Annotated in this window: 104 protein-coding genes (1 of these 104 running past the window's edge); 52 read left to right on the forward strand and 52 right to left on the reverse strand. The window is 71.2% G+C overall.

Annotation, left to right across the window (positions count from 1 at the left end):
* Window positions 1–739 precede the first annotated feature (739 nt).
* Together ACLQ28_RS12240 and ACLQ28_RS12245 are read right to left on the reverse strand one after the other, a co-directional pair.
* Entirely contained in the window at window positions 740–973 is a 234-nt protein-coding gene (locus ACLQ28_RS12240; RefSeq protein ID WP_030337431.1) for a DUF7455 domain-containing protein, read from the reverse strand.
* Between the two features lie 245 nt (window positions 974–1,218).
* Entirely contained in the window at window positions 1,219–2,814 is a 1,596-nt protein-coding gene (locus ACLQ28_RS12245) for an RNA polymerase sigma factor (RefSeq protein WP_425686351.1), read from the reverse strand.
* 290 nt (window positions 2,815–3,104) lie between these two features.
* On the opposite strand from ACLQ28_RS12245, the gene ACLQ28_RS12250 reads away from it, so the two are divergent.
* A complete protein-coding gene (locus tag ACLQ28_RS12250) occupies window positions 3,105–3,926 on the forward strand; it encodes an inositol monophosphatase family protein (protein ID WP_425686555.1) in 822 nt (273 codons plus the stop codon).
* Between the two features lie 36 nt (window positions 3,927–3,962).
* Here the strand turns inward: ACLQ28_RS12250 and ACLQ28_RS12255 are convergent, their stop codons facing one another.
* Window positions 3,963–4,475 carry a LytR C-terminal domain-containing protein gene (locus ACLQ28_RS12255; protein WP_425686556.1) on the reverse strand — a complete coding sequence of 171 codons (513 nt, stop codon included), beginning with the start codon at window positions 4,473–4,475 and terminating at the stop codon, window positions 3,963–3,965.
* 434 nt (window positions 4,476–4,909) lie between these two features.
* Between ACLQ28_RS12255 and ACLQ28_RS12260 the strand changes: the two genes are divergently transcribed.
* Together ACLQ28_RS12260 and ACLQ28_RS12265 are read left to right on the forward strand one after the other, a co-directional pair.
* Window positions 4,910–5,206, forward strand: coding sequence for a DUF4193 domain-containing protein (locus tag ACLQ28_RS12260; RefSeq protein ID WP_007075406.1), 297 nt, complete (start codon window positions 4,910–4,912; stop codon window positions 5,204–5,206).
* A 115-nt stretch (window positions 5,207–5,321) separates the two neighbouring features.
* Window positions 5,322–6,143, forward strand: a complete 822-nt coding sequence (locus tag ACLQ28_RS12265) for a hypothetical protein (protein ID WP_425686352.1) — start codon at window positions 5,322–5,324, stop codon at window positions 6,141–6,143.
* A 16-nt stretch (window positions 6,144–6,159) separates the two neighbouring features.
* Here the strand turns inward: ACLQ28_RS12265 and ACLQ28_RS12270 are convergent, their stop codons facing one another.
* The gene (locus tag ACLQ28_RS12270) at window positions 6,160–6,690 is read right to left on the reverse strand and encodes a DUF3093 domain-containing protein (RefSeq protein WP_425686557.1); all 531 of its coding nucleotides are present in this window, start codon (window positions 6,688–6,690) and stop codon (window positions 6,160–6,162) included.
* 90 nt (window positions 6,691–6,780) lie between these two features.
* Here ACLQ28_RS12270 and dut point away from each other — a divergent pair, with 90 nt between their 5' ends.
* From dut to ACLQ28_RS12290, 4 genes are all read left to right on the forward strand, one after another.
* On the forward strand, window positions 6,781–7,317 hold the full coding sequence (dut, locus tag ACLQ28_RS12275; RefSeq protein ID WP_425686353.1) for a dUTP diphosphatase: 537 nt from the start codon (window positions 6,781–6,783) through the stop codon (window positions 7,315–7,317).
* A 25-nt stretch (window positions 7,318–7,342) separates the two neighbouring features.
* Window positions 7,343–8,005, forward strand: coding sequence for a DUF3710 domain-containing protein (locus ACLQ28_RS12280; RefSeq protein ID WP_425686354.1), 663 nt, complete (start codon window positions 7,343–7,345; stop codon window positions 8,003–8,005).
* Between the two features lie 104 nt (window positions 8,006–8,109).
* Entirely contained in the window at window positions 8,110–8,490 is a 381-nt protein-coding gene (locus ACLQ28_RS12285; RefSeq protein ID WP_425686355.1) for an OB-fold nucleic acid binding domain-containing protein, read from the forward strand.
* A 25-nt stretch (window positions 8,491–8,515) separates the two neighbouring features.
* Entirely contained in the window at window positions 8,516–9,199 is a 684-nt protein-coding gene (locus tag ACLQ28_RS12290; protein ID WP_425686356.1) for a DUF3159 domain-containing protein, read from the forward strand.
* A 43-nt stretch (window positions 9,200–9,242) separates the two neighbouring features.
* Here the strand turns inward: ACLQ28_RS12290 and ACLQ28_RS12295 are convergent, their stop codons facing one another.
* On the reverse strand, window positions 9,243–9,932 hold the full coding sequence (locus ACLQ28_RS12295; RefSeq protein WP_425686357.1) for a potassium channel family protein: 690 nt from the start codon (window positions 9,930–9,932) through the stop codon (window positions 9,243–9,245).
* 3 nt (window positions 9,933–9,935) lie between these two features.
* On the reverse strand, window positions 9,936–10,601 hold the full coding sequence (locus ACLQ28_RS12300) for a potassium channel family protein (protein ID WP_425686358.1): 666 nt from the start codon (window positions 10,599–10,601) through the stop codon (window positions 9,936–9,938).
* A 164-nt stretch (window positions 10,602–10,765) separates the two neighbouring features.
* On the opposite strand from ACLQ28_RS12300, the gene ACLQ28_RS12305 reads away from it, so the two are divergent.
* The 3 genes from ACLQ28_RS12305 to dxs all read left to right on the forward strand — a co-directional run bounded on the left by ACLQ28_RS12305 (window position 10,766) and on the right by dxs (window position 16,352).
* Window positions 10,766–12,844, forward strand: coding sequence for an APC family permease (locus ACLQ28_RS12305; protein WP_425686359.1), 2,079 nt, complete (start codon window positions 10,766–10,768; stop codon window positions 12,842–12,844).
* A 58-nt stretch (window positions 12,845–12,902) separates the two neighbouring features.
* Window positions 12,903–14,138, forward strand: coding sequence for a class I SAM-dependent RNA methyltransferase (locus ACLQ28_RS12310; protein ID WP_425686360.1), 1,236 nt, complete (start codon window positions 12,903–12,905; stop codon window positions 14,136–14,138).
* A 264-nt stretch (window positions 14,139–14,402) separates the two neighbouring features.
* Window positions 14,403–16,352, forward strand: a complete 1,950-nt coding sequence (dxs, locus tag ACLQ28_RS12315) for a 1-deoxy-D-xylulose-5-phosphate synthase (RefSeq protein WP_425686361.1) — start codon at window positions 14,403–14,405, stop codon at window positions 16,350–16,352.
* Between the two features lie 254 nt (window positions 16,353–16,606).
* Here the strand turns inward: dxs and ACLQ28_RS12320 are convergent, their stop codons facing one another.
* Window positions 16,607–17,800, reverse strand: a complete 1,194-nt coding sequence (locus ACLQ28_RS12320) for a hypothetical protein (protein WP_425686362.1) — start codon at window positions 17,798–17,800, stop codon at window positions 16,607–16,609.
* A gap of 500 nt (window positions 17,801–18,300) precedes the next feature.
* Here ACLQ28_RS12320 and ACLQ28_RS12325 point away from each other — a divergent pair, with 500 nt between their 5' ends.
* Entirely contained in the window at window positions 18,301–20,052 is a 1,752-nt protein-coding gene (locus ACLQ28_RS12325) for a hypothetical protein (protein WP_425686558.1), read from the forward strand.
* Complete coding sequence (locus tag ACLQ28_RS12330) at window positions 20,052–21,854, forward strand: hypothetical protein (RefSeq protein ID WP_425686363.1); 1,803 nt, start codon at window positions 20,052–20,054, stop codon at window positions 21,852–21,854. Before ACLQ28_RS12325 ends, ACLQ28_RS12330 begins: the two co-directional genes overlap by 1 nt.
* On the opposite strand, the gene ACLQ28_RS12335 is transcribed toward ACLQ28_RS12330, so the two are convergent.
* Window positions 21,847–23,736: a hypothetical protein gene (locus ACLQ28_RS12335; protein WP_425686559.1), complete on the reverse strand. Its 1,890-nt coding sequence runs from the start codon at window positions 23,734–23,736 to the stop codon at window positions 21,847–21,849. The two genes, ACLQ28_RS12330 and ACLQ28_RS12335, sit on opposite strands and share 8 nt — an antisense overlap.
* A 126-nt stretch (window positions 23,737–23,862) precedes the next feature.
* Here ACLQ28_RS12335 and ACLQ28_RS12340 point away from each other — a divergent pair, with 126 nt between their 5' ends.
* Both ACLQ28_RS12340 and ACLQ28_RS12345 read left to right on the forward strand, forming a co-directional pair.
* Window positions 23,863–25,137 carry a PQQ-binding-like beta-propeller repeat protein gene (locus ACLQ28_RS12340; protein ID WP_425686364.1) on the forward strand — a complete coding sequence of 425 codons (1,275 nt, stop codon included), beginning with the start codon at window positions 23,863–23,865 and terminating at the stop codon, window positions 25,135–25,137.
* Complete coding sequence (locus tag ACLQ28_RS12345) at window positions 25,119–26,423, forward strand: PQQ-binding-like beta-propeller repeat protein (protein WP_425686365.1); 1,305 nt, start codon at window positions 25,119–25,121, stop codon at window positions 26,421–26,423. Before ACLQ28_RS12340 ends, ACLQ28_RS12345 begins: the two co-directional genes overlap by 19 nt.
* Here ACLQ28_RS12345 and ACLQ28_RS12350 read toward each other — a convergent pair whose 3' ends face one another.
* Entirely contained in the window at window positions 26,424–27,575 is a 1,152-nt protein-coding gene (locus ACLQ28_RS12350; protein ID WP_425686366.1) for a peptidase C39 family protein, read from the reverse strand.
* A gap of 143 nt (window positions 27,576–27,718) precedes the next feature.
* On the opposite strand from ACLQ28_RS12350, the gene ACLQ28_RS12355 reads away from it, so the two are divergent.
* From ACLQ28_RS12355 to ACLQ28_RS12375, 5 genes are all read left to right on the forward strand, one after another.
* On the forward strand, window positions 27,719–28,387 hold the full coding sequence (locus ACLQ28_RS12355) for a response regulator transcription factor (RefSeq protein WP_425686367.1): 669 nt from the start codon (window positions 27,719–27,721) through the stop codon (window positions 28,385–28,387).
* Window positions 28,388–28,442: 55 nt separating this feature from the next.
* On the forward strand, window positions 28,443–29,618 hold the full coding sequence (locus ACLQ28_RS12360; RefSeq protein ID WP_425686368.1) for a sensor histidine kinase: 1,176 nt from the start codon (window positions 28,443–28,445) through the stop codon (window positions 29,616–29,618).
* Window positions 29,619–29,779: 161 nt separating this feature from the next.
* Window positions 29,780–30,187, forward strand: coding sequence for a VOC family protein (locus tag ACLQ28_RS12365; protein ID WP_425686369.1), 408 nt, complete (start codon window positions 29,780–29,782; stop codon window positions 30,185–30,187).
* The gene (locus ACLQ28_RS12370; protein ID WP_357301968.1) at window positions 30,184–30,603 is read left to right on the forward strand and encodes a VOC family protein; all 420 of its coding nucleotides are present in this window, start codon (window positions 30,184–30,186) and stop codon (window positions 30,601–30,603) included. The genes ACLQ28_RS12365 and ACLQ28_RS12370 overlap by 4 nt, the downstream gene beginning before the upstream one ends.
* Window positions 30,604–30,732: 129 nt before the next feature.
* On the forward strand, window positions 30,733–31,236 hold the full coding sequence (locus ACLQ28_RS12375) for a levansucrase (protein ID WP_425686370.1): 504 nt from the start codon (window positions 30,733–30,735) through the stop codon (window positions 31,234–31,236).
* A gap of 76 nt (window positions 31,237–31,312) precedes the next feature.
* Here the strand turns inward: ACLQ28_RS12375 and ACLQ28_RS12380 are convergent, their stop codons facing one another.
* From ACLQ28_RS12380 to ACLQ28_RS12395, 4 genes are all read right to left on the reverse strand, one after another.
* Window positions 31,313–32,194 carry a hypothetical protein gene (locus ACLQ28_RS12380; protein WP_425686371.1) on the reverse strand — a complete coding sequence of 294 codons (882 nt, stop codon included), beginning with the start codon at window positions 32,192–32,194 and terminating at the stop codon, window positions 31,313–31,315.
* 170 nt (window positions 32,195–32,364) lie between these two features.
* Window positions 32,365–34,467, reverse strand: a complete 2,103-nt coding sequence (locus ACLQ28_RS12385) for a 3-hydroxyacyl-CoA dehydrogenase NAD-binding domain-containing protein (protein WP_425686372.1) — start codon at window positions 34,465–34,467, stop codon at window positions 32,365–32,367.
* Window positions 34,464–35,687 (reverse strand): thiolase family protein, encoded by a 1,224-nt coding sequence (locus ACLQ28_RS12390; protein ID WP_425686373.1) that lies wholly within the window; start codon window positions 35,685–35,687, stop codon window positions 34,464–34,466. The genes ACLQ28_RS12385 and ACLQ28_RS12390 overlap by 4 nt, the downstream gene beginning before the upstream one ends.
* Window positions 35,688–35,910: 223 nt before the next feature.
* Window positions 35,911–37,245 carry a ribonuclease D gene (locus ACLQ28_RS12395; protein WP_425686374.1) on the reverse strand — a complete coding sequence of 445 codons (1,335 nt, stop codon included), beginning with the start codon at window positions 37,243–37,245 and terminating at the stop codon, window positions 35,911–35,913.
* Between the two features lie 208 nt (window positions 37,246–37,453).
* On the opposite strand from ACLQ28_RS12395, the gene ACLQ28_RS12400 reads away from it, so the two are divergent.
* On the forward strand, window positions 37,454–38,614 hold the full coding sequence (locus tag ACLQ28_RS12400) for a trypsin-like peptidase domain-containing protein (RefSeq protein ID WP_425686560.1): 1,161 nt from the start codon (window positions 37,454–37,456) through the stop codon (window positions 38,612–38,614).
* A 53-nt stretch (window positions 38,615–38,667) separates the two neighbouring features.
* The gene (locus ACLQ28_RS12405; RefSeq protein ID WP_425686375.1) at window positions 38,668–39,534 is read left to right on the forward strand and encodes a hypothetical protein; all 867 of its coding nucleotides are present in this window, start codon (window positions 38,668–38,670) and stop codon (window positions 39,532–39,534) included.
* 132 nt (window positions 39,535–39,666) lie between these two features.
* Here the strand turns inward: ACLQ28_RS12405 and ACLQ28_RS12410 are convergent, their stop codons facing one another.
* A complete protein-coding gene (locus ACLQ28_RS12410) occupies window positions 39,667–40,239 on the reverse strand; it encodes a DUF3000 domain-containing protein (protein ID WP_425686376.1) in 573 nt (190 codons plus the stop codon).
* Between the two features lie 150 nt (window positions 40,240–40,389).
* Between ACLQ28_RS12410 and hemE the strand changes: the two genes are divergently transcribed.
* The 3 genes from hemE to hemQ are packed head-to-tail and all read left to right on the forward strand — an operon-like array spanning window position 40,390 to window position 43,656.
* Window positions 40,390–41,541: a uroporphyrinogen decarboxylase gene (hemE, locus tag ACLQ28_RS12415; RefSeq protein ID WP_425686377.1), complete on the forward strand. Its 1,152-nt coding sequence runs from the start codon at window positions 40,390–40,392 to the stop codon at window positions 41,539–41,541.
* A gap of 7 nt (window positions 41,542–41,548) precedes the next feature.
* Window positions 41,549–42,958 carry a protoporphyrinogen oxidase gene (gene hemG / locus ACLQ28_RS12420; protein WP_425686378.1) on the forward strand — a complete coding sequence of 470 codons (1,410 nt, stop codon included), beginning with the start codon at window positions 41,549–41,551 and terminating at the stop codon, window positions 42,956–42,958.
* On the forward strand, window positions 42,955–43,656 hold the full coding sequence (gene hemQ / locus ACLQ28_RS12425) for a hydrogen peroxide-dependent heme synthase (RefSeq protein WP_425686379.1): 702 nt from the start codon (window positions 42,955–42,957) through the stop codon (window positions 43,654–43,656). Before hemG ends, hemQ begins: the two co-directional genes overlap by 4 nt.
* A 132-nt stretch (window positions 43,657–43,788) precedes the next feature.
* Here the strand turns inward: hemQ and ACLQ28_RS12430 are convergent, their stop codons facing one another.
* From ACLQ28_RS12430 to ACLQ28_RS12450, 5 genes are all read right to left on the reverse strand, one after another.
* Entirely contained in the window at window positions 43,789–44,277 is a 489-nt protein-coding gene (locus tag ACLQ28_RS12430) for a GNAT family N-acetyltransferase (protein ID WP_425686380.1), read from the reverse strand.
* A 91-nt stretch (window positions 44,278–44,368) separates the two neighbouring features.
* Complete coding sequence (locus ACLQ28_RS12435; RefSeq protein ID WP_425686381.1) at window positions 44,369–45,493, reverse strand: lytic polysaccharide monooxygenase auxiliary activity family 9 protein; 1,125 nt, start codon at window positions 45,491–45,493, stop codon at window positions 44,369–44,371.
* A gap of 118 nt (window positions 45,494–45,611) precedes the next feature.
* Window positions 45,612–46,067: a GNAT family N-acetyltransferase gene (locus ACLQ28_RS12440; RefSeq protein WP_425686382.1), complete on the reverse strand. Its 456-nt coding sequence runs from the start codon at window positions 46,065–46,067 to the stop codon at window positions 45,612–45,614.
* A 36-nt stretch (window positions 46,068–46,103) separates the two neighbouring features.
* Complete coding sequence (locus tag ACLQ28_RS12445; protein ID WP_425686383.1) at window positions 46,104–47,048, reverse strand: DMT family transporter; 945 nt, start codon at window positions 47,046–47,048, stop codon at window positions 46,104–46,106.
* Between the two features lie 184 nt (window positions 47,049–47,232).
* The gene (locus ACLQ28_RS12450) at window positions 47,233–47,493 is read right to left on the reverse strand and encodes a Prokaryotic metallothionein (protein ID WP_425686384.1); all 261 of its coding nucleotides are present in this window, start codon (window positions 47,491–47,493) and stop codon (window positions 47,233–47,235) included.
* Window positions 47,494–47,649: 156 nt separating this feature from the next.
* Here ACLQ28_RS12450 and ACLQ28_RS12455 point away from each other — a divergent pair, with 156 nt between their 5' ends.
* From ACLQ28_RS12455 to ACLQ28_RS12465, 3 genes are all read left to right on the forward strand, one after another.
* A complete protein-coding gene (locus ACLQ28_RS12455) occupies window positions 47,650–47,925 on the forward strand; it encodes an isoamylase early set domain-containing protein (protein ID WP_425686385.1) in 276 nt (91 codons plus the stop codon).
* A gap of 108 nt (window positions 47,926–48,033) precedes the next feature.
* The gene (locus ACLQ28_RS12460) at window positions 48,034–48,777 is read left to right on the forward strand and encodes a lytic polysaccharide monooxygenase (RefSeq protein ID WP_425686386.1); all 744 of its coding nucleotides are present in this window, start codon (window positions 48,034–48,036) and stop codon (window positions 48,775–48,777) included.
* Window positions 48,778–48,840: 63 nt separating this feature from the next.
* Entirely contained in the window at window positions 48,841–49,461 is a 621-nt protein-coding gene (locus ACLQ28_RS12465) for a DUF305 domain-containing protein (RefSeq protein ID WP_425686387.1), read from the forward strand.
* A gap of 31 nt (window positions 49,462–49,492) precedes the next feature.
* Here the strand turns inward: ACLQ28_RS12465 and msrB are convergent, their stop codons facing one another.
* A complete protein-coding gene (gene msrB / locus ACLQ28_RS12470; RefSeq protein WP_355388113.1) occupies window positions 49,493–49,897 on the reverse strand; it encodes a peptide-methionine (R)-S-oxide reductase MsrB in 405 nt (134 codons plus the stop codon).
* A 47-nt stretch (window positions 49,898–49,944) separates the two neighbouring features.
* On the opposite strand from msrB, the gene ligD reads away from it, so the two are divergent.
* Window positions 49,945–50,979: a non-homologous end-joining DNA ligase gene (gene ligD, locus ACLQ28_RS12475; RefSeq protein ID WP_425686388.1), complete on the forward strand. Its 1,035-nt coding sequence runs from the start codon at window positions 49,945–49,947 to the stop codon at window positions 50,977–50,979.
* A gap of 64 nt (window positions 50,980–51,043) precedes the next feature.
* On the opposite strand, the gene ACLQ28_RS12480 is transcribed toward ligD, so the two are convergent.
* The 4 genes from ACLQ28_RS12480 to ACLQ28_RS12495 form a co-directional block, all read right to left on the reverse strand.
* Window positions 51,044–52,141 carry a hypothetical protein gene (locus ACLQ28_RS12480; protein WP_425686389.1) on the reverse strand — a complete coding sequence of 366 codons (1,098 nt, stop codon included), beginning with the start codon at window positions 52,139–52,141 and terminating at the stop codon, window positions 51,044–51,046.
* Window positions 52,138–52,704: an RNA polymerase sigma factor gene (locus ACLQ28_RS12485; RefSeq protein WP_425686390.1), complete on the reverse strand. Its 567-nt coding sequence runs from the start codon at window positions 52,702–52,704 to the stop codon at window positions 52,138–52,140. Before ACLQ28_RS12485 ends, ACLQ28_RS12480 begins: the two co-directional genes overlap by 4 nt.
* A gap of 75 nt (window positions 52,705–52,779) precedes the next feature.
* Window positions 52,780–53,208 (reverse strand): carboxymuconolactone decarboxylase family protein, encoded by a 429-nt coding sequence (locus tag ACLQ28_RS12490; RefSeq protein WP_425686391.1) that lies wholly within the window; start codon window positions 53,206–53,208, stop codon window positions 52,780–52,782.
* Entirely contained in the window at window positions 53,205–53,669 is a 465-nt protein-coding gene (locus ACLQ28_RS12495; RefSeq protein WP_425686392.1) for a MerR family transcriptional regulator, read from the reverse strand. The genes ACLQ28_RS12490 and ACLQ28_RS12495 overlap by 4 nt, the downstream gene beginning before the upstream one ends.
* A 278-nt stretch (window positions 53,670–53,947) precedes the next feature.
* On the opposite strand from ACLQ28_RS12495, the gene ACLQ28_RS12500 reads away from it, so the two are divergent.
* From ACLQ28_RS12500 to ACLQ28_RS12530, 7 genes are all read left to right on the forward strand, one after another.
* Window positions 53,948–54,427 carry a DUF2975 domain-containing protein gene (locus ACLQ28_RS12500; protein ID WP_425686393.1) on the forward strand — a complete coding sequence of 160 codons (480 nt, stop codon included), beginning with the start codon at window positions 53,948–53,950 and terminating at the stop codon, window positions 54,425–54,427.
* Window positions 54,427–54,642, forward strand: a complete 216-nt coding sequence (locus ACLQ28_RS12505; protein WP_425686394.1) for a helix-turn-helix domain-containing protein — start codon at window positions 54,427–54,429, stop codon at window positions 54,640–54,642. The genes ACLQ28_RS12500 and ACLQ28_RS12505 overlap by 1 nt, the downstream gene beginning before the upstream one ends.
* Window positions 54,639–54,803, forward strand: a complete 165-nt coding sequence (locus ACLQ28_RS12510) for a hypothetical protein (RefSeq protein ID WP_425686395.1) — start codon at window positions 54,639–54,641, stop codon at window positions 54,801–54,803. The genes ACLQ28_RS12505 and ACLQ28_RS12510 overlap by 4 nt, the downstream gene beginning before the upstream one ends.
* Window positions 54,804–54,927: 124 nt before the next feature.
* Window positions 54,928–58,113 carry an FtsX-like permease family protein gene (locus ACLQ28_RS12515; RefSeq protein ID WP_425686396.1) on the forward strand — a complete coding sequence of 1,062 codons (3,186 nt, stop codon included), beginning with the start codon at window positions 54,928–54,930 and terminating at the stop codon, window positions 58,111–58,113.
* Window positions 58,110–60,818 carry an FtsX-like permease family protein gene (locus tag ACLQ28_RS12520; RefSeq protein WP_425686397.1) on the forward strand — a complete coding sequence of 903 codons (2,709 nt, stop codon included), beginning with the start codon at window positions 58,110–58,112 and terminating at the stop codon, window positions 60,816–60,818. Before ACLQ28_RS12515 ends, ACLQ28_RS12520 begins: the two co-directional genes overlap by 4 nt.
* Before the next feature lies 1 nt (window position 60,819).
* The gene (locus ACLQ28_RS12525) at window positions 60,820–61,815 is read left to right on the forward strand and encodes an ABC transporter ATP-binding protein (protein WP_425686398.1); all 996 of its coding nucleotides are present in this window, start codon (window positions 60,820–60,822) and stop codon (window positions 61,813–61,815) included.
* 11 nt (window positions 61,816–61,826) lie between these two features.
* On the forward strand, window positions 61,827–62,552 hold the full coding sequence (locus tag ACLQ28_RS12530) for an ABC transporter ATP-binding protein (RefSeq protein ID WP_425686561.1): 726 nt from the start codon (window positions 61,827–61,829) through the stop codon (window positions 62,550–62,552).
* 107 nt (window positions 62,553–62,659) lie between these two features.
* Here the strand turns inward: ACLQ28_RS12530 and ACLQ28_RS12535 are convergent, their stop codons facing one another.
* The 3 genes from ACLQ28_RS12535 to ACLQ28_RS12545 all read right to left on the reverse strand — a co-directional run bounded on the left by ACLQ28_RS12535 (window position 62,660) and on the right by ACLQ28_RS12545 (window position 65,890).
* Window positions 62,660–63,142, reverse strand: a complete 483-nt coding sequence (locus ACLQ28_RS12535; protein ID WP_425686399.1) for a hypothetical protein — start codon at window positions 63,140–63,142, stop codon at window positions 62,660–62,662.
* A 104-nt stretch (window positions 63,143–63,246) separates the two neighbouring features.
* Complete coding sequence (locus tag ACLQ28_RS12540; protein WP_425686400.1) at window positions 63,247–65,298, reverse strand: PIG-L family deacetylase; 2,052 nt, start codon at window positions 65,296–65,298, stop codon at window positions 63,247–63,249.
* A 139-nt stretch (window positions 65,299–65,437) separates the two neighbouring features.
* Window positions 65,438–65,890 (reverse strand): GNAT family N-acetyltransferase, encoded by a 453-nt coding sequence (locus tag ACLQ28_RS12545; protein ID WP_425686401.1) that lies wholly within the window; start codon window positions 65,888–65,890, stop codon window positions 65,438–65,440.
* Between the two features lie 74 nt (window positions 65,891–65,964).
* On the opposite strand from ACLQ28_RS12545, the gene ACLQ28_RS12550 reads away from it, so the two are divergent.
* The gene (locus ACLQ28_RS12550) at window positions 65,965–66,477 is read left to right on the forward strand and encodes a potassium channel family protein (RefSeq protein ID WP_425686402.1); all 513 of its coding nucleotides are present in this window, start codon (window positions 65,965–65,967) and stop codon (window positions 66,475–66,477) included.
* Here ACLQ28_RS12550 and ACLQ28_RS12555 read toward each other — a convergent pair.
* Window positions 66,404–67,975 (reverse strand): alpha/beta hydrolase, encoded by a 1,572-nt coding sequence (locus ACLQ28_RS12555; protein ID WP_425686562.1) that lies wholly within the window; start codon window positions 67,973–67,975, stop codon window positions 66,404–66,406. The genes ACLQ28_RS12550 and ACLQ28_RS12555 overlap by 74 nt on opposite strands.
* 58 nt (window positions 67,976–68,033) lie before the next feature.
* On the reverse strand, window positions 68,034–69,149 hold the full coding sequence (locus ACLQ28_RS12560) for an ATP-dependent DNA ligase (protein WP_425686403.1): 1,116 nt from the start codon (window positions 69,147–69,149) through the stop codon (window positions 68,034–68,036).
* A 136-nt stretch (window positions 69,150–69,285) separates the two neighbouring features.
* Between ACLQ28_RS12560 and ACLQ28_RS12565 the strand changes: the two genes are divergently transcribed.
* Both ACLQ28_RS12565 and ACLQ28_RS12570 read left to right on the forward strand, forming a co-directional pair.
* Complete coding sequence (locus ACLQ28_RS12565) at window positions 69,286–69,498, forward strand: hypothetical protein (RefSeq protein ID WP_110563419.1); 213 nt, start codon at window positions 69,286–69,288, stop codon at window positions 69,496–69,498.
* A 94-nt stretch (window positions 69,499–69,592) separates the two neighbouring features.
* Window positions 69,593–70,015, forward strand: a complete 423-nt coding sequence (locus ACLQ28_RS12570; protein ID WP_425686404.1) for an SRPBCC family protein — start codon at window positions 69,593–69,595, stop codon at window positions 70,013–70,015.
* Window positions 70,016–70,021: 6 nt separating this feature from the next.
* On the opposite strand, the gene ACLQ28_RS12575 is transcribed toward ACLQ28_RS12570, so the two are convergent.
* Window positions 70,022–70,942 carry a DNA-3-methyladenine glycosylase family protein gene (locus ACLQ28_RS12575; protein ID WP_425686405.1) on the reverse strand — a complete coding sequence of 307 codons (921 nt, stop codon included), beginning with the start codon at window positions 70,940–70,942 and terminating at the stop codon, window positions 70,022–70,024.
* 422 nt (window positions 70,943–71,364) lie between these two features.
* Between ACLQ28_RS12575 and ACLQ28_RS12580 the strand changes: the two genes are divergently transcribed.
* The 4 genes from ACLQ28_RS12580 (at window position 71,365) to ACLQ28_RS12595 (ending at window position 78,950) form a co-directional block, all read left to right on the forward strand.
* Window positions 71,365–73,182, forward strand: a complete 1,818-nt coding sequence (locus ACLQ28_RS12580; protein WP_425686406.1) for a stealth family protein — start codon at window positions 71,365–71,367, stop codon at window positions 73,180–73,182.
* Between the two features lie 45 nt (window positions 73,183–73,227).
* Window positions 73,228–75,012, forward strand: a complete 1,785-nt coding sequence (locus ACLQ28_RS12585; RefSeq protein ID WP_425686407.1) for a stealth family protein — start codon at window positions 73,228–73,230, stop codon at window positions 75,010–75,012.
* Between the two features lie 63 nt (window positions 75,013–75,075).
* On the forward strand, window positions 75,076–76,110 hold the full coding sequence (locus tag ACLQ28_RS12590; RefSeq protein WP_425686408.1) for a hypothetical protein: 1,035 nt from the start codon (window positions 75,076–75,078) through the stop codon (window positions 76,108–76,110).
* On the forward strand, window positions 76,107–78,950 hold the full coding sequence (locus ACLQ28_RS12595) for a stealth conserved region 3 domain-containing protein (protein ID WP_425686409.1): 2,844 nt from the start codon (window positions 76,107–76,109) through the stop codon (window positions 78,948–78,950). Before ACLQ28_RS12590 ends, ACLQ28_RS12595 begins: the two co-directional genes overlap by 4 nt.
* 87 nt (window positions 78,951–79,037) lie before the next feature.
* Here the strand turns inward: ACLQ28_RS12595 and ACLQ28_RS12600 are convergent, their stop codons facing one another.
* The 10 genes from ACLQ28_RS12600 to ACLQ28_RS12645 all read right to left on the reverse strand — a co-directional run bounded on the left by ACLQ28_RS12600 (window position 79,038) and on the right by ACLQ28_RS12645 (window position 90,303).
* Entirely contained in the window at window positions 79,038–79,685 is a 648-nt protein-coding gene (locus ACLQ28_RS12600) for a hypothetical protein (RefSeq protein WP_425686410.1), read from the reverse strand.
* A 203-nt stretch (window positions 79,686–79,888) separates the two neighbouring features.
* Complete coding sequence (locus tag ACLQ28_RS12605) at window positions 79,889–80,674, reverse strand: anti-sigma factor family protein (protein WP_425686411.1); 786 nt, start codon at window positions 80,672–80,674, stop codon at window positions 79,889–79,891.
* Complete coding sequence (locus ACLQ28_RS12610) at window positions 80,671–81,363, reverse strand: sigma-70 family RNA polymerase sigma factor (protein WP_393133793.1); 693 nt, start codon at window positions 81,361–81,363, stop codon at window positions 80,671–80,673. Before ACLQ28_RS12610 ends, ACLQ28_RS12605 begins: the two co-directional genes overlap by 4 nt.
* A 124-nt stretch (window positions 81,364–81,487) precedes the next feature.
* Complete coding sequence (locus tag ACLQ28_RS12615) at window positions 81,488–82,345, reverse strand: spermidine synthase (protein ID WP_425686412.1); 858 nt, start codon at window positions 82,343–82,345, stop codon at window positions 81,488–81,490.
* A gap of 18 nt (window positions 82,346–82,363) precedes the next feature.
* Window positions 82,364–83,323 carry a hypothetical protein gene (locus ACLQ28_RS12620; protein WP_425686413.1) on the reverse strand — a complete coding sequence of 320 codons (960 nt, stop codon included), beginning with the start codon at window positions 83,321–83,323 and terminating at the stop codon, window positions 82,364–82,366.
* Window positions 83,324–83,378: 55 nt separating this feature from the next.
* The gene (locus tag ACLQ28_RS12625; protein ID WP_425686414.1) at window positions 83,379–85,853 is read right to left on the reverse strand and encodes an AAA family ATPase; all 2,475 of its coding nucleotides are present in this window, start codon (window positions 85,851–85,853) and stop codon (window positions 83,379–83,381) included.
* Entirely contained in the window at window positions 85,853–87,001 is a 1,149-nt protein-coding gene (locus ACLQ28_RS12630; RefSeq protein ID WP_425686415.1) for an exonuclease SbcCD subunit D, read from the reverse strand. The genes ACLQ28_RS12625 and ACLQ28_RS12630 overlap by 1 nt, the downstream gene beginning before the upstream one ends.
* Before the next feature lie 131 nt (window positions 87,002–87,132).
* Window positions 87,133–88,887, reverse strand: a complete 1,755-nt coding sequence (locus tag ACLQ28_RS12635) for an ATP-binding protein (protein ID WP_425686416.1) — start codon at window positions 88,885–88,887, stop codon at window positions 87,133–87,135.
* A gap of 370 nt (window positions 88,888–89,257) precedes the next feature.
* Window positions 89,258–89,413, reverse strand: a complete 156-nt coding sequence (locus tag ACLQ28_RS12640; protein WP_425686417.1) for a hypothetical protein — start codon at window positions 89,411–89,413, stop codon at window positions 89,258–89,260.
* 143 nt (window positions 89,414–89,556) lie between these two features.
* A complete protein-coding gene (locus ACLQ28_RS12645; protein ID WP_425686418.1) occupies window positions 89,557–90,303 on the reverse strand; it encodes a pyrimidine reductase family protein in 747 nt (248 codons plus the stop codon).
* 151 nt (window positions 90,304–90,454) lie between these two features.
* Here ACLQ28_RS12645 and ACLQ28_RS12650 point away from each other — a divergent pair, with 151 nt between their 5' ends.
* The 6 genes from ACLQ28_RS12650 to ACLQ28_RS12675 all read left to right on the forward strand — a co-directional run bounded on the left by ACLQ28_RS12650 (window position 90,455) and on the right by ACLQ28_RS12675 (window position 96,986).
* Entirely contained in the window at window positions 90,455–91,009 is a 555-nt protein-coding gene (locus ACLQ28_RS12650; protein WP_425686419.1) for a plasmid pRiA4b ORF-3 family protein, read from the forward strand.
* 205 nt (window positions 91,010–91,214) lie between these two features.
* The gene (locus ACLQ28_RS12655) at window positions 91,215–92,504 is read left to right on the forward strand and encodes an ABC transporter substrate-binding protein (RefSeq protein ID WP_425686420.1); all 1,290 of its coding nucleotides are present in this window, start codon (window positions 91,215–91,217) and stop codon (window positions 92,502–92,504) included.
* A 110-nt stretch (window positions 92,505–92,614) separates the two neighbouring features.
* A complete protein-coding gene (locus tag ACLQ28_RS12660; protein ID WP_425686421.1) occupies window positions 92,615–93,586 on the forward strand; it encodes a carbohydrate ABC transporter permease in 972 nt (323 codons plus the stop codon).
* 10 nt (window positions 93,587–93,596) lie between these two features.
* Window positions 93,597–94,439, forward strand: coding sequence for a carbohydrate ABC transporter permease (locus tag ACLQ28_RS12665; protein WP_425686422.1), 843 nt, complete (start codon window positions 93,597–93,599; stop codon window positions 94,437–94,439).
* Window positions 94,436–95,857 (forward strand): GH1 family beta-glucosidase, encoded by a 1,422-nt coding sequence (locus ACLQ28_RS12670; RefSeq protein WP_425686423.1) that lies wholly within the window; start codon window positions 94,436–94,438, stop codon window positions 95,855–95,857. Before ACLQ28_RS12665 ends, ACLQ28_RS12670 begins: the two co-directional genes overlap by 4 nt.
* 82 nt (window positions 95,858–95,939) lie before the next feature.
* The gene (locus ACLQ28_RS12675; RefSeq protein ID WP_425686424.1) at window positions 95,940–96,986 is read left to right on the forward strand and encodes a LacI family DNA-binding transcriptional regulator; all 1,047 of its coding nucleotides are present in this window, start codon (window positions 95,940–95,942) and stop codon (window positions 96,984–96,986) included.
* Between the two features lie 918 nt (window positions 96,987–97,904).
* Here the strand turns inward: ACLQ28_RS12675 and ACLQ28_RS12680 are convergent.
* On the reverse strand, window positions 97,905–99,125 hold the full coding sequence (locus ACLQ28_RS12680; RefSeq protein WP_425686425.1) for an acyl-CoA dehydrogenase family protein: 1,221 nt from the start codon (window positions 99,123–99,125) through the stop codon (window positions 97,905–97,907).
* Window positions 99,125–100,204 (reverse strand): phosphotransferase family protein, encoded by a 1,080-nt coding sequence (locus ACLQ28_RS12685; RefSeq protein WP_425686426.1) that lies wholly within the window; start codon window positions 100,202–100,204, stop codon window positions 99,125–99,127. The genes ACLQ28_RS12680 and ACLQ28_RS12685 overlap by 1 nt, the downstream gene beginning before the upstream one ends.
* 150 nt (window positions 100,205–100,354) lie before the next feature.
* Here ACLQ28_RS12685 and ACLQ28_RS12690 point away from each other — a divergent pair, with 150 nt between their 5' ends.
* Window positions 100,355–101,056 (forward strand): amino acid-binding protein, encoded by a 702-nt coding sequence (locus ACLQ28_RS12690; RefSeq protein ID WP_425686427.1) that lies wholly within the window; start codon window positions 100,355–100,357, stop codon window positions 101,054–101,056.
* A gap of 89 nt (window positions 101,057–101,145) precedes the next feature.
* Window positions 101,146–102,222 (forward strand): GNAT family N-acetyltransferase, encoded by a 1,077-nt coding sequence (locus tag ACLQ28_RS12695; RefSeq protein ID WP_425686428.1) that lies wholly within the window; start codon window positions 101,146–101,148, stop codon window positions 102,220–102,222.
* A 25-nt stretch (window positions 102,223–102,247) separates the two neighbouring features.
* On the opposite strand, the gene ACLQ28_RS12700 is transcribed toward ACLQ28_RS12695, so the two are convergent.
* Window positions 102,248–103,813 (reverse strand): aldehyde dehydrogenase family protein, encoded by a 1,566-nt coding sequence (locus ACLQ28_RS12700; RefSeq protein WP_425686429.1) that lies wholly within the window; start codon window positions 103,811–103,813, stop codon window positions 102,248–102,250.
* A gap of 223 nt (window positions 103,814–104,036) precedes the next feature.
* Window positions 104,037–104,942 carry a quinone oxidoreductase family protein gene (locus tag ACLQ28_RS12705; RefSeq protein WP_425686430.1) on the reverse strand — a complete coding sequence of 302 codons (906 nt, stop codon included), beginning with the start codon at window positions 104,940–104,942 and terminating at the stop codon, window positions 104,037–104,039.
* 271 nt (window positions 104,943–105,213) lie between these two features.
* On the opposite strand from ACLQ28_RS12705, the gene ACLQ28_RS12710 reads away from it, so the two are divergent.
* On the forward strand, window positions 105,214–108,111 hold the full coding sequence (locus ACLQ28_RS12710; protein WP_425686431.1) for a glycoside hydrolase family 9 protein: 2,898 nt from the start codon (window positions 105,214–105,216) through the stop codon (window positions 108,109–108,111).
* 73 nt (window positions 108,112–108,184) lie between these two features.
* On the opposite strand, the gene ACLQ28_RS12715 is transcribed toward ACLQ28_RS12710, so the two are convergent.
* The 8 genes from ACLQ28_RS12715 to bioB form a co-directional block, all read right to left on the reverse strand.
* The gene (locus ACLQ28_RS12715; RefSeq protein ID WP_425686432.1) at window positions 108,185–108,697 is read right to left on the reverse strand and encodes a GNAT family N-acetyltransferase; all 513 of its coding nucleotides are present in this window, start codon (window positions 108,695–108,697) and stop codon (window positions 108,185–108,187) included.
* Entirely contained in the window at window positions 108,694–109,101 is a 408-nt protein-coding gene (locus tag ACLQ28_RS12720; protein ID WP_425686433.1) for a hypothetical protein, read from the reverse strand. The genes ACLQ28_RS12715 and ACLQ28_RS12720 overlap by 4 nt, the downstream gene beginning before the upstream one ends.
* The gene (locus ACLQ28_RS12725; RefSeq protein WP_425686434.1) at window positions 109,098–109,670 is read right to left on the reverse strand and encodes a hypothetical protein; all 573 of its coding nucleotides are present in this window, start codon (window positions 109,668–109,670) and stop codon (window positions 109,098–109,100) included. Before ACLQ28_RS12725 ends, ACLQ28_RS12720 begins: the two co-directional genes overlap by 4 nt.
* Window positions 109,654–110,760, reverse strand: a complete 1,107-nt coding sequence (locus tag ACLQ28_RS12730; protein ID WP_425686435.1) for a WXG100 family type VII secretion target — start codon at window positions 110,758–110,760, stop codon at window positions 109,654–109,656. Before ACLQ28_RS12730 ends, ACLQ28_RS12725 begins: the two co-directional genes overlap by 17 nt.
* On the reverse strand, window positions 110,757–111,086 hold the full coding sequence (locus ACLQ28_RS12735) for a hypothetical protein (RefSeq protein ID WP_425686436.1): 330 nt from the start codon (window positions 111,084–111,086) through the stop codon (window positions 110,757–110,759). Before ACLQ28_RS12735 ends, ACLQ28_RS12730 begins: the two co-directional genes overlap by 4 nt.
* Window positions 111,079–111,801 carry a YbaB/EbfC family nucleoid-associated protein gene (locus tag ACLQ28_RS12740; protein ID WP_425686437.1) on the reverse strand — a complete coding sequence of 241 codons (723 nt, stop codon included), beginning with the start codon at window positions 111,799–111,801 and terminating at the stop codon, window positions 111,079–111,081. Before ACLQ28_RS12740 ends, ACLQ28_RS12735 begins: the two co-directional genes overlap by 8 nt.
* A gap of 109 nt (window positions 111,802–111,910) precedes the next feature.
* A complete protein-coding gene (locus tag ACLQ28_RS12745) occupies window positions 111,911–112,105 on the reverse strand; it encodes a hypothetical protein (protein WP_425686438.1) in 195 nt (64 codons plus the stop codon).
* Window positions 112,106–112,110: 5 nt separating this feature from the next.
* Window positions 112,111–113,106, reverse strand: coding sequence for a biotin synthase BioB (gene bioB / locus ACLQ28_RS12750; RefSeq protein WP_425686439.1), 996 nt, complete (start codon window positions 113,104–113,106; stop codon window positions 112,111–112,113).
* Between the two features lie 321 nt (window positions 113,107–113,427).
* Between bioB and ACLQ28_RS12755 the strand changes: the two genes are divergently transcribed.
* A protein-coding gene (locus tag ACLQ28_RS12755; protein ID WP_425686440.1) for an 8-amino-7-oxononanoate synthase crosses the window boundary here: on the forward strand, window positions 113,428–113,951 show its 5' end (the start). 613 nt of this gene lie beyond the right edge of the window; only the first 524 of its 1,137 coding nucleotides appear in the window; it begins with the start codon at window positions 113,428–113,430; its stop codon lies beyond the right edge, outside the window.

Consider the following 113,951-nt stretch of genomic DNA (forward strand, 5'->3'; position numbering starts at 1 on the left):
CGTCTGCGCTGCGCCTGCGTCTGCGCTGCGCCTGCGTCTGCGCTGCGCCTGCGTCTGCGCTGCGCCTGCGTCTGCGCTGCGCCTGCGTCTGCGCTGCACTGCACCTGGCGGCGGTGCGGGCTCGCGAGGTTCAACGGACAAATTACCCAAATGAGCCGGTAGTTGCCTTTACCCCGACGCCTCGGGGGATGATCCACTCCGGATCGCCGACATGGGGGTATCCGGGCGGGGTGATGCCCCAACATCGCCGATATTGTGTCGATCATCGTCGTGCCGAATCGGCCAACGCGGCAAAACCGGACAAGGTCCTTGAGTCGAGCTGTGCCTGGCCCTTCGCCGCGCTGTACCTGCCCTTGAGTCGCGCTGCACCTGCCCTTGCGCTGCGCTGTGCCTGCCCTGGAGTCGCGCTGTGCCTTCCCTCGCCGGGCCGGGACCGGGTCGCGGTGGCCCGGGGACCGCGATCTAGGAATGCCCGCTCCGGCGGCACTACCTCGCCAAGATCGTGCTCGTTCCAGGATCGAGTGGTATCGGATCGTCGGGGAAGCCACTACTTCCTGGATCGAGCACGATCTTGGGCGTGGGGCGTGGGGCGTGGGGCGTGGGGCGTGGGGCGTGGGGCGTGGGGCGTGGGGCGTGGGGCGTGGGGCGTGGGGCGCGGGGCGCGGGGTGATGTGGGTATGAAAAAGCCGGCCGGAGGCACCCTCGGGGTACCTCCGGCCGGCTATGTCGGTTTGCGGATCTAGTTCGCCATCAGATCGGCGCCACGCCAGCTGAAATCGGGCTCCGTTGCGAACCGCTCGGTGATCTTCACGAGATCCTCCGCGTACTTGTTCGCGTGGTGCCCGCAGAACACCAGCTCGCTCCCACCCGCCAGAGTGATCCGGAGCTTCCCGGCAGCATTGCAGCGGTCGCACCGTTCATCGGCGGCTGGGGGTGCCACCGTCTCGGGCGGCGGCGTGAGGGTCGGGGTCATCGCCTTCCTCCTCTGGTCGTCACCGATGAACAATCTCTTCGGTCGTTGCTCACCTATGGTGCAACACCCTTGCTAGGCACTGCCTTCCCTGTGTGCCCGCGGGGGACCGAGGTCACACCTGGCAGGGACAGTGTGCCGTGCACCCAGGGTGCCACGTCAACGATCACATTCGTGCATCCGGTCGATCACCATCTGGTGTTGCACACCAGGTGGTCAAAACGACACGTTCGGTTGACGAAACCCGCTCAGTCCAGGTAATCCCGGAGGACCTGCGACCGGGACGGGTGACGCAGCTTGGACATCGTCTTGGATTCGATCTGCCGGATCCGCTCCCGGGTCACCCCGTAGACCTGGCCGATCTCGTCCAGCGTCCGCGGCTGGCCGTCGGTCAGGCCGAAGCGCAGGCGTACCACACCCGCCTCACGCTCGGAGAGCGTCTGCAGCACCTGCTGAAGCTGGTCCTGCAGGAGCGAGAACGAGACCGCGTCGACCGCGACCACGGCCTCGGAATCCTCGATGAAGTCACCGAGCTGGCTGTCGCCCTCGTCGCCGATGGTCTGGTCCAGAGAGATGGGCTCCCGGGCGTACTGCTGGATCTCCAGCACCTTCTCCGGTGTGATGTCCATCTCCTTGGCCAGCTCCTCCGGGGTGGGCTCGCGGCCCAGATCCTGGAGCAGCTCGCGCTGTATGCGGCCGAGCTTGTTGATGACCTCGACCATGTGCACCGGGATACGGATGGTGCGGGCCTGGTCGGCCATCGCGCGGGTGATCGCCTGCCGGATCCACCAGGTGGCGTACGTGGAGAACTTGTAGCCCTTGGTGTAGTCGAACTTCTCCACCGCGCGGATCAGACCGAGGTTGCCCTCCTGGATCAGGTCCAGGAAGGCCATTCCGCGACCCGTGTACCGCTTGGCCAGCGACACCACCAGTCGGAGGTTCGCCTCCAGGAGGTGGTTTTTGGCCCGCTCGCCGTCGCGGGAGATCCAGCCCAGGTCACGGACCATGTCCCGGACGAGCTTCTCCTCGCCCTCGTCGGCTGCACGCAGCCGCTCAGCGGCGTAGAGCCCGGCCTCGATCCGCTTGGCCAGCTCCACCTCCTGCTCGGCGTTGAGCAGCGGAACCTTGCCGATCTGCTTCAGGTAAGCGCGGACCGAGTCGGCGGAGGCGGTCAGCTCGGCGTCCCGCCGGGCCTGCTTGAGTGCCTCGGACTCCTCGTCGTCCCACTCGAAGTCGTTGTCGGTCGCCGAGGCGGCGGCGTCGGTCTCGGCGGCCTGGGCCAGCTCGGCTGGCTCCTCGACCACCACGTCCTCGATCGCGGCGGCCAGCTCCTCCGGGTCGATATCGCCCTCGGCGCCCTCGCCCTTGGCCTTGGTGCCGGCCTTGGCGCCAGCGGCGGCGACCGTCGCCTTGGTGGCCCGGGTCGACTTGGTGGCCTTCGCCGGAGTCGCGGCACCCTCGGCGGGGCTGCCGGTGGCCTTACGTGCGGCGACCTTGCGCGGGGCCGACGTCGACGGCGCGTCGTCGGCCGCCGGCGCCTGCTTCGGGGCCGGCGCGGCGGCCTTCTTGGTGGTCTTGGCGGTGGTGGCCCGGGACGCAGGCGTTGTCGAGCGGGCGGCAGAGACGCGGCGACGAGTGCTCGCCGAGCCGTCGACCACCACGGTCACTCCCGCCTCGGAGAGCGCCCGCAGAATCTTCTTGGCCTGCGCCGGAGTCACCTCGGCGGACTCGACGGTGCGCGCGAGCTGGGCCGACGTGAGCTGACCACCGGCGCTCTGAGCGTGGGCGATCAGGGTGTCGGTGAGCGAGCGAACGTCGGCGCCGGTCTGGCGGGGTTCTGTCACGAATGACCTTCCGGAGGCGAAGAGCGGGCACGGCCGGGTCGTCCGGCACAGCGTGGGTCAACCGTGGCCGGGCGATGTGGTTGAGGGACCCTCGCGTCCCGGGCCGGCCGGTGATCGGCGGTCCGTGGCGCGTGGGCAGGGGTGAATTGTAACGCCGTCTGCGGCGATCATCCTGCGCCGCACTGTGTAACGACGGTGGGACCGCTGATTCAACGCTGGTTTGGACTTTGTAAGGATGATACTCGCGCGTGACCCGGAACACCCCGGTCGTGCGGGAAGGGGATGTTGCGATGCACCGTTCGGCGCCCTCACCTCGGGAACTTCTGGCGATCGCGCTCGACGTGGCGCGGGACGCGGCGGCGACGGCGTACCGGATGCGGGTCGAGGGTGTCTCCGTGGCTGCGACCAAGAGCACGGTCACGGACGTGGTCACCGCGGCGGACCGGGCGGTCGAGCGGCAGGTGCTCGACGCGCTGAAGCAGTTGCGGCCGAACGACGCGGTGCTCGGCGAGGAATACGGCACGGGGGACACCGGGCCGGTCGCGCCGGGCGGGGTGCGTTGGATCGTCGACCCGATCGACGGCACCGTCAACTACCTCTACGGGCTGCCGTACAGCGCGGTGTCGCTGGCCGCCGAGGTCGACGGGGTGGTGGTCGCGGGGGTGGTGCGCAACGTGAACACCGGCGAGGAGTGGACGGCCACCGCCGGGGGTGGGGCCTGGCGCGACGGGGTCCAGCTGCGCTGTTCCGGCGAGGTAGACCTGGGGCAGGCGCTGGTCGGCACCGGCTTCGGCTACGACGCCGGCCGCCGTGCGCACCAGGGCAAGGTGGTGGCCGGGCTGATCGCTCACGTACGGGACATCCGCCGGCTCGGTGCCGCCGCGCTGGACCTCTGCCTGGTCGCGGAGGGCCGGCTCGACGCGTACTTCGAGAAGGGCCTCGGGGCCTGGGATCTGGCAGCGGGTGGGCTGGTGGCGGCCGAGGCGGGTGTGCGAGTCGCCGGCCTGGCCGGTCGGCCGCCCGGGCCGGACCTGGTGGTCGCGGCCCCGCCCGCGCTCTTTGCGCCGCTGCACGACCGGCTGGCCGAGTTGGACGCCGCCGGCGGCCCCTGATCGGCCGAGCAGCGGCGGGGCTGGCTGGTTACGCCGTCACTTGGCGGGCGGGGACGGGCAGGACTGCGGAGGCGCCTCCACCGGGCCCGAGTCACCGAGGGACTGGTTGACCTCGGTCGTGGTGGCGAGCTGCTGGAAATTGTTGCCCAGCACCACGTCCACGACGTCGTCGGTGCGCTTCCCGTCGTAGACCGGCTTGGCGTTGTTCAGGAAATATGCCTGCAGAAGATGCGCGGAGCCGACAGCCTTCGGGCCGTACACCAGCAGCGCCACCTTGTCTTCCTTCGGGGCGTTGCCGACCTTCTGGACCTGGAACTTGCGGTTGCGGAAGTCGTCCGCGACGCTGCCGGCCCGGCCGACTTCGTCGGTCGCGTTCAACACGTTGATCTTGACGTCCTTGGGCTCGTGCAGAGTCAGGTCGGCCAGCGGCCAGCCCTCTGGGCAGCCGGCGGCCGTGCCTGCCTTCCCCTGGCTGTCCCGGACGATCGCGGTGACCACGAACACCAGGGCCAGAACCCCCAGCAGGCCGACGACGACGAGTGCTCGCACTCGCGCAAAACTCATCTGGGCACTCCCGGGACTTCAGGTGGGTGGAGGCGGCCGGCAACGATCGGACCGGCCGCCGGCCGTCGAATACGCCGCTGAGGTTAACGGTTGTCCGGCCGTCGCGTGGAAACAGCCCGACATGCCGGCGCGCCGACCGCGAACCAGGTACTACTACCCCTATCTTCGTGTCGCCTGAATCACATTGGGAACAACTTCGCGTGCGGGGGCGTACATCTCAGCCGCAAGGGCGGTATACATGCCTCGCCCAAGGGGGGGTAAGGTTCCGCGCTCGCAGGGGAGTCGCCCCAGCGAGCTCGACCCGTTCGGTCCTCGGGTCGGGTGCCCGACACAAGTGGTGGCCGGCCAGCGGAACCGAAACAGCGTCGTCCGGCGTTACAACCGGAAGCGACAACATCGATATGGGAGAGTGAAAACCGATGGCCACCGACTACGACGCCCCGCGTCGCGACGAGGTCGACCTCGGCGAGGACAGCCTGGAAGAGCTCAAGGCCCGGCGCGTCGACTCACAGTCGGGCGCGGTGGACGTCGACGAGGCCGAGGTGGCCGAGAGCTTTGAGCTGCCCGGTGCCGATCTGGCCGACGAGGAGCTCACGGTCAAGGTGCTTCCAATGCAGCAGGACGAGTTCCGGTGCGCCCGCTGCTTCCTGGTTCACCACCGTAGCCAGCTGGCAGTCGAGCGTAATGGCGAGCTGATCTGCCGCGAGTGCGTCTGACAGCCGTGACACCAGCGGCGGCCTCCTGAACGGGGCCGCCGCTGCGGTGTAGGCATGCGGCCGAGGTGGGTACCTGCTTGACTCGTAGGGGGTAGCCACAGCACCGGGAGGTCCGATGAGCGATCGAGGCGGCACCACCGACGGCGGCGCGGACGACCTCGGCGCCACCGGCGCGGGCGAGTTGGGTGCCACCGTCGCGGCGTTGACCGCGGACGACATCGAGCCGGCCCGACGCCGTCAACTACTGACCCGGATGGTCGGGCAGGCCCGCGTCCGGGGCATCTCGGACCTGTTCAAGCCCCGCGCCGCCGTGCGTTGGATGGTCGACACCGTCGCCGAGATCGCCCCGCACGTACCGGTGCGGGATCTGGACAGCTTGCGCCGGCACTTCCCCGGCCTGGACGACGCCGCCCTGGCCGACAGGCTCATCCGCAACGCGTCCCGGACCACCGCCGCGATCGGCGCGGCCGGTGGGGGAGTCGCCGCCGTCGAGTGGGCGGTCGCCCCGACCCTGCTCTCCGCCCCGGTGCTGCTCGCCGTCGAGACCGTGGCTGTGGTGGCGGTGGAGCTGAAGCTCGTCGGTGAGCTGCACGAGATCCACGGTGTGGAGCTGCCGGCCGGCGGCAGCCAACGGGCTGTCGCCCTGGTGCACTCCTGGGCCACCCAGCGCGGGGTCAACCCGATGGTGCCCGGCGTGGGAGTGGGAGCGGTGCTCGGCACCGCCGCCCGCAAGGAGCTGCGGGACATGCTGCTGCGGCGTTTCGGTCGCAACCTCACCACGCTCGGGCCGCTCCTGACCGGTGCGGCGGTCGCCAGCTTCCTCAACCGGCGGGCCACCCAGCAGATGGCCGCCCAGCTTCAGGTGGACCTACGTCGGCGGGGCATCGCCCGGCCCGCGCCACCGCCGGCCCTGCCGGGCCCCCCGACCGGCACCTGACGTACGGCGTGGTCGGTCAGGCCAACTCGCCGGCCGGTCGGTCGACGCGTGGGCGGAGGGCGTCCCGTGCGGTCAGCACCGCCTCGGCCAGCTCGACCGGGTGCCGCGTGCTCACCACCCAGAACGGGGTCGGGTCGGCCGGATCGTCGAGCACCACCTGCACGGCACCGCCGATCCACGGTCGCTGCACCACGAAGGCGAGCGGGTCCGCGCCAACCCCGAGCACCTCACGGCGACCGGCCGCGTCCAGTGGCACCACGTCGGCCACGAAGCGCACCGGCAGGCGGGCGTCGTCCACCCGCAGCTCGGAGTCGACGACCCCGACCCGGATCCGGCCCAGCCACCACATCCCGGCCGCGCTGAGCGGCAGCAGCACGGCGAACGGCAGCCAGGCGCGGACGCCGGAGGCACCCATCCAGATCTCGACGGCCAGCAGCGCGGCGGCCACCAGCCCGGCCAGCCACAGCCACCAGGGCAGATCCAGCCGTTCGGTGTACGCCGTGCGGGCGGAAACCGGCGGCTGATCGGCGGACGGGGAGGGCGACATGCTCACTCCTGCGAGGGTACGGCGCACGGCGGCTCGGCGAACCGGCAGGATGGCAGGGTCACCCCGCGAACCGGACAGAAGAGGGGACCCGTGACCGACGTCGTACCCGTGCCCGTACAGCTGCTCGACTCCGAGCTGCCGCTGCCCACGTACTCCCATCCCGGCGACGCCGGGGCCGACCTAGTGGCGGCCGCGGACGTGGAGCTGCCGCCTGGCGGCCGTGCCCTGGTGCCCACCGGGGTGGCCATCGCGCTGCCGGAGGGGTACGTGGGCCTGGTCCATCCCCGATCCGGTCTGGCGGCCAGGCTCGGCGTGACGGTGCTCAACGCGCCCGGTACGGTCGACGCCGGCTACCGGGGTGAGATCCTGGTCAACCTGATCAACCATGATCGGGATGTGCCGGCGAAGATCTCCCGCGGTGACCGGATCGCGCAGCTCGTGGTCCAGCAGGTCGCACGGGCGCTGTTCGAGCCGGTGGCCGAGCTGCCCGCGTCCCGGCGCGGGACCGGCGGGCACGGGTCCACCGGTGGGCACGCCGGGCTGGTGCCGTCGCCGGCGAGCCAGGACCGGGTCGAGCAGCGGCCGGATGAGCCGGGCCGTGGGCAGACGGAAGAGATGGCAGGGTGAGCGTGAACAGCGGAGGGCGGGCGCAGTGATCTTCTCCCGAAAGCGGGCCGATGCCGAGCGGCAGACCCGTGACGAGCGGGCCATCGAGGTCCCGGACCAGGGTGATGCGGCACCGACGCTGGTGCGCGGCCCGTACGACATCGCCGAGAGCTACGACGACGTGCAGCGGCTCGATCTGGGCAGCCTGCACATCCCGGCGATCGCTGAGGTCGAGGTGCGGGTGCAGGCCGACCCGCAGGGTGTGATCCAGCAGGTGGTGCTGGTGCATGGCGACAACGCGCTCCAGCTGGGTGTCTTCGCCGCCCCCCGGTCCGAGGGGATCTGGGACGAGGTACGCGAGGAGATCCGCCAGTCGCTGCTCCGCGACGGTGCGGACGCGCAGGAGGTCGACGGCGAGTACGGCCCGGAGTTGCACGCCCAGGTGGCTACCCCGGACGGCCCGACGAACCTGCGGTTCGTCGGCGTCGACGGGCCGCGCTGGATGGTCCGCGGCGTGTTCCAGGGCCCGGTGGCCACCGATCCATCCGTGGCCGGGCCGCTCGTCGAGTGCCTGGACGGCCTGGTGGTCGACCGTGGCCAGGAGGCGAAGCCGGTCCGCGAGCCGCTTCCGCTGCGGCTGCCCCGGGAGGTCTCCGACCAGGCCGATGCGGAGGCGGGCGACGCCGCCGCCGAGCCGCGGCAGGTCTGACCCGCATGCCTCGGCCCGCCGGAACCAGCCCCATCGGCGTACGCTGGCGGCACGGTTCCGGCGTCGCCGGGATCGGCGAGCGTGGAGAGGGTGACGCGGAGGTCATGACGACCGACGAGAGCCGGGTGTCGCTGCGGCGCATCCTGCAACGGTTCACCGCCAGCGAGGCCGAGATCGACGCGCAGGAGCTGCGTCGGGAGAGCGCCCAGTGCGGCGGGATCCCGGCCCAGCAGTGCTCCCGGGGCCAGTTGGTCTCGGTCGCTGGTCGGCTGCGCACGGTGGTCTACACGCCGCGCACCAACCTGCCCACCCTTGAGGCCGACCTGTACGACGGCACCGACGTGGTCACCCTGGTCTGGTTGGGTCGACGACACATCGCCGGCATCGAGCCGGGCCGGCACCTGACCGTCCGTGGGCGGATGGCGGTGCGCGACGACCGCAAGGTCATCTACAACCCGTACTACGAGCTGGACTCGCCGAAGTGACGGCGCTGCGGACGGAAGGCCGGCGATGACGACGGGACAGGACCGGGCGGCGCAGCCGGAGACCGGCTCTCAGGACGAAGAGCCGCTGCCGACGATCGCCGAGCAGATGGCCGACCAGCTTGGCGGCTGGCGGGGCCTGGTCGAGTCGAGCATCCCGGTCGTGGTCTTCGTCTTCGCCAACATCATCGGCGAGTTGCGGCCGGCGGTGATCGCCTCGATCTCCGTCGCGCTGCTGATCGCCGGGCTGCGGCTGGCTCAGCGCCGGCCGATCCGGCACGCCGTCAACGGACTGTTCGGCGTCGGCGTCGGCGCGGCCATCGCCTGGCGCACCGGTGACGAGCGCGACTTCTACCTTCCCGGCATCCTCTACGGCATCGGGTACGGGGTCGCCCTGCTGATCTCGGCGGCGATCCGGCAGCCGCTGGTGGGCTGGATCTGGTCGGTGCTGGTCGCCAAGGGCCGCTCGGAGTGGCGGGACGAGCCGAAACTGGTGCGCGTCTTCACCCAGCTGACCGTGCTCTGGGGGGTGGTCTGGCTGGCCAAGGTGGGCGTGCAGGCCGGGCTCTACCTGGCCCACCAGGACACCGCGCTGGGCGTGGCCCGGCTGGTGCTGGGCTACCCGCCGTACGCGCTGCTGCTGTTGATCACGGTCTGGACGGTGCGCCGGGTCACCCGGGAGTCGCAGCAGACCCCGCTGCCCGGCGCCTGAGCGGGGCCGGGCGACCGGCCCGCCCAGCGCCCGCCCGTCGGCTTCAGCGTGAGCCGCGGGTTCTCTCGACGCTGTCCGCTCCGAGGATGACCGCGCGGACCTGGTCCTCCACCTCGGCGGTGCAGACGAAGACCAACTCGTCGCCGGCCTCGATCGGGTCGTCCGGGCTGGGCACCAGGACCCGCTTGCCGCGCAGGATCGCCACCAGCGCGGAGTCGCGGGGCAGCGGCACGGCGTGGATCGGCTGACCGACGTAGGGTGCGGTCGGTGGCAGGGTGATCTCGACCAGGTTCGCCTCGCCCTGCCGGAACGTCATCAACCGGACCAGGTCGCCGACGGTGACCGCCTCCTCGACCAGTGCGGCCATCACGCGCGGCTTGCTCACCGCGACGTCCACGCCCCACTGCTCGGTGAACAGCCACTCGTTCTCGGCCCGGTTGACCCGGGCGACCACGCGGGGCACCGCGAATTCGGTCTTGGCCAACAGCGACAGCACCAGGTTGGTCTTGTCGTCACCCGTCGCCGCGACCACCACGTCGCACCCGGCGACGTTGGCCTCCTCCAGGCTGGTCAGCTCGCACGCGTCGGCCAGCACCCACTCGGCGGCCGGCACCCGGTCGGGGCGCAGCATCTTGGGCTGGCGCTCGATCAGCATCACCTGGTGGCCGTTGTCGATCAACTCCTGGGCGATCGAGCGACCCACGTTGCCCGCGCCCGCGATGGCGACCCGCATGGCTCAGTGCCCCCCTTCCGGCGGCGTCGCCGCCACCGACGTGACCGTCGCCACGATGTCATCGCTGACCAGCATGAACACCTGGTCACCCTCCTGCACGACTGTGGAACCGGTGGGCAGCGTGCCGATGCCGAAGCGGATCAGATAGGCCACCCGTGCTCCGGCCGCCTCCTCCAGCGTTCGGATCGACAGGCCGATCCAGTCCTTGTGCACCGGCACCTCGACGATCGACACGGTGCTCGTGGGATCGCGGAAGATCTCCACGTTGCCCTCCGGCACCAGGTGCCGAAGCATCCGGTCGGCCGTCCAGCGCACGGTCGCCACGGTGGGGATGCCCAGCCGCTCGTAGACCTGCGCCCGGCGCTGGTCGTAGATGCGGGCCGCGACCCGGGACACGCCGAACGTCTCGCGGGCCAGCCGGGCCGAGATGATGTTCGAGTTGTCACCGCTGGAGACCGCCGCGAAGGCGTCGGCGCGTTCGATGCCGGCCTGTCGCAGCACCTCGCCGTCGAAGCCGGCCCCGGTCACCGTGATTCCGGCGAAGTCGGGGCCGAGCCGGCGGAAGGCGTCAGCGTCCTGGTCGATCACCGCCACCGAGTGCCCCCGGGATTCCAGGCTGTGGGCGAGGGTCGATCCGACCCGACCACATCCCATGATCACGACGTGCACGCTGTCCCTCCCAAGGTGCGTACCGCTCCCGCTGCCGGCGGCCTTCCCAGTGCGAGCCTGCCACGTCCCGGTGGGAAGCGGGGACCGACCGTACCCCGTCGTGTCGAGCGGCGACGATCGCCCACCCCCGCGCTCCCATCGAGGTGGTCGTAGTCTTGGCGTTCGTGGCCAGTCCCACCTCGCTGCTGAAGCGACTGCTCCTCGGTCGACCGTTCCGGTCCGACCGTCTGCAGCACACCCTCCTGCCGAAGCGCATCGCGCTGCCCGTGTTCGCCTCCGACGCGCTGTCCAGCGTCGCGTACGCGCCCGACGAGATCCTGCTGACCCTCTCCATCGCCGGCGCCTCGGCGTACGTGTTCTCCCCGTGGATCGCGCTGGCCGTGGTCGTGGTGATGCTCACCGTGGTGGCGAGCTACCGGCAGAACGTGCACGCCTACCCCTCCGGTGGTGGCGACTACGAGGTGGCCACGGTCAACCTGGGTCCGAAGTTCGGAGTCGGGGTGGCCAGCGCGCTGTTGGTCGACTACGTGCTCACGGTGGCGGTGTCGGTCTCCTCCGGGGTGGCCAACCTCGGCTCGGTGGTGCCGTTCGTGGCCACCCACAAGGTCCTGATCGCGGTGCTCGCGGTGGTGCTGCTGACCGCGGTCAACCTGCGCGGCCTGCGCGAGTCGGGCACGGCGTTCGCCATCCCCACCTACGGCTTCGTCATCGTGATGGGCGGGATGCTGCTCACCGGGCTCTTCCGGGTCTTCGTGCTGGGTGACGACCTGCGGGCTCCCAGCGCCGACCTGGTCATCCAGGCCGAGCACAGCGTGACCGGTTTCGCACTGATCTTCCTGCTGCTGCGGACGTTCAGCTCGGGTGCCGCCGCGCTCACCGGCGTCGAGGCGATCTCCAACGGTGTGCCGGCGTTCAAGGCCCCGAAGAGCCGCAACGCCGCGACGACGCTGCTGCTGCTGGGGACGATCGCGGTGAGCTTGCTCGTCGGGATCATCTGGCTGGCCCGGCTGACCCACCTGCAGTTCGTCGAGGACCCGGCCCTCCAGATCGTCTCCGGCCCCGACGGCTACGTGCAGAAGACGGTCACCACCCAGCTCGGCGAGACGGTCTTCGGTTCCGGCTCGTTCCTGCTCTACGTGGTGGCCGGGATGACCGCGCTCATCCTCTTCCTGGCCGCGAACACCGCGTTCAACGGGTTCCCGGTGCTCGGCTCGATCCTCGCCCAGGACCGCTACCTGCCCCGCCAGTTCCACACCCGGGGCGACCGGCTGGCCTTCTCCAACGGCATCACCTTCCTCGCCCTCTTCGCGATCGTGCTGATCGTCGGTTTCCAGGCCGAGGTGACCCGGCTCATCCAGCTGTACATCGTCGGGGTCTTCGTCTCGTTCACCGTCTCCCAGGCCGGGATGATCCGGCACTGGAACCGGCACCTGCGTACCGAGCGGGATCCGGAGAAGCGCCGCCGAATGCACCGCTCCCGGGCGATCAACACGTTCGGCATGGGTCTGACCGGGACGGTGCTGGTGATCGTCCTGATCACCAAGTTCCTGCTCGGCGCCTGGATCGCGATCGCCGCGATGGCGGTGATCTACGTGCTGATGCTGGCCATCCGCCGGCACTACGACCGGATCGCCGTCGAGCTGACCCCGCCGGACGAGGGCCGGGCCGTGCTGCCCGCCCGCAACCACGCGATCGTGCTGGTCAGCAAACTGCACCAGCCGACGCTGCGGGCCATCGCCTACGCCCGGGCCACCCGGCCGGACACCCTGACCGCCGTGACCGTCAACGTGGACGACAAGGACACCCGGGACCTGCAGGCCGACTGGGAACGACGGGAGATGGCCATTCCGCTCACGGTCATCGACTCGCCGTACCGGGAGATCACCCGGCCGATCCTGGACTTCGTCGCCTCCACCCGCCGCACGTCGCCCCGGGACGTGGTCACCGTCTTCATCCCGGAGTACGTCGTCGGCCGCTGGTGGGAGAACCTGTTGCACAACCAGAGCGCCCTGCGCCTCAAGGGCCGGCTGCTCTTCGAACCGGGGGTGATGGTGGTGAGCGTGCCGTGGCAGCTCGCGTCGACGGCGAGCAAGAACCTGGACCGGCTGGACGCCACGCTGTCCCGGACCCCGGCGCGCGGGCCGCGAGGCGGCCTGCCGCCGGCCGACCTGCCGGTGGTCTCCGCACCGGCCCCCGAGAGCCGCCCGACCGACGGCGGCCCGGTCGGGACCGGCCGTGACTGAGCCGGGCGTGCGGCGGGCTGCGACATCCGTGCCCCCTTCGGTGCCTTCGGTGCCTTCGGTGGCCGAGCGTGGCCTGGCCGAGGCGGAACGCGTCGAGCTGACCGTCGACGCGGTCGCCCCCGGCGGGCACTGCGTGGCACGGGTCGACGGGCAGGTGGTCTTCGTCCGGCACGCGCTGCCCGGCGAACGGGTCATCGCCGAGGTCACCGAGGTGCACCGGGGCTTCGTCCGGGCCGACGCGGTGACCGTGCTGGAACCCTCACCGGACCGGGTCGAGCCCCCCTGCCCGTACGCGAAGCCGGGCGCCTGCGGTGGCTGCGACCTGCAGCACGTCGCCCCGGACGCGCAACTGGCCTGGAAGACCGCCGTGGTGCGTGAGCAGTTGGTCCGCCTCGGCGGGCTGACCGATGTCGAGCTGGACCAGCTCGGCGTCCGGGTCGAGGCGCTGCCCGGCGGGTTGCTGGGCTGGCGCTCCCGGGTCCGCTACGCCGTGGACGCAGCCGACCGGGCCGGCCTGCTCAAGCACCGCTCGCACGAGGTGGTGCCGATCGACCGTTGCCGGATCGCCCATCCGGCCATCCAGCAGCTGCCGGTGCTCACCCCCACCGGCGCGCGCTGGCCGACCGCCGAGGCGGTGGAGACCGTCGCCAGCACCGGTGGGGACGTGACCGTCACGGAGGTCCGCGACGGGGTTCCCACCGGCGTGAGCGGCCCGACGGAGGTCCGCGAGGTCGCCGCCGGACGCGACTGGACGCTGCCCGCGTCCGCGTTCTGGCAGGTGCACCCGGCCGCAGCGGACACCCTGTCCACGGCGGTGCTGGAGCTGCTGGACCCCCAGCCGGGCGAGGTCGCCTGGGACCTCTACGGCGGTGCCGGGCTGTTCGCCGCCGGGTTGGCCGCCCGGGTCGGTGCGACCGGCCGGGTGACCCTGGTGGAGGCCGCGGCGCAGGGCGTCGCCGCCGCCCGGGAGAACCTTGCCGACCTGCCCACGGTCGAGGTGGTGTCGGCCCGGGTGGAGACCGCGCTGGCCCGCCGACGGATCACCGGCCCGGTCGACGTGGTGGTGCTCGACCCGCCGCGCTCCGGCGCAGGAGCCCAGGTGGTCCGCGCGCTGGCTGCCGCCGGCCCGCGGGCGGTCGCGTACGTGGCCTGCGACCCGGCGGCCTTCGCTCGGGACGTCCGCACCTTCACCGAGCTCGGTTGGCGGTTGGCGGCGCTGCGGGGCTTCGATCTCTTCCCGATGACCCAACACGTCGAGCAGGTCGGGCTGCTGCTGCCCCCGCTCGGGCGTTGACACCGATTCCTGTTCGACGCCGGTGGTGGTGTGCGCAACCCCACCCGCTGGGCTGGCTCGCCGACCGGGCCGTCGTACCCCGGTGTTTCGGCCGCTCGCCACGCCGGCTGCGGATCCGGGGCTGACCAGGCGTGCCGCCGGTCGCCCCGGTGCCGGCCTGCGGGTGTCCGCGCGGGTGCTCGGCCGCCGGCCCCAGGCCCAGCCCCGACGCCAGGGGCTCGGGTCGGGCTGCGGAGTACCGCACGGCCGATAGACTCTCCGGTCATGAGTGTTGAAGAGGACACGGCCAACCACGGCCGGCTGCTGGGGACGGTACGCGGTCCGCAGGACGTCAAGCGGATGTCCGTCGAGGAACTGGACGTCCTCGCCGCCGAGATTCGTGACTTCCTGATCACCAAGGTCTCCCGCACCGGCGGGCACGTCGGACCCAACCTCGGTGTGGTCGAGCTGACGCTGGCCATGCACCGCGTCTTCGACTCACCCCGGGACCGGCTCCTGTTCGACACCGGCCACCAGGCGTACGTACACAAGATCGTCACCGGGCGTCAGGCCGGCTTCGACAAGCTCCGCCAGCGCGGTGGCCTCTCCGGCTACCCCAGCCAGGCCGAGAGCGAGCACGACCTCATCGAAAACTCGCACGCCTCCACCGCGCTCTCCTACGCCGATGGCCTGGCCAAGGCGTACGCCCTGCGCGGTGAGGCGCGCAGCGTCGTGGCCGTGGTCGGCGACGGCGCGCTCACCGGCGGCATGTGCTGGGAGGCGCTGAACAACATCGCCACCGCTGGCAACCCGCTGGTGATCGTGGTCAACGACAACGGTCGCTCGTACGCCCCGACCATCGGCGGGCTGGCCGACCACCTCTCCTCGCTGCGGCTCAACCCGGGCTACGAGAAGGTCCTCGACACGGTCAAGGACGCCCTCGGCTCCACGCCGGTGGTCGGCCGTCCGATGTACGAGATGCTGCACGCGGTCAAGAAGGGCATCAAGGACGCGGTCGCCCCGCAGGCCATGTTCGAGGACCTCGGCATCAAGTACGTGGGCCCGGTGGATGGGCACGACGTGGCGGCAGTCGAGGCGGCGCTGCGCGCGGCGAAGAACTTCGGCGGCCCGGTGATCGTGCACGCGGTCACCCGCAAGGGCTACGGCTACCGCCCCGCCGAGGAGGACGAGGCGGACTGCCTGCACGGCCCGAGCAGCGCCTTCGACGTCGAGACCGGTGCGCTGCTGGCCGCCCCGTCGGTGAAGTGGACGCACGTCTTCGCCGACGAGCTGCTTGCCGTCGCCGAAGAGCGCCCGGACGTGGTGGGCATCACCGCCGCGATGGCCGAGCCGACCGGCATCGCCAAGCTGGCCCGCAAGTACCCCGAGCGGGTGTACGACGTGGGCATCGCCGAGCAGCACGCCGCCACCTCGGCGGCGGGGCTGGCGCTCGGCGGTCTGCACCCGGTGGTCGCGGTCTACGCCACCTTCCTCAACCGCGCCTTCGACCAGGTCCTGCTGGACGTGGCGATGCACAAGCTGCCGGTGACCTTCGTGCTGGACCGGGCGGGCATCACCGGCCCGGACGGCCCCAGCCACTACGGCATCTGGGACATGTCGGTCTTCGGCGTGGTGCCCGGGCTGCGGATCGCCGCTCCCCGCGACGCCGCAACGCTGAGGGAGGAGTTGCGCGAGGCGGTGGCCGTCGACAACGGCCCCACCGTGCTGCGCTTCCCGACCGGCGCGGTCGCCGCGGACCTGCCGGCGCTGCGCCGGGTCGGCCAGGTCGACGTGCTGGCCGAGTCGACACGTACCGACGTGCTGCTCGTCGCCATCGGCTCCTTCGGGCAGCTGGGCATGGAGGTGGCCGCCCGAGTCGCCGAGCAGGGCTACGGGGTCACCGTTGTCGACCCTCGCTGGGTGCGCCCGATCCCGGCGGAGCTGGTCGAGATGGCAGCCAGGCACCGGCTCGTGGTCAGCGTCGAGGACGGCGTCCGGGTCGGCGGGGTGGGCGACGCGCTCGCCCAGGCGATGCGTGACGCCGACGTCCGCGTGCCGCTCAAGGACCTTGGCGTACCCGCCGACTGGCACCCGCACGGCACCCGCGCGCAGATCCTCGCCGACCTCGGTCTGACTGCCCAGGACGTGGCGCGCAACGTCACCGGCTGGATCTCCGGCCTGGACGCCACTCCGGATCGCCTGACCCCAGCCAGCAACGCCTCCGCGCAAAACTGACCCACCCACGGCGCAACAACGGCGGGCGGCCCCTCCCAGGGTCGCCCGCCGTCGCCGTATCTGCCCCCCGCGTCTCCGCTGCGAGGCCCCCGCTCTCCGCTTCGCTCTCCGCTTCGCTCTCCGCTTCGGCGATCTTGCACTTTCGGTCGGAGCTAAGCGTGCTTTGCCACTATTTGCCGCGACAGAAAGTGCAAGATCGCGGGGGCGGGGCGGGGTGGGGCGGGGCGGGGAGGGGTGGGGTGGGTGGGGTGGGGTTAGTTTGGTTTTACTGAGCGGTAGTGGGTCTTGTCGGAGTTCGCGAGGCTGTAGGTCTGGGAGCGGGACGGGCTGGGAATGACCGCCAGACCCGGGCGCTCGACCAACAGGGGTGTTTCCGGTGGGACAGACAGGGAGCTGTCCCGGGTGGCCCGCCAGTTGAGCACCACCAGCGGCTGACCGGGCACCGGCAACTGGTACGCCTGCAACGGGGTGGCCCGGTCGGCAGGCGAGACGACGGGCGCGCCACCGTCAGCGGGCCGATAGACCACAGCTGTCATCGTGCCGGCGTCGGTGTCCCAGCTGAGCTGCTGCAACTCGGCTGCTGCGCCACCTCCGAGGGCGACCTCGCCGAGCGAACGAACCGTGAGTTTCGCCATCGGCCAGGACGTCGGCACCGAGCGCGGCGCAGCCCGGTCACCGATCCGGCGCGGAATGCTGCCGAACGGGCCCCGATCACCGGCCAGCACGCAGGTGTCCAGGCCGGTCAGTGCCCGCCGTCCCGTGCCGGACTCGTCGCGGATGAGTGGGTAGCGCGGATCGACGGTGCCGGTGCCCAGGTCGAGCAGCCGGTCGGCGGCCCTCCCGCGGGGCAGCGACTCGGTGGTTCGCAGGGTCGCGGTCACTCCGACAGCCGTGCAGGGCGGCACGTCGACCGGCGCGCTGAGGCCGTCCGCGACGGTCAACGTCCGATCCTGTGGCCCGACCAGGGTCTGCACCCGGGCGGAGACCAGGTAGCGCCGGCCGCCCGCGATCTGCACCGGCAGCACGTCGGAGTAGACGAGGTAGCCCGGGTCGGTGTACTCGGTTGCGCGGGTCACCGCGTACCGATCGCCGTCGCGGGTGAGTTGCAGCAGCCAGGAGGCGTTCTCGCCGGGCACGTCGGCGGCCACGATCGCCACCGGCGCAGCGTCGACCCGACCGGAGAAGAGGATGCCGGACGAGGGCAGGTGCACACGGTCATCGGCCGGCGACCGCCAGTCGCGGACCGCGTCGGTGACCGCTGCCGTCGCCGTGGCGTCCCCTGAGAGATCGCCGCGGGGCGGCCACACTGCCAGCGTGCCGTCCAGGCTGTCGTACCCGACCCGCAGGTCCTGCGGCTTCCGGTCGGCTACCGGACCGCACGCCGTGGTGGCCAGCAGCGCGCTCAGCAGGACGGCAGCCGCCCTGCCGTACCGACGCCCTGCAGTCACCTGGCCCGCCCCCGATCGCCTCGCCGTTGCTGTCGGAAAGCGCCATAGTACGAGATGTCCGATGCGGGGCCTGAGGTGGCCGTCGCCGAATAAACCACAGTGGACATCACCGGGGTTTTAGTCTGTTTTCGATGCTCCGGTAGACTCCGCCGACTGTGACGCCTGCCGAGTCCCGCGCCCTGCCCGCGCCGCACCCGGAGGCGGCAGCAGACTCCGATGAGTTGGTGAGCTATCGCACTCCCGTCGGCCTCCTCGCCGGCCCCGTCGCGCTGACCGGCACCTCCACCACGCCGGTCGAGGCCCACCGCGCCACCGACTCCACGCTCGCCGCCCCAGCCGAGGCCGCTGCGGCGGCCCCCACCGAGGCCCCCACCGAGGCACCGGCCGAGCCGGCCGCGCCGGCGGAGTCCACGTCGGCCCCCACCGAAGCGCCGGCCGAGCCGGCCGAGCCTGACGGCACGCAGGCCGAGCCTGACGGCACGCCGGCCGTACCGACGCGGGTGTGGTGGCGTCGGTGGACCCGGCGACGGCAGCACCTGGCGGTGGGCGGGCTGTTCCTGCTCGCCGCGTTCTGGGTGACCATCCGGATCTGGCTGGACCCGTCCGGCCGGGTGGCGTCGCTGTACACCGGTGACCCGGCGCAGGTGCAGTTCTTCCTCGCCCACTCGGTACGCGTGGTGCTGCACGGTGAGTACCCGTTCTACACCGAGCAGTTCAACTACCCCGACGGCGTCAACCTGATGGCCAACACGGCCGTGCTGGCGCTGGGCATCCCGATGGTCCCAGTGACGCTGCTGTTCGGGCCGGCTGTCTCCTTCGTGTTACTGGTGACGCTCGGCCTCGCCGGCACCGCCATGGCCTGGTACCTCATGCTCTCCCGCCATGTGGTGCGTACCCCGCTCGCGGCCGCCGTCGGCGGTTGGTTCTGCGGGTTCTCGCCCGCGATGCTCTCGCACGCCAGTTGGCATCCGAACATCATCAGCCAGTTCCTGTTGCCGTTCATCGTCTGGCGGGTGCTGGTGCTCACCCGGTCGACTCGGCCGGTCCGGCATGGGGCGCTACTCGCCCTGCTGGTGGCCGCGCAGGCGTTCATCAACGAGGAGATCCTGCTCTTCACGGCGCTGGCGTGTGGCGTCTTCCTGCTGGCGGTGCTCGTGCAGGAGCCGGCCCGCTGGCGGGCTGCGTGGCGGCCTCTGGGCGCCGGTGTGGCGACCTGCGGGCTGCTGGCCGGGGCACTGCTGGCGTACCCCCTGTACGTGCAGTTCGCCGGGCCCATGGCCTACCACGGTCTCAGTGACGCGGTGAAGGACTACGGCAACGACATCGCCGCCTTCTTCGCCCCCGGCTCGCCCACTCTCGGCGGCAACCAGCGAGCCAACATCAACCTGGCGCCGAACTACTCCGAGGAGAACGCCTTCTTCGGCTGGAGCCTGTCGCTGCTCGCCATCGGCATCGTGGTCTGGCTGCGCCGGGAGCTGATCGTTCGGGCGCTCGCGGTGACGGGCGTAATCTTCGCCGTGCTCTCGCTGGGCGAGCGGGTGTCCTGGTGGGACCGGGAGCTGGTTGCCGGGCCGTGGCAGTGGTTGGTCCGTATGCCGCTGCTGGACGCGGTGGTGCCGACCCGGTTCGGTCTGATCACCAGCGTGGTGATCGGTCTGCTGCTCGCGCTCGCCGTCGAACGGGCCTGGGCGTTGCGTCCGGCCGACCGGCGCACCGTACGGGTGCTCACTGTCGCAGGCCTGGCGTTCGCGCTGCTGCCGATCGCCCCGATGCCGCTGCGGATGGTCGGCCGACCGCCGGTGCCGGAATTCATCACCGCCGACCGCTGGCGGGCGTACGTCGGGCCGGACCAGACGCTGGTGCCGATCCCGGTGCCCAGCATGGGCAACACGAACGGCATGCGCTGGGCGGCGGCCACCAACCTCGACTTCAAGATCCCCGGCGGCTACTTCCTCGCACCCCGAAATGGCAACACCGGTGACGCGGGGCGGTTCGGCGGCCGACCCAGCGGCGTGGGCCAGATGCTGGAGGAGGTGGCGACCACCGGCCGTACGCCAAAGCTCGACGACCGGCAGCGCCGTCGATTCACCGACGAGCTGCGGCACTGGCGGGCGGCGATCCTGGTGCTGCCGGTGCGGCAGCAGAACGTGGAGCCGCTGCGGCGTACGGTCGAGGAGTTGGTTGGCCCAGGCCGTCAGGAGTTGGATGTCTGGGTCTGGGACGTCCGGGCGTTGACCGACCGCTCGGTCTGATGACAACCGGGACGACGTCCCCGATCACGACACCCCCGGCGGCGGCCCGCGCTGCCGGGTCGGCCTGGCTTTCCGACGTGCTGGTGGTGACCGGGTATCTGGCCCTGGCCGTGGTGCTGACCAGCGCGCAGTGGGGTCACCCCTGGCGGTTGTTCCACCAGGCGGGTGACCAGGTTCTCTTCGAGTGGATGCTGGCCCACGCGGCGCACGCCGTGGTCGAAGGGGAGAACCCGCTCTACAGCGCCGGGTTGAACGCGCCCGACGGGGTCAACCTGATGGCGAACACGTCGGTGCTCGGCCTGGGTGTCCCGCTGACCCCCGTCACTCTGCTCTTCGGGGCACAGGTGGCGTTCTGCGTGGCGGTCGTCTGCTGCCTCGCCGGCACCGCTGCCGCCTGGTACGCGCTGCTGCGCCGCCGACTGGTCGCCACCCGGTCCGCAGCCGCGGTCGGCGGGCTGGTCTGCGGCTTCGCCCCGGGCATGATCGCCCAGGCAAGTGCCCACCTGCACATCGCCGCGCAGTTCCTGGTGCCCGCGATCCTCGCCCTGGTGTTCCGGCCCGCCCCGAAGGTGGCGCACCAGCGCGACGGCGTGTGGCGGCCCGGTGTCGGCCTCGGGCTGCTGCTCGTCTGGCAGGTCTTCATCGGCGAGGAGGTGCTGGTCTTCCTCGCGCTCGCAACCGGGGTGTTCGCGTTGGGCTACGCGCTCACCGACCGTGCGGCCGCCCGACGGCTCGCGCCGGCCCTCTTCGGTCGGCTCGCGGTGGCGGCCGGGGTGGCGGCGGTGCTACTGGCGTACCCGCTGTGGTTTCAGTTCCACGGCCCGCAGCACTACTCGGGAATGGCGTTCGCCACGCGCGGCTTCCAGCTGGACGCTGCGTCGTTCACCGCGTCGGCCCGGCAGACCGTGTTCGGTGACGACTGGTTGCCGGGGTTGCTCTCGCCGAACCCGACCGAGGAGAACTCGTTCTTCGGCCCCGGACTGCTGGTGCTCGCCGTGGTGATCGTGATCTGGCAGTGGCGACGACCACTGGTCCGGGCGCTGGGTGGTTGTGGTGTGGTCTTCGCCCTGCTCTCGCTCGGCACCGAACTGCGGGTGGACGGCACCGCCACCGGAATCCCGGGGCCGTACCGGCTGGTCGCCGGGCTGCCACTGCTCGACCTCGCGGTGCCGGCCCGGTTCGCGCTGGTCTGCGTACCGGTGCTGGGTGTGCTGGTGGCGCTGTCCCTGGACCGGGTCCGCGCCGTGCGCGGGCCGACCACGGCGCCGGGCCTGCCGGTGCGGTTGCTGTGGGCCGGCGCGGTCGCCGCCGCGTTGCTGCCCCTGGTGCCGACGCCGATCCGCGTGGTGCCGGTCGCGCCGGTGCCGGCATTCGTCGCCGACGGTGGTTGGCGTCCGCTGGTGCCGCCAGGCCGGACCGTGGTCGCGGTGCCCCCCGTCACGGGTGCTGGACGCAGCGCGGCGATGCTTTGGTCCGCCCGGACCGGTCTGGCGTTCCCCGCACCGGGCGGTTACTTCATCGGCCCCAGCGGCCCGGACGACCCCGCGGCCCGCTGGGGCACGCCGGACCGGCCCACGTCGGTGCTGCTCCGCCGGGTGGCCGAGTCCGGTGCGGTGCCGGTGCTCACCGACACCGACCGCGACCAGGCCATCGAGGACCTGCGGCACTGGCGCGCCGCCGTGGTGGTGCTCGGCCAGCTGGAGCACGCCGACCCCGTCCGCCGGACCCTCGACGACCTGCTCGGCCCGGGTCGACCTGTCGACGGCGGGTGGATGTGGGACGTTCGGGACCGCGTCAGCTGATCAGTGCGCGGACGTCCCAGACCCAGACGTCGTCGACCCGCTGCGGCGGCCCGAGCAGACCGGTGACCAGTTCGCGAAGCACCGCCTCGCGGGGGTGTGCCCCGAGCACCACCACCGACGCCCGCCAGAACCGCAGGTCCTCGATGGCTTGGCGGCGGTTCTCGTCGGTGAGCACCGGGACCGCGCCACGGTCCATGGTGGAGTAGATGAGGCTGCTGGTGGGCCGGTTCGGCGCGCCGAAGACTCCCTCGCCCAGCTCGTTCGGGCCGATGAAGTAGCCGCCCGGGACAGGGAACTCCTGGCCGGTCAGCGCACTCCAACGCAGGGTCGGCAGGCCGTGCACGTTGCTCGGGATCGGCACCGGCACCAGGGTCCGGCCAGCCGGCACGTACGGCCGCCAGCCGCCCGCGGTGATGAAGTGCGGTGGCGGGTCGATCTGCTGGGCGGGCAGTGGCCGGGGAAAGAGCGGCAGCACGGCGAGGGCGACCGCCGCGTACCCCACCGGGCGCAGCCACCGACGACGCGCCGCGACCGGCGTGGGCGCGGCCGGCACGTCGGACGTCGCCGAGGGTGGTTCACCGGCGCGCTGGGCCGGCACCCGCGGCTGGTCGGCCAGCGGGCGTCCCTGGCGGTGCGCGGCATCCCAGGCCAACGCGAGCAGTACGCCCACCGCGGCGCCGACCACCAGCGTCAATCGGGTCGGCATCATCATCTCGACCAGCGGCAGGTCGTCCGGTACGTACGACCACGGGCCGCGCACACCGGTCTCCACACCGTCGAAACGCACCCACGGCCCGATCGCGGCGACGCTGAACACCACGATCAGCACCGCGACGATCCGCGTGGCCAGCGACCGGCGCACGAGCAGCACCAGAGCCACCAGCGACAACAGCACCAGCGGCCAGCCGAACCAGGTGTTCTGCTCGGTCAACCCGATCGTCTTCTCCACGGCCGGGTCGCCGGCCCAGGTGTCCCGAGCGAAGGTGACGAAGGCGACCAGGTCCTCGCCCCAGTTGTGGAAGACGCCACCCTGCAAGCCCCGGTAGGACTGCGGGCCGTTGAACTGGTACCAGATCGGGTATGCCGCGAGCACCAGGGTCAGCCCACCGGCGACGCCGAGCCCGGCCAGGAACGTGCCAGCGGCGGCCCGGGTGGCCCGAGGCCGCTGCACCGCGTACGCCAGCACGACGACCAGGCAGGCCAGCGCGGTGAGCAGCAGCATCTCCTCGTTGATGAAGATCTGGTACGTCACCAGCGCCCCGAGCACCAGCCCGTTGCGCCGCCACCGACCCGGCTCACCCAGGCGCAGCACCCGCACCACGATCAACGGCAGCAGGAAGTTGGACACGAAGTTGGGCTGCCCGTTGGCGTGGTGGATGACTCCCGGCGCGAAGCCGAGGAACGCGCCGCCGACGAAGGCCGCCGCCCGGGAACGCACCAGGTGGCGGGAGAGCATCCAGTACCCCGTGCCGGCGGTTGCCGCCAGTGCCCCACCGAGGTAGAGCGCGTACATCACCTGGGGGCCGAGCAGCAGGGTCAGCGGGGCCAGCGGCAGGGTCATCCCGAGCAGCGAGGTGTTGGCCATCATGTTCACCCCGTCCGGGGCGTTCTGCCGGGCCGTGAAGAGCGGGTTCTCCAGGTGCCGCACCGAGTACGCGCCGTGCGCGAACAGCCACTCGAACCAGCTGTGGTCGGTGGGCAGGTGCGACGAGACCCGGCCGCTGACGTCACCCCAGTAGTTGAGGCAGACGAAGATGCCCAGCAGCACATAGGCTCCGAGGGCCAACAGGTCGGCTCGGGCCGGGCGGCGTCGAGGCCGCCGTGCCGGCTCGACCTCGGCCGGGTCGGCGTCGGTCACGGGATTCAGCGAAGGGTCTACCACCGGCACAGCCACGACGCGCCATCGTACAGGCGCGGGTGCGTCACTTTTGCCGGGCCGGTGTGCTCACGGTCGGTTTGCCGGACGCCAACCTGTCGGCTAGCCGGGCGCGCTGAGGAAGGACGGTCGTTGTCGATCATCGAGCTGGGCGAAGTCAGGGACGAGCCGACAGTTGTGCCGCCGGCCCGCCGGCCACGCGCCGCCGGCCGCCCACTGCGCAGCGCTGCCGTGCTGCTCCTCGCCCTGGTGGTGCTGGCCGGTGCGACACCGTTTCCGGAACGGATGGTGAGCGTGGTGCCGGGGCCACGCGCGGCTGCGGTGTACCTCGCTGCGGATGACGTCTTCGTGGTCGACCCGCCGACACCCGACAAGGACCGGTACCTGACCGCGTACGCCGAGCCGTCGCCGAGCGGCGCGAGTGTGCGGCGGCGGTGGCAGGCGTCGCTGCCCCGCCAGGGTGACTACCTCGACGTCCGGGTCCAGCAGGGGCTGGTGCTGGCGATGGGGGTCAGCGCCGCGGACAGGGTGTTCCATACCACCGCATTCGATGCCGAGACGGGCCAACAGCGCTGGCAGCATCCTGGCGCTCCCCAACCGATCGTCGACGGCGGCCTGCTGCTGTCGGACCCCCGGGAAGACGGGTCGGGCGCGATCAGCCGGGTCGAGCCCGAGACCGGCCGGTTGCTCTGGTCGGTGCCCGTCCCGGAGGGCGCGGACAACACCTACCACGGGGCCGACGGTCGGGTCGACCAGTTCCTACTCGTGCAGCCGACCGGCGAGGTGCAGGTGTACGACGCCAGCAGCGGCCGGCTGTTGCGCAGCGTCGACACCCTGCCCGGCGACCGGTCGGCGTTCCAGCGGGTGCAGGTCGTTGACGACCTGTTGCTGCTCGTCCCACCCGGCGGTACCCGCCTGGTGGGCTACGGGCTGCCCGGGCTGGAACGGCGCTGGACGGCCGACGTGTCGCTGGTGTCGTGGGCGACCCGCTGCGGCGACCTGCTCTGCGTGGCGCCGCAGAACGGCGGCCTCCAGGTCCTCGATCCGGCCACCGGCCTGCTGCGCTGGTCCGACCCGACGGACCTGTTGGCCGATGTCCGGGGCGACCGGCTGTTGGTGGCCGGGACGGGCGAGGGGTACGTGGTGCGGGACTCGGCGACCGGGCAGGCACGGACCGAGTTGGGCAAGTGGGTCCTGATTCCGTTGCTCGGGCGCGACGATTCGCTGGTCGGGGTGCGGCAGACGGCCGACGGCCGGGTGGTCGTCGCCGAACTGGACCTGGTGGCCGGCCGGGCGCGGGTCATCGACGTGGTGCCGGGCCTCGCCAACAGCTGCCAGGCGTCCCTACCGATCCTGCTCTGCCAAGGCCTCGACGGCACGACCGTGCTGTGGCGGTTGCAACCGTGACCGGCCCGGTGATCGACCTCGGCGAGCTCCGGCACGGGCCGGACGCGGACCCGCTGCCCCGCCCACCCCGCGCGAACGGTCGGCCGCTGCGCTGCGCGCTGGTCCTGCTGCTCGTGCTGGCCACCGTCGCCTCCGCCGCCGTGCCGCAGCCCCGGCGGGCCGCGGTGACGTTGCCGGTCTCGGCCGGCGCCGACGTCGTGGTCATCGATGACCTGCTCGTGGTCATCGACGCGGCCACCGACGTGCAGAGGCCGCAGCGGCTGGCCACGTTTCGGCTGCCCGGTGGCGACCCGATCTGGCAGGCGTCGCTACCAGCGGGGGCCCGGTACTGGGGGGTCGCACCACTGGCCGGGATGCTGCTGGCTACCGGGTACGAGATCGGCCCGGAGGGTCAGGGCAACCTCACGGTGGCGCTGGACCGGGCCACCGGCGCGTACCGGTGGCAGCAGCCGGGCAATGCCAGGAGGTTGGCCGACGGCAACCTGCTGCTGCATTCCGGCGGTGATGACGGACCGCAAAGCCTGCGCGCGGTCGACCCCTGCTGTGGCAGCGTGCGTTGGCAACTACCCGACGCCGCCGACTGGATCAATTTCCGGGAAATCGACGCCGGGGTGGACCGGGTGGTGCTCAACCGGGAGAACGGCCCGACCGAGGTACGCGACGCGACCACCGGTGCGGTGCTGGCCCGGGCCGACCTGCGCCCACCCGGCGGCGGGACGCTCGGGTACGTGGAGGTGGTGAACGATCTTCTGCTCACCATCGGTGGGGACCCGGTCACGGTCAACGCCTACGGGCTGGACCGGCTGGACCGGCGCTGGAGCAGCACGTCCGGCCGGGTCGATTTCGTCGGGGACTGCGGCCCGGTCCTGTGTCTGCAGACCCGTCTCGAGGGGCTGCGGGCGGTCGACCTCGCGACCGGTGCGGAGCGGTGGCGCAGTGACCGCTGGGCGTGGGCGTCCCCCACGGGCGGACGCCTGCTGACCAGCACGTTGAGCACCTCGGACACCACCCTGCAGCAGTTCGTCGTGCTCGATCCGATGACCGGTCGAGTGTTGGCCGAACTGGGCCGTTGGGAGCTGGTCCAGTTCGGCCTCGACGGCCCCCTGCTCGGCGTGCGCCAGCACCCGGACGGTGGGCTGCTCGTCGCGGAGCTGGACGTTCGGGCCGGGGAGGCGCGCATGCTGGACGTGCTGCCGGACGCCACGGGGGAGTGCCAGGCGATCGTCGACCAGTTGCGGTGCCGGCACGTGGACGGTTCGTTCAAACTGTGGCAGTTGCCCGGCTGATCACCAGTTGGCCTGCGTGGGCGGCGGGGGCAGCGGCACCGACGGGGGTCGCAGCACGTACGCCACGCCACCGCTGCCCCGCTGCCAGACCGCCTCGAACCGCTGCCGGGGCACAGTCCGGCGAACCGTGTCGTCGTCGGGGGCGTACGGGTCGTTGAGCACCGGGTCGCCGTCGGCGGTGAAGCCGACAAGCACCATCAGGTGGCCGCGGGTGTCGTACGCGAGGCCCGGCACCTCGTCGGCCCGGAACGCGGCGGAGACGATCAGGGGGATGCCGGCCGCGATGAACGCCTCGGCCTCGACAAGTGACCGTAGCCGGGTGACGAACGCGTCCACCCCGTGCAGGCCGGCGTACGCGGTGTTGAACGGCCAGTTGCCGGCCCCGGAGTACGCGTGGTCGTAGCAGTGCCGGGCGGCGTGCACCACCACCGGACGTGGGCCGGACGGAACCACCCAGGCGTAGCGTTCCGGTGCCGGCTCGGCACCCCAGTAGGCGAGCACCATGGAGGTGCAGGTGGGGCTGCACCAGGAGTCCCCGCCACCACCCCACTGTGGGTACTGGCCGGCGTGCAACCGCTGCGAGTAGCGGGGCACGTCCAGCACCCTTGCGGCGGCGCCGGCCGAATCGGGCTGCTGCTCGTACCCCTCATCGGTCGGGGTGGCGCCGGTGGCGACCGCGCCGATGCTGCGCAGTACCGGGCTGGTCGGGCTGCCGGCCGGCCGGCACAAGGTCACCCGCGCCTGCCAGCCGGTGACCGTCGCGCCGGTCACGATCAGGGTGTCGGTGTCGACCCGGGCATCGCCGTCGCGTTGCCCGGGCACCGACGTACGTTGTACCGCGTGGTCGCCGGCCGCCCAGCGGGCCAGCAGATACCAGTCGGTGCTGGCCACGTCGTTGTGCCAGCCGCGCAGCTCGACCTCGATCCAGCAGTCGTCCGGGGTGTCGGCAGACCAGGACGGCACCACCTCGACGACTCCGAAACCGACAGGCACCGGCGGTGCCGTCCAGGTCCCGCGCCCCTCGGCGCTGTCGAGGGTCAGCCCTCGATCGGTGGCGAGCAGGCCGTCGCCGCTGCCGGCCGTCGTGTCCGCCGGCAGGTGGAAGCCCCGGTAGGCGATGTCCCGCTGGGTGGGTGGTGCCGCGATGGTCATGACAGGTCCGTCCGTCGCTCGATGCCGCCGCACAGCATCGCGTACGCCGCAATGGTCCGCAATGCCGACCGGCGTGGGCGGCGAGGGACGATGGTTGCCGGCTGGCACTAGGTTGTCGGTGGTCAGCAGCGAGGAGGCCGGGGATGCGGGTACTGGTGGTGGAGGACGAGCGCAACCTCGCCGACGCGATCGCGCGCGGGTTGCGCAAGCGGGGAATGGCGGTCGACGTGGCGTACGACGGCGATGCCGGCCACGAGGCGGCGTTCGTCACCCGCTACGACGTGGTGGTGCTGGACCGCGACCTGCCCGGCGTGCACGGTGACCAGATCTGCGCCGACCTGGCCGCCTCCGGCGCGTTGACCCGGGTGCTGATGCTCACCGCGAGCGGCACGGTGGCCGACCGGGTGGAGGGGTTGCAGCTCGGCGCGGACGACTACCTGCCCAAACCGTTCGCCTTCGACGAGCTGGTTGCCCGGGTGCAGGCGCTGGGCCGACGGGCCACCCCGGCCGCGCCGCCGGTGCTCGAACTGGCCGACCTGGTGCTCGACCCGGCCCGCCGGGTGGCCACCCGCGCCGGGGTGCCGGTCGACCTGACCAACAAGGAGTTCGGGGTGCTCAGCGAACTGCTCAAGGCGCGCGGCGCGGTGGTTTCCAGTGAGGAGCTGCTGGAACGAGTCTGGGACGCGAACACCGACCCGTTCACCACCATCGTCCGGGTCACCGTGATGACGTTGCGCAGGAAGCTCGGCGACCCGCCACTGATCGAGACGGTGGTGGGGGCGGGCTACCGCACGGCCGAGGTGGTCCTGTGAGCGCGAGGAGTGAGCCGGGTCTGCGAGCCCCGCAGTCGCGAACCGAGGTCGTCCTGTGAGCCGCAGGGTGCGGCCCACGCTGCGGCTGCGGCTGACTCTGCTCAACGGGGTGCTGCTGGTCGGTGCGGGGGCGATCCTCGTGCTGCTGGCCTGGCTGCTGGTCCGCGACGCGCTGCGGCCCACCGACGAGCTGCTGCCCGGCACGGTCGTGCTGCTCTCCGACGGCCGACGGATGGACGCTGCCGAGTGGCAGCGGCAACTGGTCGACGCCGCGTCCGGGGAGCTGCTGGCCAAGGGACTGGTCGCGCTGCTGGCGATCAGTGTGGTCGGGGTGGCCGGCGCGTACGCGGTGGCTGGTCGGGCGCTGCGCCCACTGCACCAGGTCACCGCGACCGCGCAACGGCTCGGCGAGGCGACCCTGGACCAGCGGATCGGCTACTCCGGCGCCGACGACGAGGTGGCCGAGTTGGCCAAGACGTTCGACGCCATGCTGGACCGGATCGCGTCCGCGTTCGAGGCGCAGAAGCGCTTCGTGGCGAACGCCTCGCACGAGCTGCGTACCCCGCTCGCCGTGATGCGGACCGAGATCGACGTGACGCTCAGCGATGACGACGCGGACGCCGCCGAGTACCGACGGATGGCGACAGTGGTCCGGGACGCCTCCGAGCGTGCCAACGGCCTGGTGGACGCGCTGCTGGTGCTGGCCCGCAGCGAGGCGCAGGCTGGGCGGCAGCTGGGCCGGCGTACCGAGTGTGACCTTGCGGCCGGCACCGCGAACGCGCTGTCGGCGATGCGCCGCGAGGTGGAGCGGATCGGCCTGCGGGTGCAGACGTCGTTGGAGTCCGCGCCCGTCGTCGGTGACCCGGGGCTGCTCGACCGGTTGGCCGGCAACCTCATCGAGAACGCGGTCCGCTACAACCACCTGCACGGCCGGCTCTGGGTGCGGACCGGCACCGACGGCGACCGGTCCTGGCTGGTGGTGGGCAACACGGGGTTCGAGGTGGACCAGGCCGACGTGCCGGGGCTGTTCGAGCCGTTCCGGCGCGGCGGTCGGGAACGCACCGGCGCGCGTGGCTCCGGCCTGGGGCTGTCCATCGTCCGGGCGGTCTGCACGGCGCACGGTGGCACGGTACGGGTCATCGCGCAGCCCGGCGGTGGCCTGGAGGTGACGGTCACCCTGCCGTCGGCGGACGCTCCGGCGGTCAACGGGTCGGTGCCCAGCCACGGCTGATGAGGGTTGCGCGCAGCGCTTGGCCGCTGGCAAGATCACTGCGTCAGCCCAAGAAGCGAAGGGGGGTGCGTCGATGTCCACCAACCATGACTCCGCACCCCGGGTCTGCGCCGGCTGACTCCCGGAAGCGGAGCGTCCCATCCCGTTCGGAGGGAACACCCGTGTACCCACGGATCCGCAACATCAGTTTTGACTGCCACGACACGTACGCCCTGGTTGGCTTCTGGGAAGCCGTGCTCGGCTACGCCCCGCACGGCGAGAACGCCCCGGGTGAGCCGGAGGCAGCCCTGCTGCCGCCGGACGACGCCATCCCGAACCTGTTCTTCCAAGAGGTGCCGGAAGAGAAGGTGACCAAGAATCGGCTCCACATCTGCCTGGAACCTGTCGACCGGACCAGAGATGAGGAGGTCGAACGGGTGCTCGGCCTCGGGGCCAGCCTGGTCACCGACCATCGGCACGCCGATGGTACGGGCTGGGCGGTGCTCGCCGACCCGGAGGGGAACGAGTTCTGCGTGCTCCGCAGCGCCGGGGAACGTGTCACCACCACCACTGTGGAGGACCAACTGTGAGTTCGACGATCCACAACATCAGCATCGACTGTCACGACACGTACGCCCTGGCCGGCTTCTGGGCGCAGGTCTTCGACTGCCCCCGGCACCCTGACGACTTCCCCGGTGACCCGGAGGCCATGCTGCTGCCACCGGGCGGCCCGGAGGTGCTGTTCATCGCCGTGCCCGAGGGCAAGGCGGTGAAGAACCGGCTGCACCTCGACCTGCAACCCGCCGACCGGACCCGGGCCGAGGAGGTCGAGCGGTTGCTCGGCATCGGCGCGACGCTCGTCGCCGATCACGTCGGCCCGACCGGCGGAGGTTGGGTGCTGCTCGCCGACCCGGAGGGCAACGAGTTCTGCGTGCTCGGCAACAAGGCTGAGCGGGCGGCGGCAGCGGCGGCGCGGGCCGCGGCGGGAGACAACGAACCGGCCTGACCGCCGGCGTACGGCCCGGGGCCCCGGCCGCCTTCGGGTGGCTGGGGCCCATGATCGACAGGGGCGGCGGGGCAGGCGGCGGTGGTGTTAGATGAGCGGCCAAGGCAAGCCAGGGAAAGGCGTGGGCAGATGGACACGACAGCGACGGAGCCGGTGCGGGCGTACCTCACCGCGACCGGTGAGCGGCTTCGGGCCGACGGTTGCGAGGTGCGGACCGAGGACTGGGGCGGCGTACCGGTGCTGATCGGCCACCGGGGCGATTTCCGGATGCGGTGGATGGCGACCAAGCTGCACCTGTTCACGGTCGCCGCACCGGCGACGCTTGTCACGGCGGACGCCCTGCAGAGGTTCACCGCGACGGCGATGGACTACGTGTTGGCCCGCAAGGGGCAGCTGCGTGGCTTTCAGAACGGCGTGGCGGTGTTCCCCGCCCTGGTCGGCACCCAGGTCGAGCCGGCGGCCTCGGCGTGGGCGCAGGGGGGCCAGCAGGTGAAGTTCGCCGCGGTGGCCCGACCGGTGGCGGTGGAGGTCGGCAGCGGCACGGCCAGCGCCTACCGTGGCAACCCGGTGCTCGGCTTCATCTACGCGGCCCACCTGCGGAGCAAGCTGAACGCGTACTTCCCGGTGGCCTGAGCCCGAGCGGCCCGGGGAGTACGGCGCGGGGCCTCGGCCACCCTGAGGTGGCCGAGGCCCCGCCTCGCGTACGGCTTCAGGAGCGCTGCTCGACCTGGCCCCGGATCGTGGCGAACTCGGCCTCCACCTGCTCGGCGGTCTTGAAGTAGATCACCACCATGCCCAGGCTGCCCCGGTCGGCCCAGACGCAGACGCCCAGTGGCAGGTTCCCGGCGGCCTTGCCGTCACCGCAGCGCGCGTCACCGCCGAGCGGGCCGGCCTCGGCCACCGCCATGTTGGTCACGCTCAGCTGGGTGGAGAGCCCGTTCACGGCCTCGTCCAGTTCCTTCTTCGGGTCCGTCATCAGGCCGGACAGGGCGGCGACCATGACGAGATCCTGCTTGGTCGGGTCGCCATAGAAGGCACCGATCGTGCTGGTCTCGTTCTGCACCAGCGACTTCATCTCGGTGACCAGATCGTCGGCGGCCGACTGCAGCTGCGGGTCGGTGAGCTTCGGCCGGCCGGCGAGGGTTGCCGGCGCGACCACCCGGGTCTTGGTGGCGTCGACGACGTCACCCAGGTCGTCCTTGACAGCGAACCAGGTGATCGCCACCCCGCCGAGGCAGAGCACCAGCACCACGGCCAGCACGATCAGCACGATCTTGCCGACGTTCGACTTCTTCCCGGGCGGCGGGCCGCCGGGCAGGTACGGGTCGCCGTACGGCTGACCTGGCTGTGCGGGCGGGAAACCTGGCTGTGCCGGCGGGAAACCTGGCTGTGCGGGCGGGAAGCCTTGCTGTGCCGGCGGGAAACCCGGCTGTGCGGGCGGGAAGCCTTGCTGTGCCGGCGGGAAGCCCTGCTGCTGCTGCGGCGGCGGCCAACCACCGGGCTGCTGCGGCTGACCCGGCTGGCCGGGCTGCTGCGGCGGGGTGGGGGAATTGTGCGGCGGGCCGTATGGGGTGGCCGGCGGCTCAGACATCAGTTGGCTCCAAGTTGGGGGTGCAAAACGCGTGATCTTAACCTGGGTCAGTAGCCGGTGTTGTCCCTGCTGAGGTCCCCTTCGATGGCTGGCTGATCACAAACGGTCGCGGTGGCCGGGCCGTCCACGGGGGACGCTCCGACCACCGCGACGGTGGTGCTGCGATCTCCTCAGGCGGGCAGGCTCGCCGCCCCGCGCGGCAGGAACCGCTTGCCGGTGACCCGCTCGGACGTGCCGGTGCGGTCCAGGTACGGCGTGACGCCGCCCAGGTGGAACGGCCAACCGGCGCCGAGGATCATGCACAGGTCGATGTCCTGCGCCTCGGCGACCACACCCTCGTCCAGCATCAGCCGGATCTCCTGCGCGAGCGCGTCGAGAGCGTTCTGCCGTACCTGCTCGGCGGTCAGCGGCTGGTCACCGACGACGAGCAGCTTGGCGACCTCTTCGTCGATCTGGTCGTCGACCACGATCGGCCGACCGGAGTCGGCGATCCGCTTGAGGTTCTCGCTGACGCCGAACCGGTCCGGGTACGCCGCGTGCAGGGTGCCGCCCACGTGGTACGCGACGGCGGGGCCGACCAGTTGAAGCAGGGCCAGTGGCCGCATCGGCAGGCCCAGCGGGTCCAGTGCGCTGTTCGCCACGTCCAGGCCGGTGCCCTGGTCGACGGCGGCGAAGACGGTGCCCAGGAAGCGGGTGAGCAGCCGGTTCACCACGAACGCCGGGGCGTCCTTGACCAGCACCGAAGACTTCTTGAGCTGCTTGCCGACCGCGAACGCGGTGGCCAGGGTGGCGTCGTCGGTCCGCTCACCCCGGACGATCTCCAGCAGCGGCAGCACCGCCACCGGGTTGAAGAAGTGGAAGCCGACCACCCGCTCCGGGTGCTCCAACTCGGCGGCCATCTCGGTGATCGACAGCGAACTGGTGTTGGTGGCGAGGACCGCCTCCGGGGAGACGATCTTTTCCAGCTCGGCCCAGACCTGCTTCTTGACGCCCAGGTCCTCGAAGACCGCCTCGATGACGAAGTCACAGTCAGCGAACGACGTGAGCTGGCCCGGCGTCGATGCGGCGAAGGCCTCAGCCTTCGGCGTGCCGGAGACCAGGCCGTACAGCTTCGCGGCGGTGCCCTTGTCCATCCGGCCCTTGGTGACGGCCTTCTCGATCTGGGTGTGCACGTAGCCGACACCCTTGTCCACGCGGGACTGGTCCAGGTCGGTCATCACCACCGGCACCTGGAGGCGACGGGCGAACAGCAGCGCCAACTGGCTGGCCATCAGGCCGGCGCCGACGATGCCGACCTTGGTGATCGTGCGGGCCAGGCCCTTGTCCGGTGCGCCGGCCGGTCGCTTGGCCCGCCGCTGCACCAGGTCGAAGGCGTACAGGCCGCTGCGCAGCTCCTCGGAGAAGATCAGGTCCGCGAGGGCCTCGTCCTCGGCGGCGGTGCCGGCGGCGAAGTCACCGTCCTTCGCCGTCTCCAGCAGATCGAGGGCCTTGTACGCGGCCGGAACCGCGCCGTGCAACCGCTGGTCGAGGGTCTGCCGGGCGAAGTAGAGCACGCCCGCCCACATGTCCTTGTCGACCTCGGGTCGGGTCACCGTGACCTGACCACGCACGACGCCGGCGGCCCACTCCAGGGATCGCTCCAGGAAGTCGGCCGGCTCCAACAGCACGTCCGCGATGCCCAGCTCGGCAGCCTGCTTGGGCTTGAGCATCTTGTTCTGCATCAGCGGGTTCTGGATGATCACCTGGGTCGCGGCGGGGATGCCGATCAGGTTCGGCAGCAGCTGGGTGCCGCCCCAGCCGGGCACCAGACCGAGGGAGACCTCGGGCAGGGCCAGGGCCGCCGCGCCACCGGAGAGCGTCCGGTAATGGCAGTGCAGTGCCAGCTCCAGGCCGCCGCCCATCGCCGCGCCGTTGACGAACGCGAAGGTGGGGACCGTGCTGTCCTTGAGCCGGGCGAAGACCCGGTGGCCGAGCCGGCCGATCTCCAGCGCCTGCGCGCGGTCGGCGAGCTGCGGCAGGCCGACGATGTCCGCGCCCACACAGAAGATGTACGGCTTGCCGGTGATCGCGATGAACGCCGGGTCGGCGGCGAGCGCCGCGGTGATCGCCTCGTCCAGGCTGGCGAGCCCGCCCGGGCCGAAGGTGTTCGGCTTGGTGTGGTCGAGGCCATTGTCCAGAGTGATCAGGGCGGCGGGTCGGTCCAGCCCCGGTACGTTCACCTGCCGCAGCAGCGCCCGGGTGACAACCTCGTTCGGTGCGGCCAGTGCGCTCACTTGTCGCCCTCCGTCCGCTCAGCAGGCTTGCTGGACTCCGTCCAGTGTGGGTTCTCCCAGATGACCGTGCCGCCCATGCCGATGCCGATGCACATCGCCGTGAGGCCGTAGCGGACCTCGGGGTGTTCGGCGAACTGCCGGGCCAGCTGCGTCATCAGCCGTACGCCGGAGGAAGCCAGCGGGTGACCGATGGCGATCGCCCCGCCCCACGGGTTGACCCGCGCGTCGTCGTCGGCGATGCCGAAGTGGTCGAGGAAGGCGAGCACCTGCACGGCGAACGCCTCGTTCAGCTCGAACAGGCCGATGTCGTCGATGCTGAGCCCGGCGAGACGTAGCGCCTTCTCCGTCGACGGGATCGGGCCGACGCCCATCACCTCCGGCTCCACGCCGACGAACCCGAACGACACCAACCGCATCGCGACCGGCAGCCCCAGCTCGCGGGCGGTGGCCTCGTCGGCGAGGAGGCTCGCGGTGGCACCGTCGTTCAGGCCAGCCGCGTTGCCCGCGGTGACCTTGCCGTGGGGACGGAACGGGGTCTTCAGGGTGGCGAGCTTCTCCAGCGAGGTGTCCCGCGGGGCCTCGTCCACCGTCGCCAGGCCCCAGCCGCCCTCCGCGTCGCGGATGGACATCGGCACCAGGTCGTCCTGGAGCTTGCCGTTGGCGTACGCCTTCGCGGTCTTCTGCTGCGAGGCGAGCGCGAACGCGTCGGTGCGCGCCTTGGTGATGTGCGGGACCAGGTCGTGCAGGTTCTCCGCGGTGGCACCCATGACCAGCGCGGACGGGTCGACCAGCTTCTCCGCGATGATGCGCGGGTTGGGGTCGACGCCCTCGCCCATCGGGTGGTGTCCCATGTGCTCGACGCCGCCAGCGATGGCGATGTCGTACGCACCCATGGCGATGCCGCTGGCCACGGTGGTCACCGCGGTCATCGCGCCAGCGCACATCCGGTCGATGGCGAAGCCGGGAACAGTCTTGGGCAGACCGGCCAGCAGGGCGGCGGTCCGGCCGATGGTGAGGCCCTGGTCGCCGATCTGGGTGGTGGCCGCGATGGCGACCTCCTCGACCCGCTCCGGGGGGAGCTGCGGGTTGCGACGCAGCAGTTCACGGATGCAGCGGATCACCAGGTCGTCGGCGCGGGTGTTGGCGTACATGCCACCCGCCTTGCCGAATGGGGTGCGGACACCGTCGACGAAGACGACATCCCGAACTTCACGGGGCACTTGAGCCTCCTTTTCGACCATAATTCGGCCTTCGCGCCGCGAGACGGCACTCCGAAACGAATGAGGGTCGCCGACACGGGCACGTTCCCCCGAATGCTACTCGTCAGTAACCATCCCAGTCCCCGCCCCCACCTGTGGCCCACCCCACACCCTCTGGCCCCTCCTTTGACGATCATGAGGTTGGCGGGCCTGAGGATCTTCAGAAAGCCCGTCAACCTCATGATCAACCGAGAGGGGTTAGGGGGGTGGGGTCCAGGGCTTCGGTCAGGTCTGGGGTGAGGAGCGCGATCTGCCATTCGCGGGCGTTGAGGCCGCGCAGGGTCTCCGCGACCGTCTCCTCGGTGAGCTCCTCCGGCGGGGTCCAGGCCAGCCGGCGAACCGAATCCGGGGTGATCAGGTTTTCCGGCGGCAGGTTGTGCTCACCGGCGATGCGCAGGACCACCTCCCGGCAGCGGGCCAGCCGACCGGCCGCCACCGGGTCCCGTTCGGCCCAGCGGTGCGGTGGGGGTGGGCCCTCCACGATCGGGGAGACCGGCAGCGAGTCGTCCGGCAATTGCCGGGCGTCGTCGAGAGCGGCGAGCCAGGTGCGGGCCAACCGACGGACCGACCGACCGCCGAAACCGGGCAGGGTCAGCAGGGTCTTCTCGTCCTTCGGGTCCAACTCGGCAGCGGCGATGATCGCCGAGTCGGGCAACACCCGACCGGGTGCGGCGTCCCGCCGGGAAGCGATCTGGTCCCGGGCATACCACATCGAACGGACGCGGGCCTGGGCCCGCGCCCCACGCAGCCGGTGGATGCCGGAGGTACGCCGCCAAGGCTCGGCACGGACCCGCGGCGGACGTGCCCCGGTGCGGACCAACGCGGCGAACTCCTCCGCGGCCCAGGCCGACTTTCCCTGCCGGGCCAGTTCGGCGTCGAGTGCGTCGCGCAGGTCGGTGAGCATCTCCACGTCGAGGGCGGCGTACGTCAGCCACGACTCGGGCAGCGGTCGACTCGACCAGTCGGCCGCCGAGTGGTGCTTCTCCAGGGTGAACCCGAGCAACTGCTCGGTCAGTGCGGCCAGCCCGACCCGCTCGAACCCGGCCAGCCGAGCAGCCAGTTCTGTGTCGAACAACCGGCGCGGTCGCAGCCCCACCTCGGCCAGGCAGGGCAGATCCTGGCTTGCCGCGTGCAGCACCCACTCGGCATCCCCGATCGCCGCGTCCAGCGCACTGAGGTCAGGCAGCGGCAGCGGGTCGATCAGCGCCGTGCCCGCACCGGCCCGGCGCAGCTGCACCAGGTACGCGCGCTGGCTGTAGCGGTAGCCGGAGGCCCGCTCGGCATCCAGGGCGACTGGGCCGGTGCCTGCCGCGAAACGGGCCACGACCTCGGCGAGCTCGGCTGGAGCGGCCACCGGATCGGGGGTGCCGTCACGCGGGGCAATCAGCGGAACGGGCCCACCGTCGGCCGGGTCGACCCTCTCGCCCGCCGGCTGCGGCTGGGCCGACGGCGGGTGCTGGGGTGCGTTTCCCGGGAGTTCTTCGGCGGGCCGACGGCGCAGGGGTGGTTCGTCGGTCACCTGCCAACCCTAGTGCGCGCGGTGATTCGGTGGGTGCAGCCGGTCCGGCGTGTGTCGGTCAGGTGTCCGCAAGGTGTCCCTTCGGATGCCGGACATTGGGGGAGACAAAGCCCGTTCGCGCAGGTACGTTCCACCGAACCGCGACCCGCAACGCCTGACGCACGAGTTGACGGCTGCGGGGGTGACCACGGGGAAAGGCACGGCGATCATGACGGCTGGCTTCGGTTCGGGGGACGGGCGACCGGCGGGTCCGGAGCCCGACGACGTAGGCGGGTCGATGGCGAACCGACCTGGGCCGCTGCCACCGCACATTGACCCCTACCCGAGTGCCCAGCCGACCTGGTCCACGCCCCCGAGCGGCGGCACCGGCCCGTACCGGCCCGTCCCGGCACCCCGTGCCGACCGGCCTGTTCTGCCGAACACCGGCCAGTGGGGCACCCCGCCAGCCGGGCCGTACGCCACTGGCGCTCCGCCGGCAGCCGCTGGCTACCCACCGGCCGCACCCAGCTTCCCGCCGCCGGGCGGCGCCGCGCCCCTCGCCGCCACACACCCCGGTTGGCCAGGTGCGGCACCGCCGGCCGTCCGACCCACCCGCCGCCGCTGGCCGGCCGTGCTCGCCACGTTGGCCATCGTCGCGCTCGCCGCGGTGGCCGGGTTGCAGGCGTACCAGCTCGATCGGCTCGGCGACCGGCTCGCCGACACCGACCGTCGGCTGGCGCAGGCCCAGGATGGCGACGGCGCCCGTCTCGACGGCCTGGACGCGCGCGCGGAGGCGTTGGAGAAGCAGGCGGGTGCCGCGTTCAACCCGGAGGCGGTGGCCAGTGCGGTGCTGCCCAGCGTGTTCCGGGTCCGCGCCGGCCAGTTCACCGGCACCGCGTTCGCGGTGGGCAAGCCGGCGGCCGGCGGCGGGACCAACCTGTTCACCAACTTCCACGTGGTGGAGGCGGTCTGGGACGGCGGCGGCCGCGAAGTCTTCCTGGAGCGCACCAGCCAACGCTTCCCGGCGACCATCGTCAAGGTCGACAAGACCAACGATGTGGCGCACCTGCGTACCAGCGGCAAGTTCACCGGGCTGGTCACCGCACCCGCTGCGGCGAAGTCCGGCCAGCAGATCGTCGTCGTCGGCGCTCCGCTCGGCCTGGAGGACAGCGTCACCACCGGTGTGGTGAGCGCGCTGCGGCCCGCCAAGGGCGGATCCGGGCCAGCGATCCAGTTCGACGCACCGATCAACCCGGGCAACTCCGGTGGGCCGGTGATCAACGGCAGCAAGCAGGTGGTCGGCATCGCCACCGCCAAGGCACGCAACGCCGAGGGCATCGGGCTTGCCGTACCGATCAAGGTCGCCTGCGACGTTTTCAAGATCTGCTGACAACCCCCACCGCGCCTGCCGACGCGGGGACCTGCCCACCTCCAGGAGCCAAGATGACCCACCCACCGCCCGGGCCGGAGGGTCCACCGCCGGCCTTCCCCACACCGCCCGATCCGGACCGGACCGTGCCGCAGCAGGCCGTCCCGCAGTCGACCAGCGCCGACCCGACCGTGCCGCACCCGACCGTGCCGCACCCGACCGTGCCGCACCCGACCGTGCCGCACCCGGTCAGCGAACCCGCGCCGCAGCCGTACGCCCCGGGCCAGGCCCCACCGCAGTACGGTGCGCACCCGCCCGTGCCACCGCATTCCGGCGTGCCGCAGGGGATGCCGAGCTACCCGGCCAGCACGCCGCCGTACCCCGGTCCGGTCTCCGCGCCGCCGGTGCCCGGCCCCGCCTACGGGCAGCCGATGTCCGCGCCGCCGGTCTCTGGCCACGGGTACGGGCAGCCGATGTCCGCGCCGCCCGGCATGGCGCCGGTGTACGGCCCGGGCGGTGCGCCGGGCGGTCGAGGTCCCGCGGTGCTGGTGCTGGCCCTGGTGGCCGCGCTGCTCTTCGTGGTCAGCGGGGTGATGACCGGGCTGTTCGTGATGAAGAACAACGAGTTGCACCGCACCGAAAAGCGCCTCACCGGTCAGGTCAGTCAGCGCGACGACACCATCGCCGCCAACACCGCCGAGATCACGAAGCTGAAGACCGATCTGCAGGCCGTGCAGGAGAAGCTCGACAACACCGAGCAGGACCTGACCGGCACCCGCAACGACCGCGACGAACAGGCCCGGCAGAAGACGGTCATCGCGAGCTGTCTGGACAAGCTGACGACCGCGCTGGAAGCGGCGGCGGCTCGCGACAGGGGCGCGTACGACGCGGCGATGAAGGACCTCGACAAGGTCTGCAACGAGGCAGAGGGCTACCTGTAAGCGACGCCCTTGCCGGAGTCTTCGTCGATCATGGACTTGTGGTGCCTCGCAAATGCCGCGCGGAGGGGCATCTCGCCCACCACAATTCCATGCTCGACGCCGCTGGGGCTCGACGCCGCTGGGGTGGGTCGCTCAGGCTGCGCCGGCGGGGCGGCGATCGGACAGGGCCGTGACCCCGGGTGGTGGCAGGCCGGCCGTGGAGGCGAGTAGCGCACACCAGCCGAGCAGGTGTGGGGCCAGCTCGTCGTCGACGGGCGTCCAGGAGGCGCGGATCTCGATGTCGCCGACGGTCGGTGGGCCGGCAAGGTCGCCGAACCGGGTCGACATGGTCTGCGTCACTGTCCCGCCGATCGCCCGGTGGCCGGCGTCCTGGGTGTCCAACGCGTCGGTCAGCCACGTCCAGCCGACCCCGGGCAGCAGCGGGTCGGCGGCCAGGTCGACCTCCAACTCGGCGGTCACGTAGGTGACCAACCGTAGGGTGCCCTGCCACGCCTCGTGGCCGACCGGGTCGTGCAGCAGGATCAGCCGGCCGGTGGCCACCTCGTCGCCGTCGCGCAGCACGGTCGCGGAGAGCGCGAACGTGAACGGGGCCAGCCGCTGGGGTGCGCCGACCTCCTCCAGGGTGATCTCTGGCCGGGGTGCCGCCGACCGCAGCCCGCTGACCGCGCGGGCGAACGTCTCCGGGAGCGCGATCGGGGGGGCCATGTCGGCAGCCTATGCCGCCGTCGGCTCCCCTGCTTCGACGGCGCGCCGACGCTCACCGCGGGGCCCCTGCTCCAGGGCGGGCGTACGCGACGGTGCCCTTCCTCTCACCCCCACCCGGCTGGGGGTGGTGGGCGTGGCACGATTGCGGCGATGACCACGGACACCACGGGCATTGCCGCCCGAGACGGAGAACCCCGCCCCGGCGGACCGGCCGACTCGCCCTTCATCCGGGCCTGCCGACGCCGGCCCGTCCCGCACACCCCGGTCTGGTTCATGCGCCAGGCCGGTCGCTCCCTGCCGGAATACCGGGAGATCCGGGCGAGCGTGCCGATGCTCGAATCCTGCCGTCGTCCGGAGTTGGTCACCGAGATCACCCTCCAGCCGGTGCGCCGGCACGGAGTGGACGCGGCGATCCTGTTCAGCGACATCGTGGTGCCGGTCGCCGCGGCCGGTGTCGACCTGGACATCGTGCCGGGCACCGGCCCGGTGGTCGCCGAGCCGATCCGCACCGCCGCCGACGTCGAGCGGATTCGCCCGATCACCCGCGACGACGTCTCGTACGTGGATGAGGCTGTCCGGCAGTTGGTGGTCGAGCTGGGCGACACCCCGCTGATCGGTTTCGCCGGAGCGCCGTTCACCCTGGCCAGCTACCTGGTCGAGGGCGGGCCGTCGCGGACCCACGCGAAGACCAAGGCACTGATGTACGGCGATGAGGAGCTGTGGCACGCGCTCTGCGGCCGGCTGGCCGAGGTGACACTGGCCTTCCTGCGGGTGCAGATCGAGGCCGGCGTGTCCGCCGTGCAGCTGTTCGACTCGTGGGCGGGTGCGCTCTCCGAGGCCGACTACCGCCGTTACGTGCTGCCGCACTCCACCGCCGTGCTGAGCGGCCTGGCGCACGACTGCTCCGGGTCGGGGCGCGGCGACAGACGCGCCGAGCCGGAGCGGTCGCACGCCGGGGTGCCGCGGATCCACTTCGGGGTGGGCACCGCCGAGCTGCTCGGCGCGATGGGCGAGGCCGGCGCGGACGTGGTCGGCGTCGACTGGCGTACCCCACTGGACGTGGCAACGCACCGGATCGGCCCGGACAAGGCGGTGCAGGGCAACCTGGACCCGGCCGTGCTGCTCGCGCCGTGGCCGGTGGTGGAGGCCGAGGTGCGCCGCATTCTGGTCCAGGGCGCGGCGGCCCCCGGGCACGTGTTCAACCTCGGCCACGGCGTGCTGCCGGAAGTCGACCCGGAGGTGTTGACCCGGGTGGTCGCGCTGGTGCACGAGCTTTCCAGCCGCCGGGTCGACCAGGGCTGAGGCGGCGATGCGGCAGCCATGGCGGGTGGCGGTGGTCGGCGGCGGGATCGCCGGCTTGGCCGCTGCGGTCCGGTTGCGCGACCGCGCACCGGCTGGCACCGAGATCACCGTGTACGAGCAGTCCGGCGCGCTGGGCGGCAAGCTGCGCACCGGGGAGTTGGCTGGCCAGCCGGTGGAGTTCGGCGCTGAGTCGTTCCTCATGCGCGACCCGATGGGCGCCGAGAGCGCGGCTGTGGCGTTGGCCCGCCGGCTCGGGCTGGCTGATCGGATCGTGCACCCCACGGTCGGGCAGGCCGCGCTGGTCATCGACGGGGGGCTGCGCCCCATCCCGGGCGGCACACTGGTGGGCGTACCCGGGGATCTGGACCGGGTGACCACGGTCGCCCGCCCGACCGAGGGCGCCGACACCGACGGCGGTCGGCCGCTGGTCGGGCCCGACGCGGACGTCTCGGTCGGCGCGCTGGTCCGGTCCCGCTTCGGTGACGAGGTGGTCGAGCGGTTGGTCGACCCGATGCTGGGTGGCGTGTACGCGGGCCGCGCCGACGACCTCTCCCTGGTCACGACGATGCCGGCGCTGGCCCGCACGGCTCGGGTGGAGCACACCCTGACCGGCGCGGTCCGGGCGGCGCAGGCGGCCGCCCCGCGTGCACCCGGCGCCCCGGTCTTCGGCACCCTGGTTGGTGGGCTCAGCGCCCTGGTCGAGGCGGCGGTGACGGCCAGCGGCGCGACGGTACGGCGGGACGCCGCCGTCCGTGAGTTGACCCCGACCGACACGGGTTGGCGGCTCACGGTCGGCCCCACGCGTGATCCAGAGCTGGTCGACGTGGACGCGGTGGTGCTGGCGGTGCCGGCGCGACCGGCAGCCCGGCTGCTCGCGGGTCCGGCCCCGGCGGCTGCGGCGGGTGTCGGGGAGCTGGACTACGCGAGCGTCGCGTTGGTCACCCTGGCGGTGCCACAGCCGCAACTGCCCGAGTTGTCAGGCTTCCTGGTGCCGAGCACCGAAGGGCTGCTGATCAAAGCCGCCACCTTCTTCACCACGAAGTGGGGGCACCTGCGCCGGCCGGACGGGTTGGCGTTGGTGCGCGCATCGGTGGGCCGGTACGGCGAGGAGGCGCACCTGCAGCGCAGCGACGCGGATCTGGCGACCACCGTGCACCGAGAGCTCTCGGCGGTGCTCGGCGCCCCGCTGCCCGCCCCGGTCGACGGGCACGTGCAGCGGTGGGGCGGGGCGCTGCCCCAGTACGCCCCGGGGCACACCGACCGGGTCGCCGCCGCGCGGACGGCGTTGCGGGCCGCACACCCCACCCTGGCCCTCGCCGGCGCGGGTTACGACGGCGTCGGCATTCCGGTCTGCGTCCGCTCCGGCGAAACGGCGGCCGAAGAGATCATCACAGCACTGGGAGGATCGGCGAGATGACCGAGCAGACCAACGCGGCCCGGTTGCGGGAGCTGAACGACAGCATCCGCTACACCATGTGGTCGGTGTTCCGGGCCAGCGCTCCGCTGCCGTCGCTGCGCGACAACGTCACCGGTGAGGTTGAGTCCCTCTTCGAGGAGTTGGCCGGCAAGGACGTGGTGATCCGGGGCGTGTACGACGTCTCCGGTCTGCGCGCCGACGCGGACGTGATGATCTGGTGGCACTCCGCGTCCAGCGACGCGCTGCAGGACGCGTACCTGCGGTTCCGCCGCACCACGCTGGGCCGGGCGCTGACCCCGGTCTGGTCGCAGATGGCGTTGCACCGTCCGGCCGAGTTCAACAAGAGCCACATCCCGGCGTTCCTGGCCGGCGAGGAGGCTCGCCCCTACATCTGCGTGTACCCGTTCATCCGCTCCTACGAGTGGTACCTGCTGCCCGACGCCGAGCGGCGCGAGATGCTGGCGGAGCACGGGAAGATGGCCCGCGGCTACCCGGACGTACGGGCCAACACGGTGGCCTCGTTCGCGTTGGGTGACTACGAGTGGATGCTCGCGTTCGAGGCCGACGAACTGCACCGGATCGTCGACCTGATGCGTGACCTGCGCGCCTCTGGCGCCCGCCGGCACGTCCGCGAGGAGGTTCCCTTCTACACGGGTCGCCGCCGCTCGGTAGCCGAGATCGTCAACTGCCTGGTCTGACCCGGCCCGGCCCCACCCTGCCTCGGCGATCTTGCACTTTGTGTCCCGGCAAAAACGGCATAAGCCGCAAACCGGCGACAGAAACTGCAAGATCGCGGGGGCGGGGGCGGGGCAGGGGCGGGGCAGGGGTGGTCAGAGGGGGCGGAGCATTACCTGTTCGCGGCTCACGCCGTCGGGCAGGAGATCGCCCAACTCGTCGGTCTGGTTGAAGCCGGTGCGACGGTAGAGGGCCTTCGCCCGCGCGTTGTCCGGCATGACGCTGAGGCGTAGCCGGTCGGCGCCGGCCTTGCGGGCCCACTGCGCCACCTCGTCCAGCAGGCGGTCGCCGACGCCGTGGCCGCGGGCGTCGGGGTGCACCCACATCGAGATCAGCTCCATCATGAGTGGGTCCGCCGTCGGTACGCCGCTGGCCATGCCGACCGGACGTTCGTCCAGGACAGCCACCAGGTTGTGTGCGCCGGGGATGCTCAGCCGGTCGCGCCAGCGCTGCTCGAGGTCGCCCTCGCCCTGCCAGTCGGCGAGCCGGGATCCGAATGCCTCCGGCGCCTCGGTGAGGGCGGCCAGCCGCAGTTCGCGCCAGGTCGGCCAGTCGTCGGGGGTGAGCACCCGCATCTCGATCATGCGTGGATGATGCCCTGTGGCGGCGTGCGCGCGCCATCGAAAAACCACCGGCCGGTGCCGCACCCCCGCCCGGGTGCGGCACCGGACCGGGTCAACTGGTCGTCGTACAGGAGACCAGCGGAACCGGGTTGCTGCCGTTCCACGAGCCGAGCAGGCCGAACGTGGTGCTCGCTCCGGCGGCGAGATTGCCGTTGTAGTTGACGTTGCGCGCGGTGACCAACGTGCCGTTGGTGCTGACTGTGGCGTTCCACGACGAGGCGACCTGCTGGCCGTTGCCGTAGTTCCAACTCACCGACCAGCCCCGGGTGGGAGAGCCGCCAGCGGTCACCTTCACCTCAGCCTGGAAGCCGCCAGCCCACTGGCCGGTGACCTGGTACGTCGCCGTGCAGGCCCCGGCCGGCGGCAGAGTCGGCGGCGTGGTGGTCGGTGGCGTGGTGGTCGGTGGCGGCGTGGTGGGTGGCGGCGTGGTGGGCGGGGGAGTCGTCGGCGGCGGGGTGGTCGGTGGTGGGGTGCTCGTCCCGCCGAAGGTCACGTCGCTGCACAGGTAGTACGACTGGTCCAGGTGGCTGGCCTGCCAGACGGTGTAGACGATGTGCCTCCCGGTGCGTCCCGACGCGTTGACGGGGATCTGGATGGAGACGCCCCCGGTGTCCTGATCCCATTGCGAGGCAGGGGTGTTGCCGATCTGGCCGGCCAACTCCAGGTCGTCCCAACCGAGCGGCTCGGTGAGCGCGTCGAAGCCCTGCCTCGTCACGTACACCCGGATGTAGTCGGCCCCGTGACTGGCCTGGTCGAAGAAGCGGAGCCGGAAGTTGTTCGACACCGAGGTGGTCTTCCAGGCGCCGATGGTGTCCAGCGCGTTGTAGCGAGGGCTCTGGGTGCGCCCGCCGCTGCACAGCTGGCCGTTGGGGACGGCACCCTGGTGGTTACCGGCGACCCCCTCGCGGAACAGGCCGTTCCAGTTCCACATGGCGGCCGGGTCGGCCTGCCAGGCCTGCCAACACATCGGGTCCTCGGTGGCCATCCGGGGATTCTGGAAGTCGCTGCCCCAGCGTTGCCAGCAGCTGTAGTTGCGGGAGGCCGGGTCGACGACCGAGCCGTGCGCCGAGGCGGGCTGGGCCAGCACCGTGAACAGTGCGCTGGTCAGCAGGAGCGTGGCGGCCACCGCGATGGCGAGCGGCCGGAGCACGCGTGGTGATCGGGCAAGAGTGGACATGGAGCCCCCGGGGGGATGAGGTCGGACGACGACACCCGGACCGCCGGGAGTTGCCCACTCCCGGGCCTATTCGCTGGCTCCCGCGATGGCTCTACCCGGCACCATGCCAGACCGATCGTCAGACGTCAATTGCTGTGCGGCGCATCGGCGTGTGGGGGATGCCGTCCTCGACGTACTCCGGGCCGCTGACCGCGAAGCCGTGCCGGGCGTAGAACGCCACCAGGTGCGACTGGGCCTCCAGCACGCAGGGCCGGTTGCCCACCACCTCCAGCGCCGCGGTCATCAGCCGGCCGGCGTGCCCGCCGCCGCGCGCCGCCGGCGCCACCACCACCCGACCGATCCGGGCGGTGTCGTCCGGGTCGGCCAGGATCCGCAGGTACGCCAGCGGCGCGCCGCCGTCGGTCAGCCAGAGATGCCGGGTGCCCGGCTCCAGGTCCCGCCCGTCGAGCTCCGGGTACGGGCAGTTCTGCTCCACCACGAACACGTCGATGCGCAGCTTGAGCAGGTCATGGAAGGTGCGGGCGTCCAGGTCGGCGAAGGAGGCCGTACGGATTTCGGTGGTCTGCTGAGGCACCCACCGATGGTAGGCCGTGCTGCGCCGCCGACCCGCTCACGGTGTTTTCAGACGGGCGGGTGCGAGGTAGGTGGCGGCCACGGCGGTGAGTAGCAGTGCGCCGCCGCCGATGACCGGTAGCGGGAGCGGTTCGTGCAGCAGCGCCACCGCCAGTGCCGCGGCGGTGAGGGGTTCGAGCAGGGTCAGCACGGCGGCGACGCTGCCGGGGGTGGTGCGCAGCCCGGCGTAGAACAGCGCGTACGCCACAGCGGTGGTGACCACGCCGAGGTGCAGCAGCAGTGCCACGCTGTCGAGGCGTACCGGAGCGCTGACCCCGGCGACCAGGGCGAACGGTGCCAGGGTCAGCGCTCCGACCGTGGTGGAGATGGTGGTCAGCGTCATCGGCGTGGCACGCTGCGACACCTGCCGGCTGATCAGGGTGGTCACCGCGTACCCCAGGCCGGAACCGGCCGCCGCGAGCAGGCCGAGCAGTGGGGCGGGCGCCGCGACGTCGGGGCCCGCCGTGGCGCCGGTGATCAGGACGAGGCCGGCCACGGCCGCGACCAGCGTGCCGAGTGGCAGCGGGCCGGGGATCCGCCGGGCGCGCACCGACTCCCAGGTCGCCGCGAGCACCGGGGCCACGCCCAGGCTGACGACGGTGGCCACGCTGACGCCGGCCCAGGCCACGGCGGCGAAGTAGAGCGCCTGGTAGAGACCAAGGCCGACGCCGGTGAGCAGCAGCGGTACGGGCGCCGCGCGCAGGGCGGCCAGGATCGTGCCGAGCCGAGGAGCGGTGCATGCCAGCAGTACGAGCGCGGCGATCGCGAGGCGGTGGAAACCGATGCTCACCGGGCTGAGCCCGGTGCTCTCGCGCAGGAGTTGCACCGCCACGCCGGTGGTGCCCCACAGCACGCCGGTGACGGTGATCTGGATCAGGCCGGTGCGGGCCTGGATGACGGCCGGGGCCGAAGCGGCCGGCGGCGCGGTACGGGAGGTGGACACGGATGCGCTCCGAGGGGTGAGCCGTTGACGGGGACGACGTCGACGGAGCGCGTACGGCAAGGAGACCGAGCGGGGTTGGTCACCCGGTCGGCGAGAGGCGCGGCGCTCCGTTCAGGAGCGCGGCGGGGGCAGGACGCCCAGCAACGGCCGCATGGGGACGACCGTACCGCAGGGCTCGGCGCGGTCAGGCCGGGCGTGCGCCGACGGCGTCGCGGATCTCGGCGCCCACTGTGCCCTCGACGGCGCGGGCGCAGTGCCCACAGCAGAAGAACCGGCCGTTGACCTCGACGCCGTGCCCGACGATCTTGACCTCGCAGTGCTCGCAGATCGGTGCCATCCGGTGGATCGCGCACTCGAACGAGTCGAAGGTGTGCACGTCGCCGCTGACGGTGCGCACCTCGAACGCCATCCAGTAGTCGTTGCCGCAGACCTCGCACGTTGCCATGGATAACCTCCCGTAATAGGACATGTACGCACATACTGCCTCGAACGGCGGCGCGGATGGGGTGAAATGTCGGTGTTCAGCGGCCCGGGCGGCGTGTCGGCCCCGGCGTGTTGCCCGTTGTGCCGGGTGAACCCCCGCAACCCCCGGAGGATCGCAGTGATCAAGCGCAACAGGCTCTTCGGCAATCAGACCCGGGTCACCTTCTGTCTGCCCCGCGATGCCCCGCCCGGCCCGGTGAGCGTCGTCGGCTCCTTCAACGGTTGGGAGCCGGGTCGGCACGAGCTGGTGATCCGCCGCGACGGCACCCGGACTGTCACCGTGAAGCTCCCGCCCGGGGAGTACCGGTTCCGTTACCTCGCCAGCGGTGGCGTCTGGTTGGACGACGAATCAGCCGACCATGTCGACGGCGGCGGCAGCCTGCTCCGACTCTGACAGGAAACTCGCCACCATCGATGTATTTATCGATGGAAGTCTTTACTGTTAACAATGTTTAAATTACGTTGAGGGGCACCCACCGGAACTGGAGAAGGAGCCGCCCCCATGCGTCGAAAAATCACCGTCCCGCTGGTGGCGGCGGGTGCTGTCGCTGCCACCCTCACCGTCGCCGCCCCCGCGCAGGCGCACGGTTACGTCTCCGCCCCGCCGAGCAGGCAGGCGCTCTGTGCGCAGGGCCGGGTGCCCGACTGCGGGCAGATCAAGTACGAGCCGCAGAGCGTCGAGGGGCCCAAAGGCCTGCGCAGCTGCAACGCCGGAATCGCCCAGTTCGCCGTCCTCAACGACGACAACCGGGGCTGGCCGGCCACCTCGGTCGGCAGCTCGCTGACCTTCACCTGGGTGAACACCGCCCGGCACGCCACCAGCAACTGGGAGTACTGGATCGGCAACACCCGGGTCGGCGTGGTCAACGGCAACGGCCAGCAGCCGGGCGCCACGGTCTCGCACACCGTCAACCTCGGCGGCTACTCCGGGCGGCAGAAGATCCTCGCGGTGTGGAATATCTCCGACACCGCGAACGCCTTCTACTCCTGCATCGACGTGCAGATCGGCGGCGGAGGCGGATCAACGCCCACCCCCACCCCGACCACCTCACCCACCCCACGGCCCACCCCGACCACCGCACCGCCCACGACGCCCGCCCCGGGCGGCAGTTGGACGACGGGCCGGGCCTACCAGGTCGGTGACCAGGTCAGCTACGGCGGACGGACGTACCGCTGCCGGCAGGCGCACACGGCGATCCCCGGCTGGGAACCGCCGAACGTACCGGCGCTCTGGCAACAGGTCTGACCGCACGGGTGCGGCCGCTGGTCGCACCCGTGTCGCCGCCCCCGCGTGAACGGAGCAACCGGCATGCCCCGTCGTAGCCATCTGGCGTCCCTGCTCGTCGCTCTGCTGCTGACCAGCGCCGGGGCCAGCGCCTGCGCCGGGTCACCCACGTCGAGCCCGTCAGTCGTGCCACAACCGGCGCCCGCGTCCCCGGCGGGGTCGGCGGCGGCCGGGTCCGCGGTGGCCGGTTCCCCGGCCGACGTGGCCGAGATGAGCGGGATCGACGTGGTCTTCCTGAGCACGATGGTCGGGCACAGCGAACGCACCCTGCAGATCGTCCGGCTCGCCCGCGACCGGGTGCGCGACGACGCGCTGCGAACCCTGGCCGCCGCCATCGAGGCGACCGAGGCCGACGAGCTGGCCGCGATGCGTGGCTGGCTGCCCACCGCCGGGCCGGGCGCCAGCGCGGCCGCACACCAGCACGAAGGGCACGGCGACGAGGCCGCGCTCGACCGGCTGCGGACCGCGCCCGACGCGGACGTCGACCGGGTGCTCCGCGCGGTGCTCGCGGACCACCAACGGGCGGCGGCCGACCTGGCCCGAGCCCAGGTCGGCGTCGGCCGCAACGAGCGGGTCCGTGACTTGGCCCGGCGGATCCAGCAGTCCCGCACCGCCGAGGTCGAGCTGCTCAGGGGTACGCCGTGAGGGTGCGTCGACCGCACCCGGACAGCTCAGGTCAGCGGGGTTCCAGCCGGATGGAGACCGAGTTGACACAGTGTCGGGTGTCCTTCGGGGTGAAGCCCTCGCCGTGGAAGACGTGCCCGAGGTGACTGTCGCAGCGGGCGCAGCGGATCTCGGTGCGGGCCATGCCGAGGCTGCGATCCTCGATCTCCTTGACCCGGCCCGGGATGGCGTCGTCGAAGCTCGGCCACCCGCAGTGCGAGTCGAACTTCGTGTCGCTGGAGAAGAGCTCCAGCCCGCAGGCTCGGCAGTTGTAGACCCCCGCCGTCTTCGTGTCCACGTACTCGCCGGTCCATGGGCGTTCGGTGCCGGCCTCCCGCAGGACGTGGAACTCCTCGGGGGTCAACCGGACCCGCCACTCGTCCTCGGTGCGGGGCAGCTCATTGTCGTCAAGACTCACCCGTCAACGGTACGTCGAACGTCAGGGCCGTGGCATATGGTCGCGAGATGGCTGGCACAAAGGCAGCGGTCGCCGAGGTCGACGTGGCCGGGCACAGCGTTCGACTGAGCAGTCCCGATCGGGTCATCTTCCCGCAGCGCGGCTTCACCAAGGCGGACGTCTTCCACTACTACCTCGCCGTCGGCGACGGGATCATGCGTGCGCTGCGGGACCGGCCCACCACGCTGCAACGCTTCCCCGAGGGCGTCGAGGGCGAGATGTTCTTCCAGAAGAGGGTGCCCACTCGGGGCGTGCCACCCTGGGTGACGACCGCCGAGATCACCTTCCCGAGCGGTCGGAGCGCGGCGGAGCTCTGCCCCGTCGATCTGGCGCATGTGGCGTGGGCGGCGCAGATGGGCACCATCGTCTTCCACCCGTGGCCCGTGCGCGCCGCCGACGTCGACCGACCCGACGAGCTGCGCATCGACCTGGACCCGCAGCCCGGCACCGACTTCGCCGACGCCGCGCGGGCCGCCGGGCAGGTCCGCGAGATCCTCGACGAGCTGGGTGTGACCGGTTGGCCGAAAACGTCAGGTGGCCGGGGCGTGCACGTCTATCTGCGCATTCAGCCCCGCTGGACGTTCACCGAGGTCCGCCGGGCCACCATCGCGCTCGCACGGGAGGTGGAGCGCCGCCACCCCGACCTGGTCACCACGGCCTGGTGGAAGGAGGAGCGCGGCAGTCGGGTCTTCGTCGACTTCAACCAGATGGCTCGGGACCGGACGATCGCCTGCGCGTACTCGCTGCGAGCCAACGCGCGGGCCACCGTCTCGACCCCGGTCACCTGGGACGAGCTGCCCGACGTCGACCCGGACGACTTCGACCTGCGCACCGTCCCGGCCCGGCTCGCCGAGCGCGGCGACCCGCACACCGGCATCGACGATGTTCCATGGGACATCACGCCGCTGCTGGAGTGGGCCGAACGGGACGCCGCTGCCGGCCAGGGCGACCTGCCGTATCCGCCGGACCACCCGAAGATGCCCGGCGAACCCAAGCGGGTGCAGCCCAGCCGCGCCAAGCGCGCGCCCGACGAGAGCACCTGAGCGGGCTGGATGCCGGGCTGCCCGGGGCCGACACGTCGTCGTCCCCGGGCAGCCCGACGGTCTGCTACCCCTCTGGATTGCAGGGGTTGAACATCTTGGGATGGATCGGCTTGCCGGCGGCCACCGTGTCGGCGATCTCCCAGAAGCCGTCCGCCCAGTAGCCGCCCTTGTCGATCTGCTGGAGCGCCTTCCAGTTGTGGCTGCTGCGCAACGCGTCAGCCGCCCGCCGGAGAGCGGCGTCGTCGCCACTCTTCTTCGCGCGCGTCCATTCGGTGATCCACGCGCAGCCGACCGGGCCGAGCACCTGGATGCCGAACTGGTCGGAGTCGTTGACGCCTTCGACGTTCAGCGTGGCGGGGTCGAAGCCCGGGGGGAGCGGCACGTCGGCGAGCACCGCGGCCCGCCGGTCGTCCACGCGCTCCGGTGTGACGATCTCCGCCGGGAGCGCGGCCAGCCACGTACGGGCGTCGACGCGGACCACGCTGGCGAGCACCCGGTCGAAATCGGCGCGCGTATAGGCGGTCGCGGTGCGCACCTCGACCATGGACCCGTCGCGAGGCTCAAGGATGACCTCGAACTCGCGGTCGTTGTATCGGAACAGGTGACCGGGCCAGCGGTCGACCTGCACCGACTCCGGCTTGCTTGTCTCGAGCCGGTCCTTGTAGCGCCCGTCGTACTCGCTGGCCTTGTACCAGCTCATTCTGATGCTTCGCCCACCGTTGCTGTAGGTGATGCTGCCCGTCCGCTCGGCGAACCCGTCCGCGCTGGTTGCCTTCCAGCCGGGCTGGTCGATCAGCAGCCGCGGGTTCTCCTCGGCCGCCTTGAGCACCATCGCCGAATAGGTGGTCGTTCCCGGTGCCTCGGCGGTGGCGTTCGTTTCCGGAGACGCCTCGTGGCTCCCTGGCTGATCGGTCTTCAGGACGGAGGTGCCGAATACGACGCCGAGGACGGCGGCAGCGACGCCCGCGCTGGCGAGACCGCCCATCAGACGGCGGCGTGGTCGGGAGCGCCGCCGCCCTGGCGGTTCGGTGACGGATTCGAGGATCGGCGTGGACATGATCTCCTCCAGGAGGTCCTGCGCGGCCCCGTCGAGGTGCGCGACGACCTCGGGTCGGTACGGGTCGGCGTCGCGGACCCTCCGGTCGAGCTGTTCGTCGGTCATCTGCCCTCCTCAGGGGCTCGTACGGCCATGACGTCGAGTACATGTCCGGAGGGTTCGAGGTCGTTACCGAGGATGTCCCGTAACCGGACTCGGGCACGGGACAGTCGCGTACGGACCGCGGCCGGGCTCACCTGGAGGACCACGGCGACCTCGCGCGGCTCCAGCCCCTCCCAGAAGGTCAGCATCAGCACCTCCCGGTCCAACTCGTTGAGCCGGGCCAGCGCGGCCCGGACAGTGAGTCGTTCGGGCACCACGCTGCCCGGGTCGGCGGCGAGGGCCGCCCGGAACCGTTGCCGCAACCGATCGCCCAGCCGCCCCCGGCGCGCTCCGCCGCGGTGGTGGTTGGCCAGCACCCGCCGGGCCACGCCGTGCAACCACAACCGGGCCTCGGCCTCGGGCGGCATCTCGCGGCTGCGCCGCCAGGCGACGAGGAAGGTCTCGGCGACAACATCGGCAGCGTCCTCGGGCTGCTCGACGCGCCGCATCGCGTACGCCATCAGTGCCTCGAAGTTGACGGCGTAGACGCGGCGGAAGCGTTCTTCGTGTTCAGTCCCGGAGCTCACGTCTACCCCATGTCCGGTCCACCGCCCGTCGTGACAGTTGCCGATCGGAAAATCGCGGCAGGTGGTCCGTCGAGGTTACGCCGGGTCGTCGCGCGTGGCGAAGACCTCGCGGGCGGCGAAGGTGGCGTTCACTGCGCGGGGGAATCCGCAGTAGACCGCGGCGTGGAGGATGGCTTCGGTGATCTCCTCGCGCGTCAGACCGACGTTGAGCGCCGCGCCGATGTGGACCTTCAGCTGCGGCTCGCATCCACCCAGAGCGGTGAGGACGCCGATGGTGACCAACTGCCGGCTTCGCGGGTCGAGTCCGGGACGGTCATAGATGTCGCCGAAGGCGAAGGCTGCGACGTGGTGGCCCAGGGCGGGGTTGATGTCGGCCAGTGCGTCGACGACGGCCTCACCCTGGTGTCCGTCGATCTGGGACAGCACGCCCAGGCCGTGCTCGCGGCGGGCAAGGCTCTCCGGGCTGTTGATGTCGTACTGGGCGGTGCTTGTGGTCCTCGTCATGGCTGGGTTGCTCCTTCATAGGCGGCGATCTTGTATTCGGTGGCGGCCAGGGCAAGCTGCAGCTGAGCAATCTGTGAGCGCAGGGTGTCTCGGTGCTCCAGCAGCAGGTCGAGGCGCTCGGGCACGGTGGACTGGCCGGCGTCAACGAGGCCGATGTAATGGCGCAGGTCACTGATCGGCATGCCAGAGGTCCGCATTCGAATGAGGAAGACCAGACGTCGGATGGCCGCAGCGTCGTACCGGCGGTGGCCGGCGTTGTCCCGCGCGACCTGGACCAGGCCGATTCGTTCGTAATAGCGCAACGTGTGGGGATTGATCTTCAGATGCTCTGCCGCGGTGGCGATGTCCCACTCGGTTGCATCGTCATCGCGGGCGAGCTCGCGCAGCGACTCGATGGAGACACCACCTGGCGGGTCCACCGCGAGGCGCAAGGCCTCCCGAAGTGCGTCATCAACCTTCATGCCCTGCACGCTAGGGCTGTGAGCGCGCTCTAACGCAAGCATGGCGTCAACTGATGTCCCCGCTCACCACGGCTGGGGACCGGCGTCCCGATGGACGGGGCAAGGCTGTCGTACACGCATGATCCACTCCATATCGCCGAAGTTGGGGTGTCGGGGCGGGCCGGATGCCGCTATGTCGGCGAAACGGAGTGGATCACGCCACGCGGAGGGCGGGTTCCCGCTGCCGGGGGCCTGCGCAACCGATTGACTTTCGATAGGTAGCGAGCGAAACTCGATGCATGGTTACGGAGTATCGAGCGGTTGCCGCTCTCCGAGTGTTCCTCGTGGTGCTGTTCGGGGTCCTGGTTGTGTTCCAGACCCTCTCGCTGCCGGGGCAGTTCGCGTACATGGCCGCGGAATCACCGGAGGACGCCTATCTCCGGTGGCCGGCGACCGTCGTCGCGGTGTTCTGGGTGCTGTGCGTCCAGGTGGTCATCGTCTCGACCTGGAAGTTGCTCAGCCTGGTCAAGAACGACCGCATCTTCACCGAGGCGTCCCTGAGGTGGGTGGACGCGATCGTGTGGGCCATCGCCGCCGCCTGGCTGGTGCTCGTGGGTGTCTTCCTCTACGTCGGGTTCAACGCGGACGACCCCGGACTGCCGCTGCTGCTGTTCCTGCTGACGGTGGGAGTCACCGTGCTGGGGCTCCTCATGGTGGTGATGCGTGCGCTGCTGCGGCAGGCAACCACGCTGCGGTCCGACATGGAAGCGGTGATCTGATGCCCATCGTCGTCCGCATCGATGTCGAGTTGGCCAGACGCAAGATGAGCGTCGGGGAGTTCGCCGAGCGTGTCGGGCTCACGCCGGCCAACGTCGCGGTGCTGAAGAACGGCCGGGCCAAGGCCGTCCGCTTCAGCACCCTGGAAGCGATGTGCCGGGTGCTCGACTGCCAGCCCGGAGACCTGCTCGAGTGGGTCGAGGAGGAAACCCCATGAGGTACGTCCTGGCGGCCGTCGCGATTCTCGGCATCGCGTTCGGCCTCGCCACAATCGCGCACGGGGAGGCAGACGACTCGCCGGGCCTCCAGCTCATAGGCGTCGTACTCGTGATCGGCGCGGTGGTGTTCGGCATCCGCAACGTTCGGGGCGGCAGCTAGCCGCCCGTGCGCCAGCCCAAGCCGACCCTCCTAAGAATAACGATCATGTAACGGGCGCGAACCTTTCCCGGTAGGTGGCCTGTCTTGATGGTCGGCGGCCCGTCAGGGCCAGGGGAGGCGTCGGATGAAGTTGGTGTGGAGGCGTGCCCGCGAGGCGCGCGGGCTGCTGGTGGCCGCGGTGATCGCGGCCCTGGTCGCCGTCGCGTTGGTCACCGGGCTGTCCGACTACAACCGCCGGGCAGTGGACGCCGGACAGCGGGCGCTGATCGCCGCCTCGCCAGCCGAGGAACGCGGCCTTTTGGTCAGTGGGTCAGGCGGAGGCGACGCGGCTGAGTTCGCCACCCGCGACAAGGCGGTCCGCGCCGAGTTCGCCGACGGGCTCGCCGGCGTCCCGGTCAGCGTCGCTGTCGCCCGGTACGGCACCGGCCGGGAGCTGACCGGTTCCCTCGGATCCGTGCCCCGCACCGACGACGAACCCGTCTTCGCCAACCTGGCCACCCTCGCCGACCTCGCCGAGCACGCGGAGCTGACCAGCGGAACGTGGCCCCGCCCGGGGACGAACCCGATAGAGGTGAGCCTCCCGGAACGGGCCGCAGGTGCGCTGGGCCTGAGCGCCGGCGAACGCATCCCGGTGCGCGACCGGGCCACCGAACGGCGCAGCGAGCTCGTGCTCGCGGGCACCTGGCGGCCCCGCGACCCGACCGACGCGTACTGGTTGCTCGCCCCCGGGGTGGGCGCGGGCAGCGCCGCCTACGGCACCTCGTACGGGCCGTTCGTGCTCGACCCGGCCGACTTCGAGGCGACCTTCCCGGGTGCGGTGTCGGCGTCCTGGCTGGCCGAACCGGATCTCGGTGACGTCGACTCCGCCGATCTGCCAGCCGTGCGGAAGGCCCTGGCCGCAGCCGGCACGGCGGTGCCGGAGGCAGCCCAACTGGGTTCGTCGGCGCAGACGGCGACCAAGATGGAAGGGCTGCTGGACCGGATCGCCCGTGCCGACCTGGTGGGCCGCTCCTCGCTGGCCACCCCGATGCTGCTCATCCTGGTGCTCGGCGGGTACGCGCTGGTGCTGGTCGCCGCCCTGCTGCACGAGGACCGCCGTCCGCAGACCGCGCTGCTGCGCGCCCGGGGTGCGGCCCGCCGGCAGTTGGCCGGTCTCGCCGCCCGTGAGGCCACCCTGGTGGTTGCCCCGGCCGCCCTGCTCGGGCCGCTGATCGCCGTGGAAGCGCTGCGATTCGTTCGGCCCGGCGGGTCGGCGGAGCTCACCGCCGCGGGCGGCAACACCGCCCTGGTCTGGGCAGCCGCCGTGGCAACCGCGGTCGGCTGCCTGGTGGCCATGGTCGCGCCGACGCTGCGCGGTGCCGGCACGTACGTCGCCGACATGGCCGCCCGTTCCCGCCCGAACCGGGCGGCGAGCGTCCAGCGGGCCAGCGTCGACCTGGTGCTGGTGGCGCTCGCCGTGCTCGCCTGGGTGCAGCTGCGCCGGTACGCCTCACCGCTGGCTGGCTCCGACGGCCGGCTCGGGCTCGACCCGCTGCTGGTCGCCGCCCCGACGCTCGGCGTGCTGGCCGGCGCCGTGTTGGCCCTGCGGGTGCTCCCTCCGCTCACCCGGTTCGCCGAGCGGTTCGTCGACCGACGCCCCTGGACGGCCACCATGTTCGGCATGTGGCAGGCCGGACGGCGTCCGCACGCCGGCCCGGTGCTGCTGCTCGCCCTCGCCGTCGGCGGCAGCACCCTGGCCTGGTCACTGATCAGCACGGGGGAGCGGTCCCAGGTCGAGCAGGCCGGGCACACGGTCGGTGCCGACCTGCGGGTCACCGAGCGCGGCGGTTCCGCCCCGCTGAGCCGGGCCGGTCAGCTCGCCGCCCTGCCGGGGGTGGACCGCGCACTCCCGGCGTGGCGCGACGAGGTGCGGGTCGGCCGGGACGACCTCCCGGTGACCGTGATCGGTGTCGACCCGGCCAGCGCCCCCGGCGTCGTCCGCCTCGCCGACCGCCTCGCCGACGAGCCGGCGTCGGAGCAGTACAAGCGGATGAGCGATGCGCGCGGGGTCCCCGCGGGCATCGAACTGCCCGCCGAGGCGCGCGCGATCACCGGCACCGTGCGTACCCCGGTGAGCAGCGCCGTCCGGTCCCTCCGGGTCGCGGTGACGCTGCTGGTCACCAGCTCCGACGGGCTCGCCCTGCGGCTGCCGGCGGCGGACGCCCCCGGTGACGGCCGTGCCACCCAGTTCACCGTGCAACTACCCGACGTGGGCGGGGCACGGCTACGGCTCGCCGGGTTCGAAGCCGACGGCGGGCTGGCGGCCGGCAACGCCTACCGACTCCAGATCGACGGGCTGGCCGTGGTCGGGGCCGACGGCACAACCCGGCCCGCCGAACTGAGCGGCGAATGGGCGATGACGGCCCTCGGCGTGAAACCCACGCCGGTGCGGACCACCGGTACCGGGTTCGCGGCGGTCCGCGCCGTGGAGGTGATACCCGACGCTGAGTTCGCGTACCAACCTCCCACCCGGTTCGCCGTCGTGCCCGCCGGACCGAGCGCGGCCGTCCCGGTGCTGATGACCCCTGCGGTACGCGAAGCGCTGAGCCTGCGCGTCGGCGACGCCGTCGACCTGACACTCTCCGGGGTGTCACTGAAGGTCCGCCTGATCGGTGAACTGGCTTCCGTGCCGACCACCACCGGCGAGGGCGTGCTGCTCGACCTGCCCGCCGGGGTCGACGCGCTGATCCGTGCCGGCGGCACGGTGCGGTCGATTCCGGAGTGGTGGGTCGGCACCGACGACGCGACGGCCGCCGCCCAGGCGGTCAGCGAACTGCCCGGCGTGACCGTGCTCGACCGGGAGAAGGTGATCGAGTCGGCCGCCGACGACCCGTACTGGCGCGGGTCGCGTACCGGGATGCTCGCCGCCGCGCTCGGCGCGGTGCTGCTCGCCATCGTCGGCCTGATGGTGGACGTGTGGGCTACCGCCCGGCGCCGGGTCAGCGAGTTCGCGGTGCTGCACACCCTCGGTGCCACGCCTCGGTTGCTGGCCCGGGCGCTGCTGGCCGAGCAGACCTTCCTCGCCGGCATCGGCGTAGGCGTCGGTCTGCTGCTCGGTGCCGCGGTCGGGGCCACCATGGCCCCACTTGTCATCCTCACCCCGGCCGCAGGCCGGCCGATCCCCCCGCCGGCGTTCGCGCTTCCCTGGGTGCCGATCGGTCTGACCGCGGTCGGTCTGCTGCTGGCGGCGCTCGCCTTCAGCGCGTTCATCGCCGCCGGCATCCGTCAGCGGGTGGCGGCGGTGCAGTTGCGAATCGGGGGAGAACGATGAGCGTCGGCGCGGCTGTCCGGCGGGTCCGGGCGTACGGAGGGCAATTCCTGCTCCTGGCGGTGCTGACGCTGGTGGTCACGCTCCTGATCAGCGGCGTGCCCCGGCTGGTCAACCGGCTCGCCGAACAGGGGCTTCGGGCGCAGCTCAACAGTGAGCCGGCGGCCCGTCGGGACATCTCCTACACCACAGGCGTGGTGACCGCCCCCGCCACGAAACCCGCGACGGGCGACGCTCGCGGGCGGTTCGAGGCCCTGGCTGCGGGGATGCCGCCGCAGCTGCGCTCGGCGGTGAACGAGTCCTGGTACAACGTGGACGCCGAAGCGACCCGGGTGGTCGGGCCGGACCTCGCGGCCCGCAACCTGCTGGTCGACCTGGGTCTGCGGGCCGTGCCCGACATTCAGAACGCCAGCACCCTCGTCGAGGGGGCATGGCCGAGCGAAACCTATGTCCCCGACCGCCCGATCGAGGTGGCGCTGGACGTCGACGTGGCTACCAAGCTCAACCTGCGCACCGGCAGCCAACTACGCATCGGCAGGGCCGAAGGCAAGAACAGCCTCGTCGACGATTCCCCGCTGACCGTGGTCGGGCTGTTCCGCCCCGTCGACCGTACGGGCGGCATCTGGGACGGGCTGCCGTCGATGCTGCGGATCACCGAACCGGTTGGGGACGGTGAGCCCCTCATCGCCACGGGCGCGGTCGCCTCGTCGGCCCTCGACAAGCGGGCTGCGGAGGGTTGGTCGATCCGGTCCAACTGGCGATATCGACTGGGCGTCGACAGCATCGACGCGCGGAAGCTGGACCAGCTGATCGACGGCCTTCAGGAAGTGCAGCGCAACAAGCCAGCTGACCTCTCGATGACCCAGGGCGTTGACATTCCGCTGCGGGCGTTCGCCGCGCAGGTGAACGCCGCCCGGACCCTACTGGCGGTGATCGCGGCCGGCGTACTGGCGACCCTGGCCGGGCTGGTCGTGCTCGCGGCGACCCTCGCCACCCGGCGGCGACGGTCGGAGTTCGTGCTGATCCGTGCACGAGGCGGCGGCGCCACGGCCGGCGCCCGACGCAGCCTCGCCGAGTCACTACTGGTGGTGCCGGTCGCCGCCGTGCTCGGCTGGTGGATGGGCACCCTGTTCCCCGGAGCCCCGGACCCCAACACGCCGTACGCGATCGCCGCGACCGTCCTGGTCACCCTGGCCTTGCCGCTGGCCACGTTGGCCGTGCCGACCGGCGGGGCGGCCCGTGGCGACCTGGTCCGGATGCGCCCGTCGACCCGCCGGCTCACCGTCGAACTCTTCGTGCTGCTGCTCGCAGTGCTCGGCGCGGTGCTGCTGCGTCGGCGCGGCCTCACCCTCGGTGAGGTGGACCCGCTGCTGGTGTCGGTGCCGGTGCTGCTCGCGATCGCCGCGGCGGTGCTCGCGCTGCGGGTGTACCCCTGGCCATTGCTGCTGGTCAGCCGGCTGGCCGCGCGGACCCGGGGCAGTGTCGCCTTCCTCGGGACGGCGCGGGCCGGCCGGTCGGCCGTCGCCGCCCCGCTGGTCGTCGTGGTGCTGGCGATCGGCACCGCAGCGTTCTGCGCGGTCGTAGCCGCCGGCGTCGACGCGAGCCGGGACCGGGCCGCCGACCGGATGGTGCCCGCCGACGCGGTGATCCGTGGGGAACGCTTCGCCCCCGACACGGTCGACGAGTTGGGCCGCCTGCAGGGGGTCCGGGCCGTGACGCGGCTGCTGTACGCGTCCGACGAGCAGCTGGCGGCCGACGAACTCGGGACCAGCCCTCGGCTCGGGTCGGCGGCCGTGCTGCTGGTCGACGGATCAGGACTGGCCGCGGTGGCCCGGGAATCCGAGGTGGACCTGCCGCTTCCGGACGCGTTGCGCACCGCCCGGCCCGAACCGGGGCCGCTGCCGGCGATCGTCTCGCCGGCGGTCGCCACCGATCTGGCCAAGGCCGGGCTGGACCGCTCCGCCTTCATCTCCGTGCAGGGCCAGCGGTACGAGTTCCGGGTGGCCGGCAGGGAGGAGAGTTTCCCGTTCCTGCCGGCGGACACCAGCCGGTTCGTCATCCTGCCCTGGCAGGCGCTGCCGGCGCGAAACACCACACCGGTGGCGACCAGCCTGTTGGTCGCCGGGGATCGGCTGGACGCGGAGGCGCTACGCCGTGCCGGCGACCAGGGGCAGCTGCGTTACCAGCAGGAGGGGGCGGTCACCGGGAAGGAACGGCCGATCGGGGTCGTCGTCGACACCCGGGCCGACGTCCGGAGGGATCTCGGTAACGGCGGTGCCAACGGCGTACTGGCCTTCGGGTTCATGGCCGGCGCGGTTGGTGGCTCCGTGCTCGGGCTGCTGGCCATCGCGTTCACCGTGCTGGCCGGCGCACGGGCGCGAGGCCAGGTGCTGTCCCGGCTGCGTACCCTCGGTCTGTCCCGCCGACAGTGGCGTGGGCTGCTGCTGGTCGAGCTGGCACCGCTGGTCAGTGTGTCGGTGCTGACCGGCGCGCTGGTCGGTGCGGTGCTGCCCCTGCTACTCAACCCGGTGCTCGGCCTGTCCGCCTTCACCGGCGGCATGCCGGTCCGAGTGGCCTTCGAGCCCGGCCTGGTGGCCGCGGTGCTCGCGCTCGGAGTGGTCGCCCTCGGCTTCGCGGTCGCCGTCGAGGCCCTGAACAACCGCCGGTTGCGCCTCGGTGAGGTGCTTCGGCTCGGAGAGGAGAGCTGAGATGACCGCTACCGCCCAGACTTCACTGGTGCCCGACCTGGCTGCCCTGCAGCAGCGGGCAGCGCTTCGCGCCGCCGAGCGGGCCGGCGGGCAGGACCGGCTGCGCGGGCACATCGTCTGCGACGGTCTGGTGCGCATCTTCAAGACCGAGGGGGTGGAGGTGGTCGCCCTGCAGGGGCTCGACCTGGTCATCGACCGGGGTGAGCTGGTGGCGATCGTCGGCGCGTCCGGCTCCGGCAAGTCGACCCTGCTCAACATCCTCTCCGGCCTGGACACGCCGACCGCCGGCATCGCCCGGGTGGCCGACTACGACCTGCTCTCGCTGTCTGCGAAGCGGCGACTGAGCTACCGGCGGGAGCTGGTCGGCTTCGTCTGGCAGCAGACCGGCCGCAACCTGCTGCCGTACCTCACCGCGCTGGAGAACGTCGAGCTGCCGATGCAGCTGGCCGGCAAGCGTGGCGGTAAGGCCCGCAGGCAGCGCGCCCGGGAGTTGCTCGACATGGTGGGCGTGGGTTACTGCGCGGACCGGCGGCCGGGGCAGCTCAGCGGCGGCGAACAGCAGCGGTGTGCCGTGGCTGTGGCGGTGGCCAACGACCCGGAGGTGCTCTTCGCCGACGAGCCGACCGGTGAACTGGACGAGGCGACCGGCGCCGACGTCTTCGCCGCGCTGCGCACCATCAACGCCGAACTGGGCGTGACCATCGTGGTCGTCACCCACGACCACGCCGTGGCCACGCAGGTCCGCCGGACCGTCGGGATCCGCGACGGCCGGACCGCCTCCGAGGTACGCCGAACCGCTCGGACCGACGCGGACGGCAACACCGAGCTGGTCAGCGAGGAGTACGCGGTGCTGGATCGGAATGGCCGAATGCAGCTACCGGCTGCGTTCGTCGACGCGCTCTCGTTGAGGGAGCGGGTCCGGCTCGATCTGGAGCCGGACCATGTGCAGGTACGGCCCGGCGACCGGGCTTCGGACGGGCAGGGGGCACGGGCGTGAGCCGTCGGGACATGGTGGTGACCGGCGCGGCCGGGGTCGGCAGTGGGCCTGCGGCGCACCCCGCCGAGGTGGTCCGGGTCAGTGGCGTGAGCCGGACCTTTGGCCGGGGCGAGCACGCCGTGCACGCGGTGCGGGACGTCTCGCTCAGCGCCAACCGCGGTGAGCTGGTCGCCATCCGGGGCCGGTCCGGGGCCGGCAAGACCACGCTGCTGAACCTGATCGGCGGGTTGGACCGGCCGGACAGCGGTCAGGTGGTGGTGGCTGGGCACGAGGTGACCTCGGCAGGTGAGGCGGAGCTGCTGCGGCTGCGCCGCGGCACGGTCGGGTTCGTGTTCCAGACCTTCGGGCTGGTCCCGATCCTCTCCGCCGCCGAGAACGTGGGTGTGCCGTTGCGGCTGGCACAGGTGCCGGCCGCGGAGCGGGAGCAGCGGGTCGCGGTGCTGCTGGAGCTCGTCGGCCTGGGTGGGCACGCGGCCCAGCGCCCGTACGAGCTCTCCGGTGGGCAGCAGCAGCGGGTGGCGGTGGCCCGAGCACTGGCCAACGAGCCAGACCTGCTCATCGCCGACGAGCCGACCGGTCAACTGGACTCGGAGACCGGCCGGTCCATCATGGACCTGTTGCGCGCGGTGGTGCACGCTCGCGGCATGACGGCGTTGGTGGCCACGCACGACCCGGCCCTGATCGACCTCGCCGACCGGGTGCTCGTCCTGCGCGACGGCCGTCTGGTCGACGGCTGAGCCGCTGCTGAATTCGGTGGTGCTTGCGAGAGCGCAGGCGACGGGTGGCGGATGGTGGTCGCGCTCGCTGCACAGCGTTTGTATGGCGGTAGGACAAGGGAGCTTCCCTACTGCGTCTGGTCGGGCTGGGCGGGGCGTTTCTGGCCGTCAGGGAGGGAACCGGCGAGCGGGATCAAGAGGTAGCCCAGCAGGGCGAGGAGAAGACCGGCGCCCGGCCCGGTCGAGATCAACTCGTGTTCGACGTAGGGGTCCTCAGCCTCGAAATACCAGTACACCCCGGTGAGGCTGCCGCAGGCGAGCGCGTTGGAGATGAGCATGCCCCGGCTGGCCTGCCGCCAGATCCACCGGGCCGGGCCGCTGTTGGCGAGCGACAGCACCGCGAACACGGCGGCGATCACCGCGAACGGTAGCGCCCAGCCGAGCACCTTCCAACCCGGAGTGGCATCCGTCCGATCCAGGTAGACACTGCGCCAGGCGGGCAGCCAGAACGCGACGATGACAAGGAGGACGCCGACCGCCAGGAGCGCCGAGCCAGACTGCCGCCACGCCGGGCGCGACTGCGAGGCGCTGGGCATCGTCGGCCTGCTCATGGCAGCGAACGTAACTCGGTCGGGGCAACTTCCGCTGCCCCACCAGGTGGGCGTGACGAGCCGGCGCCCAGGCCGATAGTGCTCCCGGGCGCCGGTCGACTTGGTCAGGCGGTGACCCACTCCTGTGGGGTGAGCACACCCTTGGCCACCGAGAGGCGGATCGAGCGGAGCCGCCCGTCGGCGCCGACCACCGCCACGGTGGGCAGCCCCGTCGCGTCCGTCTCGACCGCCGGCGTACGCAGCACGGGGCTGCCGCCCAGATCGACCCATCGAGTGTGGAAGGCGCCGCCGGACGCGGGCTGCAGGCATACGCTGATCCGCCCGGCATCGTTGCGCTGCGCGATCACCACGCCCTGGTCGTCGTTCAGCACCAGGGCAGCCAGTAGTCCGATGCCGCCGTCCCCGCCGAGGAAATGCGCCGTCGGGTCCCAGCGGCCGCCCGGCTTCTCCTGGCGGTACGCCACGACCCACGCGGTGTTCGGCTGCCGGACCAGCAACAACAGTCGGCCGTCCGGCAGCTCGACCACGGTCGGCGGCCCGGCGGGCGCCGGCAACAGCGTGTTGTACGCGGGTTCGATGTCGCCCTCGGCGTTCTGCTGACTCCATCGCACGATGCCCGGCTGGACGCCGTCTCCGACGGATCCGCCGTAGAGCTCGATGGTCCCGCGACCGGTCCGGATGGCGTGGTAACCGTCCTGGGATCGGCCACCGTGGTCCAGCCAGGGACCCCAGGTGCCGTCGAGCTCGCGGACCCGGGCGCTCATCCCGGAACCGAAATTGCGGACGAAGAAGCGAAGCCGGCCCTTACCGTCCACCACCGCCGCCGGTGAACCGATCTCGCGGCGCTTGATCGGATTGGGGCCCGAGCCGTTGTACGGGTTACCGAGGTTCTCCCAGTCGGTGAACTCGCCCTGCCGGTCCGTCTCGCTGGCCAGCACGACGTCACGGACGTGGCCGTAGATGTTCGCGGAGAAGGTCGCCCGAATCCCGAAGGCGTGCAGTCTGCCGTCGATGTCTCGGACCACCTCCAGCAGCGGGAGAAACGCCTCCTGGTCGGCTCCGGCGGAGCCGCCGAACGATTCCGGACCGGTCCAGGTCCCGGAGCCGGCGGCCGACTCGAGCCAGCGGGCCGGGCGCCCGTCGAGCACGCCGAATGCGGCCAGCCGGCCGTCGCGCATGCGGCGCAGCCAACTGGTCGATCCGTGGTACCGGTAGGTGGTGCTCTGGCCGTAGCCGCGGTTGTACGAACGGTTGCCCAGCTGCCGGTCCCCGCACAGCAGGGGCTGGCCGCACTTGTGGCCGTCCTCACCGCCGTAGATGCTCAGGTACTTCACCTTTTCGGCGAACGCCGCGCCGCTGAGGTTGAAAGGCCAAAGCTTGTTCCAGTAACCGCGGTAGCTCTCGGTCGTCACCCTCTGGGGATGGCCGGCCACGTCGTAGCGCCGCAACGCTTCCATGGCGAACAACGCGGCGGCCGTGTGGTCCTCGTTGTCGCAGTAGTGCGTCGGCCCGTCGCCGTACTTGGTGTGATCGGGATCAGGGTCCATCACCCGGACCACGCTCGGCTGGTTCGCCTCGAGCAGGTCGACCAGCGTGGTGAGCAGTCCTTCCCGGGTAAAGCGATAGGAACCGCTCGCGGCCGGAATGGGGCTGTCGGTCGGCCGCAGGGTCTCCTGTGCCTCGGAGTCGCCGGTCCACAACGTCCGCAGGCGAACCCGCGCGTCCCCCGGACCCATGCGCAGATTGAGGAAAATCAAAGTGACCGGCGCGCAGCCCTCCTCAAGGGTGTTCACCTCGGCGACCACGCCGTCGCGGACATCGAGCGTGGTGCGCTTCCAGACCGCGTCCCTGCGGCCGGTGACGATCGCGGAATAGGCAGCTCGCAGGCCACTCTGCCGGCCCGTCGTGTAGCCCTCGAAATCCTGCGGGTAGTCCAGCCGGTTGCGGTCCGAGGTCGGCACGTTGCGGCCGTCCGCCTCGCCGGCCGTGAGATAGACGCAGACGACCGCGGTGCCGGACCGAAGCGTTTGCAGCAGGTCGGGGACCATGAAATACAGGTCGTCGTCGGTGTGGGCGAGGATTTGCAGGTGGGTCAGCTGGCGTGCGGGACTTACCGGAAGTTCGCCCTTTTTCGATGCGCCTCGAAACAGCCTCATCGAACTCCCCGCAATCGTCGGTGGCCGACCAGCTCTTACGGCCCGGGAATCTACCAGCCGACGGGATATTGGTCCTTGACCAACCGTCGATCCGGTAGGAGCAGGGAGGGCGTCGCCGCGGGACACCACCGGCGGACGGTCAGAGCGCGAGCTTCATGCCCTCGTGGCTGGCCGCGAAGCCGAGGCCCAGGTAGAAGCGGTGCGCGTCCGCGCGGGTCTTGTCCGTGGTGAGCTGCACCAGCGCGCAGCCGCGCTGCCGGGCCTGGTCGATGGCCCAGGTCATCAGGTCCCGGCCCAGCCCCTGGCCGCGCCGGTCGGAGCGGACCCGGACCGACTCGATGAGCGACCGCTCGCTGCCGTGCCGCCCGAGCCCGGGGATGTAGGTGATCTGGAGGCAGCCGACCAGTTCACCGCCTTGCTCGGCGACGATCAGTTGGTTGCGCGGGTCCGAGCTGATGTCCGCGAACGCCCGCTCGTACGCCTCGTCGACCTCGGTGAAATCGCGCGCCTTGCCCAGGACGTCGTCGGCGAGCAGGGCGATGACGGCGGGCAGGTCGGCCCGGACCGCCTCTCGGTAGATCACGTCGGTCATGCTGGTGAGCCTGACACAGCGACGCCGGCGGATGGGACGGCGGCGGTTGCCATCGACGGGCAGCATGGGGCGGCATGGAGCCTCTGCTGCTGCCGTTCCGGTGGATCTATAGGGCGCTTGTGTGGTTTGCGAACTCGCCCCGCACGCTGATCACGTCGTACCTGCTGATGATCGTGGTGGCGGGGGTCATCTACGGCGAGGTCGAGCACCGCAGCCCCGCCGACGCCGTCTGGTGGGCGGTGGTGACCGCGTCCACCGTCGGGTACGGCGACATCTCGCCGACCACCTGGGCGGGCCGGACGCTTGCCGCGCTGCTCATCTCGACCATGGTGTTGCTGGTGATCCCGCTGATCACCGCACACTTCGCCAGCCGACTCATCGTCGATGACGACGCCTTCGTGCACGAGGAGCAGGAGCAGCTCAAGACCGACGTCCGCCGGATGCGGGCGCTGCTGGAGGAGTTGGCCACCCGGCAGGGCATCGAGCTGCCGCCGCTGCCACCGAGCCCTGACGTCAGCGGGCCGGGCAGCGGAGGCCCTCCCGCGGAACGGTCAGGTCGAGCAGGTAGGCGTCGACCGCGTTGGTGATGCAGGAGGTCTGCGGGTAGGCGGTGTGCCCCTCGCCCTCCCAGGTGAGCACTCGGCCGACGCCCAGCATCGACGCGAGCTGTGGGGTCTGCTCGTAGGGCGTCGCGGGGTCACCGGTGGTGCCGACCACCACGATCGGCGGTGCGCCGTTCGCCCGGCCGGTCGGGTACGGGTCCCGCCCACCCGGCCACTCGACGCAGCTCAACATGCCGACTGCCAGCGCCGGCCCGAACAGCGGGTATTTCCCACGCCACTGCGACTGCAACTGGCGGATCTGCTCCCGGCTCGGCTTCTCCGTCTCGTCGGCGCAGTTGATGGCCAGGTTGGCGTCGAACAGGTTCGAGTAACGCCCGTCGGAGCCCCGGCCGGCGTACGAGTCGGCGAGCCGGAACACGTCCTTCGGGTCGCCCTCGGCCAGCTTGTCGATCGCCTGGGCCAACTCCTGCCAGCCGGCTTCGGTGTAGAGCGACGAGATGACCGCGTAGAACACCCAGCCGGCGGTGGCCTCCCGCCCGTTGGCACCACGGACCGGGGAGGCCTTGGCCTTGTCGATTGCCGAGGTGACCGCGGCCCGCGCGTCCGGGGCGATCGGGCAGCGACTCGCGTTCGCCGCGCACCAGCGGGTGAAGTTGGTGAACGCCCGCTCGAAGCCGCGGGCCTGGCTCTCCGAGCCTTCCACCAGCTTCTGCTGTGGGTCGACCGCGCCGTCGAGCACCAGCGCACGCACCCGCTGCGGGTAGAGCTGGGCGTATGTGGCGCCCAGCAGAGTGCCGTAGGAGTAGCCCAGGTAGGTGAGCTTGTCGTCGCCCACGGCGGCGCGCACCGCATCCATGTCACGGGCGGCCTGCTCGGTGCCGTACAGCGGCAACTGGTCGCCGTACCGATCGCCGCAGCCACGCCCGATCCGCTGGTTCAGGCTGGCGAAGCCGTCGAACGCCGACTGGCTCGATGGATCCGGGTCGAAGCCGAAGCTGGCATCGAGGTCGGCGTCGGAGATGCATTTCACCGGGCTGGACCGGGAGACCCCGCGCGGGTCGAAGCCGACGATGTCGAAGCGCTCGGTGATCGAGGTGGGAAGCCCGCCGAACTGGGGGCCGAAGGAGAGGTAGACGGCGGTGTCGACGCCGGAGCCGCCCGGGCCGCCCGGGTTGACCACAAGTGAACCGAGCCGGTCGTGCTGCTTTGTGGAGCGTGCCCGCAGCAGGGCGATCTCGAAGGTTTGCCCGACTCCCGGGCCGGTGCTCGCCCCGCCGCCGGTGCCCCAGTCGCGGGGCACCGCGATCCGGGCGCACTCGTAGCGCATGTCCGGTGCGCCGCGCCCGACCAACTCGTCGGGCACCTCCGGGCAGGGCCGCCAGGCGGGCGCGCTGCCGGTCGGTGCGGCCGCACCCTCGACCTCGGTGCGTGGCGCGAACGCCGGCAGCGTGCAACCGGCGGTGAGCAGCGCCGCGACGCTGAAGACGGCCAGAGTACGACGGACCCGGCGACTGGTCGCCATCCGTTGCTGATTGGCGGTGCGGGTCACGTGGTCCTCCGGAATCGAGTCGACGGCCAGGCTACGCTGAGCCGCTGGCGGCCCGGTCCACGGTGGCCGCCGGGTCGCCGCGCAGCACCTGGTCCACATCGAAGCGGATCGGCCGGTCGAGCTGGTCGTAGCGGCAGGACCGGGGATCGCGGTCCGGGCGCCAGCGGACGAACTGGGCGGTGTGCCGGAACCGTTCGCCCTCCATCGCGTCGTAGCCCACCTCGACCACCAGCTCCGGACGCACCGGCTCCCACTCCAGGTTCTTCGTGCCGGTCCACCGGCTCACCCCACCCGGGATGCGTTGGCCGCGCTCGTGGTCGCCGTGCACCCACGGGTGCTCGCCGCCGGTGTCCCGGTAGGGCGCCAACTCGTCGAGCAGCTCGGCTCGGCGGGCCATGCTGAACGACGCGCTCACCCCCACGTGGTGCAGGACCCCGGCGTCGTCGTGCAGGCCGAGCAGCAGCGAACCCACCACCGGGCCGGACTTGTGCCAGCGGAAGCCGGCCACCACCGCGTCCGCGGTGCGGGCGTGCTTGACCTTGAACATCAGCCGTTTGCCCGGCTCGTACGGCAGGTCGGCCGGCTTGACGATCAACCCGTCCAGCCCGGCACCCTCGAAGACGTCGAACCAGCGGCGGGCGGTGTCGGGATCGGTGGTGACCTGGGTGACGTGCATCGGCGGACGCACCCCGGCCAGCGCTTCGACCAACCGCTCCCGGCGACGCGGGTAGGGCTGGTCGAGCAGCGCCTCGTCGCCGATGGCCAGCAGGTCGAAGGCGACGAAGTCGGCCGGTGTCGTCTCGGCCAGCATCTTCACCCGGGAAGCGGCCGGATGGATGCGCTGGGCCAGCAGCTCGAAATCCAACCGCGCCTGGCCGCTCGGCCCCTCCCGCCGGATGACGATCAGCTCACCGTCGACCGCGCACCGCTCGGGCAACTGCCGGCGGGCCTGATCGACCACCTCGGGGAAATAGCGGGTCATCGACTTGCCGCCCCGGCTGGCCAGCTCGACCTCGTCGCCGTCGCGGAACACGATGCACCGGAACCCGTCCCACTTGGGCTCGTAGGTCACCCCGGGCGTGGTGGGAAGCTTGGCGACGCTCTTGGCCAGCATCGGCTCGACCGGAGGGTTGATGGGCAGGTCCACGGCGACCAGTCAATCAGACGGTGCCGACAGTCGTGAGGCAGATCACCGTGGGTGCCGAGGTGGCGTGTCCGCCCACGCGCCGCTCGTCCCGTCCCTGGCGAATCGAATAACCACAGGTCAGAGCTATTTTCACGAGGTGTCCGAGTGGGTCTGTGACTGCTGCGGGCGGTGGCGGGTGAGCGTCGAGCTGATCCGGGGCCGCTACCGCTACCGGCTGACCCGCCGTTACCCGCAGCGGTTCGGCGGCGGCCGGAACGTGCTCGGCGAGGTCGGTTCGGTGCCGGAGTTGGAGGAACTGCTGCGTCGGCGTACCCCTTTGAGCCTGGCCGACCTGCGCGAAGCCGCCTGATCCCGTCGGGTTTGCGCGCTGGTGTCACGATCCACCTGGCGGCCTCGTCCGCACCCGTCGTGGGTGCCCGGCGGCGCGGCCGGGGAGGGACGCGATGCGGTTCGAAGCCGTTACGGACATCGCCGCCGAGGTCGAGCAGGTCTGGGCGGTGCTCGTCGACGTGCAGCGCTGGCCCGAGTGGACGGCGTCGGTGTCCCGGGCCGAGCGGGGTGAGCCCGGGCCCCTCGCCGTCGGCGCGACTGCCCGGTTGACCCAGCCGAAGCTACGGCCGGCGGTGTGGCGGGTCACCGAGCTGACCGAGCAGCGGTCGTTCGTCTGGGTCTCCGACACTCCGGGCGTGCGGACCACGGCAGAGCACCGGCTGCTGCCGCTGCCCGACGGGCGCACCCGCGTCGAGCTGGTGCTGAGCCAGTCCGGGCCGTTGGCCGGCCTGATCGGCCGGCTCTACGGTGGGCTGTTCCGCCGCTACCTTCGGCTGGAGGCCGACGGGCTCAGGAGTCGGAGCGAGCGGGGCTGACGGGAGTCAGAATCGGGCGAACGAGCGGATCTGGGCCCGTGGACCGTACTTCGGAGCCTGGATGCCGGCGGCCCTCAGCAGCAGGCACACCCGGCCCCGGTGACCCCGGAACGGTTCCAGCAGGGCCAGCATCCGGGCGTCGTCGCCCCTCGGCTCGCCGGCGAGCGCCCAGGCCACGGTGTTCGGGACGTGATAGTCGCCGACGCTGACCGCGTCCGGGTCCCCGTACGCGACCCGGACCACCTCGGCGGCCGTCCACGGCCCGATGCCGGGGATGGCGGTCAGCCGGCGGGTGGCGTCGGTGGCGTCGGCGCTGCGCTCCAACCGGTCGGCGAGCGCTGCGGCGCGACGCAGCGTGTCGGCCCGGCGCTGCTCCACCCCGAACGGGTGGAACACCCAGTACGGGGTGGCGGCCACCGCGGCAGCCTCGGGCGGCAGGAGCAGCGGCTGCAACGGGCCGGGTGCCGGCTCCCGGAAGTGCCGCACAGTTGCCGAGTACGCCCGGAACGCCTCCTTGACGGTGACCTTCTGCTCGAAGATCGCGCGCAGCAGGTGCGGGAAGACCTGCCCGGTCGAGGGCATCCGCAGCCCTCGGTGCTCCCGGGCCAGCCGGGCGACCAGCGGGTGCGCCCCGGCCAGCTCGGTGAAGCCGGTCAGGTCGTCGCGTAGCCCGGCGATCGCGTCGGCGCGCGCCAGAACATGCTCCGCGCCCGGCCCGTAGCCCTCCGCGAGCAGCTCGCCACCGGCGGGCCGCAGCGCGAGGGTGGCCGGCCCGTCCGGGGTGCGGGTGGCCCACCAGAAGGCACCGGCGGCCACGCGCGCACACGGGTCGTACGGGCTGAAGGTGAGCCCACGGACCGACGCGGCCAGCCGGTAGCCGACCGGCGGGTGCAGCACCCTGGTCGCGGCGGGTTCGGTGTCGGTCACCCCGCTACTTTGCCAGGTCAGGATCCGGCCCTGGCAGCCGCCGTACCGGTCCCGCTATCGATTGGGGAGAAACGTGAGGGCACGTTAAGGCAGCCGTAACGGTGGCGCGAACTACCCGAACGGCCAGGATTCTCTCGGCAAACCAGAACCAAACTCACTTATGCCGCCAGAGGTTGTGGGTCAGGCATCGATCGTGTGGTTGTTTGATGTCCTGCAGGTAAACACACTGTCCCGGGTCACCTGCGGCGGCCACCATCGTCCCCACTCGCGGGCGACCGTGGCCCGGCCCGGAGATCGGTGTCCGCCGACAGCCGCCCAACACGGCGAGCGATCGGCGCTAGATCGCCACGCAGTGCCAACGGGGGATCTGTGGAAAGGCATGCAGTGATGGCTGCACGAGTGTGTGTCGGACGGCCCAGCGCATGATCGCTCTGAAGGTCTACCGACTTCTGCCGCCGCAGGTGCGGCGGCGCCTCCTCGCTGTGCTGCCGGCCCACCGGCGGATCGGCCTGGTGCAGACGCTCTCCCGGCCGCGCGGCGGTGACACCGTGCATCCCCTGGGTGCCCGGGTGACCGTGCCCGACGGCGGCGTCCGAATCAAGGCCGAGGTGGTCGCCACAGCTACGCCGTTGGAGCAGTGGCACCGCAACCTCACCGCCGTCACCACCGCGCTGCACGCTGCCGGCATCGACTACCACTGCATCCGTAACGATGACCACCTGCGCAGCACTGTCGCAGTCCTCGACGACCAGCGGCCGGCGGTGCAACACGTCATCCGCTCCGCGCCGGAGTTGTCGGGGGCCAACGTCCGGGTGGTGCAGGTCCAGCCCGCTCGGGACCAGCCGGACGCCGCCCCGACCGAGGTGTTCCAAGTCTGCTTCCCAGTGACCGACGCCCGAGCCGGTGTGGTCCTCGGTGCCCAGTTCGCCTGCGAGATCGAGCTCTGGAGCCGGCGCGGGGACATGGTCCGCGCGCCCCGACGCAACGGTGTCGTCGACGAGGCGCCCGCCCGGGCACAACCGGTCCGGGTGGCCGCAGCCTTGATGAGTCACTTCGTGCCCGAGGCCGACGACCACACCTACGGCACCCGCCGGGACCTGGCCGTCCGGGCGCCGGACCGCGTTGGCTTCCCGATCGACGCCGTCTACACCTGGGTGGACGGCTCCGACCCGCAGTGGCAGAAGCGGAAGTCGATGGCACTCGGTGCCCCCGACGGCCCGGTGCACGCGGTGGCCGCGAACTCCTCGCGCTACCACAACCGCGACGAGCTGCGGTATTCGATGCGGTCGCTGCACAGCTTCGCGCCCTGGCTGAGGCGGATCTTCCTGATCACCGACAGTCAGCTGCCGAGCTGGCTCGACCCGAGCCATCCCAGGATCACGCTCATCTCACACGCGGAACTCTTCGCCGACCTCGGCGGCCGGTCGTCGTACAACTCGCACGCCATCGAGTCTCGGCTGCACCGCATCGACGGTCTGGCCGAACACTTCCTCTACCTCAACGACGACGTGTTCCTCGGGCGTCCACTGCTGCCGAACCACTTCTTCCACGCCAACGGGATCGCGAAGTTCTTCCCCTCACCGGCGCAGTTCGGCCTGGGCGAGGCGAATCCTGAGGACCCGCCGGTGAAAGCCGCCGGAAAGAACAACCGTCGACACATCCAGCGGCAGTTCGGCGTGACCATCACACAGAAGATGAAGCACACCCCGTTCGCGCTGCGCCGCAGCATCATGCAGCAGATCGAGGGCAGGCTGCCGGAGGAGGTGATGGCCACCGCACGGCACCGGTTCCGTCACCACGGCGACCTGTCCATCCCGTCGTCGCTGCACCAGTACTGGGCGTTCCTGACCGCGCAGGCTGTTCCCGGCGACATCGAGTACGAGTACGCCGACCTGGGCCACCCCTCGACCCCCGCCCGACTGGCCGAGCTGCTGGCCCGCCGGGACCGCGACGTCTTCTGCCTCAATGACACCGACTCCGATCCGCGGTCGTTCGAAGAGCAGGAGAAGATGCTGGCCGACTTCCTGCCGCGCTACCTGCCCTTCCCCGCCCCATTCGAGCTGCCCGACGACGTCGTGGCGGAGCGGCGGTCCGTGGGCGCCGGTGAGCTGTGGCGGCGGTCGTACCGTCAGGTGGTGGATGCCCGTCGAGGCACCCCGATCGACGCGCCCACCACGCCCAACACCATGCTCAGCACGGTCACCGACTTCAGGGGCTTTGCGCCGAGGATGGACGGCTGACCCGCCCGCACCGTCTCAGCCCGCAATTTTCGGACATCGTCTGTAGTGGAGCCCAGCTTGGTACGCCCCGCACCTCAACCGCCATCGTCGGAGCCGCCGCGGGCGCTCGCCGAGCCGTCGGGGCTCGTCGACGTCTACCGTCGGGTGCTGAGCGCACAGACCCGTCGCGCGATCGCGACGAAGGTGAGCCCGCGAGCACGCCACCAACTCAAACAGTGGGTCGCACGGGCATCCCGAGACGCCCTGGTGGCGGGGCGCCGGGGCGAGCGGTTGGCGCGACGGCAGCCGGAACTGCTCGCCGGTGGTGACCGGGCGGTCGTGACAGCGGACCGTGCGTCGCGGATCGCCCTCGTCGACCGGGCAGTCACGCCGCTGCGGGCCCGGGCGGCGAACCTGACCGCCGTGACGGCGGCGCTCGACGAGGCTGGCATCGAATATTTCCAGGTCCGTGGTCGGTCACCTCGTGCGTCCGTGGTCGCCGTCGACGTCGCCGACCGCAGCCGCGCTCAGACCGCGCTCGCTGCTGCCTGCGCACGAGTTCCCGGCTACGTCTCCATACCTCGGCAGAACGGTGAACGGCCCCCGGTCGCGGGCTTCGAGCCACGGACGTGGGACCGGGTCGCCGAGGCCCCGGTGCTACGACTGACCTGGTACTGGACGGATCCACGGCACCGTCTGGTGCTGGGGCCGGCGTACGGCTGTGACGTCGAGTTCTGGACCCGGCAGGAGGACGTCCTCGTCGCCCCCCGCCGTAACCCGGTGGCGGAGCAGGTCCAGGTGTCGTCGCCTTCGGTCCTCGTACCCGAGTCGCAGTTCACCGGCCTGGTGCCGCCCACCGACAGCACGACCGTTCGAACCCGGCCGGAGTTCGCCGGCCGCTCCCCGTACGACGTGGCCTTCCCCATCGACGTCGTCTACACCTGGGTGGACGGCACAGATCCGGACTGGCTGCGTCGACGCGCCACCGTGACCGGAATTCCCTACCACGCCGAGGCGGCGAGTCCGGCTCGGTTCCTCAGCCGCGACGAGCTGCGCTACTCGCTGCGGTCGGTGCATCTGTTCGCGCCGTGGGTGCGGCACATCTACCTGGTGACCGACGACCAGGTGCCGAGTTGGTTGGACCCGTCGGTGCCGGGGATCCGCGTGGTCAGCCACCGGGAGATCTTCACCGACCCATCGGTGCTGCCCACCTACAACTCGCACGCGATCGAGAGCCAGCTGCATCACATCGACGGGCTCTCCGAGCACTTCCTGTACTTCAACGACGACGTCTTCCTCGGCACCGAGGTGCTTCCCCAGGACTTCTTCCTGGCCAACGGCATCTCCCGCTTCTTCCCGTCGCCGGCGCTCGTGCCGCCGGGAGCGCCGAGCGCCGAGGACATCCCGTCGTCAGCCGCTGGGAAGAACAATCGGGCACTGCTCGCCGAGCGCTTCGGCACAGTGCTCAACAAGAAGATGAAGCACATGCCGCACGCGCTGCGGCGCAGCGTCCTGTACGAGATCGAGCAGGAGTTCCCGGCACCGCACCGTGGGACCGCCGCCAGCCGGTTCCGCGGCATGACCGACATCTCGGTCGCCTCGTCGCTGCACCACTACTACGCGTTCCACACCGGTCGGGCCGCGCCGGGCGAGCTGGAATACACAATCGCCGAGTTGTCCCACCCCGACACTCCCGCGCGGCTCGCGCACCTGTTGGCCCGCCGGGACCGGCACGTCTTCTGCCTGAACGACGCCTTCTCCTCCGAGGCGGACCTGACCGCCCAGCTCGCGGTCCTCACACCCTTTCTCGACACCTACTTCCCGGTGCCCAGCCCGTGGGAGAAGGCCTGACATGGTTGACGGCGACTGGACGGCCATCGGAAATGGGCGGGGACAGGCATGAGCGGAACTGGCATGAACGGGGCGCATCTGCGCGAGCTGGCGTCAGACGCGCTGCGGCGCTGGCCCCGGCTGCGGGTCGCCCTGCGCCGGGCCGACCGGCAACTGGGCCGGCAGGTGGCGCAGCTGAAGGGCACGATGCGGGCACCCGCCCCCCGGCGGCTCTTTCGGGCCGCGCTGCCGGCCGGATCGTCGATCCAGGCCCGCTTCGTGGGCGTGCTCGACGGGCACACCCTCAACCTGGACCTCGAGGTGCCGCCCGCGCTCGCCGCCGACGTCGTCGGTGCCGAGTTGCACCTCGTCCGTGGGAGTACGCGGCTCACCGTGCCCGCTGAGCTGCGTCACGCCGGCGACGGTCTGGCCGTCTCCGCCGCCGTCCTGCTCTGCGCTCGGCCGGGCGGCCTGGACCTGCCCTCGGGTGGCTCGTGGCGGGTGGAGTGCCGCCTGGTCAGCGAGACGGGTGGGGGAGACCCCGTCCGGGTGGTCGGAGGCGCGACCGAACGAGCTGCCGGCCCCACCGTGTCGGCCCCGCCCTGTCCCGACTCGGGATACCGGTACCGGCCGGTGACCGACCAAGCCGGCCGACTCGCGCTCGCCGTCACGGCTCCCGGGGCGTTGGCCGAACTCACCGACGTCCGACTGGACTGGACCGGGGCGAGCCTCCAGGTGCGGACGGTCGGTTGGCGGGCCGACGGGCCGGTGGAGGTGGGGCTGGAGCCGCGCGGTGGCGGCGAGTCTCTCCGCGTCCACGGTGAACCGGTCGGCCCCGACCTGCTGCGGTTCAGCCTGCCGTTGTCGGCGATGACGGAGGCCGGGCACGTTCGGGAGCGGATCTTCGACGTCCGGCTGCACGCCGAGTCCCGCCGGCTGCGTGTCGGCACGGTGCTGCACGACCTCACCAACCCCAAGCGGTCGCTACGGCCGCCGGCGGCGATCGTCTGGGCTGCGCCCGGCCGGTCGGTCCGCGTACGCCCCTACTTCACCCCGGCAGGCAGCCTCGCCCTGGCCTGCCTGCCCATCCAATCCTGCTCGACGGACGGCAACTCATGAAGATCACCTATCTGCTCACGTGGGCCGATGCCATCGGTGGCACCGAGCGCACCGTCCTGCGGCAGGCGAACTGGCTGGCCCGTCGGCACGAGGTGGAGATCGTCGGTGTCCTCCGCACCCGCGACGAGATGCCCTTCGAGGTGGATCCCGCGGTGCGGCTGGTGCACCTTCTCGACACCCGTGACGGTGTGGTCCGGCCAGTGCGGGGCGGGATGCCCGACGCCGTCGCCGAGACGCTCGCCGCCGAGCCCAGCACGCTGGTGCAGCGACACTGGGAGGGCGCGTTCTCCGCGCTGTCCGACCTCGAACTCGAACGCGTACTCGGCGAGACCGACGCCGACGTGGTGGTCACCACCACGCCCGCGTTGCTCGCCGTGGCCGCGAAGCTGTTGCCCCGACGCGTGGTGATCGTCGCGCAGGAGCACCGTGTCGCCGAGCTGCGGGGTTCCTCCGGTGAGCCTTTCGGGCTCTTCGCCGCCCGGGCCGACGCGATCGCGCTGCTCTCCCGACCCACCCGGGACTGGTTCGCCGACCTTCTGGGCGACGCTGCTCCCCGGCTGGTCGTGCTGCCCAACCCGATCGAGGAGGGCTACCGGCCGCGGTCGACCCGGGAGACCCGCAGCGTGGTCATGGCGGGTCGGTTGAGCCCCGAAAAGCAGTTCGAGCACGCGATCGCCGCCTTCGCCCAGATCGCCCCGGACCACCCCGACTGGCGGCTGCGCATCTTCGGTGGCGGGTCACGGTCGCGCTTGGAGGAGCGGATCGCCGGTCTCAAGCTCGGTAATCAGGTCCAACTGCTCGGCCCCACCGAGAGCATCGAGGACGAGTGGGCCAAGGCGTCGGTGGCGATGGTGACGTCCCGCGTGGAGTCCTTCGGTCTCACCCTGATCGAGGCGATGAGCGCTGCGGTGCCGGTGGTGGCGTACGACTGCCCCAACGGGCCCCGCGAGGTCATCGAGGACGGTAAGACCGGCTTCCTGATCGCCCCGGACAACATCGACGAACTCGCCGTCGCACTGCGCAAGCTCATCGAGGACGATGGCCTGCGGCACACGATGGGGCACGCGGCCTTGCGCGATGTGGAGCGCTTCTCGGTCGACCGGGTGATGCCGCAGTGGGAGCAGCTCTTCACCGAGCTGCTCGCCGACCATGACGGTCCTGGGTGGACGGAACGACGATTCGCCGCGGTTGCGGCCAGCCAGGCCCGGAGGGCGGCACCCAACGTGGTGCCGAGCAAAGCCGCCGCCCGCAGCGTGGGCACGGTCGATGTCGAGGCATGGGCTGCTGGAGTCGAGGCCGGACGCGAGGACCTGATCTGGACTCGGGGGCAGTTGACGCGCCTGCGGGACTCCACGCCGTACGAGGTGGCGCGAGACAACCTCGACCTGACGGTGGAGAGTCTCGACACCGCGGGCATCGACTACTTCCTCGTCCGACAGATGTCGCCGACCTTCCGGGTGGCCGTTCGTGAGGAGACCCGACAGTCCGTCGTGGCCGCCCTCGCCCGCCGATACGCCGATCGCCCGGTCTACGTGGAGGCCTTCGACCAGCGGAACCGCACGATGGGGGTCTGGCCGGCCGCAGCCACACCAGGGGTCACCGCGATGGCCACGGCCTCGTGGCTGCGAGTCTTCGAACCCGCGATGACCCTGTCGCAGACGCTGCGGATGGGCACGATCTACGGGTGTGCCGTGGAGTTCTGGCACACCGCCGAGGACGGGACGGACCTCTGCGGCCCATCCCGGACCCTGGTGGGGGACCGGTTGGCAGCCGAATCCCTCACCCCCGCCGTGGTGAGCGTGGGCGGGCAGAGCTATCGATCCGTCGATCCGTTCACGCGACGGCTCGCTGACGAGATCACCTTTCCCATCGATCTCGTCTACACCTGGGTGGACGGAGCGGACCCGGCCTGGGCGCGCCGCCGGGCGCAGGCTCTGGGGATCGGGTACGCCGAGCAGGATTCGTTGCAGGGCGCCGCACGTTTCCGCAGCCGGGACGAGCTGCGGTATTCGCTGAGGTCGGTCGACCTCTTCGCACCGTGGGCCAACCGGATCTGGATCGTCACCGACGAACAGGTGCCGGAGTGGCTCGACACCGCGCATCCCAAGGTCCGGATCGTCGACCACCGGGAGATCTTCACCGACCCGGGGGTGCTGCCGACGTACAACTCCCATGCCATCGAAACTCAGCTGCACCACATCGAGGGGTTGTCCGAGCACTTCGTCTACCTCAACGACGACGTCTTCTTTGGTCGCCTGTTCGGCCCCGACATGTTCTTCAACCCGGGTGGGCTGCCCAAGTCGTTCCGTAGTCCCACGCAGATCCCGCTCACGCCCCCCAATCTCGACGACGAGGCGTTCGCGGTGGCCGGCAAGAACAATCGGCGGCTGCTGGAGGAGGCCTTCGGCAAGACGCTGATCCACGCGTTCCTGCACGCTCCGCACGCACATCGGCGCAGCACCCTCTACGAGGTCGAGGCGGCGTTCCCGGATGCGGTCCGACGGACGGCGGCCAACCGGCTCCGGTCGACCGACGATGTGTCCATGCTTTCGTCCCTCGCGCACCACTTCGGGTTGATGAGCGGACGGACGACGGCGGGGTCGGTCCGCTGCACCTTCGCCAACATCGGCCTGGCCGCTCACCTGCCGCGGCTGGACAGCCTGCTGGCCAGCCGGGCGTTCGACGTGTTCTGCCTGAACGACTACCACGACGGCGACGTGCCGGCGGAGGATCAGGCAAGGATCATCGAGGCGTTCCTCGGTGCCTACTTCCCCATCGCCAGCCAGTTCGAACGGGGGAGTGAGCGCAACCTCCGGCTGTCCACCGCCGCGTGGCGGTGACGGCGCCGCTGAACCTGCGGACACGACGGTGGTCGGCCGCGCCCTCCCCGGCGACGACCGACCACCGTGTCCTGGTGACGAACGGGCTCAGTACGAGTAGCCCGAGCCTCCGGCGTCGTTCGAGCCGCTGTCCGCTGGCGGCGCGACCGCCTTCGGCGTGGAGGTCGGCAGGCAGCTGAGGTTCTTCTTGCCGTCCGGCTGGACCACGAACCAGGTGCCACCGACAGCCTGGCCCTTCCACTGGCCGGGCTTCTTGTCGCCGATGTAGCGGTAAACCGGCCAGCCAGAAATGGTGAGCTGACGGGTGCCGTCCTGACGGGTCACGCTGCTGACCTTGTCATCGGAGACGCCGGTGAGCTGCGGGTTGCCGTCGGTCAGCGCCGGGGGCCACACCTCGGCGCACTTGTCGACGCAGTTCGACGACGGCGGGTCGGCGGTGTCCTTGTCGAAGCGGTACAGGATCCAGCCGTCCTGGTCGGTGACCACCTTGCCCATCCGGGCAACGCTCTTGCCGACCAACTGCTCGGTCAGGTCGACGTTCGCGGGCGGCGCGTCGGCGACCGGCGCCTCCGCGGACGCCGAGGCCTCGGGTTCAGCCGTCGCGGTGGGCTCGGCCGCGGCGACGGCGACCGGCTCGGCCGCGCTCGAGTTCGCCCCGTCGTAACCCGCGGGAGCGCAGGCCGTTAGTGCGACCATCGCGCTCGCGACGATGACGGTCCGCTTCATCTGTGCCACGTGCCCTCCTCATTCTTGGCAGTTCACCCATAGGTACGGAGAGCGGGCTGTCAAGGTTGAAGTAGTAACAGTGGTCAATTTCACGCGAATTGATTGAACCGATTCGGGCGGACGTCCGTACGCCCCCGGAGCGGGCTGTCAGCCGAAAAGCAGATCGACGCCAGTCATTGTGACAATGACTGGCGCCGATACGGTACGCGAGACTACAACGGCACCGTGACCAGCGGACTCGCCACACCGGTGGCATCCACCGACTGCACCTGGAGCTGCTTGATCTCCTCGGCCAGGGCTGACGTCGACGCACTCAACTCGAGGCCCTGCGGTCGGGTGTTGGTGCCATAGCCGTCATTGGGCACCGACCAGCTCGAGACAACCTCGGTGCTGCCGTTCTTGCGCACCACCACCAGCCGGCACGTGCGTGGGCCGGGCAGCTTCCGCAAGCTGAAATTGATCCGGGTGCCGTACTCCCGCTTCACCAGGAACATGGTGGTCTGCACACCGGTGGTCGGGTCGGTGGCCTCGACCTGATCGCCCTCCTCCTCGGTGCCGCCGACACCCGGGCCGCTCGGCGGGGCCGTCGGCCCGATCGTCGCCGGCTCGCTCGGTGCGCTCGGTGCGCTCGGCGTCGAACCGGCGAGCGGCGACGGCTCGCTGTCGGTCACGCTGACGAAGCCATACCCGCTCAACCCGCCGAAGACCACCACCGCGGCGGCCGTCGCGAGCATCTGACGAAACCGGGTGCGACGCCGGTCGGCCCGGACCGCGCCCAGCGTCCGGTCCAGCAGCGCCGGGTCGGTCGCCGTCTGCTCCAGCGCCATCATCGTCTCGCCGTCGATGTCGGAGAGCAGCCCCACCACCGGCACCATCGTCTCCAACTCGGCCGCGCACGCCCAGCAGGTGGCGAGATGCTCCTCGAACCGCTCAGTGTCCTGCTCGTCGAGCACGCCGAGCGCGTACGCCGCGACGTCCATGTGGTCCGGCCGGCTCATTCTGTCACCCCCCGCTCCTGCAGAGCCGTACGCAGCGCGCGCAACGCGTAGTAGACACGCGACTTGGCGGTGCCGAGTGGCAGCCCCAACTCCTCAGCGGCCTCCGGCACCGTCCGCCCCCGGAAGTACGTCGAGATCAGGATCTCCCGGTGCGACTGGCTGAGCGTACGCAGCGCGTCCGCCACCGTCATCGTCCGCAACACCCGGTCGGTGCTGTCCGCCTCCGCGAAGGCGGTGAGATCCCGGTCGTACGTCTCCGGCGGGCGGGCCTCCTGGCTGCGGTGCTCGTCGATGGCGATCCGGCGGGCCACCGTGACCAGCCACGGCCGCAGCGAACCCTGCCCCTGCGTGCCCAACCGGTGTGCGTTACGCCAGGCCCGCAGCAGTGTCTCCTGGACGATGTCCTCCGCACGCTGCCGGTCCCCCCCGGTGAGTCGCATGACGAACATCAGCAACGGGCCGGCGTGCTCGGCGTAGAGCAACCGGATCAGCTGGTCGGAGTGGCTGGCCTCGGTTGACGTCGCCTGATGACGCCCGGGCGCCGGTCGCGGCGTCACCGGACCATTCTGGCGAGACGTCGCGCGCGCGTCGACCCCCCGAGCTGACGACGTCGGCCGAGACGAGGACCGCGCCGACATCCAGTCCGCGCGTACCGCGTCGCCATGCCAACCGGCCGCCACCGCATGCATGCAGACCTCCGGGGTGTCCGAAACCATCGCCGGCCCACGAAGCGAGCCGCCCGGTGGTACGCAGCACCGTCCCCAGCGGATCAACAAACGCCGAAAAAAGTTCTGCGCGGCCGTCGGCGGGCAGTCAGCGGCGTACGGAGAACAGGCCCGGCGGTGGCGGATCGGAGCCGGTGGCGTCGGCGTCCCGGACCACCTGCGCACCGCCGGCGAAGCGGTCCAACTCGTCACCGGCCACCACCCGGCCGGGGAACCAGTCGCCCGCGGCGCGCCGGGTCAGCTCCGGCACCGGCGGCGTGGCCCGCCCAGCGACCAGCACCAGGTTTCCGTACCGGCGGCCACGCAGCACCGCCGCGTCGCCCACCAGACAGGCCTGCGGCAACACCGAACGGACCGTGGCAACCTGCCCACGCGCGTGCCGCAGCGGCGGCCCGTCGGCCAGATTCGCCAAATACCAGCCGTCGGGGCGGAGCACCCGCGCCACCTCGGCCGTGTATTCCACGGACGTGAGGTGCGCCGGAGTACGGGCACCGGCGAACACGTCGGCGACCACCACGTCGTAACTGGCGTCCCGGGTGGCGGTCAACACGGCCCGCGCGTCCTCCACGCGCACCCGCAGCCGGGCATCGGACGGCCACGGCAACGCCCGGCGGACCAGCTCCACCAGAGCGCCGTCCACCTCGGACACCCGCTGGGTGGAGCCGGGCCGGGTGGCGGACACGTACCGGGGCAGGGTCAGGGCGCCGCCGCCCAGATGCAGCACCCGCAGCGGCTCGCCCGGCGGTGCGATCAGGTCCACCGCGGCGGCCAACCGCCGCACGTACTCGAATTCCAGGTGAGTGGGGTCGGTCAGGTCGACGTGCGACTGCGGTGCGCCGTCCAACAACAGCGTCCACGAGCCGGCCCGGTCCTGGTCCGGAACAAGCTCGGCCTGCCCCGTGTCCACCTGCTCGACCACCCGGTCAGCCGCCCGTTTACGTCCCATCCTGACCAGTCTCCGCGTTCAACGGGCCGCGCGGGCCGCAGCGGTCAACGCGCGGTGCAGCAGTCGGGAATCGCCGAGCAGGGCACGCAGTCGGCGCTCCAGCCCGGCGATCGGGATCAGATTCTGTGGGGCTCGCGGATCCTTGTACGGGGTGGAGGCGAAACGAGGCAGGGTGACCAGCGACAGGTCGGCCAGCTCGATCGCCGCCTCGACGGGCAGGTCGGCAGAGCACTCCACCCGCACGATGCCCGCCCACGGCGCACCGACCGCCACCGGCAGCCGCAAATACCACGACCAACCACCCCAGGCTGTGCCCAACCGGAACACCGGCGAACGCTCACCCGACGCCAAACCGGTCACCACCGCAGTCAGCCGGGCATCCAGGTACTGGCTGTGCTGGGTCTTGATATAGCCGAGCGTGCGCGGCAACTGCCGGCGACTCCGCAACGGGCCGTCCACCACCAGCAGGTCACCGTCGACCCGGGCGGCGTCGGACACCGCCACCTCCAGCGCGGTCAGCGGGCCCTGCACGGCGGCCGGCAGTTTCGCCAGCTCACCGGTGCCACCCACCCGGTGCACCGGGTAACGAATCGCACCGGCCACCACATCCTGCGCCGACGGGCTCGCGGTGAACAGACCCCGACCAACCCGGGTGCCGGCCAACTGCGCGGCACCCCGACCCAGGTCGCACCGGACCACCCCGGCCGCGTACGAGGCGGCCAACCCGGGGAACGACCCGCCGTCCGTCTCCGCCGTCCAGATGCTCGCGTCGATCCGGCGCACCCCGTCGACCATCAACACCACGTCGGGTGCCCGCACCCCTGGGCGTACCCCGATCGCCCGCCAGTCCACGGCGGGCAACTCCACGTCGGCCTCGACCTGCGCGCTGCTCTGCGCTGCCGGCCCGGCGGCGGACGCCTCGAACGACGCCCCGTACGCCGGGTCCCACGAGTCGACAAAGAACGCGGCGTCACTCAACGGGTGAGCCTTTCGTTCGCGACTGCGGGGCTCCGCTGCGCTGCACTCCTCGCGCTCACCGGCCGGTCCGTTCGATGCGCGCCGACCGGGCATCCTTGCGCACCTCGAAGCGGACCGGGATCCGCTCGGCCAGCGCCGGCACATGGGTGACCACGCCGACCATCCGGTCACCCCGGGCGGCCAGATTTTCCAACGTGGCGGCGACCGTGTCGAGGGTGGCCGCGTCGAGCGTGCCGAAGCCCTCATCCAGGACGATCGACTCCAGGCTCGCCGCCGTGGTCGACATCCCCGCCAGCTGCTCGGAGAGCGCCAACGCCAGCGCCAGGGACGCCTGGAACGTCTCACCGCCGGAAAGGGTGCGAACGCCCCGGCGTAGCCCCGCGTCGTGGTGGTCGACCACGACGAACTCACCCTTGTCGTGCACCAACTCGTACTGGCCGGAGGAGAGCTCCCGCAGGATCCCCGACGCACCGTCGACCAGCAGGTCCAACGCCTCGGCCAGCAACCACCGTTCGAAGTTGTTGGCCCGCAGGTGCCCGGCCAACGCACGGGCCACCTGCGCCTCCCGCTCGTGCCCGGCCCGCTGCTCGCGTAGCGTCCCGGCCTGCTCGCGACGCTCCCGCAGCCGCCGCCGGTCGGCATCGGCCCGCTCCACCGCCACGGTCGCGGCGTGCACCGGGTCGTCACCGACCGGCACGTCGGCGGTGGCGAAGATGCCGGCGATACGCCGCTGCACCGCGTCGGCCTTCGCCTCGGCCTCGGCGACGTCGACGGCCAAACCGGCTCGGTCGGCGCGGCGGCGGTCCGCCTCGGTCGTCGCCCAGCCGGTCAACGCGGCCCACGCGGCGGCCACGTCGTCCCGATCGGTCGCGGGCGGGCCAAACCGGGCCAGCCCGTCGCGGGAGGTGTCGAAGGCCCGCCACGCCGCCCGCAGCCGCTCCTCGGCGGCGTCCACCCCAGCCCGGGTCTGGCGGGCGGTCTCACGGCCGGCCCGGACCGCGGTCGCCGCCTCGTCCAGCGCGCGCCGCAACCGGGCATGCTCGGCCAACTCCCGGTGCAGCACCGCAGGCTCGGCCGCGCCGGCGAGTTGCCCGTCCAGCTCAGCCAATCGGGCTTCCAACTGCTCCTGACGGGCCCGCGCCTGCACCAGCAGCCGCTCCAGGTCACGCGCCGCCGCGTCCCGCTGTTGTACGGTCGCCTGCGCCGCCTTGGTCGCGGCCCGCGCCGCCTTGCCCGCCGCCGTCGCAGCCGCCACCGCCGAATCGGCCGGCACCGCCGGCACCCGCGCCACCGGCTGCTCGCAGACCGGGCAGGCCGCGCCGGCATGCAGGTGCACCCGCAGGCTGACCGCCAGGTCGGTGGCCTTCGCCTCCTCGTGCGCCCGGAAAGCCGCCTCCAACTCGGCATCGGCCCGCTCGGCAGCCGTGCGGGCGACGGCCAGCGCGGCCACCGCCGTAGCGTGCTCGTCGTTCGCCGCACTCACCGCAGCACGGACCGTGTCGGCCTCGCCGGACAGCCGGTCCCGATCGTCGTACGCCCGCAGCAGCAGTCGCACCGCGCTCTCGTCGCCGGCACCAGCCAGCTCGCCGCGCAGCTTCTCCTCCCGCTCCTCGGCCAGCGACACGCCGGTCGCCGCAGCCTCGGCCTCGGCCCGCGCCGAGGTAACCGCGCGAGCCACCTCGGCCACCCCGGCGGGCGCACGCACCCCGGCCAACACGGTCAGCTCGTCGTCGAGGGCGGTCAGCGCCGCCGCAGCCTCCCGGGCGGCGCCTCTGGCCGACGCCAGCTCCGGCACCGCGGCGGTCACCGTGGCCGCCAGCTCGGCCATCCGGTCGACCCGAGCGTCGGCCTCGGCCAACGCCTCGTCGTCCACGCCAGTGAGCCCGGCGAGCAACTGGTCGACCGCGTCGAGTCGGGCATCCGCCTGCGCGGCGCGCGCCGTCGCCTTCTTTTGCACATCCTCGTAGACGCCGAGGCCGAGCAGGTTGACCAGGATCTGCTGTCGGGTCGCCGGCTTGGCGTGCAGGAAATCGGCGAACTGCCCCTGCGGCAGCACCACACAGCTGGTGAACTGCTCGTACGGCAGCCCAACCGCCTCCAGCACCGCCTGCTCCATCTCGGCGGGAGTGCCGGCCACCACCTCGCCGAGGTCGTCCGGGCTCAACCCGGTGTCCAGCTTCGTCACGTCGAAGCCGGCCGGCATCAGCTGCAACCCCGCGTTCGCGGTCTTGACGTTGCCCCGGCCGTCCCGGCGCACCACCCGGGTGGCCACATAGCGGGCCCCGCCAGACTCGAAGACCAACCGCACCCGGGCCTCGGTCGCCGACGGAGCGAGCGCGTTCGCCAACCCTCGGGCGCCACCCCACCGGGGCACCATCCCGTAGAGGGCGAAGCAGATGGCGTCCAGCACCGTGGACTTGCCCGAACCGGTCGGGCCGATCAGGGCGAAGAAGTCGGCGTCGGTGAAGTCGACGGTGGTGTCGTCCCGGAAGACCGTGAACCCGGCCATGTCCAGCCGCATCGGACGCATCAGTGCTCGACCTCCTCGAAGAGCTCGTCGAAGAGCTCCCGGACGCCCTCGTCGGCGTGGCCCCGGCTGTCCAGGTAGTCGGCGAACAACTCGCGGGGGGAACGCCCCGAGCGTTGCGCGATGCGGGCACCGCTGCCCGGCGCGGCCAGCAGCTCCGGGTCGATTCGGATCTCCAGCGCACGGGGAAGCAGCTCCTGGACCTCCTCACGCAGGCCGGCGCGGGGTTGCTCCCGCACGTACACCCGCAGCCAGGCATCCGGCGCCTCGATCTCGGCGAGCTGGGCCAGGGTGCCGCGCACCGTACGCAGCGCGCTCGCCGCGGTGACCGGCACCTCACGCACCCGGGCGGCGGTGCTGGCGGTCACCTCGACCATCGTCACCGAGGGGACATTTTCCTGCTCACCGAAGTCGACCGCGAGCGGGCTGCCGCTGTAGCGCACCGGGCAGGGGCCGGCGACCCGCTGCGCCCGGTGCAGATGGCCCAGCGCCACGTAGTGCGCGGTGGCCGGAAAGACGGTGGCCGGAACGGCGTAGCCCAGCACGGTGTGCGCGTCCCGTTCGCCGCCGCCGGTGGCCGCGCCGGTCACCGTCAGGTGCGCGGTGACCAGGTGCACCCGGTCCGGTTCGCGGAAACCCTCGGTCAGCCGCCCCAACACCCGGCCCAGGTGGTCGGCGTACGTCTGATTGGTCTCCGCGGCGGTCAGCTCGTACATCTCCAGGGCGCGGATCGCGTACCGCTGGGACAGGAACGGCAGCGCGGCCAGCTGCCACCGCTCGCCGTCGGCAGTGACGCCGTCGATCACGTGCTCGTCCGGATCTTCCCGCACTCCGCCGCGCAGCGTGATGCTGGCGGCATCAGCCCACGGGCGCAGCGCGTCCAGCGCGGGGCCATTGTCGTGGTTGCCGCCGATCGCGACCACGTCCGCGCCGGTGCGACGCAACGCGGTCAACGCCCGGGTGACCAGGCGGGTCGCCTCCGAGGTTGGCGCGGCGGTGTCGTAGAGGTCGCCAGCGACGATCACCAGATCCGGCTGCTCGGCGCGTGCGATGTCGATCACGCCGGCCAGCACGGCCTTGTGCTCCTCGGCCCGGGACTGCCCCTTGAGCACCTTTCCCACGTGCCAGTCGGAGGTGTGCAGGATCTTCATTGCTGTGCTTGCCTTCCGTTCGCGACTGCGGGGCTCGCAAGCTCGCTCCTCGCGCTCACCTGTGCTTGCCTTCCGTTCGCGACTGCGGGGCTCGCAAGCTCGCTCCTCGCGCTCACCTGTGCCGGCCCTACCTAGAACGGGATGTCGTCGTCGGTGCTGCCGCCACCGGAGCCCACCACGGCGAACGGGTCGGCCGACTGGGTGATCGAGCGCAGCGTCTCCGATGGTGCCCGGCCCGCCTCGGAGACCCGGGTGGCCCAGGCCGGGAACGGGAACTCCAGGCAGAGCGGCACCGGAATGTCCGGCTGGTTGACGAACATGGTGCCCGGCTTGGCCAGCAGCGCCCGCTGTCGCTGGGCGGGCGGGAGGAAGCCGTACTCCGGGCGGGAAGCCTCGGCCGGGTCGAGCCGCCCGACCACCCGGATCGCCGAGTTGGTGACGATGCGCCGCTCCACCTCGCTCGCCGTCTGCTGCGCGCCGATCAGGATCACCCCGAGCGAGCGGCCCCGCTCGGCGATGTCCAGCAGGACCTCCTTGATCGGGGAGGAGCCCTCCCGGGGGGCGTACTTGTTGAGCTCGTCGAGGACGACGAAGAGCAGCGGCTTGGCGGTGCCGGACTTCTCCTTGCGCTCGAACTCGCTCTTGAGCGTCACGCCGACCACGAACCGTTGGGCGCGATCCGGAAGATTGTGCAGGTCAACCACGGTGACCTGCGCCGACTCGCTGGTGTTGATGGAATGCGGGCGGCGGGTGGTGAGGTCACCGCGGATCAGCCGGGCGAGGTCCTTCTTGCTGCCGATCAACCGCCGGGCGAACGCGTTGACGGTGCCCAGACCGACAGCGCTGCCCGCCCAGTCGGAGCGGGTCTCGTCGTTGTTGAGCTGATCGACGATGTGGTCGACCAGATCGCCGTAGGAGCCGAGCCGAACCCCGTCGATGCTCACCCCGCCGTCCGCGGGCTGGGCGTAGCGAGCCAGGTGCGCGGTCACCGAGTGGACCACCATCGTGTACTGCTGGCGCTCGTCGTCGGCGTCGGCGAAGACGTACGGCAGGAGCCGGTCGGCGCAGAACTCGCTGAGCGTCCAGTAGAACGAGTCGACCCCCGTCAGCCGGCTGCTCACATCCGGCGTGCCGGCCGCGTCACCGACGCGGGGAGGGGCGTACACCCGCACGTCCGGGAACGCGCCGGCACTCAGACCGAGCTTCGCGTACGCCGCGCGGGTGGGCTCGTCGAGGCGCGTATTGGGGTGGTCCAGGAAAAGCAGGTCCTCACCCTTGACGTTGAAGATCAGCGCCTTGGCGTTGACCGCGTCGCCGCCCAGCACCCCGGAGCGGAAGACCGAGTAGAGCAGGAAAGTGGCGAAGCTGGTCTTGGTGGCCACCCCGGAGATGCCGGAGATGGAGACGTGCGCGCCCCGGCTGCCGTCGAGGAAGTCGGCGTTGAGGTAGACCGGGACCCCGTCACGACCCATCCCCATCGGGATGCGCCGCTCCATCCGGTCGAAGTGCAACGCACGCGCCCGGGCGTCGCCCTCGGCGCGGTGCACCACCGCACCCGGGGTCGGCGGCACGTAGAGCTCCGGATCGACCCGGGTGGTGGTGACCTCGGCGGCCTCCTGCACCTGCGCGGGCAGCGTGCCGTCGGCGATGGCGAACACGTCGGAGTCGAACTGGGCACCCTCGTGCCGAGCGCGGACCTGGGTGACGACGCCGGCGATCGTCACCGGCTCCCGGTCGGGCAGCTCTCGCCGGGTGACCACGACGTCGTCGAGTTGGAGATAGCTGCCGGGTGCCACGGCCGTCCAGAACTGTAACGGAGTGGCGTCGGCGGTGCCCAGCACCCGCCCGACCGCCTCGCCAGGGCTGTCGAGGTCGGCGTCGGTCATCGGGCGACTCGGGTCGGTCGGGCAGCACGGTCGGGAACCATGCTGTGCATCCTGCCCGAGGAGTACGACAGGTCGCCACGCGACGCGTCGGACGACACCATGCTCCGTCACGCTCCTGACGCTGGGTGTGTAGCCGAGGACAGTGTGTCGCAGTCTGGGTGTACGGTCATCGATCGCTCAACCTCCGTGCCAGGGTCGCGTTATCTAGACATGGAGCCTGCATGAATGACGACTTCGGCACCTTCGTCTCGACCAGTGGTCCCCGGCTCTGCTGACCGGCTGAGGCAGTTCTTCCGGTCGTCGCTGTCCGAGACTGTGTTCGCAACGGTGACGGACTTGGGGGCGGCGTCAGCAACAGCCCGTTGTTGTATCAACGGCCCAGGATCGGCAACGACCGAACCTGGACCGAATCCTCACCGAGGACGACAATGGCTCCCCGGTGAAGGTCATCCATCACCGGCGGCAGGTTGGCAAGGATGATTGCCACCACCTTGGGTGACAGGTTGTTGTCGACCAGGAACCTCACGCCGCATGCCGCAAGGGCAGTTCCCGTTCCCGCACCGCCTGGGCGGCGTATTGCAGGGCATCCCACCCATAACCGAGGCATCGATGGTGATTCGTTCGAACCTCATTCAGCCATCGTAGTCGCGTTGCCCGCCTGCTCCGGTGTTACAAGCGGGCGTGGCGGAGCATGAGGACGCCGTCGTCGGCGGCGAGCACGTGCCGCAGTGGCAGCTGCCGAGGTGGCACGGTCTCGCCCGCGGCGATCCGGCCCGGCCCGGGGCCCGCCAACAGCGGCGAGACGGTCAGGCACAGCTCGTCCACCAGGTCGGCGGCGGTGAGCGCGCCGAACAGGTGTGGGCCGCCCTCGCAGAGCAGTTGGGTAAGCCCGCGTCGGTGCAGCTCGGCGAGGCCGGCGGCCAGGTCGACCCGGTCGGTGCCGCAGCGCAGCAGGTCGGCGACGTCGGTCAGGCCGGGTGGCGGGTCGGCGTCGGCGTGGGTGAGCACGATCGGGCGGGTCGGTGCGTCGGCGAAGGCGGCCTGTGTCGGATCCAGGTCGAGCGAACCGGAGACGACCACCAGCGTCGGGTACTCGGTCAGCCCGTGTTCGCGGCGCCAGGCGCGGCGCCGCTCGTTGAGGCGGACCGCCCGGTACCCCTCGTGGCGAAACGTGCCGGCGGCCACCACCAGCGCGTCGCAGACCATCCGCAGCAGGCCGAACACCCGCTTGTCCGGCTCGCCGGAGAGCCCGGCGGAGTAGCCGTCCACGGTGACCGCGCCGTCCAGGCTGGCGACGAAGTTGACCCGGAGCCGAGGTTCGGCGGCGCGGCCGTAGAGGGCGGTCAGTGCGGCGTCGTCGAGCGGCTGCGTCGACGGCTCTGGCCAGAGCCGTCGGATCGGGATTCCGACGGTCATTCGCTGGCCGGACCGGTGACCGGAGGGGTCGGTTCGGCGGTACGGTGCTGGCAGTCGCACCAGTTCCGGCCCGGGCAGTCGTCGTGTCGCCGGGCCCGGCACGCTCGGCAGATCATGCTCGCAGCCTAAGCCGCAGGAGGACAGGGCCAGCATGCCGCGTCAGATCTTCCAGCTCAAGATGTCCCTCGTCGGCGTCCGCCCGCCGGTGTGGCGCCGGGTGCTCGTTCCGGCCGGTTACACGCTGGACCGGCTGCACCGGGTGGTGCAGCACGCGATGGGTTGGCGGGACTGCCACCTGCACTCGTTCGAGATCGACGCCGTGCAGTACGGCGAGCCCGACCCGGATGGGGAGTTGGCGCTGCACGACGAACTGGACGTGCGGCTGGACGCGGTGCTCGGCAAGGGCAGCCGGTTCTCCTACACGTACGACTTCACTGACTGGTGGGAACACGACCTGGTCGTGGAGGACGCGCTGGCCGTCGATCCCGACGAGCGGTACCCGGTCTGCCTGGCCGGCGAACAGGCCTGCCCGCCGGAGGGCATCGGCGGGCCGTCGGGCTATCAGGCGCTACTGGTCGCGTTGGCCGACGGGGCTGACCTGGCCGACCCGCGGGACGCGATGTTGCGTGATTGGGCGGGCTCCCGCTTCGACCCGTCCCGCTTTGACCCGCGCCGGACAACCACCCTCCTGCGTCGTTTCTGCTAGCCCCACCCTGCCCCTGGTCGCGTAGATCGCCTGGTGGTAACGATCTGGGAACGCTCCCATCGTCCTATTGACACTCCCGTTACCTGTCGGCAATCTCATGGGAGCGCTCCCGAGATGGCCTGTGTCACTCACCCATCCCCGGCCTGGCGCGATGAGCACCCCCCACCACACATCCAGCCTCACCACCGGAAAGAGGGGTCAGCGAATGAGCGTCACCACGCGGCGTACCCGCCTGGCGGCCGCTGCCCTGGCCGCGATCACCGCAATCGGCGGTCTCGCAGCCTGCGGCAACGACGACGACAAGCCAGCAGCCGGCGAGAAGCCGGCCAAGTTGGTCGTCGACACCTTCGGCGAGATGGGCTACGACGAGCTCGTCAAGCAGTACGAGAAGGACACCGGCATCAAGGTCGAGCTGCGCAAGACCGCGCAGCTCGCCGAGTACCGGCCGAAGCTGGTCCGCTACCTGGCCACCGGCAAGGGCGCGGCGGACGTCACTGCCCTGGAAGAGGGCATCCTCAACGAGTTCAAGCCCAACGCGCGCAACTGGTCCGACCTCGCGCCGCTGGTCTCCGACCACTCCAAGGAGTTCCTGCCCTGGAAGTGGGAGCTGGGCAAGGCGCCGGACGGTCGGCTGATCGGCCTGCCGACCGACGTCGGCAGCCTCGCGGTCTGCTACCGCAAGGACCTGTTCCAGGCGGCCGGTCTGCCCACCGAGCGCGACCAGGTGTCGGCGCTCTGGCCGGACTGGAAGGGCTTCCACGACGCCGGTCTGAAGTACAAGCAGGGCAGCGGCGGCAAGGCGTTCATCGACTCGATCACCGCCGTCTCCAACGGCGTGATGTTCCAGGGCAACGGTGACCTGTTCTACGACAAGGAAGACAACATCATCGCGGACACCAGCCCCGCGGTAAAGAACGCCTGGGACACCGCGACGTCGATGGCAGACATCTCCGCCAAGGCGCAGACCTGGTCGCCGGAGTGGTCGGGTGGCTTCAAGCAGGGCACCTTCGCGGCCACCTTCTGCCCGTCCTGGATGCTCGGCATCGTGTCGGACAACTCCGGTCCGGCCAACAAGGGCAAGTGGGATGTCGCGTCCGTGCCGGGCGGCGGCGGTAACTGGGGCGGCTCGTGGCTCGCCGTTCCGGCGCAGAGCAAGTACCCGAAGGAGGCGGCGAAGCTCGCCGAGTACCTCACCAACGCGAAGAGCCAGGTGGAGGCCTTCAAGCTCAAGGGCCCGCTGCCCACCAACCTGGAGGCGCTGAAGAACGACGCGTTCACCAGTTACACCAACGAGTACTTCAGCAACGCGCCGACCGGCAAGATTTTCGGGGAGAGCGTCGCCAAGATCCAGCCGACCCACCTGGGTCCGAAGCACCAGGCGGTCAAGGAGAACGCGCTTGAGCCGGCCCTGCGGGCGTTCGAGAGCGGGCAGGCCGACAAGGCGAAGGCCTGGGAGCAGTTCACGAAGGACGCCAAGACTCAGGGCGCCTTCTGAGTGATTCCCCTGCCGGTGGCGTTCGGGGCTTCCCGGACGCCACCGGCCGGTCCCCTCCGCGTAGCGCCCTGCGCGAGGGCCCCCGGGCCTCGCCGGAAAAGGAATTTCGCATGAGCCTGTCGGCCACGACGGCACCGCCGTCGCCAGCAGCACCGCCTTCTCCCGATCTCCCTTCCCGGCAGCGCCGGGGAAGGCTACTCAACCGCCTCGATGTCAAGTACTCGCCGTACCTCTACATCGCCCCGTTCTTCCTGATCTTCGGTGCATTCGGGCTGTACCCGATGGTGCGTACCGCCTGGATGTCGCTGCACGACTGGGACATGATCGGCGAGCACTCGTTCATCGGCTTCGACAACTACACCCGGCTGTTCTCCGACGAGTACTTCTGGAACGCGCTGGTCAACACGTTCGGCATCTTCGCCCTGTCGACCATCCCGCAGCTCCTGCTCGCCCTCTTCCTGGCGAACCTGCTCAACCGGACCTTCCTGCGCGCCAAGACCTTCTTCCGGATGGCCATCTTCATGCCGAACGTGGTCTCGGTGGCCGCGGTCGCGATCGTCTTCGGGATGCTCTTTCAGCGGGAGTTCGGCCTGTTCAACTGGCTGCTCAGCTTCGTCGGTGTCGACCCGGTCGACTGGGACGGACAGCGGTGGAGTTCCTGGTTCGCCATCTCCACCATGGTCAACTGGCGGTGGACCGGCTACAACACCCTGATCCTGCTCGCTGGCATGCAGGCGATTCCGAAGGACCTCTACGAGGCAGCGGCAATCGACGGCGCCAGCCAGTGGCGGCAGTTCTGGCAGATCACCCTGCCCATGCTCAAGCCCACCTTCATCTTCGTGGTCATCCTGTCCACGATCGGCGGCATGCAGCTCTTCACCGAGCCCCTGCTGTTCGCCAACGGCAACATCCTCGGCGGCAACCAGCGGCAGTTCCAGACGCTGGCCATGTACATGTACGAGATGGGCATCCAGAACCTGAACACCGCAGGCTACGGAGCTGCGGTCGCCTGGGCGATCTTCATGATCATTGTCCTGGTGTCGCTGTTCAACTTCCTACTCGTCCGCCGCTCGGCGAAGTGAGGAGAGACCGATGATCTCGGCTTCTCAGCGCCTGTGGCGCACCAGTCCACTGACTTACGTGGCACTCGTCCTGGCGGCGCTGCTGTCGATCTACCCGTTCTACTACATGATGGTGATCGGCACTCGCAGCCTGGACTCCATCAACGACGTGCCGCCGCCGCTTACCCCGGGCGGGGCGTTCGGTGACAACTTCGGGCGCGTGCTCGACAACGACGCCGCCAACTTCCTCACCGGCATGATGAACTCGATCATCGTCTCCTCGGTGGTCACCCTGTCGGTGGTGCTCACCGGTTCGCTGGCCGGGTTCGCCTTCGCCAAGCTGCGGTTCAAGGGCAGCAACGCTCTCCTGCTGGCGATCATCATCACCATGATGATCCCGACCCAGATGGGGCTCATCCCGCTCTGGGGCATGATGCAGGACCTGGGGTGGTACGACACCCTCTACGCGGTCACCGTGCCGTTCCTGGTCAGCGCCTTCGGGGTGTTCATGATGCGGCAGTACGCCAGCCAGGCGATCTCCGACGAGCTGATCGAGGCGGGTCGCGTCGACGGGGCGAGCACGTTCCGGATCTACTGGAGCATCGTGCTGCCCGCGCTGCGCCCCGCCGCCGGCGTCCTCGGTCTGCTGACCTTCATGGAGACCTGGAACTCGTTCATCTGGCCGTACGCCATCCTCACCCCGGAGAACCCGACCCTGCAGGTCTCGCTCTCCTTCCTGTCGTACGCCTACTACACCGACTACTCCCAGGTGTTCGCCGCCACGGCGATCGGCACGATTCCCCTGGTGCTCGTCTTTCTCGTGTTTGGCCGCCAGATCATCGGCGGGATCATGGAAGGTGCCGTCAAGTCGTGAGCAACCCCGCCAGCCCATTCGCCGTCGATGTCCTCGAGGAGCGCCCCGGGCTGACCTTTCCACCCGGTTTCCTGTGGGGGGCCGCGACCGCGGCGTACCAGATCGAGGGGGCAGCGGCCGTCGACGGCCGTACCCCGTCGATCTGGGACACCTTCAGCCACACCGACGGTCGGGTCCTCCTCGGGCACACCGGCGACGTGGCCTGCGACCACTACCACCGGCTCGGCGACGACGTCGCGCTGATGGCCGAGATGGGCCTCAAGTCGTACCGTTTCTCGGTCTCCTGGTCCCGGGTGCAGCCCGGCGGCACCGGCGCGGCCAACCCGCAGGGTCTGGATTTCTACCGGCGGCTGGTCGACGAGTTGCTGGCCAACGGCATCGAGCCGTGGCTGACCCTCTACCACTGGGACCTGCCACAGCCCCTGGAGGACGCCGGGGGCTGGCCAGCCCGGGACACCGCGGCCCGCTTCGCCGACTACACGACGCTGCTCGCCGACGCGCTCGGTGACCGGGTGCGCTACTGGACCACGCTGAACGAGCCGTGGTGCTCCGCGTTCCTCGGCTACGGCTCCGGCGTGCACGCCCCCGGCCGCACCAACGGTGTGGACGCGGTGCGGGCCGGCCACCACCTGATGCTCGGTCACGGCCTGGCCGTGCAGGCACTGCGGGCCGCCCGCCCGACCGCCGAGGTGGGCGTGACGGTCAACCTCTACCCGGTCGATCCGGCCAGCGACACCCCTGCCGACGCGGACGCGGCCCGGCGGATCGACGCGTTGGCGAACCGGTTCTTCCTCGATCCGTTGCTGCGCGGGTCGTACCCGGATGACCTGGTGGCCGACCTGAGCACGGTGACCGACTTCGCCCACGTGCGCGACGGTGACCTGGCGACCATCTCCACGCCGCTGGACCAGGTCGGAGTCAACTACTACAGCCGGCACGTGGTCGCCGCAGCGATCGAGGGCGGCGAGGCCGACCCGGCCCCCTCGTGCTGGCCGGGCAGCGAGGACGTCCGGTTCGTCACCCGCGGCGTCCCGGTCACCGACATGGGCTGGGAGATCGACGCACCGGGCCTGGTCGAGACGCTGCGCCGGGTGCACGACTACACCGACCTGCCCCTGTACGTCACCGAGAACGGCTCGGCGTTCGTCGACACGGTGGTCGACGGGCAGGTCGACGACGTCGAGCGGCTGGCCTTCTTCGACGCCCACCTGCGCGCCGCGCACGAGGCGATCGACGCAGGAGTGCCCCTGCGGGGATACTTTGCCTGGTCGTTGATGGATAATTTCGAATGGGCCTGGGGCTACACCAAGCGCTTTGGCATGATCCACGTCGACTACGACACTCAGGTACGCATCCCCAAGTCCAGCGCCAAGTGGTACGCCTCGGTGATCCGGCGCAACGGTCTGGCCGCACAATAGGCTCGGGCCAGCCATCAGGACGGTCCTGGCGTCCACCTCTCGCAGGTGGCGCCGGGTCCGCCCGCCGTCGGAGGAGCAGACGATGACAACGCAGCGCACCCGGTCGCTCGGGCGCCCGACCCTCGATGCGGTCGCGGCCCGCGCCGGCGTCGGCCGCGGCACGGTCTCCCGCGTGGTCAACGGCTCGCCCCAGGTCAGCCCGGAGGCCCGGGCCGCGGTCCAACAGGCCATCGCCGAGCTGGGGTACGTGCCGAACCGGGCCGCCCGTGCGCTCGTCACCCAACGGACCGACTCCGTCGCGCTGGTGGTGTCCGAATCCGGTGAGCGGGTCTTCACCGAGCCGTTCTTCGCCGCGATCGTCCGGGGGATCAGCTCCGGGCTGCTGGAGACGCCGATGCAGCTCTGGCTGGCCATGGCACAGTCGCCGGTGGAACGGGAGCGGGTCGAGCACCACCTGACCAACCAGCACGTCGACGGCGTACTGCTGCTGTCGTTGCACGACTCCGACCCGCTGCCGACGTTGCTTGAAGAGCGCGGCCTGCCCGCCGTGCTCGGCGGTCGGCCCGCCCGGATGCTGCAACCCGGCGCCCAGCCGGCCTGGTTCGTCGACGTGGACAACGTTGGCGGGGCCCGGCAGGCGGTGGAGTACCTGACGAGGCAAGGGCGACGCCGCATCGCCACCATCGCCGGGCCGCAGGACATGGGCGTCGGCCTGGCCCGGTTGACCGGCTACACCGAGGCGGTCAAGAGCAACGGGGCCGGCGTCAACCCCGACCTGATCGCGTACGGCGACTTCAGCGAAGGCAGTGGCGCGTCCGGTATGCGCCGACTGCTGGACGCCTGCCCGGATCTGGACGCGGTCTTCGTCGCGTCGGACCTGATGGCGTTCGGCGCGTTGCGTACCTTGCGTGAGGCCGGCCGGCGGGTGCCCGAGGACGTCGCGGTGATCGGCTTCGACGACGCGACGATCGCCCTCCGGGCGGACCCGCCGCTGACCACGGTCTTCCAGCCGGTCGAGGAGATGGGTCGGCAGATGGCCCGCCTGCTGGTCGCCCGGATCCGCGGCGAGGACCTTCCCGCCCCCCACATCCTCCTGGACACCCAGTTGGTCCACCGAGCCTCCGCGTAACCCACCCCGCCCCCGGCCCACCGCAGCCTGGCGTGGCCCGCTCGGCTCGGCCTGGCTCGCTCGGCCTGCCAGGCCGGCCCGGTCCGGACCCCGAGGGCTCGTCCCACTGCGGCCCGGCCCCGGGGGTTCGGTGCCGCCGACCGCCCCAGCGATGATCATGGTTTGCCGGGGACGAATCGCGATGAACAGGGCCATTGGGGTCAAGATTGCCGGGGTCAAAGGGCAAGGTCACGCTCGATCCTGGTTGTAGTGGCTTCTGTGGGGCTGGAGGCCACTACAACCAGGAAGTTGCACGATCTTGCGCGGCATGGGGGTGCCGCACCGCGCCCGGAGGGTGTGTCGCGCGGGGTGCGGGAGGGTGTGTCGCGCGGGGTGCGGGAGGGTGTGTCGCGCGGGGTGCGGGAGGGTATGTCGCGCGGGGTGCGGGAGGATGTGCCGCGCGCTGCGTGGAGGGTGTGTCGCGCGGGGTGCGGAGAGTGTGCCGCGCGCTGCGTGGAGGGTGTGTCGCGCGGGGTGCGGAGAGTGTGCCGCGCGCTGCGTGGAGGGTGTGGCGCACGGAACGTGGGGCCGGCCGGCCCCGATTCCACCGCCACGGTGACCCCGGCCATCGGACGAAATCCCCAGACGGAACAAATCGACGGCTCGGCGACTTGCCACGGTGGACGACGGGCGTGATCCACTCCATGTCGGCGATGTGGCGGTATCCGTGGGGCGAGACACCGCCACATCGGCGACATGGAGTCGATCACGCTCGAGTCGAGCCCTCGACGACGCTGGGGTGAGCCCAAGGAGACGAGCCACCCCACCCTCCAGGGGATAAATCGGAGAAATGCTCCCACGGCAGCCCACTGCTGATCGGGCTGCCGGAGGGGGCGCGGGAGGATGTGGAGCCGCGCGGCGGGTTCGGGGTTGGCGCAGTCAGGCGGGGGTGGGAGCCCAGCGGCGGAGCTCGCGTTTGGCGAGTGAGTTGCGGTGGACCTCGTCGGGACCGTCGGCCAGGCGCAGGGTGCGGGTCTGCGCCCAGAGCGCGGCCAGGGGAGTGTCCTGGCTGACGCCGGCACCGCCGTACCCCTGGATGGCCTTGTCGATCACCCACTCCGCCATCGCCGGGGTGCCGATCTTGATGGCCTGGATTTCGGTGTGTGCGCCCTTGTTGCCGACGGTGTCCATGAGCCAGGCCGTCTTCAGCACCAGCAGGCGGGCCTGTTCGATGCGCACCCGCGACTCGGCGATCCACTCCCGGACCACGCCCTGCTCTGCCAGCGGCCGCCCGAACGCGATCCGCCCGAGCGCCCGCTTGCAGAGCAGCTCCAATGCCCGCTCAGCCATTCCGATTAATCGCATGCAGTGGTGGATCCGGCCCGGGCCGAGCCGGGCCTGAGCGATGGCGAAGCCGGTGCCCTCGGCACCGATCAGATTTTCCGCGGGAACCCGGACGTCGGTGAAGTCGATCTCGGCGTGCCCACCGTGTGAACCATCGGTGTAGCCGAAGACGGTCATGCCCCGGCGGACGCTCACCCCGGGCGTGTCCCGGGGGACCAGCACCATGCTCTGCTGGCGGTGCCGGTCGGCGGCGGGGTCGGTCTTGCCCATCACGATGAAGATTTCGCAGCGCGGGTCCATCGCACCGGACGACCACCACTTGCGCCCGTTGATGACGTACTCGTCACCGTCCCGGGTGATCCGGGTGGCGATGTTGGTGGCGTCGGAGGACGCGACGTCCGGCTCCGTCATGCAGAACGCGGAGCGGATCTCGCCCTCCAGCAGCGGCATCAGCCAGCGTTGCCGCTGCGCGTCCGACCCGAACTCGGCCAGCAGCTCCATGTTGCCGGTGTCCGGTGCCGCACAGTTGACCGCCTCCGGCGCGAGGTGCGGGCTGCGCCCGGTCAGCTCGGCGAGCGGAGCGTACTGCAGGTTGGTCAGGCCGGCGCCGTAGCGCGGGTCGGGCAGGAACAGGTTCCACAGGCCGCGCTTGCGGGCCTCGGCCTTCAGTTCGGCCAGCACCGGGGTACGCGACCACGGGTCACCGGCGGCGACCTGCTCGGCGTGCACGGCCTCGGCCGGGTAGACGTGCTCGGTCAGGAACCGGGTCAGCTCGTCGCGCAACTCCTCGGTCCGGCTGTCGAATGAGAAGTCCATCACCGCTCCCTGGCGGCGGTCAGCCCGTGCGCGACCAGCGGTGCCACCATCTCGCCGATCCGGTCGAAGCCCTCGCCGAGCGTCTGCCCGAGCGTGTGGCGGTAGTGGATGCCCTCGCAGATCACCGCGAGCTTGAAACAGCCCAGCGCCACGTGCCAGTGCAGCGGCCCGACGTTCACGTCGCTGCGACCGGCGTACCTGTCGATCAGCTCGTCGCCGTTGGGGAAGCCGGCGCGCGGGCCGAGCCCGTCGGCGACCGGGTTGCCCGCAGCGGTGTCGCTGCCGCCCAGCACATCCCAGTACGTCAGGAGCAGCCCCAGGTCGGCGAGGGGATCGCCGATGGTGGCCATCTCCCAGTCGAGCACCGCGTGCACGGCCACCGGGTCGACCGAGGCGAGGAGATTGTCCAACCGGTAGTCGCCGTGCACGATCCGGCCGGCGTTCGCGCCCTCCGGGGCGGTCGCCGCGAGCAGGTCACGCAGCTCGTCGATGCCGGCCAGCGGGCGGCTGCGCGAGCGGTCGAGCTGCCCGCCCCAGCGGCGGACCTGCCGGGCCAGGTAGCCCTCCGGGTGGCCGAAGTCGCTCAACCCGACCGTGGACGGCTCGACGTTGTGCAACGCGGCGAGCGTGTCCATCATCGCCATGGCGAGAGTGCGGCGTCGCTCGTCACCCAGCGGGTCGGTCTGCGCGCGGGTGCGGAACACCTCGCCGGGCATTCGCTCCATGAGGTAGAACGGCGCGCCGATCACCTCCGGATCGGTGCAGAGCAGCAGCGCGCCCGGGACCGGCACCTCGGTCGACGCCAAGGCCGAGATGACCCGGAACTCGCGGGCCATGTCGTGCGCGGTCGCCAGCACGTGCCCGAGCGGAGGGCGGCGCAGCACGACCTCCCGGTCGCCGAGGCGCAGCAGGTAGGTGAGGTTGGACTTGCCGCCTGCGATCAGGTCGGCCCGCAGCGGCCCGACCACCAGCCCGGGTCGGTGCTCGGCCAGGTAACCGGCGAGTCGGTCCAGGGACACCCCGGCGGGAGAGGTGGGGACGGCACCCGGCCGCAGCGCATCGACGGCCGGATCACTCATCGGACTAGTTGATGGCAGCTCGCTCACGTTGTCAAGGTCAGATTTTCCCCTCGGGACATGCCTCTGCAACAGGGACGAAATGGTCAACAGTCAGGCTGGGACGCAGCCTGCCGGCCGCTCTTCGCCGGCCCGCCGAGCGGAGGGACAGACATGTTGCTGCGAGTTCGGGTCACCCTGCCGGACCGTCCGGGCACGCTCGGCCAAGTCGCCCGCACGCTGGGCGTCTCCGGGGCGGACATCGTCCAGGTGGTGGTCCTCGAACGACTCGGCGGGCGCGCGGTGGACGACTTCACGGTCGTCTGGCCGGGCGCGGCGCGGGTGGAGCGGCTGTTGGCTGGCCTCGCGGCGATTCCGGGCGTGCGGGTGGACGGTGTGTGGCGGGCGATCGGCGCGCCCACCACCACCGGTCAGGACGCGGAGCTGTTGGCCCAGGTCGCGGCCAACCCGGCCGACGGGCTGGCCACCCTGGTCGACGCGGTGCCGGGGCTGCTGGCAGCCGACTGGGCCGTCGCCGCCGTGGTGCCGGTCGACTGGGCGTCACGGACCGGCGGTGGCGGGGCAACCGTGGGGCACGCGAGTTGGCGTACCCCCGTACCCCTGCGGTTGCCGGAGGTGACCCCGCTGCGCGGTCGGTCGATGACCACGCCCGACGGCACCCACCACGCGATCGTGCCGTTCGGCCGGGCGGGTCTGGTGCTGGTGGTGGCCCGCGAGCACAGCGAGACCCTCTCCGCTGCCGCGTTCCACAGCACCGAGGTGGACCGGCTCACCCAGCTCGTCCGGGCCAGCGCGGTGATCCTCGGTGACCGGCTCGACCTCGTCGGGACGCCCCCGGTGGTCGCCAGCCCCTGAGCGGCCGGAGGAGTTCCCGGGCCGACACCGCTGAGCAACCGGGCGGCAACAGGCAGGGGTGAGGCTCTTAGCGGGGAAGGGAGCCAATCATGACGTTGTGGCGGATTCGAGCCACCGTGGACGACCGGCCGGGCTACCTGTCGGTGCTCACGGCGAGCCTTGCGCTGCGGGGGGTCAACATCCTCAGTGTGCAGGTGCAGCCCACCGAGCAGGGCGCGGTGGACGACTTCCTGGTCGACGCACCGGACACGCTCGACGAGGCTGAGCTGATCGCCGCCGTCGAGCGCGGTCGGGGTCGGGACTGCTGGGTGGCGCGCAGCGAGGCGCGCGGTCTGGCCGATCAGCCCACACGGGTGCTCGGGCTGGCCAACCGGCTGGTGCGTGACCCGGACTCGGCAGGCGAAGCGTTGCGGGCTCTGCTCGGCGCAGACTCGGTCAGTTGGCGGCCCGCGTCGACCGGCGTCGAACGGGGAATCACCGGCACCAGCATGCTGCTGGCCGACCCGGCGGGTGGTTCGTTCTCGCTGCGTCGGGCCGCGCCCGCCTTCACCCCGGCGGAGTACGCCCGGGCGCAGGCACTGGTCGAGTTGGCCGCCACCGTGGCACGTCGGGCCGCGGAACAGGTCACCCTGGTGCTGCCCGACGGGGCCGAGGTGGCCGTCCGGCCGGCCTGCGCGCACGACCTGTCCGGCGTGGTGGAGTTGCACGAGACGTGCTCACCGCGCAGCCGCCAGCAGCGTTACCTGGGTGGGGCGGTGCTGCCGCAACCGGCCCGACTGCGTCGGCTGTTGGAGCCAAGTCGAGGGCTGACCCTGATCGCCACGACCACCGGCCCCGGCGGCGCGGCGGAGTCGGTGGTCGCGATGGCGAACCTGCTCGGCGAGGGTGACGAGGCCGAGGTGGCGCTGCTGGTGCGTGACGACTGGCAGCGGCGGGGGCTCGGCTTCGCGCTACTGCGCCGGCTGGCCCAGCATGCCGACCACGCCGGGTACGCGGCGCTGGTGTTGCATGTTCAGGCCGAGAACGGCCCGATGCTGCGTACGCTGCGCCGACTGGGCCGCCCCAGCGTCGCGCACCGTGACGGCACTCTGCTCACCCTCACGGTCGGACTAGCCGTCACCGCAATGGCGGAAAGGGAGGGCACCTCCTTGGTGCCTGGCGCGTAGCAGGCGCCCTCCCCTGCGCCGCTGGTCAGGTGTTGGGGTAGCTGTTGTAGTCGGGGAAGTTGCCGTAGAGCCGGCTCTGGCCGCCGACGGTGACGGCATGCACCAGCAGATCGCCGCCGACGAACGCGCCCTTCCAGGAGGCGCCCCGGCCGCCGAACGGCTCGTCCCGGTCCCCCCGCGAGCGCGGCTTGTTGATGCCTACCTTGAACGCCTGCAGGTCCACCGCGAGTTTGCCTGCCTCGTCGGTGTCGTCGCAGGCCAGCGACGCCACCAGTGCGCCGTTGGAGGCGTTCATCGCGGCCAGTAGTTCGTCGGTGGTGTCCACCACGACGATCGTGTCGACCGGCCCGAACGGCTCGGCGTGCATCAGCCGGGACCGGCCGGGCGGGGCGAGCAGCACCGACGGAGCCACGTACGCCGAGGTGTCCTGATCGGGGAGGAACGGCGCGCCGGTCAGCTTGCCCCGGTGCAGCGGCACCGCGCCGCCGCGAACCGCCTCGTCGACCTTGCGGTGCAGCTCGTCGGCCTTGGCGGCGCTGATCAGCGGCCCGAAGTCCAACTCGGGCAGCGGGTCGCCGACAGCCCAGTCGTCGTCGACGGCGAGCGGGTGGCCGAAGCGGACCGAGCGTACGACCGGCAGGTACATGTCGAGGAACTCGTCGACCAGGTCGCGTTGCACCACGAACCGGGGGTACGCCGTGCAGCGCTGCTTGCCGTACTCGAAGCCCTTCTTGAGGTGCGTGGCGAGCAGGTCCCACTGGGAGAAGTTCCAGATGCCCCAGGCGTTGAGGCCTTCCTGCTCGATGAAGTGCCGCTTGTCGCTGTCGAGCAGCGCGGCGGCGACCTTGCCACCGTTGGATCGGCCGCCGACGAACGCGACGGCGCCGATCTCGGGCGCCCGGACCAGCACTTCGGACAGCTCCTCGCCACTGCCGGAGACGAGGGTGGCGGGCAGGCCGGCCCGGCGCATCAGCGCGTGCGCGACGGTCAGGCAGACGGCACCGCCCTGGGATGGGGTCTTGGCGATGACCGCGTTGCCGGCCAGCAGCTGAACCAGCTCGGCGTGCACCAGGACGCTCATCGGGTAGTTCCACGACGCGATGTTGCTGACCGGGCCGGGAAGCGGCTCGCGGCCGTCGGCGAGCATCCGGTCGATCTCGCCGGCGTACCAGCGGACGCCGTCCAGCGCCCGGTCCACGTCGGCGCAGGCCAGCCGCCACGGCTTGCCGATCTCCCAGACCAGCAGCAGCGCGAGCAGGTCACGGTGGGCGGTGAGCGAGTCCAGTGCGTCGGCGACCCGGGCCTTGCGCTCGGCGAGAGGGGTCTGGGCCCAGGCCTGGTGCGCTGCGGCGGCGTGCGTGACCGCGGCGCGGGCGGCGTCGGCGTCGAGCCGGGGCAGGTTGATGACGACGGTGTTGTCCACCGGGGTGCGGACCGGGCCGGGCTGACCGACTGCCCGCCAGTCGCCCTCGATGAGGTTGTGCAGGGTGGTGATGCCGTCGACCTCGGCGCCGAACGCCTCTGGCGTGGCGGCCACCGCGCGGGCGAGGACGTCGGACCAGGCGGTGCCCTCTGCGAGTCGTAGTGCCATCGCGTTCTCCTCTGGGTTGACCGGGGAGCGGCGGCGTCGATGGCACCACTGGTGATCGGTACTGTCTCGCGCCGCGTAGTGGATCGGCAACAGTACGTTTGTCTGGCTGGACGCGGTGACGCCCGGACAGCCCGGTGGCGGGTGCCGAGGTGTCTGACCTGAGCAGTAAGGACGCGCGTGCAGCAATTGGTGCTTGTCGATGATGTGATGTAGCTCCGGATGCTCACACGAGCAGAGCGACCTTGCCGCCAGCGTGTCCCGAGGCCACAAGGTGCAGTGCGGCGGGAGCTTCCGAGAAGGGGAAGGTCTTCGCCATGGGCACCGTGAGACGTCCCGCGCCGGCAAGCTCGATCAGGTGGGACCGAACCTGGTCCCGGTAGGCCGCGCTGTCGGTCTCGTGACCGGCGATCCAGAAGCCGTCGGATTTCGCACGATCGGACGCCGCGCTGGAGGCGATGCGTCGGCGGTCAGCGACCAGGGTGAGTGAGACGTCGACGGCCTCGGCCGTGCCGACCGAGTCCAAGGCGACGTCGACGCGATCGGTCAGTTCGCGTACGCGTTGCTCAAGGCCCGGTCCGTAGGCAACCGGCTCGGCGCCGAATCGTCGGAGCAGATCCCAGTTCTTCGGGCTCGCCGTTCCCAGCACGCGCGCTCCGAGCAGCTTCGACTGCTGGACGGCGCTGATGCCGACGGCGCCGGAGGCGCCGTGGACGAGAACGACGTCGCCCGCCGCGATCTGGGTTCGGTGGACCATCTCGGCGGCGGTGGTGCCGGTGAGCAGGAGGTTTGCCGCTTCGGCCCATCCGAGGCCCGGTGGTTTTCCGAAGACGTCCCGGGCCGCGACGGTGACCGCGGTCGCGTAGCCGCCCTGCACCCGGAACGACAGGACCTCGTCGCCGACGGCGTGACTGCCGGCGTCCGGCCCGAGGGCCGCGACGACTCCGGACACCTCGTAACCGATCTCCGGCGTTCCGCCGGAGAGGTTCATCGCGTCGACACGGTTCATGCCAACGGCGCGAACGGTAATCGTGATCTCTCCGATGCCCGGGTCGGGCACCTCCAGTTGGTGCAGTGTGAGCCGGTCGGCACCGGGGCCCTCGGGTGCCCACCTCTCCGTCCTGATGCTCATGCGGCTCCCGCCTTTCGTTGGCGCCCTCGTCGCGTAGCGCCTGGTGGTGACGCTAGTCGTGGCCGTGGCGACGGGGTGGCGATAGCGCGGGCTCGGGTGCCCCTTCACAAACCGATGACGAGAGCATTACATTGTCGGTTATCCATGGGAGCGCTTCCATAGCGCTGACTCTGGACACGCCGCCACCCCACGCAGTCGCCGGTGGTCGTGCCGTTTCGACGCCGTCCCGCGTCGGTGCGGCCGCCGGCGGCGCCTCCGACAGGAGCCCGCCATGCGCCACCCCACCCGGCCGGTCTCCGGCCGACCCGGCTTGTCTCCGGCCGACCAACCCTGGCCGCGGCGGTTACTGGCCGCCGGCATCGCCCTGCTCACCGGTCTGTCCCTCGTGGTCGCCGGGCCGGCATCGTCGCCCGCGTCGGCCGCCCCGGCGACGTACAACTACGCCGAGGCATTGCAGAAGTCGCTGTTCTTCTACGAGGCGCAGCAGTCCGGCCGGCTGCCCGACTGGAACCGGGTGTCCTGGCGCGGTGACAGCGCGCTCACCGACGGCGCCGACGCCGGGCTGGACCTCACCGGCGGCTGGTACGACGCCGGCGACCACGTCAAGTTCGGCTTCCCGATGGCGTTCAGCGCCACGATGCTCGCCTGGGGCGCGGTGGAGTACCGCAGCGGCTACACGGCATCCGGGCAACTGCCACACCTGCTCAACAACCTGCGCTACGTCAACGACTACTTCATCAAGGCACACCCGTCGGCCAACGTCCTCTACGGGCAGGTCGGCAAGGGCGACGACGACCACAAGTGGTGGGGCCCAGCCGAGGTGATGGCGATGGCGCGGCCCGCGTACAAGATCGATGCGAGCTGTGGCGGCGCGGACCTGGCGGGGGAGACGGCGGCTGCGATGGCCGCCTCGTCGATGGTGTTCCGGCCCACCGACGCGGCCTACGCCGACAAGCTGCTCGGGCACGCCCGGCAGCTCTACACCTTCGCCGACACGGTGCGGAAGGCCTACCACGAGTGCATCACCGACGCGACAAGCTTCTACCGCTCGTGGAGCGGCTGGCAGGACGAGCTGGTGTGGGCCGCGATCTGGCTGCACCGTGCCACCGGCGAGGCCAGCTACCTGGCCAAGGCCGAGAGCGAATACGACAAGCTCGGCACCGAGAACCAGTCCACCACCCGCTCCTACAAGTGGACCATCGCCTGGGACAACAAGCAGTTCGGCGCGTACGTGCTGCTGGCGAACCTGACCGGCAAGCAGAAGTACGTCGACGACGCCAACCGCTGGCTGGACTACTGGACCGTCGGGGTGAACGGACAGCGGGTGCCGTACTCGCCGGGTGGGATGGCGGTGCTCGACTCCTGGGGAGCGCTGCGCTACGCGGCCAACACCTCGTTCGCCGCGCTGGTCTACAGCGACAAGACCACCGACACCACCCGTAAGGCGCGCTACCACGACTTCGCCGTCCGGCAGATCAACTACGCGCTCGGCGACAACCCGCGCAACTCCAGCTACCTGATCGGGTTCGGGGCCAACGCGCCGAAGAACCCCCACCACCGCACCGCGCACGGCTCCTGGTGGGACAGCCAGACCGTCCCCGTCCAGACCCGGCACACCCTCTACGGCGCACTGGTCGGCGGCCCGTCCTCGGCCAACGACGCGTACAGCGACAGCCGGTCGGACTACGTGATGAACGAGGTGGCGACCGACTACAACGCTGGCTTCACGTCCGCGCTGGTCCGGCTGACCTCCGAGTACGGTGGCAGCCCGCTCGCCGGCTTCCCGGTCGCCGAGACGCCGGACATCGACGAGCTGACCGTGGAGACCACGGTGATGCAGGCCGAACCCCGGGCCACCGGGCTCAAGGCGATCGTCTACAACAAGTCCGCGTTCCCGGCCCGCGCGCTGACCGACGGTCGATTCCGGTACTACTTCCGGCCCGACGGCAGCGGCCCGGTGCAGGTCACCGCCGGCTACACCCAGGGCTGCCCGTCCCCGACCACGGCCAAGCAGTTCAGCGGCGACATCTGGTACGTCGAGGTGGACTGCACCGGGCACACCATCGCGCCGGCCGGGCAGTCGCAGCACCGGATGGAGGTCCAGTTCAAGATCGGCGTGCCGGAGGGCGGCACCTGGGACCCGACAAACGACCCGTCGTACCAGACCACCGCTGGGCCGAACCGGAAGGTGCCGCTCTACTCCGGCAGCACCCGCGTCTGGGGCGACGAGCCGGGTCCGGTCGTACCGGACACCACCGCGCCGACCGTGCCGGGCAGGCCGGTGGCGTCCGGCCTCACGCCCCGCTCGGTCACCCTCAACTGGGCGGCGTCCACCGACACCGGCGGCAGCGGCCTGGCCGGGTACGAGGTCCGCGAAATCCTGGTCGGCAGCGACACGGTGGTGAACCGACCCGTCAGCGGCACCACGCTCACCATCTCGACGTTGCTGCCGGAGCGGACGTACGAGTTCTCGGTCGTCGCCCGCGACGGCGCGGGCAACACGTCGGCGGCCTCATCGGTGCTCTCCGTCACCACGCCGCCCGCCGGCAGCGCCGACACCACCGCGCCGAGCGTGCCCGGCACCCCGGTCGCCTCGGCGGTCACCGCCACCGGTCTCAGCCTGAGCTGGGCGGCGTCCACCGACAACGTCGGCGTCACCGGGTACCGCGTCTACCGCGAGGCCGGCACCACCGACCCGCTGGTCGGCTCGCCGACCGCCACCACCCTCGCCGTGTCCGGGCTGACCGCCTCGACGGCGTACCAGTTCTACGTGGTCGCCGTGGACGCGGCCGGCAACACCTCCGCGGCGTCCGCGCCGGTCGCGGTGACCACCGCGCCTGCGCCGGTCGGCGGCACCTGCACGGTGGGGTACGCCACCAACGACTGGAGCACCGGCTTCACCGCCACGGTGACGATCACCAACACCGGCACCAGCGCGCTCAACGGCTGGACGTTGCGGTTCAGCTTCCCGGGCGGGCAGACCGTCAGCCAGGGCTGGTCGGCGGCGGTCAGCCAGAGCGGCGCGGCGGTCACCGCCACGAACCTCTCCTACAACGGCACCATCGCGCCGGGCGCGTCGCTCAGCTTCGGCTTCAACGGCGCCCACACCGGCACCAACCCGAAACCAACAGCCTTCACCGTCAACAACACCGCCTGCACCGTCGCCTGAGCCGCACCGCACCGAGATCTTGGACAGTTACCGTCTTGCGGGACGGTAACTGTCCAAGATCTGTGCGTAGACGTCAGCCGGTCAGGTCGTCGGCGAGCAGGTCCATCAGGAGGCCGTCGTGCCAGCGCCCGTCCACGCCGCGCTCGTAACGGCGCAGCACACCCACCGGGCGGAAACCAACCTTCGCGTACGCGCGGATCGCGGCGCTGTTCGCCGCCGCCGGGTCGATGGTGAACCGGTGGTGGCCGTACTCGTCGATCAGATGCCGGGCCAGGGTGCGGATCGCGTCGACGCCCAGCCCGGCACCGCGCACCGCCGGGTCGAGGAAGATGTCCATGCTGGCGTGCCGGTAGTCCGGGTCCGGTTCGGCGTGCCACTGGATCGCGCCGATCACCCGGCCGTCGTGCTCGATGGCGTACAGGGTCAGGTCGTCGTCGGCGAGGTCGTCGCGGACAGCTGCGGCCAGGTCGTCGTCGCCACGCCACCAGCGGCGCACCTCCGGCGTGGCCCGGATGTCGGCCAACGCGGCAACGTCCTTCTCCTCGGCGAGGCGCAGTGTCACCACCCGGCCCGACAACGTACTCATGATCCGCTCCCCAGCGTCGCGCTGCTGTCCCAGCGTAGGACGTGGGTGTCGGTGTGGTCCTTGCGGATCATGATCGCGGCCTCGTACCGCAGCCGCGCCACACCGTCGACGACCACGTCGAGCTGCTGCCGGGCCGCTGCCGGTTCGCGGATCTCCACCTGGTGCGCGCCGATCCGCAGCGGATAGAACCAGCTCGACCAGCTGGCCCGCGCCGGTTCGCCGTCGATCAGCAGCACCGGCGGGGGGATCCAGATGTCCCAGTTGGGACGGTCGTCGACAAGCACGTCGCCGCGGTACAACTGGACCTGGCTGGTGAAGAAGAAGGTGAGCAGGATTCCGGCCTGCCCGCTCGGAGGCGTCGGCGGATCGGTGTCCGCTCCGACGAAGAGCGCCGCCGCGCTCACCGACGCCGCCTCGTGCCGCGCCGGAACACCAGGACGCCGACGATGATGCCCAGCACCGGTGGGACCAGCAGCAGCGCGGTCGGGGCGTCGTCAAACAGCAGGAGCGGCAGGAACCCCAGGTACGCGGCACCGAGGCCGAAGACCAGGCTGAACGTCAACGCGGCGGCAATCGGCATCCGCCCGCTGGGTCGCTGCTTGCCGCGCCCCAACGCGCCCGCGCCGAACGCCTCGTAGGAGGCGGCGTACTCCAGAGGCACGACCTCTCCCTCGCTCACGGTGACCAGTGCACTGCGCTGCGGTGAAACGTACTGCACCTCGACCAGCCGTTCGCCCATCGGCACCACGATGAGGGCATGTCCGAAGCCGTAGGTCGCCGGACGGCCGTCCACACCTACCATCGGCGCGAGCGTGAACCGCGCCGACTGCGGAGGGCGCCAGGTGTGCACGGCGATCCCGCCGTGCCCGGGCGGCAGCTGTGGTGGCGGGCCGGCCGGGTCGTACGGCTCGATCTGGTAGGCGCTCTGCGGGTGGGTGAGGTCGCCGCCCAAGGGATCATCGACCTGGGTCAAGGTATTGCTCCGTCCGGGAGTCGGAGAGTTCGGCGTCGTCGCTGAAGTAGTCGGTCGCCCGCTTGCCCTCGTTAGCCGCCGTCGCCGCGAGCTTGTCGGCTGGGCCCAGCCACGTCCGGAAGTCCTTCGCCGAGTCGACGAGCACCGCCGACGAACCGCGCCAACCCGGCGCGAACGTGCCGTTGGCCCCACGAAGCTGGAACGACGCCTTGACCGAGGCCATCGTCTTCGGGTGCATCCTGGTGAGGACGGTGCGCAGCCGCTGGAGCAACGCGACGACCTTGCTGATGAACGTGGTCGCCCGGGTGGTGACCACCGCGCCCTGCACGGTCGTGGCGGCTCCCGCCGCGGCGGTGGACGCACCCATCGTCGGCACCGCGCTGGCCAACGCCGCCGTCCAGGTGAAGACCATCCACTCCACGAAGGTGGCGATCAGACCGAGCACGAAACCCTGCGCCACCTCCATCAGCAGCTTCACCGCGTTGAGCGTCATCACCAACTTTCGGGCGTCGTTGCCGAGACCAGCCACCCCCTGGGCGAACTCGTCCATCCGCTGGCGTGCGGCGTCGGCGGCGAGCCCCTGCCAGCCCACCAGCCCCTCCTGGACCGCCGCACGGATCTCCGTGGCCAGCGGGTCGAGTGCGTTGCCGACCCGCTCCCACTTGGCGATCTCACCCTCCATCCGCTCGGCATTGCCGGTGACCAGCCCGAGCAGGTCTTCCAGTGGCTGCACCAGGTCCACCAGAAACGTGAGCCCGGCGGAGATCAGGAAGTTGAGGGGGTCCACCGCGTAGGCGAAGACGTTGACACCCAGGTCACCGATGCTGCCGGCGATGTTGAACAGCTCCGACCAGTCGCCGTCGCCGCCGGCCCACTTGGCACCCGCCGAGACGGCTTGCGGGATCCCGGCGAGCCCCGGGACGTCCTTGACCGGGTCGAAGCGGAGCACGTCGTACCCGCCGACGTCCACCGACGCGGCGCCGCCGTACCCGTCCCCGGTCGTGTCCGCGCCGATCGGGCCGGTCGCCCACTCCTGCCTGGTGACGTCATTGGTGACGTCACTGTCCTTGAGGTCGCGTTCGTCGCTCATTCGGGGAAGCCCTCGGCCAGCCGCTGATGCAACCTGCGCATCCGCTCCTCGATGTCCTGCTCGGTGCGCCGGTACGCCTCGACGGTGCAGTCCAACGCCTCGGCCCGGTCGCTGAGCGCCTCCCCCATCAGGCCCAGGTGCTCGTAGAATTCACCGGCGAAGCGCCAGTACAGGGCGGCGAACGGCGCTCCCAGGGCACCCCAGATATACCACTCGGGGTTGGCGTCCTCGGCCAGGTCGGCGATCGCTGCCGCTCGCTGCTGGATGTCCGCCAGGCGCGTCCGGCAGGTCAGGATCTCGTCCACGTTCGCTTCGAAGTCAGCCACCTCGGCCCTCCTCGTCGTCGGTCCCGGAAGGTTGGTAGGTGGCCACCATCGACACCAGGTCCAGGCGGGGGCCGGCAATACGCTGGACCCGCTCGGCGAGCAGCGCGGCGGCGTCCGCGGTGGCCCGGCGGACGGTGTCGAGCACCAGCGCAGCCAGCTGGGTCGGGTCCAGGCGGGGCGCCGCGTCGGCCAGCTCGATGCGCCGCAACTCGCCCGTGGCACCCACCTCGGCGACGACCCTGCCCTGAATCGCGTGGGCGGTGGCGGTCAGGTCGGCCAAGTCGGCCCGCGTCGTCGTCCAGGCGTCAAGTTGCCGTCGTGCCTCGTCGCGCAGACGGCGAACGAGCGGGTCGATCTCCTCGTCGGCGGTGTCGTCTACTGGTGGTGGGGGCGCCTCGGGCAGCGCGCTGGCGAGGAGGTCGGGCAGGTCGACGCGGCCGGGCACCAGCTCGCGGGCCCGTTCGGCGAGCAACTCGTCGGCCTGCTCGGTGGCGGCGCGCACGGTGGCGACCAACAGCGCGCCGAGGGCTCGGCTGTCGTGGTGTCGGATCCGGCGGGTCAGCGTGAGGTCGAGCAGGGCGTTGCGCGGCCCGGCCGTCACCACCACCGCGCCGTCCGCCGATCCGACGGTCGCCGTGGCCTCCCCAACCGCGACGCGCAATTCGGCAGCCGTGCTCAGGATTCGCCGCTCCCGGGCCGCGCGGTCACCGTCCACTTTGGTCCCCCTGCGGGTCGTCAACCCAGCCCTGGGTCGGAACCTACCACCGCACACGGCGTCGGCGGGGTCCCCGCCGACGCCGCTGACGAGGGTCAGGTGGAGGGGATCAGCCCCGGATCTCGCCGTGCTCGACGCAGACCGCCGACCAACCGACCGGCAGCACCTGCACCTTCATCCGGCGGCGGCACCGCGGGCAGAACCGGGGCGGCTCCAACTGGCGGGCTGCCACGCAGCCCGGATGGGCGGCGCTCGCCGTCGCCGGTTCACCGCACCGGTCGCACCACAGCTCGGTCGTCGTCATGGTCGTCACAGCGTGGCAGAGAGCGCCTTGACCGGCATCTTCAATTCGTTCAGCAGGTCCAGGTCGGCGGTCGCCGGTCGACCCAGCGTGGTCAGGTAGTTGCCGACGATCACCGCGTTGATGCCGCCGAGCAGACCCTCGCGAGTGCCCAGGTCACCGAGGGTGATCTCTCGACCGCCCGCGTACCGCAGGATGGTGCGCGGCATGGCCAGCCGGAACGCGGCGATGGCCCGCAGCGCGTCCTTGCCCTCCACCACCGGGCGGTCACCGAGCGGGGTGCCGGGCCGCGGGTTGAGGAAGTTGAGCGGCACCTCGTGCGGGTTGAGTTCAGCAAGCTGCGCGGCGAACTCGGCCCGCTGCTCCACGGTCTCACCGAGGCCGAGGATGCCACCGCAGCACACCTCCATGCCGGAGTCGCGGACCATCCGCAGCGTCTCCCACCGTTCCTCCCAGGAGTGGGTGGTGACCACGTTGGGGAAGTACGACCGGCAGGTTTCCAGGTTGTGGTTGTAGCGGTGCACGCCCATGTCGACGAGGTCGTCGACCTGCTCCTGGCTGAGCATGCCCAGCGACGCCGCGACCTGGATGTCGACCTCGGCCTTGATCGCGGCGACGCCCTCGCGCATCTGCTTCATGAGGCGGGCGTCCGGGCCGCGCACGGCGGCGACGATGCAGAATTCGGTCGCCCCGGTCTTGGCGGTCTGCTTCGCCGCCTCGACCAGCGACGGGATGTCCAGCCAGACCGAGCGCACCGGCGAGGTGAACAGGCCGGACTGGGAGCAGAAGTGGCAGTCCTCCGGGCAGCCGCCGGTCTTCAGCGAGACGATCCCCTCGACCTCGACCTCCGGGCCGCACCAGCGCATCCGCACGTCGTGGGCGAGCTGCAGGGCGGCGGGCAGGTGCTCGTCGGGCAGGTTCAGCACGGCGAGGATGCCGGCCTGATCGAGGCCGACACCGTCACCCAGGACCTGAGTCCGGGCCTGGTCGAGGATCTCTGGCATGGCTCGTACCCTACTAGGGCCTGTGTCAAAGCCCTCGGTTGAGCCGAGGCGGAGTCCAGGCGGCGGTCCGGCAAGGCGGAAATTCGTCTGGATACCGGTGTTGTATCCGGACGAATTTCCAACGCGGCCGGTCGTCGTCTGGGCCCGCCGCAGGCCGGCCAGGGGCTTTGACACAGGCCCTAGGCCCCCCGGACAGCCGGAATGACCTGGGAGCCCGTCGACCCCTCGCACCGAGTGGATCCGTCGGGCCGATGATGGCGGGTGGTAATTTCGCCCGGCAGGTGTCGGGCTGACCGGCGCGGACAGCGGCGAAGGGGTGACGTGGCGGATTGGCTGGCGGCGCTCGACCGCCGCGCGCAGTTGCGGGCGAAGGCCGGGCTGACCCGGCGGCTGCACCCGCGTCCCGCCGACGATCAGATGACCGACCTGGCCGGCAACGACTACCTCGGCCTGGCCACCCACCCGGAGGTCACCGCCGCGGCCATGGCGGCTCTGTCGGCGTACGGGCTGGGGGCGACCGGGTCGCGCCTGGTGCGGGGCTCCACCGACGCACACCAGGCGTTGGAGGATGAGCTGGCGCAGTGGCTGGGCACCGACCGGGCCCTCGTCTTCTCCTCCGGCTACCTTGCCAACCTCGGTGCGCTGCGGGCACTCGTGCAACCCCAGACGCTGCTCGTCTCCGACGCGCACAACCACGCGTCCCTGATCGACGGCTGCCGGATCTCCGGTGCGGAGACGGTGGTCACCCCGCATGCCGATGTGAACGCCGTGGCTGCCGCACTCGCGGCCGCTCCGGGTCGCCCGGCGGTGGTGGTGACCGAGTCGATCTTCTCGGTCGACGGTGA

This window comes from Micromonospora sp. DT201, assembly GCF_049841575.1.
Classification (GTDB): Bacteria; Actinomycetota; Actinomycetes; order Mycobacteriales; family Micromonosporaceae; genus Micromonospora.

Coding starts and splice junctions, on each gene's coding strand:
- dxs (WP_425686361.1), top strand. CDS start 14,403: ATGAGTGTTGAAGAGGACACGGCCAACCACGGCCGGCTGCTGGGGACG.
- ACLQ28_RS12515 (WP_425686396.1), top strand. CDS start 54,928: ATGAAGTTGGTGTGGAGGCGTGCCCGCGAGGCGCGCGGGCTGCTGGTG.
- ACLQ28_RS12510 (WP_425686395.1), top strand. CDS start 54,639: ATGAGGTACGTCCTGGCGGCCGTCGCGATTCTCGGCATCGCGTTCGGC.
- ACLQ28_RS12380 (WP_425686371.1), bottom strand. CDS start 32,194: ATGTCTGAGCCGCCGGCCACCCCATACGGCCCGCCGCACAATTCCCCC.
- ACLQ28_RS12695 (WP_425686428.1), top strand. CDS start 101,146: ATGACGTTGTGGCGGATTCGAGCCACCGTGGACGACCGGCCGGGCTAC.
- ACLQ28_RS12540 (WP_425686400.1), bottom strand. CDS start 65,298: ATGAGGCTGTTTCGAGGCGCATCGAAAAAGGGCGAACTTCCGGTAAGT.
- bioB (WP_425686439.1), bottom strand. CDS start 113,106: ATGCCAGAGATCCTCGACCAGGCCCGGACTCAGGTCCTGGGTGACGGT.
- ACLQ28_RS12595 (WP_425686409.1), top strand. CDS start 76,107: ATGAAGATCACCTATCTGCTCACGTGGGCCGATGCCATCGGTGGCACC.
- ACLQ28_RS12375 (WP_425686370.1), top strand. CDS start 30,733: ATGGACACGACAGCGACGGAGCCGGTGCGGGCGTACCTCACCGCGACC.
- ACLQ28_RS12520 (WP_425686397.1), top strand. CDS start 58,110: ATGAGCGTCGGCGCGGCTGTCCGGCGGGTCCGGGCGTACGGAGGGCAA.
- ACLQ28_RS12580 (WP_425686406.1), top strand. CDS start 71,365: ATGATCGCTCTGAAGGTCTACCGACTTCTGCCGCCGCAGGTGCGGCGG.
- ACLQ28_RS12685 (WP_425686426.1), bottom strand. CDS start 100,204: ATGAGTGATCCGGCCGTCGATGCGCTGCGGCCGGGTGCCGTCCCCACC.
- ACLQ28_RS12615 (WP_425686412.1), bottom strand. CDS start 82,345: ATGGGACGTAAACGGGCGGCTGACCGGGTGGTCGAGCAGGTGGACACG.
- ACLQ28_RS12745 (WP_425686438.1), bottom strand. CDS start 112,105: ATGACGACGACCGAGCTGTGGTGCGACCGGTGCGGTGAACCGGCGACG.
- ACLQ28_RS12330 (WP_425686363.1), top strand. CDS start 20,052: ATGACAACCGGGACGACGTCCCCGATCACGACACCCCCGGCGGCGGCC.
- ACLQ28_RS12480 (WP_425686389.1), bottom strand. CDS start 52,141: ATGACCGACGAACAGCTCGACCGGAGGGTCCGCGACGCCGACCCGTAC.
- ACLQ28_RS12410 (WP_425686376.1), bottom strand. CDS start 40,239: ATGGCCCCCCCGATCGCGCTCCCGGAGACGTTCGCCCGCGCGGTCAGC.
- hemQ (WP_425686379.1), top strand. CDS start 42,955: ATGACCGAGCAGACCAACGCGGCCCGGTTGCGGGAGCTGAACGACAGC.
- ACLQ28_RS12295 (WP_425686357.1), bottom strand. CDS start 9,932: ATGCGGGTCGCCATCGCGGGCGCGGGCAACGTGGGTCGCTCGATCGCC.
- hemE (WP_425686377.1), top strand. CDS start 40,390: ATGACCACGGACACCACGGGCATTGCCGCCCGAGACGGAGAACCCCGC.
- ACLQ28_RS12730 (WP_425686435.1), bottom strand. CDS start 110,760: ATGAGCGACGAACGCGACCTCAAGGACAGTGACGTCACCAATGACGTC.
- ACLQ28_RS12260 (WP_007075406.1), top strand. CDS start 4,910: ATGGCCACCGACTACGACGCCCCGCGTCGCGACGAGGTCGACCTCGGC.
- ACLQ28_RS12550 (WP_425686402.1), top strand. CDS start 65,965: ATGGAGCCTCTGCTGCTGCCGTTCCGGTGGATCTATAGGGCGCTTGTG.
- ACLQ28_RS12545 (WP_425686401.1), bottom strand. CDS start 65,890: ATGACCGACGTGATCTACCGAGAGGCGGTCCGGGCCGACCTGCCCGCC.
- ACLQ28_RS12690 (WP_425686427.1), top strand. CDS start 100,355: ATGTTGCTGCGAGTTCGGGTCACCCTGCCGGACCGTCCGGGCACGCTC.
- ACLQ28_RS12240 (WP_030337431.1), bottom strand. CDS start 973: ATGACCCCGACCCTCACGCCGCCGCCCGAGACGGTGGCACCCCCAGCC.
- ACLQ28_RS12495 (WP_425686392.1), bottom strand. CDS start 53,669: ATGAAGGTTGATGACGCACTTCGGGAGGCCTTGCGCCTCGCGGTGGAC.
- ACLQ28_RS12535 (WP_425686399.1), bottom strand. CDS start 63,142: ATGAGCAGGCCGACGATGCCCAGCGCCTCGCAGTCGCGCCCGGCGTGG.
- ACLQ28_RS12500 (WP_425686393.1), top strand. CDS start 53,948: ATGGTTACGGAGTATCGAGCGGTTGCCGCTCTCCGAGTGTTCCTCGTG.
- ACLQ28_RS12265 (WP_425686352.1), top strand. CDS start 5,322: ATGAGCGATCGAGGCGGCACCACCGACGGCGGCGCGGACGACCTCGGC.
- ACLQ28_RS12700 (WP_425686429.1), bottom strand. CDS start 103,813: ATGGCACTACGACTCGCAGAGGGCACCGCCTGGTCCGACGTCCTCGCC.
- ACLQ28_RS12590 (WP_425686408.1), top strand. CDS start 75,076: ATGAACGGGGCGCATCTGCGCGAGCTGGCGTCAGACGCGCTGCGGCGC.
- ACLQ28_RS12630 (WP_425686415.1), bottom strand. CDS start 87,001: ATGAAGATCCTGCACACCTCCGACTGGCACGTGGGAAAGGTGCTCAAG.
- ACLQ28_RS12680 (WP_425686425.1), bottom strand. CDS start 99,125: ATGGACTTCTCATTCGACAGCCGGACCGAGGAGTTGCGCGACGAGCTG.
- ACLQ28_RS12465 (WP_425686387.1), top strand. CDS start 48,841: ATGCCCCGTCGTAGCCATCTGGCGTCCCTGCTCGTCGCTCTGCTGCTG.
- ACLQ28_RS12250 (WP_425686555.1), top strand. CDS start 3,105: ATGCACCGTTCGGCGCCCTCACCTCGGGAACTTCTGGCGATCGCGCTC.
- ACLQ28_RS12400 (WP_425686560.1), top strand. CDS start 37,454: ATGACGGCTGGCTTCGGTTCGGGGGACGGGCGACCGGCGGGTCCGGAG.
- ACLQ28_RS12270 (WP_425686557.1), bottom strand. CDS start 6,690: ATGTCGCCCTCCCCGTCCGCCGATCAGCCGCCGGTTTCCGCCCGCACG.
- ACLQ28_RS12505 (WP_425686394.1), top strand. CDS start 54,427: ATGCCCATCGTCGTCCGCATCGATGTCGAGTTGGCCAGACGCAAGATG.
- ACLQ28_RS12625 (WP_425686414.1), bottom strand. CDS start 85,853: ATGCGTCCGATGCGGCTGGACATGGCCGGGTTCACGGTCTTCCGGGAC.
- hemG (WP_425686378.1), top strand. CDS start 41,549: ATGCGGCAGCCATGGCGGGTGGCGGTGGTCGGCGGCGGGATCGCCGGC.
- ACLQ28_RS12490 (WP_425686391.1), bottom strand. CDS start 53,208: ATGACGAGGACCACAAGCACCGCCCAGTACGACATCAACAGCCCGGAG.
- ligD (WP_425686388.1), top strand. CDS start 49,945: ATGGCTGGCACAAAGGCAGCGGTCGCCGAGGTCGACGTGGCCGGGCAC.
- ACLQ28_RS12435 (WP_425686381.1), bottom strand. CDS start 45,493: ATGTCCACTCTTGCCCGATCACCACGCGTGCTCCGGCCGCTCGCCATC.
- ACLQ28_RS12430 (WP_425686380.1), bottom strand. CDS start 44,277: ATGATCGAGATGCGGGTGCTCACCCCCGACGACTGGCCGACCTGGCGC.
- ACLQ28_RS12660 (WP_425686421.1), top strand. CDS start 92,615: ATGAGCCTGTCGGCCACGACGGCACCGCCGTCGCCAGCAGCACCGCCT.
- ACLQ28_RS12290 (WP_425686356.1), top strand. CDS start 8,516: ATGACGACGGGACAGGACCGGGCGGCGCAGCCGGAGACCGGCTCTCAG.
- ACLQ28_RS12610 (WP_393133793.1), bottom strand. CDS start 81,363: ATGCATGCGGTGGCGGCCGGTTGGCATGGCGACGCGGTACGCGCGGAC.
- ACLQ28_RS12450 (WP_425686384.1), bottom strand. CDS start 47,493: ATGGCAACGTGCGAGGTCTGCGGCAACGACTACTGGATGGCGTTCGAG.
- ACLQ28_RS12355 (WP_425686367.1), top strand. CDS start 27,719: ATGCGGGTACTGGTGGTGGAGGACGAGCGCAACCTCGCCGACGCGATC.
- ACLQ28_RS12530 (WP_425686561.1), top strand. CDS start 61,827: ATGGTGGTGACCGGCGCGGCCGGGGTCGGCAGTGGGCCTGCGGCGCAC.
- ACLQ28_RS12665 (WP_425686422.1), top strand. CDS start 93,597: ATGATCTCGGCTTCTCAGCGCCTGTGGCGCACCAGTCCACTGACTTAC.
- ACLQ28_RS12645 (WP_425686418.1), bottom strand. CDS start 90,303: ATGACCGTCGGAATCCCGATCCGACGGCTCTGGCCAGAGCCGTCGACG.
- ACLQ28_RS12350 (WP_425686366.1), bottom strand. CDS start 27,575: ATGACCATCGCGGCACCACCCACCCAGCGGGACATCGCCTACCGGGGC.
- ACLQ28_RS12555 (WP_425686562.1), bottom strand. CDS start 67,975: ATGGCGACCAGTCGCCGGGTCCGTCGTACTCTGGCCGTCTTCAGCGTC.
- ACLQ28_RS12655 (WP_425686420.1), top strand. CDS start 91,215: ATGAGCGTCACCACGCGGCGTACCCGCCTGGCGGCCGCTGCCCTGGCC.
- ACLQ28_RS12650 (WP_425686419.1), top strand. CDS start 90,455: ATGCCGCGTCAGATCTTCCAGCTCAAGATGTCCCTCGTCGGCGTCCGC.
- ACLQ28_RS12570 (WP_425686404.1), top strand. CDS start 69,593: ATGCGGTTCGAAGCCGTTACGGACATCGCCGCCGAGGTCGAGCAGGTC.
- ACLQ28_RS12525 (WP_425686398.1), top strand. CDS start 60,820: ATGACCGCTACCGCCCAGACTTCACTGGTGCCCGACCTGGCTGCCCTG.
- ACLQ28_RS12710 (WP_425686431.1), top strand. CDS start 105,214: ATGCGCCACCCCACCCGGCCGGTCTCCGGCCGACCCGGCTTGTCTCCG.
- ACLQ28_RS12715 (WP_425686432.1), bottom strand. CDS start 108,697: ATGAGTACGTTGTCGGGCCGGGTGGTGACACTGCGCCTCGCCGAGGAG.
- ACLQ28_RS12405 (WP_425686375.1), top strand. CDS start 38,668: ATGACCCACCCACCGCCCGGGCCGGAGGGTCCACCGCCGGCCTTCCCC.
- ACLQ28_RS12460 (WP_425686386.1), top strand. CDS start 48,034: ATGCGTCGAAAAATCACCGTCCCGCTGGTGGCGGCGGGTGCTGTCGCT.
- ACLQ28_RS12635 (WP_425686416.1), bottom strand. CDS start 88,887: ATGACCGACGCCGACCTCGACAGCCCTGGCGAGGCGGTCGGGCGGGTG.
- ACLQ28_RS12285 (WP_425686355.1), top strand. CDS start 8,110: ATGACGACCGACGAGAGCCGGGTGTCGCTGCGGCGCATCCTGCAACGG.
- ACLQ28_RS12605 (WP_425686411.1), bottom strand. CDS start 80,674: ATGAGCCGGCCGGACCACATGGACGTCGCGGCGTACGCGCTCGGCGTG.
- ACLQ28_RS12675 (WP_425686424.1), top strand. CDS start 95,940: ATGACAACGCAGCGCACCCGGTCGCTCGGGCGCCCGACCCTCGATGCG.
- ACLQ28_RS12705 (WP_425686430.1), bottom strand. CDS start 104,942: ATGAGCATCAGGACGGAGAGGTGGGCACCCGAGGGCCCCGGTGCCGAC.